This window comes from Mesorhizobium sp. B2-1-3 (assembly GCF_006442495.1).
Taxonomy (GTDB): Bacteria; Pseudomonadota; Alphaproteobacteria; order Rhizobiales; family Rhizobiaceae; genus Mesorhizobium.
Window position 1 is genome coordinate 1 of the sequence record NZ_VFWL01000021.1, and the last position, 111,674, is coordinate 111,674.

The window sequence follows — 111,674 nt, forward strand, 5'->3', positions numbered from 1 at the left end:
GCGTGTGGATCTCGGTGCGAGCGATACGGTCCTTTTCGGCATCGGGCAGCACCGCGCCGATCTTGACCAAAGCCTCATCAGCGGCCCGGGCCATGGCCGCACCGCCAAAGGCACGCACCATGCGGGCGCCGGCGACCAGCGCCACGATCTCGTCACGCGTGAACATCAGCGGTGGAAGGTCGAAACCCTCCCTCATCATGTAGCCGACGCCCGCTTCCCCATCGATCGGCACTCCGGTCGACTGAAGGTCGGCTATGTCGCGATAGATGGTTCGCTCGGAAACCTCGAGCCATGTGCCAAGCTTCTGCGCGGTGACCAGACGGCCACCGCGCAAATGCTGCACGATCTGGAAGAGCCTGTCGGCGCGTCGCATCGTATGGTCCCTCGATGTTGTTCCTATGCATGTCGCCCAAAACCGGTTGGGCTGCATGCATCGTGTTCTTGCGCATGCCTTTATTCCGAAACCGCAGAACACTCGGCGGCATGCATCATGGTTTCAAGCCTTCGCACTTGCGCTGCGCGGCCACAAATTCCGCGCCGAAGGACAATTTCCTCGTTGTCGGCGTCATTGGCATCGAGCTCGCGCCAGAAAGGCGCGACATCGCTCAGCGTCATGCCGCGCCCGAGATACTCAATGGCTGCTTCGGCAACGGTACGCCGATGATAGCCGATCGCGACCGGGCATGTCACTTCGGCGCCACGTTCAAAGGGAAGCGCCGTGCGCAGCACGCGAACGTCCATCTCGACGCCTTCGGGAATCGAGCGGATGAATTCGTCGACCTGTTGCGCCGTCGGCACCAGCGTCGTCTGGTCTTCGACTCCATCTGCCACCGTGCGCGGGGCCGGTCTGATGCCGTTGACCCCCGGCGTGTTCAATCTGTCGGTCCAGCTCTTCATCGCTCGTCCTGTTCACCGCTCGCATCTATGGCATGGCGCTCCTGACACCATTCTGTCAGGAAGGTTCAGCATACTCCCTGGCGAACAGCGTCCGCATCTCGGCAAGTTCGCCGTTTCGTTCAGGATAGAGCGTCTTCAGGAAAGCCAGCGCGAAGGTGCCGGGCGCCGAACCTGGCGCGGAAACGATCTTGCCATCGGACACGGCATGCGGCACGTCCTGATAATTGTGATCGCCAGCATAGCCAGCAATGTGGCGATTGATCCAGTCACGGCCATTGCTGGTGTGCCTCGCCTTCTCGAACATGCCGGCTCGGGCCAGCGCCAGCGTTCCGGCGCAGATACCGCCGACGACACCATCCCGCATCGCAACGTCCCTGAGCAATTCCGCCACCTCGGGCGGCGCCTCGCCCGCCCATCGGTCGGAGCCAATGACGGCGATGGCATCGAGATCGGCATTTTCATCGGCGCCGGCCGAGCGGTCGGGCGTCAGCCGGAAACCGCTGATCCCGCTCACCGGCCTGCCATCGGGTGTCAGCGAAACCGCGCGGGCGCCGAACCATTCGACCGCCGAGGCGGCCAGCAGGCCATATTCCCAGTCGGCGAAGCCGTCTATGAAAAGAAGGCCAATTGTCTTCTGCTTGGGCATACGCTCGCTCCGTCCCTCGCGTGCCGGACTTATCATCTGGGCGTTGGGGCGCCTACATCCAACCGCTTTGCCGAAAAATTCGTCTCAATTGTCGCGAAGGCGACGTTCGGCATACATGTCCGGCCAGCCGATATCCTTGCGAATGTCCGCCGGCAGCGAGTTGATGAACCGCTGGGTGCGGATCTCGTTGCGCATCGTACGAATCTTGCCGACATAGTGCTGCATGCCGCGCAGAATGGTGGAACCGGTCATGGCTAGTCTCCTCTCTGTGAATGAAGACAGTATCGCACACCCCTCCTGACAGCAGTCTGTCAGGAGGATGGCAGGGCCTGGATAATAGTTGCGATCGGTGCGTTATCCCTGTGAAAGGTATCGTTTTCACTGCATCAGACCGCGGCCCGAAGCAGGTTTAGAAGGCCGAGATTGTTCACTAATGCAATGCCTGGTCATGATCCATTGTTCAGCCTTTGGCGACGGACTGTCAGGATACGTGGTCTCCAGCCCGGGATCCGAAGTTCTGATATGGAAGGAGAAAATTCTTCCCCAAAAACAGGGAGACGACCATGAGCCTTCAACTGACAGGAATTCACCATCTGACCGCCATCACCGCCAATGCGCGTGGAAATCTTCATTTCTATACAAGGGTGCTGGGTTTGCGGCTGGTCAAGAAGACGGTGAACCAGGACGATACCTCAGCCTACCACCTCTTCTATGCCGATGGCGAAGCGACGCCGGGCACCGACCTTACTTTCTTCGACTGGCCGGTCGGCCGCGAGCGACGCGGCACCCACAGCATTGTCCGGACCAGCCTCAGGGTTGGTGGCCAGGACAGCCTTGCCTGGTGGAAGCAACACTTGACTGACGAAAATATCGTCACGAGTGAGATTGCCGACATCGGTGGCTACGCCAGCCTGGATTTCGAGGACCCCGAGGGCCAGCGTCTGCGCCTCGTCAGCGATGACGGCAAGGGCGACAGCCGCCCCTGGGCGCAAAGCCGCGTGCCGGTCGAACACCAGATCCGCGGGCTCGGGCCGATCGTCATCAGCGTTCCCGACCTCACCAATACCGAAGCAGTGGTGACGCAAGTGATGAACATGCGCAAGGTCCGAGACTATGCCTCGCCGGAGGGCCAGGTTCAGGTCTTTGAAATGGGCGAGGGTGGGCCGGCGGCGGAATTGCACGTCCTGGTGCAGCCGGGACTGGCGCCGGCAAGGCAAGGTGCCGGTGCGGTTCATCACGTCGCCTTCAGGGCGCCGGACCAGGAGACGCTGCATCAATGGACGGCGCGGCTGGCCGAATTCCGTCTGCCGTCGAGCGGCGAGGTCGAGCGCTATTATTTCCGCTCCCTCTATTTCCGCGAGCCGAATGGCATCCTGTTCGAGATCGCCACTGACGGGCCGGGGTTCACCGCCGACGAACCGCTGGAGACGCTGGGCGAAAAGTTGGCCCTGCCGCCATTCCTGGAATCGAAGCGCGCTTCGATCGAGGCCGGCCTCAAGCCGCTGAAGTAGATCGTTCCCCGATCAAAGGCTGGCGCCGCGTTCCAGTCCGGATCGCGGCGCCTATTTTATTCGAGCGACGAACGACGCGCTTTGACAGCCGACCGCGATGCTGGTCAAAGGCGGCATGTCGAAACTCCTCGCCCTCGTCATCCTTGGCATCATGGTCATCCAGTTGATCAAGCCGCTCGGCTGGCCGGGGCTGAAACGGCGCAGCGACTTCTGGAAGCTGGCGCTCCTGGCCATGGCGGCCATTTCGATAACGGCCGTGCTTGGACATTGGACGTAGCGCAGTTCCAGGAAGGTGTCTGGCGGTTTCCCGCCTGGAATGCGCAGGATGGAATATCGGGCCGGCACGAGCCGGCGGCAATCACTCTTCGATCACGCAGCCGACGAGGTGCTCGGCCCAGGCCCGGTAACCGGCTTCCGATGCATGAAATCCGTCCGAGGCGAAGCCGGCTTCGGGATTGGTGATCGGCAAGCGCGGCGCCGGCACCGCACCGCGTTCGAGGCAAAGACGTTTGCCCATCCGGTTCATCTCACCGGCGCGAATTTCCAGGATCTTGCCGAGCAGCGGCGGCATGGCTGGCGCTTGCGTGAACTCCAGCACAGGAGACCACACCACGCGGGCCTCAGGCCATTTGGCGCGCAGGGCGTAGAGTAGACCGCCGAACGCCCTCTTGAAGCGGGGCACGGAGTGGAAATTCTTGGTGTCGTTGGTGCCAATGGCGAGCACGATATGCGTCCACGGATCGGCCGAGAGATTGGGCAGGACGTGGTCGCGGATCTGCCCCGACGTCGCCGAATTGAACCCGGCGGCGCGCCAGCGCACGGCGCGGCCGGTTCGCTGCGAGATCAGGACGGCCAGCTGCGCGGCCAGGCCATTCTCGGATTTTTCGATGCCGACCGAGGCGGCGGAGGAATCGCCCAGCACCAGCAGCCAGACCGCCGGCTGGCCGCCGGCTATCTCATGCATGACCGGGCCTTGCGCGGGCAGCATGCGCGAGGTGCGTCGGCGCACGCCAAGCCCCTGCCAGACATAGACAGGGAAGGCGAGCCAAGTGAGGAGAGCCGGAAAGCGTCGCATCGAGCAGCATTTAACGCATGTTGCGCCGGAGGTGAACGATCCTTGCACCGGTGGCGGACGCCTTCAAGCGTCCAATGTTCGATGGAATCGCTGAATGCCTAAGCCCTGTCCGCTTGCGACCTGTTTCCATACTGGTCATGCAGCCGCACCCAGTCCATCAAGGTTCTATAAGGCCCGGTCTCGTCGCGGCCTTTCGGCGCAAGGTCGAGATATTGATAGGCGCCGATCAGCTGTTCGCTGCCGCGGGCGCGCGACATGAAGGTCAGGAAGATGTCGCCGGTCTCGTCCCGGTAGAACACGGTGGTGCCCGGCAGGTCTTTCGATTTCAGAACGGGCGTCTCGAAATTGTAGATCGCTTCACCGGATGCGATCTGCTTGTCGGTGAACGACACCTGCATGTCGAAGTTGAAGTCCGAGGCATAGGATGAGACCCAGTCGAATTTCCAACCCATGCGCTCTCGGTAGGGCAGCAGCTCGGCAAGCGGCGCGCGTGACACCGCGACAAGCGACACGTCATGATGTCTCAGATGCTGGTTGGCGCCGTCCATGTGGTCGGCGACGAACGCACAGCTTTCGCAATGATGGGTCGACCCGGGCCCGAACACGAAATGATAGACGATCAGCTGGCTGCGGCCGGCGAACAGTTCGGCCAGGCATCTTGGACCCTGCTCGGTTTCGAAGACGTAGTCCTTTCTCACCTTCAGCCAAGGCAATTCGCGCCGTTCCGCCGCGATGCGCTCGCGAAATCGCGTCAATTCCTTCTCGCGCGCCAGATGCGCTTTGTGTGCCCGGAACCAATCCTCGCGTGAAACGACCTTGTTGCGATGCATGAACCTCTCCCTGGCTTCATCCCAAGGACGTTCGGGACGGGCATGAGCCGACATCGCGCCGGCTGCGCTGGAGAGAAATAGGGATGGAGGCGCTTCATCCCAAGTCCGGCGGAGCGCAGCAAAACCCGGGCGCATGGCCCGGGTCCGATAGAGACGGAAAACCGTGGTCAGGCAGCCTGCTCCAGGCTCGGCTTCCATTGTCCAAGCGCCGCCAGATGGTTCATGTGGGCACGGTGGGTGAAGGCGGCCTGACCCGCGGCAACATTGGATGCCTTGCCGCTCCAGGCCTTCTGCGGGGCAGCCTGCAGGGCGCGGCCATAGGAGAAGGTCAGCTTCCACGGATGCGGGCCGATGGCGTTGATGGCGTTGAGGTTGGCGGTCGCTTCCTCGTCCTCCTGGCCGCCGGAGAGGAAGGCGATGCCCGGCACCGCCGCCGGCACGGCCTCACGGAACAGTTTTATGGTCTTTTCCGCGACCTCTTCAGGGCTGCTCACCGCGCCCGACTTCCTGCCCGCCAGCACCATGTTGGGCTTCAGGATCGTGCCCTCGAGCACCACCCGGGCCGCGTAGAGCTCGTCGTAGAGCTTCGTCAGCGTCGCCCTCGAGATTTCATAGCACGTGTCGATGTCGTGGGCGCCGTCCATCAGCACTTCCGGCTCGACGATCGGCACGATGCCGGCTTCCTGGCAAAGGGCCGCATAGCGGGCGAGCGCATGGGTGTTCGCGCTGATCGAGGTGACCGACGGCACGCCCTTTGCCTTGTCGATGTCGATCACGGCACGCCATTTGGCGAAGCGGGCGCCGAGCTTGTAATAGTCGGCGAGCCGCTCGCGCAGGCCGTCGAGGCCCTCGGTGACCGTGTCGCCGGGAAAGCCGGCCAGGGGCTTGGCGCCGGCATCGACCTTGATTCCGGGGATGGCGCCTGAAGCCTTGATGATATCGACCAGCGGCGTGCCATCGGCCGCTTTCTGCCGAATAGTCTCGTCGTAAAGGATGACGCCGGAAATATACCTGGTCATGGCGTCACTGGTGCGGAACATCATCTCGCGGTAGTCGCGCCGGCTGTCCGCGGTCGATTCGACGCCGATGACGTCGAAGCGCTTCTTGATGGTTCCCGAGCTTTCGTCGGCGGCCAGCAGGCCCTTGCCGTTGGCCACCATCGCGGCGGCAATGTCTTCGAGACGTTCGCTCATCGTGCTACTCCTTGACGGTGTTGTTCTGCGCCTGACAGGACACTACCGCCAAAGGAATGACGCCGGAAAGCTCCAATCGATCGAAAGTCCCGGCAACGCCGCGCGCTCGCCTCGAGTTGATCGTCTCAACGCTTGAGCACGTCGACGCCCGGCAGCGGCTTGCCTTCCATCCATTCGAGGAAGGCGCCGCCGGCAGTCGAGACATAGGTGAAATCGTCGGCAACCCCGGCCTGGTTGAGCGCCGCCACGGTATCGCCGCCACCGGCCACCGAAACCAGCTTGCCGGCCTTGGTGCGCGCCGCCGCATGCCTGGCTGCCGCCATCGTCGCGCGATCGAAGGGTTCGATCTCGAACGCGCCGAGCGGCCCGTTCCAGACCAAGGTCGCGGCGCGGTCGATCCAGTCGGCAACGGCCCTCACGGTCTTTTCGCCGACATCGAGGATCATGCCATCCGCAGGCACGTCGGCGATGGCCACGGTTTCGCTGGCCGCGCCCCCCTTGAATTCCTTCGCCACGACGCCGTCGACGGGCAGGATGATGGCGCAGCCGGCCTCGGCCGCCTCGGTCATGATCTGCTTGGCGGTAGCGGCGAGGTCGTGCTCGCACAGCGACTTGCCGACATCGGTGCCGCGTGCGGCGAGAAAGGTGTTGGCCATGCCGCCGCCGATGACCAGCGCGTCGACTTTCTTGACCAGGTTCATCAGCAGGTCGATCTTGGTCGAGACCTTGGCGCCGCCGACGATGGCGACCACCGGGCGAACAGGATTTCCAAGGCCCTTCTCCAGCGCTTCCAGTTCGGCTTGCATGGTGCGGCCGGCAAAGGCTGGCAACAGATGCGCCAGTCCCTCGGTCGAGGAATGCGCCCGGTGGGCAGCGGAGAAGGCGTCGTTGACGAAGATATCGCCATTGGCGGCGAGCCGTTCGGTGAAGGCCGGGTCGTTCTTCTCCTCGGCCTTGTAGAAGCGGGTGTTCTCGAGCAGCAGCACGTCGCCCTTGTTCATGGCGGCGACCGCACTTCCCGCCGTGTCGCCGACGCAGTCGCCGGCAAAGCCCACGGGACGGCCAAGCACCTCGGCCGTCGCCCTGGCGATCGGCTCCAGCGAGAATTCCGGCGAGGGACCGTCCTTGGGCCGGCCGAAATGGGCGAGCAGGATGACCTTGGCGCCCTTGCCTGACAATTCAGCGATGGTCGGCGCGATGCGTTCGATGCGGGTCGTGTCGGTAACCTTGCCGTCAGCGACCGGAACGTTGAGGTCGACGCGCACCAGCACGCGCTTGCCATTGATGTTGCCGATATCGTCCAGTGTCTTGAAGCTGGCCATGCTGGTTCCTTTCGCTGAGAAATCGCCGGGACCATACCCCGCACCGACGACGATGCAAGACTTGGCTGGGGAGGGCGCGAAATTTTCAAGGCGAAGGCGTCGACGTCGCGAAGCGTCACGGCAGGCGGATGGGTGCGGCGCAAAGGATCGCCGTGTCAGCTTTCGGTCGTTGCCTTGTCCACCGCCGGCTCGGTTTTCTCGTCTGCGCGTGCCGCGGTGATCGGTGTTTCCACCGGCTTGCGCCAGGTTTGGACGAAAGCTTTGATCCGGTCGGCGATCTCGCCGGCGCTGAGGAAGACCGGTACCCGCGCCACGGGCGCGGTCGGTTCGAAGGAGAGGCCCAGGCCTGTGATCCTGCCCTTGTCGTCGACGTCACGCACGATCAGCTCGATCGGGCCGATCAGCACGCGGTCGGCGTATTCGACGTGGCCGCCGAGCCGCGCCGTGACCAGAGCGCCGACGGTGAGCTTCTGTTCCGCCTCGCTCAGGCCCGGCGCGTATGCGGCTTCCAGTTCGGCAGCGGAACGCGCCGGATCGACGGCGAAGGCGCCGAAGAAATCGGCGTCCTCGGGGTCGACGACGGCGCGGCTGGCGAACAGCTTGTCGAGCAGGCGTGGATAGCGGTCCGGCACGAAGATGTAGACCTGGTCGCCGGCGGCAAGCCTGCCCATGTCCTGGAAACGCATCGAGCGTCCATCGCGCAACACCAGCGAGGGCCGCGCCCAGCGAGGGATGCGCTCGCCGCGCGCCACCGGGCTGCCCGGCGCGACGCGGTAGGCGAGGAGTTCGTGATGGGCCGAGCCCGGCAGTTCGAGCTCGACCTTGTCCAGAGGTCCGAGCCGCGCCGGCACGATCAGGCCGAGACGGCGCGCCAGCGGACCAACGGTCCAGCCCTGGATGACGAGTGACACCAGGACGATGATGAAGGCGGCGTTGAAGATGGTGCGGCCATTCTCCAGCCCGCCGAGCAAGGGAGTGATGGCAAGCAGGATCGAGACGGCGCCGCGCAGGCCGACCCAGGAAACAAACGCGACTTCGGGGCGCGGCAGACGAAACGGGACCAGGCAAAGCCAGACCGCGATCGGCCGGGCGACGAACATCAGGAACAGGCCAAGCAGCACCGCCGGCACCATGATCGCCGGGAATTGCGAGGGCGTCGCGAACAGGCCGAGGATCAGGAACATGATGATCTGCGCCAGCCAGGACATGCCGTCTTGGAAGCGCTTGAGGATAGTGACGGCGCGGATGTCGGAATTACCCGCGACGAGACCGGCAAGATAGACCGCCAGGAAACCGGAGCCGCCGATGGCGCCGGCGGCGGCGAAGACCATCAGCGACAGGGTCAGCACGAAGATCGGCAGCAGGCCATGGTCGAGATTGAGCCGGTCGACGAGGCGCACGATGGCGAGGCCCCCCAGCACGCCGACAATGGCGCCCAGGCCCATGTTGATGAGGAAGCCGAGGACGAGGTTGGTGACCAGGACATTGGCCTCGGGGTCGGCATGGGCGGCTATGATCTCGACCAGGGTGATGGTCAGGAAGATGGCGATCGGATCGTTGGTGCCGGATTCCACCTCCAGCGTGGAGCGCACGCGCTCGCGCAGATTGATCTCGCCGGCGCGCAAAAGGAAGAACACGGCGGCCGCGTCGGTGGAGGCGACGGCGGCACCGAGCAGGAAGGATTCCAGCCAGGTGAGATCGAGCAGATAGTAGGCGGCGGCGCCGAACAGGCCGGTGGTGAGGATCACGCCGAATGTGGCCAGCGACAGCGCCGGCCCGGCTGCCTGCCGCAAGGCATTGAGCGGCGTGCCGAAGCCGGAATCGAACAGGATCACCGCCAGCGCCAGTGAGCCGGCAAAATAGGCGATGCGGGCGTTGTCGAACTCGATGCCGAGGCCATCGGTCCCGGTGGCGAGCCCGATGCAGAGAAACAGAAGCAGCAGCGGTGCGCCGAAGCGGAAGGCGATCAGGCTCGAAAACGCGGCGACGACGACAAGCGCGGTGCCCACCAGCGTGACGAGATAGATCGCATGCTCCATCCGTGACTTGTCCCCTGCCTCTTCTCTCGATTCAAGGAAGAGTGGGGCGAAGGCATGGCCGGCGCAAGGCGGGAGAGCGGTTTTTTGGCCGAAGCCCTACAAGTTCGTCGTCCTTCGGCTTAGCAGGAGCGAAGCGACGCCTTGCCGAGTATTCCGACGAAAAACGCCCGGACCAAGCCGGGCGTTTCAAGTCTCTGGAAGATGGGCCCGCGATCAGGCGATGGTCTTGCCGAAGGCGACCGCGGTATCGCCCATGCGATTGGAGAAGCCCCATTCATTGTCGTACCAGGACAGCACCGAAACGAAGTTGCCGTCCATCACCTTGGTCTGGTCGAGCGCCACGATCGAGGAGTGCGGGTCGTGGTTGAAGTCGATCGACACGTTCGGATGATGGGTAACCGACAGGATGCCCTTGAGCTTGCCATTGGAGGCGGCGATCACCGCCTCGTTGATCTCCTGCGCCGACGTCGAGCGCTTGGCGATGAACTTGAAGTCGACGAGCGAGACGTTCGGCGTCGGCACGCGGATCGAGATGCCGTCGAGCTTGCCCTTGAGCTCGGGCAGCACCAGGCCGATGGCCTTGGCGGCACCGGTCGAGGTCGGGATCTGCGAGAGTGCCGCGGCGCGGGCGCGGTAGAGATCCTTGTGCATGGTGTCCAGCGTCGGCTGGTCGCCGGTGTAGGAATGGATCGTCGTCATCATGCCCTTTTCGATGCCGACCGTCTCGTGCAGGACTGCGGCCAGCGGCGCCAGGCAATTGGTGGTGCAGGACGCGTTCGAGATGACGATGTGGTCCTTGTTCAGCTTGTCGTGATTGATGCCGTAGACGACGGTGAGGTCGGCGCCTTCACCGGGCGCCGAAACGAGGACGCGCTTGGCGCCGGCGGTCAGGTGTGCGGCTGCCTTGTCGCGGGCGGTGAAGATGCCGGTGCATTCGAGCGCGATGTCGACGCCGAGCTCCTTCCACGGCAGCTGGGTCGGATCCTTGATCGCGGTGACCTTGAACGTCTCCTTGCCGACGGTGATCTGGTCGCCGGAAACCGATACTTCGTGCGGGAAGCGGCCGTGTACGCTGTCGTAGCGCAGGAGGTGGGCGTTGGTTTCAACCGGGCCGAGGTCGTTGACGGCGACGACGTCGATGTCCTTGCGGCCGGATTCATGGATGGCGCGCAGGATGTTGCGGCCGATGCGGCCGAATCCGTTGATGGCAACTCTGACGGTCATTTTTCTCTCCTTGGGAGCTGGAGGGCAGACGATTGGTCCGCAGCTTCATAGCGGCGGAAGCGGAAAGAATCCAGCCGCGGCGACGTGGATTTAAATCGATTAGGTCAGGCCAGTCCGGCGGAACCGCTGTACGCGGTTTCGCCGAGCGTTCTTGTTTCATACATGTCGCTGTCCCAAAATCGAGATACACTTTTGGGCAACAAGCACGGCCTTACTTGCCATGCAGGCGGGCTTCCGCCGCCTTGGCGGCCGCCTCGGCGGTGATGCCGAAATGCGGATAGAGCTGCTCGATCGTTCCCGAGGCGCCGAAGCCGGTCATGCCGATGAAGATGCCATCGGAGCCGATGAGGTGATCCCAGCCCTGGCGGATGCCGGCTTCGATCGCCATCTTCACCTTCGCATTGCCGATCGTCTTGCGGCGGTAGTCCTCGCCCTGCTTATCGAAAAGTTCGAAGCAAGGAACCGAAACGACGCGGGTCGGATGGCCGTGCTTCTCCAGGAGGTCGCGGGCGCCGAGCGCGATCTCGACTTCCGAACCCGTGGCGAAGATCGTCACCGCGGCTTCGCCGCTGGCGGCGGCGAGCTCATAGGCGCCCTGGCTGCTCAGGTTCTTCTCTGTGAATTCGGTGCGCACGGTCGGCAGGTTCTGTCGGGTCAGCGCCAGCGTTGACGGCGTCTTTTCCGATTCAAGGGCCAACTGCCAGCATTCGGCGGTCTCGACCGCGTCCGCCGGACGGAACACGTTGTGGTTGGGGATGGCGCGCAGTGCCGCCACATGCTCGACCGGCTGATGGGTCGGGCCGTCTTCGCCGAGACCGATGGAATCATGGGTCATGACGAAGATCGAGCGGATGCCCATCAGCGAGGCCAGCCGCATCGAGGGGCGGGCGTAGTCGGAGAAGCACAGGAAAGTGCCGCCATAGGCGATCAGGCCGCCATGCAGCGTCAGCCCGTTGATGGCGGCAGCCATGCCGTGTTCGCGGATGCCGTAGTGGACATAGCGCTGGCCGTAGTCGTCCGGGGTGATGTTCTTGGTCTGGCTGGTCTTGGTGTTGTTGGAGCCGGTGAGATCGGCCGAGCCGCCGATGGTTTCGGGCACGGCGCCGTTGATGACTTCCAGCGCCATTTCGGAAGATTTGCGGGTGGCGACCTTCGGCTTGTCGGCGGAGAGCTTCTTTTTGTAGTCGGCAATGACGGCGTCGAAGTTGGACGGCAGCTTGCCGGCAACGCGGCGCTCGAACTCTGCCCTGAGCTTGGCGTCGGTCTTGGCGAGGCGACCTTCCCAGTCGGCGCGCGCCTCGGCGCCGGCCGTGCCGGCCGTGCGCCAGGCATCGAGGATGTCGGCTGGAACCTCGAAGGGGGGTGACTCCCAGTTGAAGAACTTGCGCGCGCCGGCGATCTCGTTGGCGCCGAGGGGCGAGCCGTGCGCCTTGTTGGTGCCGGCCTTGGTCGGGGCGCCGAAGCCGATGGTCGTCTTGCAGGCGATCATCGTCGGCTTGTCGGAATGGCGGGCGGCTTCGATCGCATAGGCGATGGCTTCCGGATCCGTGCCGTCGATGTGGCTGGCGTTCCAACCGGAAGCCTGGAAGCGCGCGACCTGGTCGGTATTGTCAGCCAGCGACACCGGGCCGTCGATCGAGATGTTGTTGTTGTCCCAGAACACGATCAGCTTGTTGAGCTTGAGGTGCCCGGCAAGCGCGATCGCCTCCTGGGAGACACCTTCCATCAGGCAGCCGTCGCCGGCCAGCACATAGGTGTAGTGGCTGACGAGGTCGTTGCCGAAGGCGGCGTTCATGATGCGCTCGCCGAGCGCGAACCCGACAGAATTGGCAAGGCCCTGGCCGAGCGGGCCGGTGGTCGTTTCGATGCCGGCGGCGTGGCCATATTCGGGATGGCCGGCGGTTTTCGAGCCCAACTGGCGGAAGTGCTTGATCTGGTCGATCGTCATGTCTTCGTAGCCGGTCAGGTAGAGCAGCGAGTAGAGCAGCATCGAGCCATGGCCGGCCGACAGGATGAAGCGGTCGCGGTCGGCCCAATGCGGCGCCTTGGCGTCGAATTTCAGGAAACGGGTGAACAGCACCGTGGCAATGTCGGCGCAGCCCATGGGCAGGCCGGGATGGCCGGAGTTCGCCTTCTCGACCGCGTCCATGGAGAGAAAGCGGATCGCATTGGCCATCCGGTCATGTTGTTCACGCGACGTCATGGTTCCTCCGGGGTGGGGTTCGGGGCCTTGGGAGAGCCCTTGAAAAACGTGCGCGACACATAGCAGGCGCGCACTTTTAGTCAACAAACCGGTGCGCATTTGCCGGCCTTGTGATGCCGCGGGCAGGCCTATATTAGCGTTAGCAGGGGACAGTCGCGAGAGCTTTGTTGACGTCGCCTTCACCCGGTGCCTAATGTTTCAGAGATAACGCGTTCTGAACGCGAGCGATTCGGTGATGGGCAGGGCACAGGACGAGGCCATGACCGGGGAAACGACACTCAAGGAAGTCATCGCAAGGCTGGGCAAGGCCATGGAAGGCCTGGAAAACGCCGTCGCGGCCAAGCTCGAGCATGAGCGCGATTATTCGGAAGCCGAGGCCGAGGTGCAGCGGATGAATGCCGACCGCTCGCGGCTGGCGCAGGAGCTCGACAGTTCCGAGGCGCGCGCCGAGCGGCTGGAGGATGCCAACAAGGAAGTGTCGCGACGACTGGTGACCGCCATGGAAACCATCCGCGCTGTGTTGGATAGGTAGGCTGATGGCACAGGTCACGGTTTCCATCGACGGCAAGCAGTATCGGATGGCCTGCGACGAAGGCCAGGAAGAGCATCTGATCGATCTCGCCGAGCGTTTCGACCGCTACGTCTCGCATCTGAAGGATTCATTCGGCGAGATCGGCGACCAGCGGCTGACGGTCATGGCCGGCATCATGGTCATGGATGAACTCTCGGAGCTGCAGAAGCGCGTCAAGGGCATGGAAAGCGAAGTGCTGACCTTGCGCAAGACCCGCGACGAGGCGCTGACCAAGGCCGACAAGAGCGACAGCGTGCTGACCAACGCGCTTGGCGCGCTGGCGCAGCGCATGGAAGATCTTGCGGCGACGCTGGCCGTCAACAAGGCATAAGCGGTCTCCTCGGAAATTCCTGCCGAACTTGGCGGCAAGAAGAGAAATTTTTTCGCGGGCGCGACGGGCGCCTGTGGCTTTAGGCATTTGTGGGTTGCCGCCGAGGTGTTAAAAAGATTTGAGCGCTCGCCAGCCGTTGCCGGCAACATTTCAAGGGTAGGGAAACAACATGAGCCTTCGCATCAACGATATCGCCCCGGATTTCACCGCCGAGACCACGCAAGGACCGATCAGCTTTCACCAGTGGATCGGTGACGGCTGGGCGGTGCTGTTCAGCCACCCGAAGAATTTCACTCCCGTCTGCACGACCGAGTTGGGCACGATGGCGGGGCTCGAGGGCGAGTTCAAGAAGCGCAACGTCAAGATCATCGGCATTTCGGTCGATCCGGTCGAAAGCCACGGCAAATGGCAGGACGATATCAAGACGGCGACCGGCCATTCGGTGAACTATCCGCTGATCGGCGACAAGGATCTCAAGGTCGCCAAGCTTTACGACATGCTGCCTGCCGGTGCCGGCGAGACCTCGGAAGGCCGCACGCCCGCCGACAATGCCACCGTGCGTTCGGTCTATGTCATTGGGCCCGACAAGAAGATCAAGCTGGTGCTGACCTATCCGATGACCACGGGCCGCAACTTTGACGAGATCCTGCGCGCGGTCGATTCCATGCAACTGACCGCCAAGCACCAGGTGGCGACGCCGGCGAACTGGAAACAGGGCGAGGACGTCATCATCACCGCGGCCGTTTCCAACGAGGACGCCATCAAGCGCTTCGGCGCCTACGAGACCATCCTGCCCTATCTCAGGAAGACCAAGCAGCCTTCCGCGTAAAGCGGCTCTCCGGTTCACGGAAACGGCGAACCATCTCTTTGTTTTTGCGCAATTCCTTGGGCAAAGCGCCACGCGCCTTTCCCGGGAAACCGCTTGGAATTGCTCCAGTTGCCTGGCCGGCATTTTTCGACTTCCGTCGCTTTTCTGGCAAGGCGTGCTTGACGGCAGGGCCCCGCTAGACAAGCATGCTCTTATGTTGCTCTGGCAGAGAAAATCATTCCTGTCTGGCTAACGGAGGGGACGTCGGATTGGACATAGGTTCGGCAAAGCCTGAGGTCACCGGTTTCCACGACAAGCCGACCGGCGCCATCCAGTATGTCGTCGCCGACCGGGTGACGAAGCGGTGTGCCATAATCGATCCGGTCCTCGACTTCGACGAGAAGTCCGGCGCAGTTTCGACAGCCAATGCCGATGCGCTGCTGGATTTCGTCAGGGCGGAGGGACTGAGCGTCGAATGGATTCTCGACACCCATCCGCATGCCGATCATTTCTCGGCCGCGCAGTACCTGAAGCAAAGGACCGCGGCGCCGACGGCGATCGGCGAGAGGATCGTCGAGGTCCAGAAATTGTGGAAGGCGATCTACAACTGGCCGGATTTCCCCGCCGACGGCTCGCAGTGGGACCGGCTGTTCGGCGACGGCGAGGTTTTTCGGGTGGGAACGCTTCCAGCAAGGGTGCTTTTCTCGCCCGGGCACACGCTGGCGTCGATCACCTATGTGATCGGGGATGCAGCCTTTGTTCACGACACGCTGTTCATGCCCGACAGCGGCACGGCAAGGACGGATTTTCCCGGCGGCAGCGCCGCGCGCCTGTGGCACTCGATCCAGGGCATTCTGGCCCTGCCGGAGGACACGCGCGTCTTTGTCGGCCATGATTATCAGCCCGGCGGGCGCCAGGCGTTATGGGAGAGCACGGTTGCCGCGCAGAAAGCCGACAACATACATCTTGCCGCCGCGCGCGGCGAGGCCGAATTCGTTGCCCTGCGCGAGGCGCGCGACCGGACATTGCCGATGCCGAGGCTGATCCTGCATGCGCTGCAGGTCAACATGAATGGCGGACGCCTGCCGGAACCGGAAGCCAATGGCCGACGGTATCTGAAATTTCCGCTGGATGGGCTTTGAAGCAATCACAGCACCCGCTGCGGTATACAAAAAGGCGGCGCCAGTCTCCTGACGCCGCCGTTTTATCTTGTTGCCGATGCCGGCTTTAAGCCGCCGGCTGCGCCTCGATGGTGCGCAGCGCCTGGGTCTGGCGCTTGGCGGCGGCCTTGACGGCATCCTGCACCTTCTCGAAAGCGCGCACTTCGATCTGGCGCACGCGCTCGCGGCTGATGTCGAACTCAGCCGACAGTTCTTCCAGGGTCAGCGGCTCATCGGCGAGGCGGCGCGCCTCGAAGATGCGCCGTTCGCGTTCGTTGAGCACCGCAAGAGCACCCGACAGCATGCCGCGCCGGTTTTCCAGCTCGTCCTGCTCGATCAGCATCTCTTCCTGGCTTTCGTGGTCGTCGACCAGCCAGTCCTGCCATTCGCCGGACTCGCCTTCCGTCGCCCGGATCGGCGCGTTGAGTGAGGCGTCGCCCGACAGGCGGCGGTTCATCGACACGACTTCCGCTTCCGAGACGTTCAGCCTCGTGGCGATTTCGGCGATCTGGTCGGGCTTGAGGTCGCCGTCGTCAAGCGCCTGAATCTTGCCCTTCACCTTGCGCAGGTTGAAGAACAGACGCTTCTGGTTGGCGGTCGTGCCCATCTTGACCAGGCTCCACGAGCGCAGGATGTATTCCTGGATCGAGGCCTTGATCCACCACATGGCGTAGGTCGCGAGGCGGAAGCCACGCTCTGGCTCGAATTTCTTGACGGCCTGCATCAGGCCGACATTGCCTTCCGAGATCACTTCGCCAATCGGCAGGCCGTAGCCGCGATAGCCCATGGCGATCTTGGCGACGAGCCGCAAATGGCTGGTGACGAGCTTGTGCGCTGCGGAAGTGTCCTCATGCTCGGCATAACGCTTGGCGAGCATGTACTCTTCTTGCGGCTGAAGCATCGGAAAGCGGCGGATCTCTTCCAGGTAGCGGCTGAGGCCGCCTTCGCCGGAAACGATACTGGGTAGTGACTGGGCCATGATAGCGCCCCCTCTCTATTGGAGTGATGCCCCCGAAACGCGGCGGGCATGTGACGCGAGCACCAAAGGCTCGCTCGCGACATCAGATATATACAGGAACAAAACCAGAAAAGACAGGCATTTGTTCAACACGAAACAGTGTGTCACGCTGAAGTGAACAACGCCAGTCAGGTTTTTTGATGGTTGATTTGAAGCTTGCCGGGCGGCGGATTCAGAGACTGCGAAAGCCGCCGACGAGTTCCTCCATGTCCCTCGGTATCGGTGCCTCGAACCTCATCGATAGATGGGTAGTCGGATGGCGAAATTCAAGGAGCCAGGCGTGCAAAGCTTGCCGGGAGAAGGCCTTGACCTGGCTTCTCAGCGGTTCGGGCAACCGGTTGGCCTTGGTGCGAAAGGCTTGGCCGTAATCGGGATCACCGAGTACCGGATGACCGATATGGGCCATGTGGACGCGGATCTGATGGGTGCGGCCGGTCTCCAGGCGACATTCGACCAGACTTGCGGTCGCGAATTCCTTTTGGTTTTCGCCGAAGCGCTCCTGCACCGCAAAATGGGTGACGGCGCGGCGGGCATCGTCGCGTCCTTCGGGTACTACGGCGCGACGCACACGGTCGGCGGCGCGGCCGAGTGGGGCATCCACCGTTCCGGCCGGCCGCTGCGGTATGCCCCAGACCAGCGCCAGGTAGGCGCGCTCGAGATCGCCTGTCAGGCCGTGATCGGCAAAGGCCTCCGAAAGCGCCTTGTGGGCGCGGTCGGTCTTGGCCACGACCATGACGCCGCTGGTTTGCTTGTCGAGGCGATGAACGATGCCCGGCCGGCGCACGCCGCCGATGCCGGACAGGCTGTCGCCGCAATGATGGATTAGCGCATTGACCAGCGTGCCGGTCCAATTGCCGGCGCCGGGATGGACGACAAGCCCGGCGGGTTTGTTGATGACGATCAGTTCGTCATCTTCATAGAGGATATCGAGGGCGATGTTTTCCCCCTGTGGCTCCGCCGGTTCCGGCTCCGGCATGGCGACCGAGACAGTTTCGCCCGGCGACATCTTGCACTTGGTCTCGACAACGGCCTTGCCGTCGACCAAGACCGCGCCCTGCCTGATCAGCATCTGCACGCGGCTGCGCGACATTTCCGGGCCGAGCCTGCCTGCCAGCCACTGATCGATGCGCTGGCCGGCATCGTCGGCGCCGGCCACGAGCACGATCGGTTCTGCCTGCATGAATTGGTCCTCTATCAATCCGGGGGCCTCTTCGTTATGAGCGCTCATCGAGAATCGTTCCGGAATGTTTGCCATGGCCCGCCCCGCCGCCGACGAAGACGCCGTTGTTGAAGGCGGGGAAAAGCCGCTCAACCCCGAGATCGAAAAGGTGCGCGGCAGGCTCATCCGCTTCATGGCCATCAATCTCGGCCTGCTCTTGCTGGCCCTTATGGTGGTGATCGCGGCGATTGTCTACAAATCACGCAAGGCAGCGCCGGTGAGCCCGCCGCTGGCCGGCGACATCCAGGTGCCCGCCGGCGAACCGCTCAGCGGAGACATCGTGCTGCCGGTCGGCGCCAGGGTGGTCAGCCAGTCGCTATCCGGCAATCGCGTCTCGATCGACGCCGAACTTGTCGATGGCAGCCGCACGATCTTCGTCTACGATATGGGCGAGCGGCGCATAATCGGCCGCTTCGCGATCCGCAACAAATGAAGCCCGGCGCGCAATGACCGGCTTTGCCGAAAACCGTCATATCGCCACCGTTGCGCTGGTCGTCGACAGCTATGACGAAGCAATCGACTGGTATGTCGAGCGAATGGGCTTTGTGCTCCTGGAGAATGTGGACCTTGGCGGCGGCAAGCGCTGGGTGACGGTCGCGCCGGCCAGCGGGCGCGGCGCGCGGCTGCTTCTGGCCCAGGCCTCCGACGAGGCACAAAGGAAGAGCATCGGCAACCAGACCGGCGGGCGGGTTTTTCTCTTCCTGGAAACCGACAACTTTGCCCGCGATCATGCGGCGATGGTGGCGAAGGGCGTCGAATTTCGCGAGCCACCGCGCTTGGAGCCCTACGGCACGGTGGCGGTTTTCGCCGATCTCCACGGCAATCTATGGGACCTGATCGAGCCAAAAGGCTAGCAGCAGCCAGCTTTTTCTTGATCCCGGGAAAGCCGGCGGACCCCAGTTGCTTTTTCTCCGCCGCCAGCCTATATCGCCGGTTCTTGAACGCGCCCATCGTCTAGCGGTCAGGACACCGCCCTCTCACGGCGGGAACAGGGGTTCGATTCCCCTTGGGCGTACCAAGAAGGCGACGGCTCAGCCGTTGATGATCCCTCCAGCATCAAACAATGTTCAAGGCCTCCGCGGAAGCTTCGTCATATGCGCGCATATGACCGCATGGAGCGCTGGCAAAAGCCGGGCTCGGAGCTATGGCATGGCGGCTTCGATTAACGTTTCGTTTACCTATAATCTGTCTATTGGAGACAATTCACCCGCGACCACGGATGTACTGGCGCTGCGGTGAAAACAAAGGTCGGCCCACTGCCGGCCTTTTGTTTTTTGGCCGGCCGCTGCGGGCGGGGCTGCCTCCAATGCTTTCGGCAAGAGCTTTCGCCAAAGCATATTGCCCTTGCCATCTCCAGCCCTACCATCAATCCTGACGATCGCACGCGGGCGGCCGGAAGGGTCGACGGTGGAGGAATTGCAATGAAAAGAACCGCTGGAATGCTCCTGATTAGCGGCGCATTGGCGATTGGCGCCACCTGCCCATCGGCTGCCGCCCAGCTCAACACGATGGAGGAAGTTGGCACGGCGATCCAGGCATGCTGGACGCCGCCGGTGGATGCCGGAAATTCCATCGTCACGCTGAGCTTCAGCTTCAAGCGCGACGGCACGCTGCTTGGTCCGCCACGGCCGACCGCCGCCAAGGTGGCCGGCGACGACAAGGCGCGAAAGTCGTTCATCGACGCCGCAATGACCGCAGTGAAGGATTGCACGCCGCTCAGCCTTTCGCCGCAACTGGCGCAAGGGATTGCCGGCAACGTGTTCACCTTGCAATTCGTCTCTCCCAAGATCGGCCAATAGCTGTTTCCGCCGTGCAGGGCGCGCCGCAGCTTAATGTGCTAGCGCCGTTCGGCGTTCGGCGGATCGCCGATCCCGCTTCCATTTTTTACGCAATTCCTGCCGGAAAACATCTGCCAGGGTCAGCGAGCCGCTCAGGTAGCTACTACCAAACCATCTCGCCCAGCACCGCCCTCATCGGTCAGTGGCTGGTACGCCGCGCCTCGGCGTGCCGCGCCAGGTCGGGTGTCTCGAAGACGTAGTCGTTCCAGGCCGATTCCGGGATTTGCCCGGCCAGATAGCATTCCAGCAGCAGGTTTTGCTCGGCGCTCAGGGGCCTCGGGTCAAGTCCCAGGGAATGAAAAAGATTTCTTGTCAGTTCCGATACCGTGACCTGGATCGACATCTGCGTTCTCCTTCGCGCTTCAACGCGAAAGGTCGGACAAAGGTTTCAGGACCGGATGCCGATAACGCCGGAGTGATCCGGCAGGCCTGCCAGCCGTCGGTCCAGCTGCATTGTTTTGCAGTTCGTCTCAATCTCGAAATAAAAATGCAATATTGAATTCACAGGGGTTCTTCTATTAAACTAGAGACAAGTCTCTCAATGCATGGAGACTAGAAAGTTTAGATAAAACTCATTTAGCGAAAGCTTACCGAAGTCGAAAGAGTTGTCATTCCAGGTTCTCAGCAACAAGGGCCGCGTCCTTCCGATGATCCGTTTCTGGTCCCCCATGATGATCGCGCTCGTCACCCTGACCGTGCTCGCGCTCGGCATGTCCAGTTCTTATGCCGACAGTTGCAGTGCAATAAGAAATCAGTTGTCTTCGGCCGGCCGTGGCGGCGGCACGAGCCCCGAGCTTGCCCAGTTGCACCGCCAGCTTGCCGCGATCCAAGGCATCGAGAGGCAGCGCAAGTGTACGGCGAAAAATTCCCTCGGTGGTTTCTTCAACGCATGCGCCGATCTTGCCAGGAACAGGAGCGAGGTGCAGCGCCAGATCGCTGCGGCCTCCAATTCAGGCCGGGACATGTCGGGGCTGCGGGCACGTTTTGTCGCGCTTGGCTGCGCGCCAGCGGCAAAGCGCGCGGCGGCGAAGACCCAATCGGTGTCTGCGGCGGCGCCAGGGGCGAGGGCAACGGGCGCCGGCAACGCGATGCTGTTCTGCGTGCGCCTTTCGGATGGATATTTCTTCCCAGCACCCAAGTCGCAGTTCGCCGGCAGCGACGATGTGAAGGATATGGCCGATCAATGCCGCTACATCTGCGACGAGCCGGGCGTCGACCTCTATACGCTCAGCGACGTCAGCCTCGAAACCGAAAAGATGGTCTCTCTCGACACGCGCAAGCCCTACACCGATCTGCCGACCGCATTCCGCTACCGCGACGACGTCAATTTCAAGGCATGTGACCTAAAACGCTACTACAGCAGGGTCGCCGAATTGAGGGCCCGAACGGTAACGCCCACAAACATGACCAATGCCATCATCCCCTTGCCGTCGGCCAAGCCGGACCTCGGCAGCGTCGCGGCAATTCCCGCGGCGGACGCCGAAGCCTCCGGGGCGGCCCAGCATCAGTCGATAGAGGCCGGCAAGCGGCCGGTGAGAATAGTCGGCCCGGCCTTCTTCCCAGCCGAATGATCATCCGCCCCCGGTTGTAGGCGCCGGTTTCTCAGCCAAGGTCAGTTTTGGGTGGCACCCATCAGTCGCAGACCATGCGAACCCTCTTTCCGGGTTCGCTGACATTCCTGCATGCCAGGGGCTTTTCCTCATCGGAGGACGGCGGAGGTGGCCTCGAAACTCTTGAAAGATGACGTCTCGGTGCGGCGCGCGGCGGGGGCCTGCGCTCGGAAAACCGGGTTGGCGGTTGTGGCGGCGCCGGAAAAGCGCCGTTTTCCATTTCGGACGGCCCGTATTCCACATTGGGCGGCGGCCGGTCCCAGAAACGCCGGGCATCGAGCGGGCGCGGAATGACGACGGTGCCGTCATAGCTGCGCGAACAGCCGCTGCCGAAAAGCAGCGCCGCGCTCAGCAAGCAAGGCACAATCCGTCCAAACATCAGCAACACCCCAATATTGGCTTATAGCGCGGCTTCGATCCGGCCGACAACCGGGCGCAATGGCGCAGGCCAGGGCCCGTCCGGTGCGCAACGGCTTGTTAAGGTTAGCGGATCGTTAATGCTTCTCGGGCACATTCCGCCGACGAACCGCGGAGGGAGGGTTCGGCCTTGGATTCGGGGTGGGGACGGCATGGCTGAAGCGAACGAGACAGCCGACGTGCGCGGCGAGCGCGGGTCGGGCGAAATGGCGGTGAACGACGCGGCTTCGTTCACCGCAGGCATGGATTTGGCCATGCTACGCCAGCTGGTCGAAACGGGCTCGGACTGGATCTGGGAGACCGACGCCGAGCTGCGCTTTTCCTGGCTTTCGCACAACTATCAGGCGGTCACGGGCATCGACCCGGCCGCTGTGCTTGGCCGCTTCCGGTTCGATTTCCTGAAGCAGGTCCTGAACGGCAACCGCAGCGCGGCAATGCATCTGGAGGATCTGCAGGCACATCGGCCGTTCCGTGACTTTGTCTACGAACTGAAGGGAGGTCGCGCCGATTGCCGCTGGGTGCTGACCTCAGGCTTTCCACGCTTCGATGACGAGGGGAAATTCGCCGGCTATCGTGGCATTGGACGCAATGTCACGGGATTGGCCGTCGCCTTCGAAGAACTGGAGCAGAAGCAGCAAGGAGAGGCGTCTTCGGGAGGCCTTCCCGACCTTCGCACGATGGTCGATTCGATGCCGATCGGGATCATGGTCCTCGACGCCGACCTGCGCGCCGAAGTGATCAACCAGGCCTTCTACAATTTGTGGAAAATCGATCCCCAGCGCGCCGGGATCGGCTCGGGCTTCCGCGAGTTGATGGAGGCCAGCCGCGCCGCCGATTCCTACGGCGCCGACGACGTTGCCTGGCAGCGTCATACCGCCGAGCGCGAGGCCGAGATCAGGGCCGGCGTCGCCGGCTCGAGACAATTGCCGCGCAATGACGGGCGTACCCTAGTTGCATCGCTGGCCCCGCTGGCCGGCGGCAAGCGGCTCATCTCCTATGTCGATGTCACCGACATGAAGGATCGCGAGGCCGAGCTGGCCGACGCGCTGGAAAAGGCGCGACTGGCGGAAGCGGTGATCAACGGCGTCAAGGATCCGATCTTCGTCAAGGACGACGATCTGCGCTTCGTCTTCGTCAACGAAGCGTTTGCGGGCCTGTTCGGCCAGACGCCGCAAACCATGCTTGGCAAGCCCGGCGGCAATTTTCTCGCGCCCGCCGAGGTCGCGCTGTTCGAGGAAAGCGAGCGCGCGGTGCTGGCGACCGGGCGGCCTTACGAGGTGGAGGAAAGTTTCCAGGTCGACGGCGTCAACCGCTCGCGCGTCGTCAGGAAGAACCGCGTTAGAATGGCAAGCGGCCGCAACTACGTGGCCGGCTTCCTCTTCGACGTCTCGGACATGAAGGGCCGTGAGACCGAGGCGCAGGACGCCCGCAAACACCTGGCCAGCGTGCTGGAATCGCTGCCGGCCGCCGTGATCATCTACGACCGCGACGACAATTTCGTTTTCGCCAACCGCAAGATGCAGGACACGCTGCCGGCGCTGAAGCCGGCGTGGCAGCCCGGCCGCACCTTCCGCGACGCGCTGGCACTCGGTCATTCGGCCGGCTATTTCCGCTCGAGCGGCGATCCGCAGGTCGATGCGCTCTATGATGGCGATCTCGATCCCTGGCTGAACAGCATCCTCGCCCGCTACCACCTGCCATACTCATCCTTCGAACGTCTCAATCCCGACGGTCGCTGGTACCAGGTCTACGACATGCGCACCGACGACGGCACGTTCATCGGCGTGCGTGTCGATATCTCCGAGATCAAGAGCCGCGAAAAGGCGCTGCACGATTCGATGCGGCAGATCGACCTGTTCCGGCACGTGCTGGACGAACTGCCCGTGGCCGCCTTCATCAAGGCGCAGGACCTCAGCATCGAGTTCGTCAACAAGGCCTGGTGCGCGATCACCGGGCTCGCCAAGGAAGACGTTATCGGCCGCACCGATCGGCAGCTGTTCGGCGACGGAGATGGAGAAAGCTACAGCCTGGACGATACCGAGGTTGCCCTCACGGGCAGCGTCAGGGAGGTCGAGGAGCCCGTCACCCATCGCGACGGCACGGTGCGGCAGTTGATGACGCGGAAGAGCCGGCTGGTGGCGCTGGACGGATCGGTGCATCTGGTCGGCTCCAGCACCGACATCACCGAGGTCAAGGCGCGCGAGCGGGCGCTGGAAGAAAGCATGCGCGAGAACGAGGTGTTCCGCAGCCTGATCGACAACGTGCCGGTGTCGATCTATGCCAAACGCTCCGATCTCAGGCAATTCTACGTCAACAAGGGCTGGTGCGATCTCACCGGCTTCAGCAAGCAGGACGCGATCGGCAAGACCGATATCGAAATTTTCGGGCCCGACGGCGAAGCCTTCGTCAATGGCGACCTCGCGGTGCTGCGCAGCGGCGAAACCCAGGAGGTCGAGGAGACGGTGATGCTCCCGGACGGCAGCGTGCGCCACCAGTTCGCCCGCAAGGGCGCGATGATCGCGTCCGACGGGTCGCTCTACCTGATCGGGTCGACCACCGACATCACCGAATTGAAGCTGCGCGAGGCGGAACTGCGCGAGGCGCGCCAGCGCGCCATACTTGCCGACCGCGCCAAGTCGGAATTCCTCGCCAATATGAGCCATGAGATTCGCACCCCGATGAACGGCGTGCTGGGCATGGCCGAACTCCTGGCCAAATCCGATCTCGATCCGAAGCAGAAGACCTTCACCGACATCATCGTCAAATCGGGCAACGCGCTGCTCACCATCATCAACGATATCCTGGATTTCTCCAAGATCGATGCCGGCCAGTTGGTGCTCGATCCCGCCCCCTTCAATCTCGCCGAGGCGATCGAGGACGTGGCGACGCTGGTGTCGACGCGGGCCAAGGAAAAGGACCTCGAGCTCATCGTGCGCATCGAGCCTGGGCTCGAAAGCCTGTTCATCGGCGATGTCGGCCGCATCCGGCAGATCGTCACCAACCTGCTCGGCAATGCGGTGAAGTTCACCGAAGAAGGCCATGTGCTCGTCGACGTCACCGGCGAAAGTGTGCCGGACGGAACCAGGCTGACGATCTCGGTCACCGACACCGGGATCGGCATCCCTGAGGAAAAGCTGAAACAGGTGTTCGAGAAATTCAGCCAGGTCGACACCTCCTCGACGAGGCGGCATGAGGGCACTGGGCTCGGGCTCGCGATCACCTCGCGGCTGGTCGAATTGATGGGCGGCGACATCGGCGTGGAAAGCGCCGAAGGCAAGGGGTCGACCTTCTGGTTCACGGTCACGCTGCCCAGGGCCGGACAACAGAACGCGCAGCGCATCATGCCGGTGGACGTGACCGGCGCGCGGGTGCTGATCGTCGACGACAATGCCGTCAACCGCGCCATCCTGACCGAGCAGATGACGTCATGGACCTTCGATTCCTGCGCGGCCGAGAGCGGCGCCGAGGGACTGAAAGTGCTGATCGCGGCCGCCGCCTACGGCGTGCCGGTCGATTGCGTCGTGCTCGATTATCAGATGCCCGAGATGAGCGGCGCCGAGATGGCAGGTGTCGTGCGCAACACCGCCGGGCTTGCCGACACGCCGATCATCATGCTGACCTCCGTCGACCAGTCGCTGGCCAACACCAGTTACCGCGATCTCGGCATTGATGCCCAACTCATCAAGCCCGCACGCTCCTCGGTGCTCCTGGAAACGCTGGTCGCCACCATCCAGCGGCATCGCCACGCCACGGATGTCGCCCGGCCGCTTGCTGTCGAGGGAGGCGGCGGGAACAATCCGCAGTCACCGCCACCGGCGGCAGGGCAACGCGCGTTGCTGCAGCCGCCGCCGGTCAGGCCTCGGCTTGCCGCGACTGGCGGCGAGCAGCGGCTGGACATCCTCGTGGCCGAGGACAATGAGGTCAACCAGATGGTCTTCACCCAGATCCTCGGCGAGACCGGCTACGGTTTCGAGATCGTCGGCAATGGCCGCAAGGCGCTGGACGCTTTCGGCAGGCTCAATCCGTGCATGATCCTGATGGACGTCTCGATGCCGGAGATGAACGGGCTCGAGGCAACCGCCGCCATCCGCCGGCTGGAAGAGGAAACCGGCACGCATGTGCCGATCGTCGGGGTCACCGCGCATGCGCTCAAGGGCGATCGCGAACGCTGCCTGGACGCCGGCATGGATGATTATCTGCCCAAGCCGATCAGCCCCAGGGCCCTGCTCGAAAAGGTCGAGCGCTGGGTCGGCGCTGGTCGCCAGGCCCGGCGCAACGCGGGATAGACTTTGCGCCTTCGGCCGGATTGCGGCGAGAATCACCCGGGGCCGGCTGCAGCCCTTCGAGCAAGACTATGGTGCGATCGCACCATATCAAAGCCGGCGTCCAGCCGGGACAATGACGGCATCGAATTTCCGCTCTCTTCTAGTTACGGGCGGGAGCAGCGACCGCCAGTATGAAGCAGCGTCAATCTACCCCAACGGACCTGTTTTTGGCGATGGCCCGGCCAAGACATCCTCTGGCCTCGAGCAACGCGCTCCCGTCCGGCTTTTCTTCGATCAGCGATCCATGCCGAATCCGATGGCTGTTTGGGTGGCCGGATAGCGCAAGTCCCTGATTCCCGAAGGCAAACCGGCGCCATGCCGCAGCCGCTAATCGCCATCGCCTTTCCAGGCGCCGGCGACGCGTTACCGGGCTGACACGAAACTGTCATGCGACTGTTATAATCGAACGCTATTGGCCTCAGCGGGCGCTGGCAAGGAATGGCGCCGAGAGACCATCTTCCGAACAGGAGCAGGCCATATGAGACATTTCATCCGCTCGGCGGCCGTTGCGATCGCAATGGCTGCGGCGTCCACCCTCACCCTTTCCGCGGCAATGGCAGCTGACATCTCCGGTGCCGGCGCCACCTTCCCTTACCCGATCTATGCGAAGTGGGCCGATGCCTACAAGAAGGAGACCGGCATCGGTCTCAACTACCAGTCGATCGGCTCGGGCGGCGGCATCAAGCAGATCAAAGCCAAGACCGTCACCTTCGGCGCTTCCGATGCGCCGCTGAAGGGCGAGGATCTCGAATCCACCGGACTTGCACAGTTCCCGATGGTGATGGGCGGCATCGTTCCGGTCGTCAATCTCGAAGGCATCAAGCCGGGCGAACTGGTGCTCGACGGCCCGACGCTGGCCGATATCTTCGTCGGCAAGATCACCAACTGGAATGACGCGGCGATCGCCAAGCTCAATCCCGACGTCAAGCTTCCCGACCAGGCGATCGCCGTCGTGCATCGCTCCGACGGTTCGGGCACCACGTTCAACTTCAGCTACTACCTGGCCGACGTCAGCGCCGACTGGAAGTCGAAGGTCGGCGTCAACACCGCGCTCGAATGGCCGGTTGGCATCGGCGCCAAGGGCAATGAAGGCGTCGCCAACAACGTCTCGCAGACCGGTGGCTCGATCGGCTATGTCGAATACGCCTACGCCAAGCAGAACAAGTTGACCTATGCCGACATGATCAACAAGGACGGCAAGAAGGTCGAGCCGACGGCGGCGGCGTTCTCGGCGGCGGCGGCCAATGCCGACTGGAGCTCGCAGCCTGGTTATGGCGTCATCCTGGCCAACCAGCCGGGCGCCGAATCCTGGCCGATGACGTCGGCGACCTGGATCCTGGTCTACAAGAAGCCCGGCGACGTGGCGGCGACCGGTGAAGCGCTCAAGTTCTTCGCCTGGTCCTACGCGAAGGGCGACGACATGGCCGGGGCGCTGGACTACGTTCCGATCCCCGACGCGGTCGTCAAGAGCGTCGAGGACATGTGGGCCAAGGACATCGTCGGCGAAGACGGCAAGCCGCTCTATTCCGCCATGTAATCCCTGCTGAACGAGGAGGGCGCTTCACGGCGCCCTCCCTGTCTTCCTTGAAACGCGAGGGCCAGATGACCGCCGTCTCCGAAGCCATGCCATCGTCGGCCGCCATGCGGGCCAGGGAAGCGACGGTCCGACGCTTCGCGCTCACCGATACGATTTTCCGGACGGCGACACGCTTTTCCGCCATCCTCGTCCTGCTCATCCTCGGCGGCGTGGCGATTTCGCTGTTTGCCGGCTCGTGGGAAGCGCTGTCGAAATTCGGGTTCTCCTTCCTGACGACCGAATCGTGGAACCCGGTCACCGAGAATTTCGGAGCGCTGGCCCCGATCTACGGAACCATCGTCACCGCCGCCATCGCCATCCTGATCGCCGTTCCCATCGGCATCGGCATCGCCATCTTCCTTACCGAACTCTGCCCGCGGCCACTCCGGCGCCCCATCGGCATCGCCGTCGAGCTGCTTGCCGGCATACCCTCCATCATCTACGGCATCTGGGGCCTGTTCGTGTTCGCGCCGTTCCTGCAGACGACGGTGCAGCCCTTCATCATCAAGCTTTTCCACGACGTGCCGGGACTCTCCAGCCTGTTTGCCGGCCCGCCCTACGGCATCGGCCTTCTGACCTCGGCGCTGATCCTTGCCATCATGGTCCTGCCCTTCATCACCTCGATCACCAAGGATGTCTTCGACACGGTGCCGGCGGTGCTGAAGGAATCGGCCTACGGCATCGGCTGCACGACCTGGGAGGTCACGCGCCGCGTCGTCATCCCCTATACCCGCGTCGGCATCATGGGCGGCGTCATGCTCGGCCTCGGCCGCGCGCTCGGCGAAACCATGGCGGTAACCTTCGTCATCGGCAACGCCCACCGCATCAGCGGCTCGCTGTTCGCGCCCGGCACGACGATCTCGGCGACCATCGCCAACGAGTTCACCGAAGCCGACGGCGATCTCTATACGTCTTCGCTGGTGGCGCTCGGCCTGATCCTGTTCGTCATCACTTTCCTGATCCTTGCCCTTGCGCGCTACATGCTGCTGCGCATGGACAGCCGCACGGGAGCCTGACCGATGTCGACGGCCACATCGCTTCACAATCGACGCAAGCGCAGGAATGCCGTGATGATGACGCTATGCGTCACGGCGGCGGGCATCGGCCTGGCCTGGCTGGCGCTCATCCTCGGCGCACTGCTCTATAAGGGCCTGTCGGGTGTTTCGCTCTCTGTGTTCACCGAAATGACACCGCCGCCCGGCGATGCCGGCGGCCTGCTCAATGCCATCTACGGCAGTATCATGATGACAGTCATCGCCGTCATCGTCGGCACGCCGATCGGTGTCCTCGCTGGGACCTACATGGCCGAATATGGCCGCTTCTCGCGCCTCACCACCGTCGTGCGCTTCATCAACGACATCCTGCTGTCGGCACCCTCGATCATCGTCGGCCTGTTCGTCTACGAGCTGCTGGTGCGGCCGATGGGACATTTCTCGGCGATCGCCGGTGCCGTCGCACTGGCCATCCTGGTCATCCCGGTCGTCGTTCGCACCACCGAGGACATGCTCAACCTGGTGCCGAACGCCTTGCGCGAGGCCGGCGCCGCGATCGGCGCGCCGCGCTGGGTGGTCATCCGCTCGGTCGCCTACCGTGCGGCGCTGTCGGGCATCGTCACAGGCATATTGCTGGCCATCGCCCGCATTTCCGGCGAGACGGCGCCGCTGCTCTTCACGGCGCTCAACAACCAGTTCTGGTCGAGTAATCTCAATGCGCCGATGGCCAGCCTGCCCGTCACCATCTTCCAGTTCGCTCTCAGCCCCTACGAGGAATGGCAGCAGCTGGCGTGGACCGGCGCACTCATAATCACCCTTACGGTTCTCGGGCTGAGCATCTTCGCCCGCAGCCTTACCGGACGCAGAGAGGACAGATGAAACCGATGTTGTCCACCGAGTTGAATACGCCCGAAGTCGCGGTCGAGAAAGCCAAGATCGAGGTCAAGGGCCTCAATTTCTACTATGGCCAGTCGAAGGCGCTGAAGGATATCAGCCTGTCGCTGCCCGAGCGCAGCGTCACCGCCTTCATCGGGCCTTCGGGCTGCGGGAAGTCGACGCTGCTGCGCGTCTTCAACCGCATCTACGAGCTTTACCCGAGGCAGAGCGCCGAGGGCCAGGTGCTGCTCGACGGCCAGAATATCCTCGACCGTTCGCAGGATCTCAACCTGCTCAGGACCAAGATCGGCATGGTGTTCCAGAAGCCGACGCCGTTCCCGATGTCGATCTACGAGAACATCGCCTTCGGCGTCAGGCTCTATGAGAAGCTCAGCAAGGCGGAGATGGACGGCCGTGTCGAGCAGGCGCTGAAGCGCGCGGCACTGTGGAGCGAGGTCAAGGACAAGCTCAACGCCAGCGGCCTCAGCCTTTCGGGCGGCCAGCAGCAGCGCCTCTGCATCGCCCGCACGGTGGCGGTGAAGCCGGAGGTCATCCTGCTCGACGAGCCTGCCTCGGCGCTCGATCCGCTGTCGACCGCCAAGATCGAGGAGCTGATCGACGAGTTGCAGGCCGATTATACGATCGTCATCGTCACCCACAACATGCAGCAGGCGGCGCGCGTGTCGAAGCAGACCGCCTTCATGTATCTGGGCGAGCTGGTCGAGTTCGACCGCACCGAGAAGATCTTCACGTCGCCCCGCGAGAAGCGCACGCAGGACTATATCACCGGCCGCTTCGGCTGATCCCAGGCATACGAGGACCAAGATCATGGCCGAACACACAGTCGCAGCCTTTGACGAAGATCTCGGACAGATCAGCAGGCTGATCCGCGACATGGGCGATCTCGCCTCATCGATGGTCGGCGGCGCGACCAAGGCGCTCCTGAATTCCGACAACGCGCTCGCCCAGCGCGTCGTCTCCGACGACGCGATCATGGATGCGCGCCAGCGCGAACTCGACGACCGCGCCATCACCCTGATCGCCAAGCGGCAGCCCATGGCGGACGATCTGCGCCATGTCGTCGGCTCGATCCGCATGGCGGGCGATCTCGAACGCATCGGCGATCTCGCCAAGAACATCGCCAAGCGCGTCGGCACCGTCGGCCTTGCCGCCACGCCGCGCGACCTGTCGCACTCCATCGACGCCATGGCGCAGCTTGTGCTGATCCAGGTCCAAGGCGTGATCGAGGAGTATGCGGCGCGCGATGCCGCGGCACTTGCCAAGCTGCGCGCCGACGATGAACGCATCGACGTCAAATACACGTCGGTCTTCCGCGAGCTGCTGACCTACATGATGGAGGATCCGCGCAACATCACCGCCTGCACGCATCTTTTGTTCTGCGCCAAGAATCTCGAGCGCATCGGCGATCACGTGACCAACATTGCCGAAAATGCCTATTATGTGCTGACCGGCACGCAATTGCCCGCCAATCGCCCAAAGCAGGACGAGACGGCGATGTCGGCGCCAGCGGCTTGACGGCAGGGGTGACCAGTCGATGATCGCGCCACGCATCATGGTGGTGGAGGACGAGGAGCCGCTGGGTGTGCTGCTCCGTTACAATCTGGAATCGGAGGGTTATCAGGTAGAGGTGGTGACGCGCGGCGACGAAGCCGAGATCCGCTTGCAGGAGAATGTCCCTGACCTTCTTGTGCTCGACTGGATGGTGCCGGCGGTGTCCGGCATCGAGCTCTGCCGCCGTCTCCGCATGCGGCCCGAGACCGAGCGGCTGCCGATCATCATGCTGACGGCGCGCGGCGAGGAAAGCGACCGGGTGCGCGGTCTCTCCACCGGCGCCGACGACTATCTGGTCAAGCCGTTCTCAACGCCGGAATTCATGGCACGCGTCAAGGCGCTGCTGCGCCGCGCCAAGCCCGAAGTTCTGTCCAGCGTGCTCAAGGTCGGCGACATCGTGCTCGACCGTGAATCGCACCGGGTCTACCGCAAGAAAAGCGAGATCCGGCTCGGGCCGACCGAGTTCCGCCTGCTCGAATTCATGATGCGACATCCCGGCCGCGTGTTCTCGCGCAGCCAACTGCTCGACAATGTCTGGGGCGAAACGATCTATATCGACGAGCGCACCGTGGACGTGCATGTCGGCCGGCTGCGCAAGGCGGTCAACAATGGCCGCATGCCTGACGTGATCCGCACCATTCGGGGCGCGGGGTATGCGATTCGCGAAGACTAGGGATATGTCACGCAACGTTCTCGCCCACGCCTGATTTCGCCTGTGCCCCCGGCGCGAAAATCTCCTGGTCGACGAAGGTCAGCGCGCGCATGGCGCAGCCCTCGCGGATCAGTGGCAGTTCGTTCGGCTCGGTGTCGAAGGAAATCGATTTCGAGTGCTGGCCGCCGGCGGTCTGGGCAATGGCCTCGCGCAGAGCCGGCTCGATCAGGTCGAAGGCGGCGGCGCTGACGCCGACCATGGCGACCGGCGCCGGATCGATCAGCGCGAACAGGCTGCCAAGGCCGTAACCCAGCGCCTCGCCGGCCTTGCGGTAGGCTTCGCGCTCCGGCCCGTCCTTTTCGCGCGCCGAGGCCGCCAGGGTGCGCATGTCGGCGTCGCTGACGTCGACGGGCTCGGTGTCCTCGCCAAGCTGCCTCGCGTTGCGCCAGATGGCATAGTTGCCGGCATAGGCCTCGACGCAGCCGCGCCGCCCGCAGCGGCAGAGCGCCCCGCCGGGGCGATGGATCATGTGGCCGAACTCGCCTCCGGATGAATGGGTGCCGGTGAACAGTTCACCCTTCAGCACCAAGCCCATGCCGATGCCGTGCGACAAAAGGATGGCGATGAAGTCGTCGCGGTAGCGCTGGGGATCGCGCCAGCGCAGCGCCACCGCCATCATGTTGCAATCGTTCTCCATGGTGGCGGGAATGCCGAACTCGGCCTCCAGTATGTCGGCGAAGGCGATGTCGGTCTGCGGCGTGATCGGCGACCACAGCATGGTGCGCGCATCCGTGTCGGTGATGCCCTGGATCGCCAGCGCGATACGGGCGATGCTGCCGACGTCGAGGTCGGGATCCTCGAACCGCCGCCTGACGATGGCCACGCATTCGCCGATCAGCGCCTCGCGCGACAGGGTGAGCGTGTCCAGCCGGCGCTGCTCTTCAGATATCACCTGGCCGGCATAGTCGATGACGGCGACGGAGAGAAAATTCAGCGACAGCACCACGGTCATCACCGCCGCGGCTTCAGGGTTGAGGCTGAGGCCGACCTGCGGCCGGCCGCGTTTCAGCGCACCGGCCTCGCTCGGCTTGCTCTGCGCCAGGATGCCTTCGCCAATCAGGTCGGAGGAGATCGCCGATATGGTGGAATGGCTGAGCCCGGTGGTCGCGGCAATCTCGGTGCGCGAGGGCTGCCCGGCACGGCGCACGGCCGCGATCACCATCGCCCGGTTGCGTCGGCGCAAATCGTCGTGGCGGATTCCGACCGACATGTTTCTCGCATCCTCCCCGTCGCCGCGTTCTCTCCCCAGGATCCCGACGACCGTCAAATACTGGCAGAACCGGCCTTGGCTGTCATTATTTATTCCGGAGCTCGAAAAAAATTCACGAGGACATCAAAATACATCAGAATCGACGTTGACAGCGTTCCGACGATGGACCAGTGTTTTTTCGAGGCTCGAAAAAATAGAGCCTTTGTGCCGGCCTACGGGCCTGTTTGGTCGCGCCATACGCGGCGCAGGGAGGATTAAGATGAAGAGATTCACAGCCGCCATCCTGGCGGGTGTCGCCATGTCGCTGACGCTCGCGTCGGTCGCGCAGGCGAAGGACAAGGTCATCGGCGTTTCCTGGTCGAACTTCCAGGAAGAGCGCTGGAAGACCGACGAGGCCGCCATGAAGAAGGCGATCGAAGCCGCCGGCGACAAGTATATTTCCGCCGACGCCCAGTCCAATCCCGGCAAGCAGCTCACCGACGTCGAGAGCCTGATCTCCCAGGGCGCCAATTCGCTGATCATCCTGGCGCAGGACGCCTCCGCCATCGGCCCGGCGGTGCAGAAGGCGCTCGACGAAGGCATTCCGGTCGTCGGCTATGACCGCCTGATCGAGAACAAGGACGTCTTCTATCTGACCTTCGACAACAAGGAAGTCGGCCGCATGCAGGCCCGCGAAGTGTTCAAGGTGAAGCCGGAAGGCAACTACGTCTTCATCAAGGGCTCGGGTGCCGATCCGAATGCCGATTTCCTGTTCTCGGGCTCCATGGAAGTGCTCAAGGACGCCATCGACAGCGGCAAGATCAAGAATGTCGGCGAAGCCTATACGGATGGCTGGCTGCCGGCCAACGCGCAGAAGAACATGGAGCAGTTCCTGACCGCCAACGACAACAAGGTCGACGCGGTGGTCGCGGCCAATGACGGCACTGCCGGCGGCGTCGTCGCGGCGCTGACGGCTCAAGGCCTGGCCGGTACCGTTCCGGTCTCGGGCCAGGACGGCGACCACGCGGCGCTGAACCGCATCGCGCTCGGCACGCAGACCGTGTCGGTGTGGAAGGACGCGCGTGAACTCGGCAAGAATGCCGCCGAGATCGCCTCGCAGCTGGCCGACGGCAAGAAGATGACCGATATCGCCGGCGTCAAGGACTTCACAACGCCCGGTGGGAACACCGTCAAATCGCTGTTCCTGACCCCGGTTGCGATCACCAAGGACAATCTCAACGTCGTCATCGACGCCGGCTGGATCAAGAAAGACGAGGTCTGTGCCGGCGTCGCGGCGGGCAGCGTAGCGGCCTGCAACTGATCTTCCATTTCATGCGATGAACGCCGCGGCTGCCAAGCCGCGGCGTTTTTTCAAGAAGATTTGTTTTTCCGCCCCGGGCGGGTAACTTCTAGGCTGGCTTCCGGCATCCCGCATCGGACGGGCAGGCCGGTGGGAGAAAATCATGACCGATACGACGTCCAACCCGCAGGCCGACACCGCGCGTGCGTCGGAACTCGGCGCCGTCGCCCGGTTCCTTAAGGCGACCGAGATCGACACGCGCATGCTCGGCATGATCGGCGCGCTGCTGCTGATCTGGATCGGGTTGCATGTCTTGTCCAGCCTGCGTCTCGGCGTCAATCCGCTCGATTTCGACAGCCGTACCTTTCTCACGCCGCGCAATCTGTGGAACCTGTCGGTGCAGACCTCGGCCGTCGCCATCATGGCCTGCGGCATGGTGCTGGTCATCGTCATGCGCAATATCGATCTGTCCGTCGGTTCCGCCGAAGGGTTGATCGGCATGGTCATGGGCTTCGCCCAGGTGCATTTCCTAGTGCGCTTCGTCGGGCTTGAGCTTGGCAACCCATGGATCTGGGTGCTGGCGCTGGTCATCGGCCTGGTGCTCGGTCTGTTGATCGGCGCCTTCCAGGGCTTTGTCATCGCCTATCTCGAAGTGCCGGCCTTTATCGTGACGCTGGGCGGGCTTCTGGTCTGGCGCGGTGCGGCATGGTGGGTTACCAGCGGCCAGACGGTGGCGCCGCTCAACGCGACGTTCCAGCTGATGGGCGGCGGCCCGGCCGGATCGATCGGCGCGACCTGGAGCTGGGTGGTCGGTATCGCCGCCTGCCTTGCGGTGGTGCTTGCGCTGTTCAACGGGCGGGTACAGCGCAAGCGCTTCCGTTTCCCGCTGCGTCCGATCTGGGCCGAGACGCTGATCGGCGTGCTGACCTGCGCCGTCATCATGGGCGCGGTTTGGCTGGCCAATTCCTATCCGTGGCCAGTCGGCATCGTGAACAGATATGCAGCCGCGAACAACATAACCGTGCCCGAGGGCGGCCTGTTCATCGCCCACGGCATCGCCATACCGGTGCTGATGGCCATCGCCGTCGGGCTGGTCATGACCTTCATCACCAAACGCACCCGTTTTGGTCGCTATGTCTTTGCCATTGGCGGCAATCCGGAAGCAGCCAACCTCGCCGGCATCAATACACGCTGGATCACGATGAAAGTGTTCATGATCATGGGCGTGCTGGCCACGATCGCCGCCGCGATCTCGTCAGCCCGGCAGAACTCGGCCACCAACGTGCTCGGAACGCTCGATGAATTGCTGGTGATCGCGGCGGCCGTCATCGGCGGCACATCGCTCGCCGGCGGTTCGGGAACAATCATCGGCGCCATGCTGGGCGCGCTTTTGATGCAGTCGCTGCAATCCGGCATGGTGCTGCTTGGCGTCGACTCGCCGCTGCAGAGCATCGTCGTCGGCGCCGTGCTGGTCATCGCGGTGTGGCTCGACACCGTCTATCGCAAACGCGTTTGAGGGAGGAGGACAATCATGGCTGACAGGATCGCTCCCGCCGGCAACCCGCTGGTCGACATGCGCAACATCTCAATCGCGTTCGGCGGCATTCGCGCCGTCGACGATGCCTCGATCGATCTTTTCCCCGGCGAGGTCGTGGCCCTGCTCGGCCATAACGGCGCCGGCAAGTCGACACTGATCAAGATCCTGTCGGGCGCCTACAAGCGTGACGCGGGCCAAATCTTCGTCAACGGCGAAGAGGCTTCGATCTCCAACCCGCGCGATGCCAAGAAATACGGCATCGAGACGATCTACCAGACCCTGGCGCTCGCCGACAATGTCGACGCCGCCGCCAACCTGTTCCTCGGCCGCGAGCTGAGGACCGCCTGGGGCACGCTCGATGATGTCGCCATGGAGGCCGAGGCGCGCAAGGTGATGGGCAGGCTCAATCCCCGCTTCCAGCGCTTCAAGGAGCCGGTGATCAAGCTGTCGGGCGGACAGCGGCAGTCGGTGGCGATCGCACGCGCGATCCTGTTCAACGCCCGCATCCTGATCATGGACGAGCCGACGGCAGCACTTGGACCGCAGGAAACGGCCCAGGTCGGGGAACTGGTCAGGCAGCTCAAGTCCGACGGCATCGGCATCTTCCTGATCAGCCATGACATTCACGACGTATTCGAACTGGCCGACCGGGTGTGCGTCATGAAAAACGGCCAGGTCGTCGGCACTGCCCGCACCACCGATGTGACCCAGGACGAGGTGCTGGGCATGATCATCCTGGGCAAATGTCCGCCTGGCGCCATTCCCGGACCAGGCGCGTTGAAGATCGCTGCCTGAAGCCTGCTGGCCTGAGCCCGTTACCGATCTGCCGATCAGGTGATATGCCAGCCGGCGGGATGGCTTGGCCTTGCCATTGTGTTGACCGGGCGACTTGCCCATAAAGGGCTCACATGCTGATAGGCCGCATTATCCGTTGAAGAAGCTTTTTCCAATCGTCGCTTTCGTTGCCGTTGCGCTGATCAGCATGACAATGGCGGGGTTCGCCTATTTCGCGACGCAAGAGGCGGCTCGCATCAAGTTCGACGCGACCGCGGACGATGCGCTCAACCGTATCGAGAGCCGGATCGACCTGCAGCTGTCGCTGCTGCGCTCGTCGCAAGCCTTGTTCGACGCCCGCAATGGCGACATCTCGCAGAGCGAGTTCAAAGCGTTCTTCAATGCCCTCAATGTCGATACCAATTTCGCCGGCCTGCGCGGCATCGGCTTTCTCCGGCTGGTGAAAGCAGGCGACGAGGCAACGGTCGAACGCGACATGCTGCATGACCAGGGCGTCAGGCGTGCGATCTATCCGGATACGACGCAGCCATGGCGCACGCCCGTTGTGCTGTTCGAGCCGCTCGATCCGTCCAACAAGGCCAGCATCGGCTATGACATGTTCACCGAGCCCGTGCGGCGCGCGGCAATCGAGAAGGCAATGGCAGATGACCAGCAGCACGCGAGCGGGCTGGTGCAACTCGGCCAGGACACGGGTGCAGCACAGACCTTCACCGGCTTTCTCGTCTTCGTGCGGCTCAACGTCGAGACCGCACCTGATGCCATAAACGCATCGCGATCCTCGACGGTAGGCTTTCTCTACGCGGCCTTCCGGGCCAGGGAGCTGTTCCAGATCGCGCTCAGCCGTGCGCCGCTGCTGCCCGTCAACACCGAAATCTACGATGGCGGCGTCGATCCGGATCATCTGCTGTTCCGGTCGGAGACACCGCCCGTCTCGGGCTTTGGCGACAGGCTGCTGGTCACCCGCAAGATCAGCGTGGCGGGCCGGCCGTGGACCGTGCAGTTCAGGCCGACAAGCGCCTTCTCGCAGCCATCGTCGCGGGCCATCCCGGTCATGCTCGGCCTGTTCGGGCTGCTGCTGGCCGGCGCCATCGCGCTTGTCGCGCGCTATCAGGAGCGAGCCTACGAGGCAGCATCGCTGCTGCATGAGACGACGGAAAAGAGCCTGCTCGAAAAGGATTTGATGCTGCAGGAGATGAAGCATCGCATCAAGAATTCGATCACGCGAGTGCTGGCGATCGCGCGCCAGACCGCGTCACGTGCCAGCGACGTCAATGAGTTCTCGGCATCTTTCTCGGCCCGGCTACAGGCAATGGCCGCGTCCCAGGACATGCTGACGCGCTCGCGCTGGCAGAAGGCGGATCTCGGCGATCTCCTGCGCATCGAGCTTGGCCAAGTGTTCGGAAAGGAGCTGCCGGAAGAGCTTTTGTCCGGGCCGGAGGTGCTGCTTGACGAAACCACGACGCAGGCACTGGGCCTCACCTTTCACGAACTGGCAACGAATGCGCTGAAATATGGCGAGGCCGGCAATACGGTCGGCGCCCTCAGGATCGAATGGTCGGTCGAAGGGCGCGGGCGTGACCGGGTCTTGGCTCTGAGCTGGCAGGAAACCGGGCAGAAGAAGGTCGACGCCCCGGCCACGACCGGCTTCGGCACCAAATTGATCGACCTCAATGTCACGCGTGAGCTGCGTGGCACGATCCACCGCGATTATCGCGATGACGGATTGAATGTGGAAATCAGGATTCCGCTGCCGGCGTGAATGCCATCGGGCCTTGGCGGAATCGCTCCAGGCTTCCCGCGGCGGCCAATAAATTGCCGCACCGCTGCCGGGTTCGCGAATGAGCCCGACAGCGGCGATTCAAGTTGCTCGGAGCGGTTCAGCGTCTGATAGATCGCCGATCCGCTCCTTGCTCGCAATTCCGGCGGGAAAACCGCTCCGCGCTTTTCCCGCCGGAATTACCTTAGTTGCAGCGAGCCGTGTAGATGCGACCCCGATGATCGCGATACTGGCAGTATCCATTGCGCAGGTTGCGGACCAGCAGGCCGGAGCCGGCACCGACGGCCGCGCCGATCAGCGCGCCCTTGCCGCCGCCGACCAAGCCGCCCACGCCGGCGCCGATCAAGCCGCCGCCGACGACATCCTGCTCGGTCGAGGTACAGCCGCTGACGGCGACCACGGCAGCCATGGCAATAAGAATTTTCCGCATAGGGTCACTCCTCACTTCGTGTCCTCACTTTAATAAGCTCCAGCCGTCACTTAGCATGAAAAAACGACCTTTGCTGCTCCAATTTATTGTTGGTGAAGAGAGTCTTTTTCTGGGCGCAGCTTTCCGATGCCTCGGCCGCCGAAAAACCCGAGCGATGTGCGCGCGCGAACGTGGGGGCGGGATCAGGCCAGCTGGGACAGGGCGATCAGGACAATTGCCGCGGCCAACGCCGGAGCGACGATGGGCAGGATGCCATGAGCAACCGGCGATGCCGTGGATGTCTCGGGATCCTGGAATTCGCCCATCGAAATGCGAGCGGCCTGCTCGAGTCTGTTGATATCGGCGACCGTCAAGGCGCTCCTCCCCACTATGCTGCGGCAAAGCCCTCGAAAGCATGCTCGTCGGCTCGGCAGTTCCATCGGTATCTGGCAAAAACAGCATCTGCTTCTATGGTGAACAGCCGGTTAAAAGATGGCGGTCGCCTACTCCGTCTCGAAATTGCCGTGCGGAACAACGAGATGGTATTCGAGGCGACCATCCGCGATCTCGAGGCGCGCCGTTCCGTTCAGGGAAGAGGGCACTACGCGTTCCAGTGCGACGCTGCCGAAGCGCTTTTTGCCCTCTTGGTTGCTGTCGGTTCCTATGGTTTCGGCCCAGGTCAGCGACAGGGCAATGCCGCCATCGGCGGCGGTGTCGAGGACGGCGGTCACTTCGACGAAGCCCTCCGGCCGCGACAGGGCGCCATAGCTGACCGAGTTGACGGCCAGTTCATGCATCGCAAGGCCGATATGCAGCGCGGCGTTGGGGTTGAGGTAAGGATTTGCGCCGCGGAAGCGAAGGCTGTGCGACGCGTCCGTCCCGTAGCGGCCGACCTGACCGGCGACGAGTTCGCGAAGGGCAGCACCGCGCCAGTTGGAGGAGGTTACCAAATCCTGGGAGGAGGCCAGCGACTGGAGCCGGCCGCGAAAGCGGGTCAGGAAATCGCCGATGCTGTCGGAATAGCGTCCCGTCTGGGTGGCGATGCTCTGGATGATTGCCAGCAAATTCTTCGAGCGGTGCGTGACTTCGCGCAACAGCGTCGTCAGCGTCTGTTCGCGGCGTCGCTGCTCGGTCGTCTCGACCATGGTGGTGACGACACCTTGCACGTCGCCGGCCTCGCCATGGTCGGCGTCGATCCAGACCTGAAACCAGCGCATGCCGTCCTCCATCGGGACGCCGATCTCGAGGCGCTGCGGATCGCCGCTTGCGACGACGTTGCGCTTGGCAGCGCCAATGCGGTCGGCCTGTGCCGGCGGCAGGATGCCGTCGCCCTCGCTGCTGTCGGCGGCCCAGGGCGCACGCATGTTCCGCGCCCAGACCGTTTTCATGTCGCGGTCCTGGTAGAGGACGGAAATGCCGGCATTGTGCAGTGCGTGGAGAAGCGCCCGGCCAAGTTGCATGCCGCTTTCGGCGGGATGCAGGGCAATGACCTCGTCCCCCCGCTCGTTCTTCTTGGTATCTCGAGCCCTGGAACGCATCCGACCTGTTCACCCAACTCAGGCTGAACGGCTCACCGTCCAATGGGTTCCAAGGCAGGTTTTACGGGAACCAGACGCCCAAAAGCGGTCCGCCGGGCGGCGTCCTTGTGGGACACCACCCGGCGGTGGCTGGAAACCGTTTGAGGGGTGCGGCTTCCAGTGTTCGCCTGATAACTCTCAGGCCCGTCTGAACAGGCCGGCGAGAAGCGAAATGATGAGGAAAGCGAGAAAGATGAAGAACAATATCTGCGCTATCCCGGCAGATGTACCGGCAATGCCGCCGAAACCAAGCGCGCCGGCGATGATTGCCACGACGAGAAATACGAGCGCCCAGTAAAGCATGGTTCCATCTCCTTCCAACTATGTGAGAAAAACGTGGGTGGATGCGGTTTGTTCCACTTTTTGCCGAAAAAGACGATCCCCCCGCGCACCATCGTGGCGCGGAAAAGCAAGGCGCGGCCAGCGGAACCTTCCGGCTGGTCGCGCCCTGCTTTTGCGCGTTTGCGACTTCAGTTGCGCATGGCTATGCGGCTGCTTTCGCCTGCCGGTCGAAGAACAGAGCCTGGCTGATCAACGCCTTGACCATGTCCGGGTTGAACGGCTTCGTCACCAGGAAAGCCGGTTCGGGCCGCTCGCCGGTCAGGAGACGCTCGGGAAAGGCGGTGATGAAGATCACCGGCACGGAAGTCGACGACAGAATCTCGTTCACCGCCTCGATGCCCGAACTGCCGTCGGCGAGTTGGATGTCCGCGAGCACCATCTTCGGCCGCGTCTTGCCGAACATCGTCACCGCTTCGGCATGGGTGCGGGCGGTGCCGACGACCCGATGGCCCAGGCTCTCGACCATCTCCTCTATGTCCATGGCGATCAGCGGTTCATCCTCGATGATCAGCACGTCGGTCGCCACCTGGCGGGAAATCTCGTTGCTCGCCTGGGCAAGCAGTTCTGAGAATTCCTGTTCGCCGACGCCAAGAATTTCGGCCGCCTCATCCTCGCTGAAACCCTCGACGGCCACCAGAAGGAAGGCCTGGCGGGGAAGCGGCGCGATCGCATTGAGATTGGCCGCAGCGCGCTGTTCCCATGCCGATTGCGCCTGTTCTTGTGGAACGCGGATGGCGACGGACGTGAACAGTTTGGCGAAGACCTTGTACAGCGCGATTCGCTCGCTGGATGCCTCGGGAAAAATGTCGACATCGGCGATGATGGCCTCGAGCATCGCGGCAACCAGCGCGTCGCCGCTCTCCTGCGATCCCGATACGGCACGCGAGAAGCGGCGCAGGAACGGCAGGTGCGGAGCGATGGTGGCGGATAAACTCATGACGGACGTCTCCCTCAGATGACGTGATTGACTAAAAATGCAGGTCAAGCCCCATTGCAAGCCCCAACGACACAAACGCTGGCTTTCGCAAAAAGTTCCGGCCCCGGGAACTAATACGCCTGAACGGCGTTTGAATTGGGGATGGGCAACCAGACGAGGATGCCGCTTGTGTTGTGTTGAGTTATGTTGAGCGGCTATGGGGCTGGATTAAAGGGCGAAATGAAGGAAATGACGAAAGATGTCTTGACTGGCGCCTCAATCAGGCGCCGGAACGGCGTGGGCGACCCGCTCGGGCCGAATTCCGAAATCGGACGCAAACTCAAGCAGTATTACGACGAGCTGGTCTCCGACGATGTGCCGGATCGTTTCGCGCAGTTGCTCAGCCAACTGGAGCGGGCCGAGCCCGCACAGAAAAAGGACTGAGGCATGGCAACGGTCTCACAAGGCTTCAAGACCGATCTGCTTGGGGCAATACCGAGCTTGCGTGCCTTCGCAGTGTCACTGACGCAGAATGCCGACAAGGCCGACGACCTCGTGCAGGAAACGCTGGTCAAGGCCTGGGACAAGCATGAGAGCTTTCAGCCCGGTACCAACCTGAAGGCATGGCTCTTCACCATCCTGCGCAACGAGTTCTATTCGCAGATGCGCAAACGCGGCCGCGAGGTGCAGGACAGCGACGGCATCATGACAGCCAGGCTTGCGGTGCATCCCGCCCAGCACGGCCAGCTCGACCTCAAGGATTTCCGCGGTGCGCTCGAGCAACTGCCCGAAGACCAGCGCGAGGCCATCATCCTCATCGGCGCCTCGGGCTTCTCTTACGAGGAGGCGGCCGAGATTTGCGGTTGCGCGGTCGGGACGATCAAGAGCCGCGTCAGCCGAGCCCGCACGCGCCTGCAGGAGATACTGAAAATCTCCGGCGAAGACGAGTACGGTCCCGATGCGATCTCAGCACAGGTCACGGGCACGGCGGCGCACTAAAAAAGCGTCGCATCGAAACGGCTGACAGAATCGCCATCGCATCCGCTGACTCTTACGCGATGCGACGTCGTCAGGCGGGCGGGACTCGTCCGCAGGCCCGGGCCACCGCTTCCACAAGATCTTCGCCCGAATAAGGTTTGCTGACCAGCCTTATCCCTGGAAAGGCAACCTTGATCTCGTCCGCATCCGAATAACCGGAGGCAAAGACGAAGGGCACGCCCGTTTCACGCAGGCGCGATGCAAAGTCGAAAGTCGGAGTGCCCCCCAGCATGAGGTCGACGATCGCCGCATCGAATTGGGTGGCAACCTGTCGGCCATCGATCTCGGCCAGGTCACGGACAAGCACCACGTCGTCGGCGCCGTGATCACGGCAAAGCTGCTCGACATCCATGGCGATGAGAAATTCATCTTCCAGGACAAGAATGCGCAATCCGTCAAGCAAAGGCGACACAGGCAATGGCTCCTTGAAACGCAGCGAGTCATGATCGCTATTTGACGCGCTGTCATTTAAAAAAGACATGCCACCGCAGCGGCTGAGCCCGCGGCTCTCGAGGAGCGGTCGAAATGTCAATCCAGAACGGCCTTGCTTCCTCCAGCCGCCGGTACGATTGCGAGAATTGCCCACTGCGGCCGCTGCCGGGTTTCCGCAAATTCGAGAGATCGGAACTGGCCTTCATCGACAAATTGAAGAAAGGCGAGCTCGCGGTCGACAAGGGCGCAACGGTGCTGGTGGAAGGACGCCGCAGCGCCCATCTCTACACGGTGCTGTCGGGCTGGGCTTTCCGTTACAAGCTGTTGTCGGATGGCCGCCGTCAAATCCTCAACTACGCCGTCCCTGGAGATCTCATCGGGCTGCAAGGCGGCGTGATGGGCGAAATGCAGCATTCCGTCGAAGCCTTGTCGCCGATGCTGCTTTGCGTGTTCGAGCGGGAGTCCCTGCATGAGCTTTTCCGCAACCATCCGGGCCTGGCCTATGACATCACCTGGATCGCGTCGCGCGAGGAGCGGATGCTGGACGAGAACCTGCTCAGCGTCGGCCGCCGCAGCGCGATCGAGCGCACCGCCTATCTCATCGCCTTCATCGGCAGCCGGGCCAAGGCCGTTGGCCTCAATGGCGGGCGGCTCACCCGGATCGCGTTCACGCAGCAGCACATCGCCGATACGCTCGGGCTGTCGTTGGTCCATACCAACAAGACGATTCGCAAACTGATGGATCGCAAGCTGATCGCTTGGCGCGATGGCGGCTGCGAGATCATCGATCATGAAGGGTTGAAGCAGCTTGCTGGCTGGGAGGGGCTGGGCAAGGAACGACGGCCGCTGATCTGATCGGATGCAGGAGGCCCCGTTTTGAGCTAGGGTCCAGATCGATGGAACCGGGACGGCCTCTATCCATTGGATTGAGCGTGATCTTTTGGCAAACCGACACCCGCTTTGCGGGATCATGCCCGTTTATCCGAGGGGCTCGGAACCTTGAGACATGCAGCGCGTTGAAATCAAAGCAATCACAGGGAGTTAAGCGATGGCAGCTGCCGCAGGAAAGAACGCAAGCGAAGCGCGGGCGAACTCGGACCTCGAAGCCGATATCAGGCAGTTGAAGGCCGATATCGACAAGCTGACGAAGCAGCTGGCAAAGACAGGTGAGCATGGATACGGCACCGCCCGCCGTGCCGCCGCCGAAGGTGTCGAGCATCTGCGCGCCCAAGGCGAGGCAGCCTTTGATAGCCTGCGCAGCAACACCAGGGATATAGAGGCGCAGATAGCGGCAAGCGTGCGCGAGAAGCCGGTGACTTCATTGGCGATCGCCGCCGGCGTTGGCTTCCTGTTCGCGCTCCTGGCGCGCCGCTAGTCCCGCTCAAATGGGATTGCTGGCTTCCCTTGTCTCGGGCCTGGCTTCGGGCGAAACCGTTGCAGCCATGCGCCGCGCGCGCACGGCTGCAATTGTCTATGCGCTTGCCGCGCTCGCGGCGCTGTGCGGTCTCGGCTTCCTGATCGGGGCCGGCTATATATGGGCTGCGGACCGCTATGGGCCGCTCGCGGCGGCGTTGGGCTTCGGCGTCGGCTTTCTGATCGTCGCGGGCCTGATCTTGCTGATCTATCGCTTCTCGGCCGGCTCGCGCGCACGGCGCCGGGCAGAACGGCGCAAGGCGGACATGACCGCAATCGGGGTCACCGCCGCACTGGCCGCTCTGCCGGCGCTGCTCAAGGGAAAGGGCGGCCTCGGGGCCATTCTCGGTCCCGCCGTGGCGTTGGCGGCTTATGCCATCTACCGCGAGAACGTGAAACCAGGTCCCGGCGGGCCGGCTGGCGGCGATCCTGATTGAGGCTGACCGGATGAAGGCTGCGTCCGGATTAAAGCTGGGCCGGTCACTTGGAGAGATCCTCCAGCGGCATGGATATTTCGGCAAAGACGCCTTCCGGCCGGAACTCGTGCGCCACTTCGCTGGAGATGACCTTGGCCAGGCTGCGGCGGATCAGGATCGAGCCGAAACCGTGCCGCTCGGGCGGGGCAACCGCAGGACCGCCGCTTTCGCGCCAAGTCAGGACAAGGCGCCGGTCGCTTTTTCTGCCTTGTGTCTTCCAGCTCAGATCGACCTTGCCGGATGTCGCCGACAGCGACCCATATTGTAGGGCGTTGCTGGCCAGTTCGTGCAAGATCAGGCCCAGCCCCACTGCCTGGTCCGGCGACAGCAACAGATCGGGACCGGTGATCGTCATGCGCAGTTGCTCGGCGGTGTCGAAGGGCCTCACCTCGATCTGGACGAGTTCATGGATGCCGATGCCGCGCCATTCCCGGTCGGACAGCAGATTATGGGCGATGCCGAGTGCCTGGAGCCGGGCGCCGAAGGCTTCCAGGAAAGCGCTCGGCTGCCGGGCATGGCGCACGGTCTGCGTCGCCAGCGCCTGAACGGTCGCCAGCGTGTTCTTGACGCGATGATTGAGTTCGCGAAGCAGCAGCCTTTGCCTTTCCTCCCCAAGCTTGCGTTCGGATATGTCGTAATTGACCCCGAAGATCAGCGTCGGCTTGCCGTCGCCATCGCGCTCGATGACGCGGCCGCGCGTCGCCAGCCAGCGGGGTGGATGGAAGCCTTTCACTCGGTACTCGCCGAAATAGTCGTCGCCGCCGGCCAAGGCGTCGCGGAAGCGGGTTTCGGTTTGATAGACGTCGCGTGGATCTATTGCCATCAGGATGTCGCGCGCCCGCAACCGGTTCGATCGCGGCAGATTGAACAATTCCGGCAGCAAACCATCGCATTCGATCATGTCGGTGCGGATGTCCCAGGCCCAGCTGGCAAGCGATGCCGCGTCGAGCGCTATGGCGCGCCGTTTTTCTTCGCGAACCAGCGCTGCCTCGGCGATGGCGCCGCTGCGCGTCGCATCCTTCAGCGTGAACAGGCTGGCGGCTAGGCCGGCCAGCGCCTTCAACTGGTCGAGCCTGACGCGCGATGGAAAGGGACGGGGCTTGCGGTCGAAAACGCAGAGCGTTCCGATCCTGGCGCCGGCGACGGTCACCGGCGCGCCCGCAAAGAAGCGGATGTGATGCTTGCCCGTGACCAGTGAGTTGGCTTTAAAACGCGGATCCAAGGTCGCGTCGGGTACCACCATCAGTTCGCCGCCCGCGGCAATCGCATGGGCGGAGAAGGAGATGTCGGTTGCGGTCTCGATCTCGTCCAGGCCGACACGCGACTTGAACCATTGCTGCTCGACGTCGACGAGCGTAACCAGCGCGATCGGTGCGCGCATGGCGGCCGCGGCAAGGCGGCTGACGCCGTCGAAGTCGGCGTCAGCCATCGTATCCAGCGCCTGCAAGCCGTGCAGCACGGCCAGCCGGCCGGCGTCGTTGACGACGTGCATTACTTCGGCCGGAAGGCCCGGCGCCAATTTCGCCGCCTTGTTCACCAGCGCCCCCAACGCTTCCTCGCGAGCCCTCCGACTTCGCCTTCCCGACTTGCCGGCGAAGGGCTTGGCCAAACGCGGAACCTTCGTAGCAAGGAACCGTTACCCGAAGATGTTTTGCCAGAGACGCTCAACGCGTCCACATCGCATCGAGGCCGGCTATGCCCAAGACCATTCCTGAAAACAAAGCGCGTCAGGGACACTGGGGCTGGCACGGCTTGCGGATCCTGATTGCGGGACTTCTCCTGGCCTTTGTCGTTTGGGGCATCGTCGAGATTTACGGCGAGTACACGAAATCCCCGACCACCGAACAAGGCAGCGCTCCGAGCGGCTAGACTTCTGTTCCTCGTCGGCTGCCCCTGCATCAGGCCGCCTTTGCCCGCATGGCGTGCCGCGGCACCAGCACGTTCAAGGCGCCCGGGTGGATTTCGATGGTAATTTCGTCCTCGAGCTTGATAAGTTCACCGTCGAGGACGGCGCGGTATTTCCTGGCCGCCGACCGGATCTTCAGCACAGCCCGCTCTGTCTGATGGATTTCGACATGTTCATTGTCACGCCATTTGCCACGCGCGACGTTGAAAAAGAACTTGACCAGTTCGGCGCGCTGCCGCGCGACGGTGACATAAATGCCGAGCACGCCGCCCGCCGGATTGTCGGCAAAGGGCAGGTGACCCTCTCCAAACAGGTTGTTGGTGACGCCGACGCCGGTGGTTCGCGCCGTGATCTCGGCCTCGCCAATGGTCAGGGTGACCGTCATCGCCGGCGGATTCTTGATCGTCTGCCAAGCCGCTTTCGCGGATGCCCGCATCTTGCCCAGCCGGGAGCCGAACTCCATGTTCTGGCGTAGCTGCACCATCTTGGCGTGCATGCCGATCGAGAACTGATGCACGAAAGGCCGGCCATTGGCGGTGGCGATGTCTACCGCCATCACCTCGCCATCGGCGAAGGATCGCAAAGCCGCATCGAGCGTCTGCGGGATGCCGAGCCCGCGCGCGAAGAGGTTCATGGTGCCTGCGGGCAATATGGCCAGCGCCTTTTTCTTGCCCATCAGCCGCGCCGCCGCCGCCGATATCGTGCCGTCGCCGCCGCCGGCGAGAATCACGTCGATGCCGCGACGCGAAGCCGCGTTGTCCAATGCCGGCACGATGTCCTTGCCGGCAACCACGTCGATATCGATGGAATGGCCTGCCGCCTCCAGCAGGTCGCGCATGCGATCGCGAAAGCCATCCAGGTCGAGGGTGCGCAAGGTGCCACCGTCCCGGTTCAGCACCGCCGCAAACCGCATGTCCCCTCCGTGTTCTCAAAAAAACTCCGAGCCGGAGAAGCTCCAGCCGTCGGCTGAACGGCGCAAGTAGCAAAAAGGTTCCGGATGATGCGGCGAATTTCCCTTTGCAGGACGCAAGTTGCGAGCCGCGTGTGCGGAGAATATGCGTCCTGGCTTTTGTCGGAACAATGGGCGCAGTCACGACGTTGTGATCAGGCGAATGCCGCGTTCGCCCGTCGCCGGTGACGGCGGAGGCCGGTGCGGCATGCATGAAATCAGGCACGAGGAGACACCATCATGATCCGCAATCTTTTAGCCACGACTGCTCTTGCCATGTTCGTGGCGACGGGCGCGCATGCGCAGACGACTCCGACACCGGCTGCGCCTGGCGCGGAGCAACCCGCCGCTCCTGTGGTGCACGCCGAGGGCAGCATCGCCACCAACATCATCGGTGAATCGGTTTATAACGGCACCGGCGACAATGCCGAGAATATCGGCAAAGTAACCGACATCGTCTTCGACAAGGACGGTCAGGCCAAATCCATAGTCATCGGCGTCGGGGGCTTTCTGGGCGTCGGGACGAAGAATGTCGCGTTCGATTACGACAAGCTGCAGTGGGCCGAGAAAAACGGCGACCGCTGGCTGGTCGCCCAGACGACCAAGGACCAGTTGACGGCGCAGCCGGAGTTCGACACCAAGCCCTATGCTCCGGCACCGGCCGCATCGACAGCCGCACAGGCGCCGTCCACATCCGCGCCGAGCGATACCGCCCAGGCGCCAGTCGACATGAACGCGGCTCCGGCGGAATCGGTGAAGCGCGCCGCCGGCAATCTCGCCACCAATATCATCGGTGAGAGCGTCTATAACGGGACCGGCGACGATGCGCAGAACATCGGCAACGTCAACGACATCGTCCTGACCAAGGAAGGCAAGGCGCAATCACTGGTCATCGGCGTCGGCGGCTTCCTCGGCATCGGCGAGAAGAACGTCACCTATGATTTCGGCAAGGCCCAGTGGGCCGAGAAAAACGGCGACCGCTGGCTGGTAGCCCAAACCACCAAGGAAGAGCTGCAGGCATTGCCGGACTTCAACCGCAAGGCCTATGATCCGGCTCCGGTCACGACGGCATCCAACGCACCTGCTGCGTCCACCCCGGCCGTCGCGCCGACAACCAATACGGCTCCGATCGACAAGACGGCGCAGGCCCCGTCCGCCTCGACGCCTGATGCGACCGCCCCCGACCAGACGAAGACCGCAGCGATCGACAAATCCAAACTGACCGAAATGCCTGTCGGCGAAGTCAGGGGCGACGATCTCAAGGGTACCACAGTTTATGGCGCCAACGACGTCAAGGTCGGCGAGATCGGCGATGTCGTGCTGACGCCCGACAACAAGACCGACGCGGTCATCGTGGATGTCGGCGGTTTCCTCGGCGTCGGCGAGAAGGAAGTCGCCGTCGGCATGGACAACCTGAAATTCATGACCGACAAGGACGGTAACAAATATCTCTACACGACCTTCACCAAGGAGCAGCTCGAGGCCCAGGCCGCCTATGACAAAGGCAGCTATGCGCAGAACCGCGAGCAGCAGCGGATGATCGTGAGATAGCAACAACGGCAGTAGGGCAGTAGGGCAGTAGGGCAGTAGGGATTCCCTATTCCCCTACTGCCCTACTTACATAGCCCACAACGCCATCCCTGGTCAGCTCCGCCAGCGCCAGCGACTGGTCGAGATGTTCGGCCCGCCAGGCAAGCAGCCGTTCGGCGAACTCGAGCCTGGTCGGGAGATAGGCGGGATCGGCGGCGAGATTGGCGAGCTCGGCGGGATCCTTCTCCAGGTCGAACAGCAAGGGCGGCAGGCCGCCGCCGAAATGCACATATTTGAATTTTTCCGTGCGGATCACGGCGAGATTGCACTGGCGCGAGGCATGGCCGAAATGCCGTTCGGCTTCGCCTTCCGCGATCGAACGAAAATCGAATTCCCAATGCGCGGCGTCGCGCCAGTCCGACGGCTCCTCGCCGGCGATGAACGGCCGCAGCGAGTGACCGTCGAGGTGCGGCGCCGGTTCGCCGCCCAGCAGGTCGAGCAAGGTCGGCAATATGTCCACCGCCTCGGTAAAGCGGTCGACGGCCACGCCTGCGGTGTGGCCGTGACGCGGGTCGCGGATGACCAGGGGGATATGATAGCTGGCGTCGAAGAAGCCGCCTTTGCCCAGCATGAAATGGTCGCCCATCATCTCGGCATGGTCGGAGGTAAGCACAATGACCGTGTCGTCCCACGCGCCCGCCGTCTTGACCGCCTGCCAGATACGGCCGAGCTGCGCATCGACTTCCGAGATCATGCCGTAATAGATCGCGCGGATGCGGCGGAAATCATCCTCGCTCCAGTCATGTACGCTGCCGGCGGCGCCAGGTCGAAACTTGTGCTTTTTCTGCCTGCCGAAATCGTAGGCGAGATAGGGATGGCTGTCCGCCTCTTTCTGCCAGCCTGCCGCGCGGCGAAAGCCGGGGCCGTCGGCGGGGTCGTACATCGCGTCGTATGGTGCAGGCGCGATGAAGGGCGGATGTGGGCTGATGAAAGAGAGATGCGCGAACCAGGGCGCGGCATGCTCCTGTTCGCCCAGCCATCGGATGAATTCGCCGGCAAGAAAAGCCGTCGGCGTCTGCTCCTTCGAATAGACGGGCGGCGCAGTCGTCACGGAGCCGGCGTCGCCTGCCCCGTTCGCCGGTCGATGGATCGCGGGGGAGCCGGCGTCGGTATCGATGCCCTGCATTCCCAGCCATGACAGCCACTGCTTCTGATGCTCTGGCAGCAATTGGCGCACCGTGAAACCAGGAAGCACGCCTTCATAGCTTCGCAGCCGCGGATCAGCCGGAGCGAGCCGGCGCGGATCCAGCGATACGTCGGTGTAGCCGAACAGCGTCGGATCGTAGCCCAGCGCGCGCGCCGAAAGCGCTATATTGCCGTGACGGGCATCGAGCGGCGTGCCGTTGCGGCAAACCCGGTTATTCATCTGGTAGAGCCCGGTATAGAGGCAGGCACGGGCCGGCGAGCAGGGTGCCGCGCCGCCATAGTGCCGCTTGAACAATACGCCTTCCGCTGCCAATGCGTCGGCATTCGGCGTCTTCACCAGGGGATGGCCGGCCGCCGAAAGGCAATCGCCGCGCCATTGGTCGCAGGTGATCAGGAGAACGTTCGGACGCCTGCCTTTTCCGGTCACTGGCGATAATCCTTGGCTAATGTGCGAGCGTCGCTCATGGAACCGAAATCCCGCCCCGGCGCAAGCCCGGGCTGCTGGTGGATCGGTGAACAAACTGCTTTCGATTGTTCACTTCCAGAGTACAGTCCATCCCGTCTTTGTCGCCTTTGACGGGAACAGGCCGATGCTCATATTGGCGAGGACAGCGGCAGGGGCCGCAACAGAACAAGGGAGCAGCACTCATGCTCGACCAGATCAAGGGTTTGCATCACGTCACCTCGATGGCCAGCGATGCCCGCCAGAACAATGAGTTCTTCACTGGGAAGCTCGGCCTGCGCCGGGTCAAGAAAACGGTCAATTTCGACGCGCCCGACGTCTACCACCTCTACTATGCCGACGAGCTCGGCACGCCGGGTTCGGTGATGACCTATTTTCCGTTTCCCAATATCGGCAAGGGCCGTCACGGCGTCGGCGAGGTCGGCACCACCGCCTATTCGGTGCCGGAAGGCACGCTCGCCTATTGGGAAAGGCGCTTCGCCGAGGAAGGTATCGCCGGCCTTTCGCGCGAAGAGACCTTTGGCGAGAAGCGTCTGGCCTTCGCCGGACCGGACGGCGACGGTTTCGCGCTCGTCGAGGACAGGGCCGACACGCGCGCGCCATGGGCGAAGGGCGGCATTCCCGCCGACGAGGCGATCCGGGGCTTTCACTCCGTGTCGCTGCGCCTGAAGGATGGCGGCGCTACCGAGGAACTCTTGAAGTTCATGGGCTATGAGGAGCTCGACAAATCCGGCAATGTCCGGCGGCTGGCGATCAGGAACGGCAATGGCGCCGACGTCGTCGACATCGAATCGCTACCCGGTGCCGCCTTTGCCGATCTCGGCGCGGGCTCGGTCCATCACGTCGCTTTCGCTGTCGAGGATCGAGCCAGGCAGCTCGAAGTGCGCAAGGCGCTGATGGATACCGGCTACCAGGTGACGCCAGTGATCGACCGCGATTACTTCTGGGCGATCTATTTCCGCACGCCGGGCGGCGTTCTGTTCGAAGTCGCCACCAACGAGCCGGGCTTCGACCGCGACGAGGACACCGCCCATCTCGGTGAAGCTTTGAAGCTGCCGGCGCAGCATCAACACCTGCGGCCCTATCTCGAACAGCATCTGCAGAAGCTGGAAGACTGAGGGGCGGGGTCATGAGCACAGACAGCTACATCCACAAGGTGCTGCCCGGTTCGCCGGGCGGTCCGCTGCTCTTCGTCTTCCATGGCACCGGAGGCGATGAGGGCCAGCTCGTCTCGCTGGGGCGCGGTCTCGCGCCCCAGGCAACCATCATCTCGCCACGCGGCGATGTGTCTGAACAAGGCGCTGCGCGCTTTTTCCGTCGCACCGGCGAGGGCGTCTATGACATGCAGGACCTGGCGCGCGCGACTCGGAAGATGGCGGGCTTCGTCAAGGCGCAGATAGCAGCGGCAAAACCGTCGGCGGTCTACGCTCTCGGCTATTCAAACGGCGCCAACATCCTGGCGTCGCTGCTGTTCGAAGCCCCTGACCTGTTCGACGCGGCGGTGCTGATGCACCCGCTGATCCCGTTCGAACCGGAGGTGAACGGCAGTCTTGCCGGGCGCCGCATTCTGGTGACCGCCGGCAGGCGGGATCCGATCTGTCCGCCGAACCTGACTTCGCGGCTCGAAGCCTATTTACGCGCCGATGGCGCCGATGTCACAGTGGAGTGGCATGAAGGCGGGCACGAAGTGCGGCCGAACGAAATCGAGGCGGCGCGGCGGCTCCTTGCCGGCGTGGCCCAAGGAGTAAGTGATGCCTGACCAACTGCCGGAGATCGAACTCGAAGATCGTGGTTCCAAGGGCCGCTACGTGCTGCGTGGTCCGGGCGGCGCCGAGGCGGAGATGACCTTCACCAGGATCGGCGAGCACCAGATCATCATCGACCACACCGAAGTGCCCGACGCGTTTCGCGGCCAGGGTGCCGGGCTTCGGCTCGTCACCCGCGCCGTCGAGGATGCGCGCGCGGCGGGCAAGAAGATCATCCCGCTCTGTCCCTTCGCCAACGCCCAGTTCCGCCGTCATCCGGAGTGGGCCGACGTGCTGAAGGGGTAGGATCAGCCGGCGCTTTGCCAGTCGGGACCCGCGGGAGTAAAACAGTGTGATAGGCCAGCACGGCTTTGGCATTTGCACGCTCGGCCCATCTTGCCTAAGTAGATATGATATATCGCGGGCGGCGTGCGACACATCGAACCGAATGATCCCTTCATGACCGAAACCGATCTCGTTCCCGTCTTCGACGGCCATAACGACACGCTGCTCAGACTCTATCAGTCGAAAGACCCGGACGTCGAAAAGCTGTTCATGGAAGGGAAATCGGGCGGCCATATCGACCTGCCGCGCGCACGGGCCGGCGGGTTTGCCGGCGGCATGTTCGCGATCTTCCCGCCGCCTGTCGAGAGAGGCCGGCGCGGCGCTGTCCCGTCGACGCCCAGCGATGCCGAGCCTTTGCCGCCCGAACTCCCGCACAGCGATGCTCTGGCCTCGACGATCGCGATGGCTTCGATCCTGTTCAGGCTGGAACGGGCCGGAGCGCTGAGCGTCTGCCGCAATGCCGCAGATGTGCGCGGCGCCATGGCGCGCGAGTCGATCGCTGCGGTATTCCATATCGAAGGGGTCGAGGCGATCGATCCCGAACTCACCATGCTCGACGTGCTGCATGCCGCCGGCTTGCGCTCGCTCGGCATCGTCTGGAGCCGCCCGAACGCTTTCGGCCATGGCGTGCCGTTCCGCTTTCCGTCCTCGCCCGATACCGGTCCCGGCTTGACCGATGCCGGCAAGGCGCTGGTCAAGGCCTGCAACCAACTCAGGATCATGATCGACCTGTCGCATCTCAACGAGAAAGGCTTTCGCGATGTCGCCGCGCTCAGCGATGCGCCGCTGGTCGCGACCCATTCCAACGTGCATGCGATCTGCGGCCACTCACGCAATCTCACCGACTGGCAGCTCGGCGCGATTCGCGAAACCGGCGGCATGGTCGGGCTGAACTTCGCCACCGGCTTCCTGCGCGAGGACGGAAAGATGAATGCCGATACCGGCCTCGACATCATGGTGCGCCACATCGATTCCCTGCTGCAGGCGCTGGGTGAGGATGGGGTTGGCCTCGGCTCCGATTTCGACGGAGCCATGATCCCGGCCGTCATTGGCGACGCCGCCGGCCTGCCGAAGCTCATCGATGCGCTCGCCGCACGCGGCTTCGGCCGCGCGCTGATCGAAAAGATCGCCTACCGAAACTGGCTGGCCATGCTGGAAAGAACCATAGGATAGGCAGGTCAGCCGAACCCCATGCGCTTCAGCCAGTCCTTGCCGACGCCGCGGTCGCGGATGATCGGCAGCGGGTTTTCCGAATCGAGCCGCGCGCAGATGCGGTAGACCTCAAGCGTCTCGGCGCTCATCTCGCCGCGCTTGTAGAAGAACATGGCGGCGGCATAGCGTGTGCGGCCCGACCATTTTTCGCCGAGCGGCGTGTTGACCAGTTCCCACTGTTCGGCCGCCTCTTCTTGCTGCTTGTCGGCTTCCTCGTCCATGGTCAGAAATCCGCCGGCGGATTGGCGGTGCGGCGATCGAGCTTGATGAACGGCCGCGGCACCACCTTGGCCCGCTTCATCAGCTTTTGGTATTGCAGCTCGCGCATTGCGTAGATCTCGACCCAGAGGTCGTCGACGACAGTATCACCATATGGTCGCACCAGCGAAGCGATGGCGATGTTGCGCTTGGCCATCGGCGACCACATGGCGGCGCTGACCAGCCCGACCTCCTGGCTCTTCCTGTGATAGACGATGGCGTGTTCGGCCGGGATGTTGCCTTCGATCTCCAGCCCGACCAGCACATGCCGCAGCGTGCGCTTGGCGCGCGCCTCGAAGATGGCGCGACCGCCGTTGAAATGGGCCTTTTCCAGGTCGATCATGAAGCCGAGCCCGATCTCGTCGGGCATGCGCAAGCGGTCGGCACGGATGGCGTGTTCGGCTGTCGTGAAGTCGGCATTGGCGACGATCAGCCCGGCCTCGATCCGGGCGCGGTTGAGCGCGGTATAGCCGATGGCGCGGATGCCGCGCAGTTCGCCGGCCGCCATCAGCCGGTCCCACAGGCTCAGCGCCTTGTCGACCGGCATGAACAATTCATAGCCGAGGTCGCCGGTGAAGCCGGTGCGCGAGATGGTGACGGTTTCGCCATCATGCGGGAATTCGGCGAGGTCGAATGCCTTCAGCTTTTCGACATCGGCAAAACCGGCATCACGCAGCACGGCGAAAGAGGTCGGACCTTGCAGTGCCAGGCCCGCGACGGCTTCGGTCTCTTCCTCCACCGTCACATCGAACCCGATGGCGCTGTCGAGCAGCCAAGGCAAATGCCGCTCCTGCGAGCACAGCCGGAACCGCATCGGCGAGAGCCGGAACAGCGTGCCGTCATCGAGGACGAAGCCGTCGTCGTTGCACCACGCGGTGTAATGGACGCGGCCCGGCTTCAGCCTGGTCACGGCGCGCAGCGTGACGCGGTCGAGGAAGGCCTCGGCGTCCGGTCCCTCGACGCGGTACTTGGTCATCGGCGAGATGTCGAAGAGCGCCGACTGGCTGCGAATGGCGAAATATTCGAGCTCCTCGTCCCACAGCGAATGGGGGGCGCGGTAGCCCGCCCAGTTGTACCAATCCTGGGTCTTGGCCAGAGCATCGATGCGCGGCTGGAACGGCGTGCCGAGACGCAACGTGCGGAAGTGGGATTGGGCTTCGATGCGGGCGGATGATGGTTGCTGATTCATGCTGGCGATCCTTCGCCGTAGAACGCGACTGCCGCCAACTGAAACATCGCCTTACCCCTTCATCGCAATGATGCGTCGAGCGGCGTTCAATCCAGGTGCGCCGGAGACGCCGCCGCCGGGATGTGAACCGGCACCGGCGAGAAACAGCCCGTCGAGCGGTGTGTCGTAGCCGGACCAGCCCGAGACCGGGCGCGAGATCAGCATCTGGTCGGCCTGCAACTCGCCGTGGTGCCAGTGGCCGCCCGGCATGCGGTAGCGCGTTTCGATGTCGGCGGGCGTCAAGAGCTCGGTGTGGCGCACCGTCTTGCCGATGCCTGGCGCGTAGGCTTCGAGCTGAGCCATGATTGCCTCCAGGAATTTCGCCTTGCCGGCGCCCCATCCCTCTTTCAGAGCATAGGGCGCGTATTGCACCACCGCCGACAGCACGCAGGCGCCGTCGGGCGCGAGCGATGGATCGGCGAGGCTTGGCAGCGTGATCTCCATCACCGGTTCGGGCGAGAACGCGCCGTATTTGGATGGATTGAAGGCGCGCTCGACATGATCGGGCGAGGGGGCGATAACCAGCCGCCCCCTGTGGCCGGCGGCATCGACACCTGTGAATTGCGGCGGCCTGTCGAGCGCCAGGTGAAGCTTGGCGACATCACCCTTCATGCGGATGTTGTTCACCTTGCGCACGAAGCCGGTGTCGAGTTCGCGTGGACCGACAAGGTCGAGCAAAGTCGTCGCCGGATTTGTCGCGGAGACGATCGTCCTGGCGCGCAGCACCTCGCCATTGTCCAATGCGATACCGACGGCACGGCCTTTCTCGACAATGATCCTTGCGACAGGCGCCGATGTGCGGACGTTCACGCCGGCCTTTTCGGCCGAGGCGCGGATGGCGGCGATCACCGCGCCCATGCCGCCCTTCGGCACTGTCTGCGCGCCGGCCGCACCGCCGGCCTCGCCGGCCAGCCGGTAGTAGAGGCCGAGCAACGAGGTGGGCGAGCGCGGACCGAGATGGCTGCCGAGCGTCGCGTCGAAGGCCAGCAGCCCTTTCAGCCTGATGTCGGCAAGCTGCTCGTCGAGCAGGTCGGCGACGTTCATCAAAAGCACACGCAGGAAATCGCGCATGTCTTCCTTGCCGAGCCTTTTCAGCGCCAGTGCGGCCTGGCCGAACGCCGCCGCCTCCAGCAGCGACATGCCGGCCAGATCGGGCGGACGACGCGAGAGGAGGGGTTCCAGGATGCCGGCGTAGCGAAGCAGTTGCGCGCGCAACTGCTTCCACGCGGATTGCTCGGACAAACTTGCGCCGGTCAGCGTTTCGCCATAGGCGCCGTGCAGGACCAGCGGGGAGCCGTCCATCGACAGCGCAACCGACGGCGCGAAGTCGTCTGGGGTGATCCGCAGGCCATGCTTCTCCAGTTCCAGCGTCTTCACCACGTCGGCATGCAGGCGGTTCAGCAGATGGGCGATCGACGAGACATGAAAACCCGGCGCGAATTCCTCCGTGCGCGCGGCGCCGCCGAGATCGGCTCCCGCTTCCAGCAGCAGCACCTTGCGCCCTGCCTTCGCCAGCGTGACAGCAGTGACGAGGCCATTATGGCCGCCGCCAATGACGATTGCATCATATGACGTCATGGGCCGGGCTCATATGCGAGGTCGATTTGGCGAGATCGCGCAGGATCTCGGCCGCGGCATTTCGGCCGGGCGCGCCCATGACGCCGCCGCCGGGATGGGTCGAGGAGCCGCACATATAAAGACCGCCGACCGGCGAGCGGTATTGCGCGTAGCCCGGCACCGGGCGGTTGAACAGAAGCTGGTCGAAGGTCAGTTCGCCCTGGAAGATGTTGCCTTCGGTGAGCCCGACCTCGGCCTCGATTTCGCGCGGCGTGCGCACCTCCATGTGGACGATGCGGTCGCGAAAGCCGGGCGAGTAGTCGGCAATCTGCGCGATCACGCTTTCGGCGAATCCGTCGCGATCGGCGTCGGACCATTCATGGCCGTTCACCTTGGGCGGCGCGTATTGCACGAAGCAGCTCATGAAGTGTTTTCCCGGCGGCGCCATCGTCGGGTCGAGCGTCGTCGGGATGACCATGTCGAGGAAAGGATCGGCCGACCAGCGCCCGGCCTTCCAGTCGTCATAGGCGCGCTCCATGCGCTCCATCGAATCGGTGAAATGCATGTCGCCGCGATAGACCGGCGAATCCTTCGGCAGAGCCGGGAATTCGGGCATCGAGTCCAGCGCGATGTTGACCTTGCCGGACGAACCTCGGATCTTGAAGTTCCTGACCCGGCGCAGGAAAATCTCGGGCAGTTCCTTTTCCTCGACCAATTTCAGGAAGGTTCGCTTCACGTCGGCGTTGGAGACGACGAGCTTGCCACGGATCTCCTCACCGCCCGCCAGCACCACACCCTTGGCCTTGCCGCGGCTCACCAGAACATGGTCGACCTCGGCGCCGGTGCGAATGGTTCCACCCGACGCTTTGAAGGATGCCGCCAGCGCTTTTGTCACCGCGCCCATGCCGCCGCGCGCATAGCCCCAGGCGCCGACCGAGCCGTCGACCTCGCCCATATAGTGGTGCAGCAGCACATAAGCCGTGCCGGGCGACATCGGACCGAGCGCCGTGCCGATGATGCCGGACAAAGCGAAATTGGCCTTGATGACATCGGTCTCGAAATATTCATTGAGGAAGTCTGAGATCGACATGGTCCAGAAGCGCAGCGTCAGCGCCATTTCCTCCGCCGACAGGCCCGCGAATTTCTTGCCCAGATAAAGGAGCTCGCCTAGATCCCGTGGCCGCAGACTGGTCGGGTCGGGCGCGGTGCGCATCAACAGCGGCTGGATGAAACGGCACTGGCGCGTCACGTCGCGCGCATAACGGTCGTAGGCTTCGGCATCGCGTTTCGAGAAGCGCGCAAATTCGCGCCGGTGTGCATCATGGTCCCGGTAATTGGCGAGATAGTCGCCATCCCTGGTGAACACCGCGCCGCCCTCATAGGAAATAACCTGCAGGCCGAAGCGCGGCAGTTCGAGGTCGCGCATGATTTCAGGGCGAAACAGCGAACAAACATAGGAACAGTTGGAATAGAGGAAGCCCGGCGTCAGTTCCCGGCTGGTGGCGGCGCCGCCGACCCAGGGATTCTTCTCCACCACCAGCACGTCGAGCCCGGCGCGCTGGAGATAGCAGGCATTGACCAGTCCGTTGTGTCCGCCGCCGATGACGATCGCATCCCAAGCTTTCATTTTGGCCCAGTCTTTCCATGCGATCCGCTGTTCATTTTGGCGTAATCCGTCCCCTCAATGCGCGAAACTTGGCATGGTAGTCGTCGTTTTGTCCAGCTATATTGAATGAATGTTCAACAAATGATGTTGCGTTTTCCCAGACATGGGCTAGGCTTTGCAGGCGTTCGAGACGGACATTCGTCGATTGGGGATCGAGGGTTGATGATCGAAACGGCCGAGGCCGAGCCGGAGTATGACGGAGCCGCCATCCGCTTCCTCGAGGCGCTGTGGGGCGACGGCTACCTGTCGCCGGGCGGGCCCGACGAAGTCGACCGCGTGCTCGAGGGGCTTTCGCTCGCAGGCAAGACCATCCTCGACATCGGCTGCGGGTCCGGAGGCATCACGCTGCATCTGGTCGAACGGCATGGCGCCGCGCACGTCACCGGCTTCGATGTTGAGCGGCCGGTGATCGAAACGGCCAGGCGGCGGGCAGCCTCCCGCGGGCTTGCCGACCGCGCCAGCTTCATCCAGGCGCCGCCTGGGCGGTTGCCTTTCGAGGATCAGTCCTTCGACGTCGTCTTCTCCAAGGATGCGCTGCTGCATGTCGCCGACAAGGATGCGCTGTTTGCGGAGATATTCCGCGTGCTCAAGGCCGGCGGCGCCTTTGCGGCATCAAACTGGATGATCTCGCATGACGGCGAACCATCACCGGAGATGAAGGCCTATGTCGCCGCCGAAGGGCTGTCCTTCGCGATGGCCTCGCCGGCGCGCTACGCACAGGCGATGCGCCAGGCGGGCTTTGCCGAGATCGCGGTTCGCGACCGGAATCCCTGGTACCGCGAGGTGGCGCGGGGCGAACTGGAAAGGCTGAAGGGGCCGCTCTATCCGACGGTCGCGGCGGCAGTGGGCGCCGCCTATGTCGACAAGAACATACGAACCTGGGAGGCCATGCAGAAGGTGCTTGACAGTGGCGAGCACCGTCCCACTCATCTTCGCGGGCAAAAACCGAAGATGGTCGGCTAGCCGGCGATGTGGAGCATGACCGCACCCATGAAAATTGCAGCACGCCAAGAGCAGTCCGCCGAGGCATCGAGCGAACCCGAGAAACGCGGGCGTAAGGCTTCCAAGGAGGTCAGGCAGCTTCAGCTGATCGAGGCGACGATCGATTCGTTGGCCAAGCGCGGCTATTCGGAGACGACGATGGCCGACGTCGCCGATGGCGCGGGCCTGTCGCGCGGCATCGTCAATTTCCATTTCGAGAGCAAGGAAAAACTGCTGATCGCGACCTTGCAACATATGTATGACGAGTACTCGGCGCATTGGCGCAATGCCTTGGAGAAAGCGGGGAACGACCCCGCCGACCAGTTGCGGACCCTGGTCGCGGCCGATTTCGACCGTTCGATCTGCAACAAGCGCAAGCTGGCGGCCTGGTGCGCCTTCTGGGGCGAGGCCAAGTCGCGGCCGACCTACCAGGCGCTGAGCAGCGCCCGCGATGCCGTCTACCAGAACATCTTCATCGAGCTTTGCGCGACGCTCAAGCAAAGCGGCGGCTATGCCTATGAGCCGCAGGTCATGGCGCTGGCGCTCAGCGCGACGCTGGAGGGACTGTGGCTGCGCTTGATGATGGGCACCGAAGACACTACCCGCGAGAGCGCCTTGCAGGCAGCCAACGAATTCCTGTCGGCCGCATTCCCCAAACATTACCAGGGAGCAGCCGCCACCCGTCGCAAGGCATGAAGCAATCGATAAATAAAAGAGGATGGAACAGCAATGAAGACATCAATCCAGCGGCTGACATTGGCCCGACGCCTGACATTGACCCTGGCATTGACCGGCGTGCTGGCGGCCTCGGCCGCAGCCCTGGCGGTTGCCGCCGACAAAGACCTGGTCGTGTTCGACTGGTCCGGCTATGAGGATCCGAGCTTCCATCCGAAATATGTCGAGAAGAACGGCGATTCGCCGACCTTCGCCTTCTTTGGCGACGAGGACGAGGCGTTCGAAAAGGTGCGCTCGGGTTTCAAGGCCGATCTCGGCCATCCCTGCTCGCAGAGCGTGGTGAAATGGCGCGAGGCCGGCCTGCTGCGGCCGCTCGACACATCGAAGATCACAGGCTGGAAAGATCTCAATCCCGGAATCATGGCGATGAAGGATCTCGCCACGACCGCGGACGGCAAGGCCTGGTTCATGCCCTGGGACTGGGGCAACACCCAGCTCACCTATAATTCCGAAAAGGTCGACGCCAAGGACGTGCAGTCGCTGAAGGCGTTCGCGGATCCGAAGTTCAAGGGCCGGGTGTCGATCGGCGACAATGTCGACGACGCCTATGCGCTGGCGAGCCTCGCCATCGGCGTCAAGGACTGGACCAAGATGACCGACGACCAGTTCAAACAGGCGTCGGATTTCCTGCGCCAGGTGCATAAGAACGTGCGCTCCTACTGGACCGACACAACGGACGTGGTGCAGCTTTTGAGCGGCGGCGAGGTCGATCTTGCCTGGGCATGGAACGACGCCACCGTGCAATCGGTCGCCGCCGGCGTGCCGATCAAGGCCAAGAAGGACACTAACGAAGGCATTTCGACCTGGGTCTGCGGCTATGTGCTGTTCAAGGACGCGCCCGGCAATGTCGACAAGGCATATGATTATCTGAACGCCGTCAACGATCCCGAAACCGCCAAGGTGCTGGTCAAGGACTGGGGCTATGGCCAGGCCAACGCCAAGGGCATGGCCGGCGTCGATCAGGCCGTGCTGAAGGAAAAAGGCTATGACGATGTGCAGAAATTCGTCGATAAGACGCTGTTCCAGTCGCCGGTGCCGTCGCAGCTCAAGCTCAAGATGATCGCCGAATTCGAGAAGATCAAAGCCGGATATTGAGCCGGTTCGGCCGCCCGCCCGCCTGCGGAGATGGTGGGCGGGCGGGCTCGCCAAGAGAGGCGAATTCTCATAACCTCGCGGCAGCCTTTCGCGACGGGGGAATTCGCACCATGAAGCCAGTGCTACGCCGCCTTGCCCTTGCCGCCGCCTGCGTGATCGGCGCCGGCGCCGTCTATGCCTGGGCGGAAGGTGGCGGCGACCTCGTCGTGTTCGACTGGTCCGGCTATGAGGACCCGCTGCTGCACCCCGCCTATGCCGCCAAATACGGCGCCGAGCCGACCTTCGCCTTCTTCGGCGACGAGGACGAGGCCTTCGAGAAGATGCGGGCCGGCTTCAAGGCCGACATCGCGCATCCCTGTTCGCAAAGCGTGGTCAAGTGGCGCGAGGCGGGCTTGCTGCAGCCGCTCGACACGTCGAGGATAGCAGGCTGGAAAGACCTCAATCCCGGCATCATGGCGATGAAGGATCTCGCCACCACCGACGACGGCAAAGCGTGGTTCATGCCGTTCGACTGGGGCAACACCTCGCTTCTCTACCGCACCGACAAGGTGACGCCGGAGCAGGCGCAATCGCTCAGGATCTTCGCTGACCCGAAGTTCAAGGGCCGCGTCACCATCGGCGACAATGTCGACGACGCCTATGCGCTGGCGAGTCTCGTCATCGGGCTGAAAGACTGGACAGGGATGACCGATGCCCAGTTCCAGGAGGCGTCCGCCTTCCTGCGCGACGTGCACAAGAACATCCGTTTCTACTGGACCGACGACACCGATCTCAACCAGGCCTTCATCGGCAATGAGGTCGATCTCGTCTGGGGCTGGAACGAGACCTATGTGACGCTGAAGGGGCAAGGCCTGCCGATCGCCATGAACCGCGACAGCAAGGAAGGCATCTCGACCTGGGTTTGCGGTTATGTGCTGATGAAGGACGCGCCGGGCAAGCTCGACCGGGCCTATGATTTCCTGAGCGCCGTCAATGCGCCCGGGGTGTCGGACTATATGGTCAAGACCTTCGGCTACGGCCATGGCAACGGTGCCGGCATGGCCGCAGTCGATCACCAGGTGCTGGCCGACCGCGGCTTCGACGATCTCGATAAATTCCTCGACAAGACGCTGTTCCAACAGCCGGTGGCGCCGGAGCTCAAGCAGCGCATGGTCGCCGAGTTCGAGAAGATCAAGGCCGGCTATTGAACAGCGAATCCGCAAAAGCCGATGTCGTCATCATCGGCGCCGGCTTCTCCGGTCTGTCGGCAGCGCTCGAGCTGAAAAAGGCCGGCGTCGATTTCGTGCTGCTCGAGGCGCGCGACCGTGTCGGCGGGCGCGTCGAATCGGTGGAGATCGGCTTCGGCGAGCGCATCGACAGTGGCGGCCAGTTCCTGTGCGAGGACATGCCGGAGCTGATGGCGCTTGTCGACGCGCGCGGCAGGACGCTTGTCGAAACTCATGTCGAGGGCGCGTTTGTCGCCCAGCCGCCAATCTCCGCCGCCGAGGCGAAGCGAACCTATTCTGGTTCGATGGCGATCCGCGAGCGGATGAACGCGATCGCGCCGGACGATCCCTCGATTGCCGGGCTGACGGTTGCCGCCTGGCTCGACCGGCAGGATGATGCCGATGCCGTTAAGGCAGCCTTCCGCTCGATGATCGAAGGCCTGTGGTGCCTGGCGCTGGAGAAACTGCCGCTCTGGCACCTGATCGACAATGATCGGCGCATCACCAATGAGGTGCCGGAGCTGCAGTATTTCCTGCGCGAGACGATGCAGTCAGTGGCAGAGGACCTGGCCAGCGATCTCGGCGACCGGCTGCGGCTCAACGCAGCCGTTTCGTGCATCGAGCATGGACCGCAAGGCGTTCGTATCGTCTCGGCGGCGGGTGTCATTGAAGCGCGGGCGGCACTTGTCGCGGTGCCGCCGGTCATGGTGGCGAAACTGGGCTTCGCACCCGCCTTGCCCGAATCCCTGGCGAAGGCACTCGGCGTCTGGGAAAGCGGCGCCGTGATCAAGGTGCTGGTGCGCTACCCCGCTGCCTTCTGGCGCCGCCGCGGCTTGAGCGGCATGGTGATGTGGCGCGACCCGCCGGGGCTGTTCGCCTGCGATGCCAGTCCGGATGAAGGCCACGCGGCGCTGGTCGTCTTCGTCGGCGGCCCGCTCGCCTTGCGCTGGGGTGAGCTCGGCGAGGCGGCACTGCGCGCCGAAGTGACCGGGAAACTGGTGGAAGCCCTCGGCCCCGACGCGGCCGAAATCGCGGAGTTCAGCCAGCGCGACTGGACGCATGACCGCTGGAGCGGCGGCGGCTACAGCGACCTCATCGTCGACGTTGCCGCGACCGATGCCGAGCCCGTGCTCCTGGCCGGCGCGCCGCCTGTTCATTTCGCATCGTCGGAGCTGTCGCCGTCATTCCCCGGCTATGTCGAAGGGGCGATCGTTGCCGGGCGCATCGCCGCGCGCAAGATAGTCGCCGACCTTCAGTCGGCCATCGCCACCAGGGCTTCGGGATCGTAAGCAAGGCGGATCGAAGTGCCGACCGGAATGTCGTCGGCGCCGAAATCGTTGGTCTCGGTTACCGACAGCGGCTTTTCCAGACCCGGGATCTCGACGATCAGATGGGTGATCTCGCCAAAATAGTGGCGTTCGACCACCTTTCCGGCAACCTCGAACTTGGCCGTCGCGTTGTCCCACAACACGCGCAGGCGCTCCGGGCGGATGCCGAGCGTGGCGCCGCTGCCATTGCGCACGAAGGCCTTTGGCTTGTCGGTCTTCACACGGCCGAAGCCCAGCGTGTCGACGACCAGCGAGCCGCCGTTCTCCTCGACGATCTCGGCCTTGACGAAATTCATGCCGCCGAGGAAGTCGGCAACCTGGCGGTTGACCGGCCGCTGGTAGATCTCCTTGGGCGAGGCGACCTGCGCGATCTTGCCGCCGAACATCACGGCGATGCGGTCGGACATGGCCAGCGCTTCATACTGGTCGTGGGTGACCAGCACGAAGGTGATGCCGACGGCCTGCTGCAGGCGGCGCAACTCGACCTGCATCTGTTCGCGCAGCTTCTTGTCGAGCGCCGACAGCGGCTCGTCGAGCAGCAGCACCTTGGGCCGCATCACCAGCGCGCGGGCGAGCGCGACGCGTTGCCGCTGGCCGCCGGACAGCTCGGTGGCGAGACGCTTGCCGAGGCCGGTGAGAGAGACCTGCGCCAGGGCTTCCTCGACGCGGCGCTTCTCCTCGCCGCCCTGCAATTTCAGCCGCTTCAGGCCATAGGCGACGTTCTGCTCGACGTTGAGATGCGGGAAGATCGCATAGCTCTGGAACACCATGTTGGTCGGTCGGCGATTGGGCGCAATGCCTTCCATCGGCTGGCCGCCGACCGAGATCGAACCGCTCGTCGGGTTGTCGAAGCCGGCGATCATGCGCAACAGCGTGGTCTTGCCGCAGCCGGACGGGCCGAGCAGCGAGAAGAATTCGCCCTCGCGAATGGTCAAGGAGGCATCGTCGAGCGCCTTGAAGGCGCCGTAGCTGCGGGTGACGCGGTTGATCTCGATCATCGTCCGTTCGGACAGGGTTCGTGCCGATGGGGCCTGCTCAGGCATAAAGCCCTCCCTCGTTCTGGGTGCGTCTGGCGGCGCGGCGGCGCAGGATTTCGGCGACGGTCATCAGCAGGAAGGAGGCGACCAGCAGCAGCGTGCCGAGCGCGAGCACGCCCGGCAGTTTCGCCGCGAAGCGCAACTGGCCCCAGATATAGATCGGCAGCGTCGCCTCGGTACCGGTCAGGAAGAAGGCGATGATGAACTCGTCCAGCGAAATGGTGAAGCAGACCAGCAGGCTGGAGATGATTGCCGGCGCCACCATCGGCAGCGTCACCCGCCGGAAGGTGCCGAAGGCGCTCTCGCCGAGGTCGGCCGAGGCCTCCTCGAGGCTGCGATCGAAACCCTCGAAGCCGGAGGTCAGCACCGTCATCGAATAGGGGATGCAGACCAGGACATGGCCGAGCACGACGGTAAACAGAGAGAGGCTCAAGCCGAGCTGCAGCATCACCAGCAGCATCGAGATGGCGACGATGACTTCCGGCAGCACGAGCGGCGCCATGATCAGACCGTTGATGGCCCGCCGGCCGGGATAGCGGTAGCGGGTGATCGAGCGGGCAGCGAGGATGCCGAGAACCGTCGAAAGGACGGACGCCGAGACGCCGACGATCAGGCTGTTCCAGGTGGCGTCGAGCAGCGCCGGCGTGTTGGGCAGGTCCTCGTACCATTTGAGGGTGTAGCCGGTCAGCGGGAATTTCGGTGTGGCCGCAGTGTTGATCGAAAAGATCGGCAGGAAGATCACGGGCAGATAAAGGAAGCCGACATAGAGGAAGGCGTAGGCCGACAGCCAGCCGCCCGGCAGCAGACGTCGCGCCGCGCTCATCGCGCAAGCCTCTGGGCGGCACGGATGACCAGCACCGTGGCGCCGGCCATCAACGTCACGACCAGCATGGTGGTGACGGAAAGGGCGGCGCCCAGCGGCCAGTTCGAGGCCTTGCCGAACTGCGCCTGGATGGCGTTGGCGATCATGACGCCGTCCTTGCCGCCGACGAGTTTGGGGGTGACATAGTCGCCGACCGTCGGGATCATCACGATCAGCGCCGCCGAGATGATGCCTGGCGCCGACAGCGGCAAAGTCACGCGAAGGAACGAACGAAAGGGACCATCGCCGAGATCCGTAGCCGCCTCCACCAGGGTCCGGTCGATCTTCTCCAGCGAGACGAAGATCGGCAGGATGGCGAAGGCCGCCCAGGCGTGGGTCAGCGTGATGATGACGGCGCTCGAATTGTAGAGCAGCGCCGTCGACGGCTCGTTGATGATGCCGAGGCCGATCAGCCCGGAGTTCAAGACGCCGTTATAGCCGAGAATGACCTTCCACGACATCACGCGCAGGAGATAGCTGGTCCAGAACGGGATGGTGATGAGGAACAGCCACAGGCTCTTGTGGCGGCCGCCGTGGAAGGAAATGAAATAGGCGATCGGATAAGCCAGGACGACGGTGAAGAAGCTGACCGTCAGCGAGATATACAGCGAGCGCCACAACAGATCGCGATAGATCGGCTCGGTCAGGGCGACGCGGTAGTTTTCCAGCGTGAAGGTGCGGTCGATGGTCAGATAGTTCTGCGTCCAGAAGGAGTGGGCGATGACCACCAGGATCGGCAGGACCAGGAGGATGAGCGCGTAGAGAAAGGTTGGGCTGATCAGGGCAAAGCCCTGCACGGGTTCGGATTGCAGAAGGGCATTTCGTCTGGCCCGCGTCATGCGCAACGGGGGCGACCCTTCCACCGCCGCCGTCATTGCCAGACTCCGGGGGGCAGGGCTCCGGCTGTGATCTCGGTTGCTGGCCTGGAGCGTCCCGCCATGCGGTATCCCGTTGGACTGGCGCCGGCTGTTTGTTCCCAATTTTGTTTTGGAGCGCGATCGAACGCAAAACCGGTGACCAGTTTTGCTGATCGCGCTCCGAGCTTGCCGGCTTTCTTTCATCATGCCCGCATCCGCGGATTGAAATCAAGCGCTATTTCTGAGATATTGATTGAACGGACATTCAAAATTGTGGGGATTATGCCGGAAATTTCCAGCATTGCCGGCCAAATTTCGAAATCCTGAATTCGACAAGTGATGTGGAGATGACGATGGCGGCTGCGAGGGACCTGAAGGCGAGCGAAATGGCCGGAGCCGGAGCTGCCGATGCCGTCGAGTTGGCCAGGCGCCATCTCGTCCAGCCTTGGCCGTATGCCGGTTCGGTCGGCGCGGAAGCGCGCGCGCTGATCGGCGAAGGCGACGGCATCTACATCACCGACGGCACCGGCAAGCGGTTGATCGACGGGCCGGCCGGCATGTGGTGCGTCAATGTCGGCCATCGGCGCGAGGAGCTCGCCAGGGTGATGTACGACCAGGCGATGGCACTGTCCTACAATACGCCCTGGTACACGATGAACGCGCCGTCGGCGGAACTTGCCGGTCGCATAGCAGGTCATGCGCCTGGCGATCTCAGCCACGTCTTCTACACCACAGGCGGCTCCTCGGCGGTGGAGACGGCGCTGCGCTTCATGCAGTTCTACAACAATGTGCGGGGCCGGCCGGAGAAGAAGCTGATCCTGTCGCGCGGCGGCGCCTATCACGGCTCGACCTATCTGTCGGCCTCGCTCAATGGCCGCCCGCGTGACCGCGACTGGATGGACGGCGCCGACGAGCTGGTGATCAAGCTGTCCTCGCCCGATCCGTTCCGTCGTCCGCAGGGCATGAGCATGGCTGATTTCACCGACTTCCTCGTCGACCAGTTCCGCGACACCGTCGCGCGAGTCGGTGCTGACCGGATCGGCGCTTTCGTCGGCGAGCCGGTGCAGGCCTCCGGCGGCGTTATCGTGCCGCCGGACGGCTACCTCAAGCGCATCCGCGAGATCTGCCGCGACAACGACATCCTCTATGTCTCCGACGAGGTGGTGACGGGCTTTGGACGGCTGGGCCATGTCTTCGCCTCCGGCGATGTGTTCGGCATCGATCCCGACATGATCACCTTCGCCAAGGGTGTGACGTCAGGCTATTTCCCGCTCGGCGGCGTCATCATATCGGAACGGCTGCTGGAGGAACTGCGCCGGTCGAACCATCCCGACGCGATGTTCGGCCATGGCCTGACCTACACCTCCCATCCGGTCGGCTGCGCAGTGGCGCTCAGGAATCTCGACCTTCTGGAGCAGGGCGTACTTGCCCACACGCAAGCGGTCGCGCCCTACTTCCAGGCGCAGATGAAGACGCTGGAAGAATTGCCGTTGGTCGGCGAGGTGCGCGGGCTGGGATTGATGGGCTGCGTCGAATGTGTCGCCGACCGCGAAAGCAAGGACCCGCTGCAGCTCGACAAGGATGTCGGCAAACGCATCGACGCGCATTGCCACGAGCTCGGCCTGCTGGTGCGGCCGCTGATCAACATGTGCGTGATGTCGCCGCCGCTGGTCATCACGCGCGAGCAGATCGACGACATGGTCGGCATTTTGCGCGAGGGCATTTCGCGCACGATGGATGATCTCAGGAAAGAAGGGGTGTGGCGGGGATGACGTTCTTTCTTCGCCCCGCATAGGACGGGGAGAGGAGCGCTCTCACCGATGGTTTCGCCAATTATCGGCGTCGCCTATCCACGCGACCGCAGCGCGTCGTTCAAGTTCCACATGTCGTTCTCCTCCGGCGCCGTTTCGAGCCCAAGCACGGGGATCTGCCTGCGCAGATGGTCGTGGTGGGTGCGCACTCCGTATTCTAGGTCGGAGAGGTAAAAACCCTCGAAGGCTTCCGACAGCATGGATTCGTTCGACCACACCGAAAGCTGGACATCCTCCGACATGGTGTCGCGGTCGATGCGGAAGGAGAGATAGCGGGCCGCAGCCTGCTCGCGGCTTTCGTCGCGATAGCGGTAAATGGCGCCGCGCAGCAGGGTCTCACCCGTCGACAGCGGGAACTCCTGATAGAACTGCACCGATTCCGGCATCACCGAGAGGACGGCATTGGGGAAGATGCCATAATAGACCCAGGCCTTCTTCAGATAGTCCGGCAGATGCGCCGGCTCCGGCGCGATCTTGACGTAGTTCCTTACGCTCCAGCGACGGCCGGCATGCGGGTTGTAGCTGGCGAAGGAGCGCGACACGCCGTTGACGAAGGGTTCGTCGAAATAGGTCGCGCCATAGAGGTCCTGCAGAGCCGGGTGCGCCATGGCGACGTGATAGCCCTCATTGTCGACGTCGCGCACCGACTTCCAGTTGACCGGAGTTTTCTGGGTCCAGATGCCCCAGGAAGGCACCATGTCGGCGGCCTTGTAGTGCGAGAATTCGGGCTCGATCGGCTTCATCAGCTCGGCGACGGAGGGCTGCGGGCCGCCAGCGCGGAAGCGAATGAAGATAAAGCCCATCCAGACCTCCAGATCGAGCGGCATCAGGCCGAACTCGGTCTTGTCGAGATCGGGAAAGGAACGCGGGCGGGCAGCGCCGCGCAACGTGCCATCGAGATTGTAGACCCAGCCGTGGAATGGGCACACAAGCGCGTTCTTGCAGTTGCCCTGGCTGTCGGCGACGACACGGCTGCCGCGATGGCGGCACATATTGTTGAAACCGCGCACGACGCCGTCCTTGCCGCGCACGATCAGAGCGCGTTCGCCGACGACGTCCATGGCCAGGTAGTCGCCTGCGTCAGGGATGTCGCTGACATGTCCGGCGATTTGCCAATGGTTGCGGAAAACGTGCTCCTTCTCGAGTTCGAGGAGGGCATCGGAATGGTAGCTCCAGCCAGGCAGTCCCCGCCGGTCCCAATCGTTGGGAATGGCCACGTCACGGAGATGCGGGTTCATAAAACGTCTCTTCTTTTTATTGAATATCCGTTCAATATAATCATATTTTTCATTGAAATGCAATGGCTTGTGGAGACAAGCATATTTTCGAAAGAAAATTGGCGCGCCGATTTCAATCCAATCCGATGCGACGGCTGGCCCCGAAAACCCCGGAGAATCCGGGCGTTAGCCCGGGTTTCAAAGCTTGGTTCCGGCAGGGTTTCGAAGCAAATCCTGCCACGGCGGAAGCCGAGGCAAAAGGCGTCGCCGCGCGTCTTGCCCGCTTGCCGATCCGCCGAGCCGAGATCGGCAAGCGGGCGCGTGATGCCCAGTTGGTGGGGTCTGCCGCGGGTGCCGTTTCAAGGCGGTTACAATATCAGATTCACGCCAGCTTTCCGCTGATACAGAGCGCGACTAAGTTCGTTTTATCAAAAAAAGAAAGTCAACGAAGGGGATGATGATGCATGCGAAAGTTCAGATTGCCAGCAATGACCGCCGGTCCCAGGCTCCGGAGCGCGTTGGCCGCCGCCCGAAGCTGGCGTTGCGCCAGCGCGCCAGCGACCACCCCATGGCGATGTTCATGGCGCTGGCTGCTTGCGCCTTCGCCGGCATGGCGTTCGCGCCGACGGTCGGCCCGGCCTTTGCTTCGCTCAATCCACCGGCCAACGTCGTCGGCGGCGCAATGACCACCACCAGAACCGCACGCCTGCCGATGCCGATGGTCGATTTTGCCTGCAAGGGTCAGGCCTGGGGCGCCGAGAGCGTCGACTGCCTGCGGGCCATAGCCGAGCAGTCCGGAGCCCACAAAGCCCGTGCGGTCCGGATGATCGCCAATGCCGCGCCGCTGACCAATACGCCGAATATTTTCTGAGTTCGACTGAAACATGGTTCCGAAGCGGCTCCGCTTTGGAACGTGCCGCGGCGCTCCCCGAGCGCGTCCAGCGCTCCCTTCGGCTCCCGCCGCATGTCGGCCGGGGGCTTTTTTTACCGGTTGGTGCGGTCTATCCCTTCGAAACCACCTGGTCGGCAATGGCGGACAGGACGCTGCGCACATCCAGCGTGCTGAACGGTTTCTCCAGGATCTGCGGACGCTGCAGTAGCGGCAGCGCCTCGATTTCGGCCTTGGCGCCGATCAGGTCGCCAGTGACCAGCACGAAACGCCGCGCCAGTTCCGGTCTTTCGGCAAGCAACTCTCGATAGATGGTCATGCCGCTTGTTCCAGGCATGCGCAGGTCCGAAAAGACGATGTCGGGCGGCATGTGGCCAGCCAATATGGCTGTGGCCGTGTCCCAGAGGGGCGCGATCCGTGACTTGATGCCCATCAGTTCGAGTATGTCGGAGAGCGAACCGGCGACGTCGGGCTCGTCATCGATGATCAAGGCGTGGCGCAGCCCGCTCGATCGCGGCTGGCTCTCGCCGGCGATGGCGACGCCGGCTACAATGGCCGGCAGCTGGACGACGAAACGGGCGCCACTTGGCAGCACTTCCTCGAACCAGACATTGCCATTGTGCCGCTCGATGATCGATTTCGAGATCGACAGGCCGATGCCGGTTCCGACGCCGACCGGCTTGGTGGTGAAATAGGATTCGAAGATGCGGGACCGGATCGCTTCCGGTACGCCAGGCCCATTGTCCTCGACCGAGAAACCAGGATCGCCGCGCTCGCTGCGGAAGGTCCGCACCTTGATCAGCCGGTCGCCGCCTATGCCTGCCAGCGCATGCTGGCTGTTGATGAGGAAATTGGCGGCCACCTGGGTGACGTGATCGGCGTCGGCCATGGCCAGCAACGGGCCAGGCGCGAAATCGGTGTCGATGATGATGCCGCTCGAGCGCGCGCCGTAGGCGGTCACCTCGAGCGCCGCGCGGATCACCTGGTTAAGGTCCGTCTCGGCCCGCTCGGTCGGATGCAGCCGGACCATCGACAGGAAGCTCTTGACGATACGGCCGCAGCGCTCGGCGGCGGCGCGAACTTTCTCGGCGCGAACCTTGGTCTGCGGATCGGAGGCGAATTCGTGCAGCAGCGTCGACTGGGCGACAACCACGGCCAGCGGGTTGTTGAGTTCATGCGAGACACCCGCAAGCAGCGAACCCATCGCCGCCATCTTCTCGTTCTGGTGCAGCTTCTCGCGCTGGCGGTTGATCTCCTCCTCGGCGCGCAGCTTGTCGCGCAGGTCGCGGATGGAGCCGAAGATCAGGCGGCGGTCGGCGACCCGCATCTCGGTCGCCGTCAGTTCGATGGGGAAAATCTCGCCGGCGGCGTTCTGGGTCACCGTCTCGAGCCGCTGTCCGACCATTGGCGCGCCGCGGCCGGACATGTATTCGGCCCCCGACGCATAGCCCTTACGGTAATAGATCGGCACGATGGTGTCGAGCAGGTCCTTGCCGAGGATATCGCTGCGCAGGAAGCCGAACATCTTCTCGGCGGCCGGATTGAATTCGACGATCGAGCCGGTCTCGTCGATGACGAGGATGGCATCGAGCGAGGCTTGCAGCATGGTGCGGCGGATGACCTCGCTGGCGTGGGCGTCGGAGGGCGAGCGTTCGATCGCGTCGCCGATGGCCAGCGCGATGATATGCAGCGTCGCTTCTTCCTCATCGGTCCATTCGCGCTCCTCGATACAGTCATTGACCGCCAGCGTCCCCCACAGGTGGCCATGCGCGAATACGGACACCGACAGGAACGACTTAATGCTCTGTTTCTCGAAGTCGGCTCTCAGGAAGCCCTCGAGGTCGCGCGTATGGCCGGCGAAAATCTTGCCCTGTCGTTCATCCTCCTGCAGCCGTTCCAGCAGCGGATCGGCGTTGATGATCGACTGCACGATCACCGTCGGCGAGGCCAGCTCGCCACCGACCACGGGATCGATCCAGTAGGCGGCCACCGACTGGGCAAATCCCTGGCCGGGCAGTTCGCGCAGGCGGAACAGGATGCCGCGCTGGCAGTCCATTGCGCGGCAAAGCGTTTCCAGTATGGCTTCCATCTCGCGCTGCCAGTCGCCGGCCTCGCGCAGCCGCCGCACCACGCGCACGGCCGCCATCGCCGCGCCTTGCCGGCCGTCTTGCATGTCCGTGCCTGCTGCTTCAGCGGTCATTTTCAGCCATTGTTGCGGTGCCAAGCGGATTTCATGCGCCGCGTCTCAAATCCTTGTTTTTATGCCTTGTCCCAAAACCAAGAGCGTTTTTGGGCGACAAGTATTGCGACGGATCCGTCCACAGACCAGCACAGGCGCGGGAGCAATCCCCCGCGCCCACTTAGTGGCCGTCGCCGGCCGGCAGCGAGAAGATATAGCCTTCGCCGCGCACCGTGCGCAGGAATTTCGGGCTGGCCGGATCCGTTTCTATCTTCTTGCGCAGGCGCATGATGCGAATGTCGACCGCGCGCGAGGATTCCGGATCTTCGGTGAGGCCGATCGCTTCGGAAATGGCAGCACGTGTCAGCAGCCGGTTGGCGCGGGTCAGGAAAACCTCCAGCACGTCGAACTCGCTCTTGGCCATGTCGATCACCGCGCCGTTGGCGCCGGTGACCAGCCTGCCGTCGAGATCAGCCTGGAAGGAGCCGAAAGCGACGGAGCGGCGGGGATCGCTCGCCTTTTGGCCGTGCATCGGCGCGTGCTGCGGAACCCGGCGCAGCACGCTGCGGACCCTGGCCAGCACCTCGCGCAGCTCGTAGGGTTTGACGATGTAGTCGTCGGCGCCGAGCTCAAGTCCGACGATGCGATCAAGCGCGGTGCCGGCGGCGGTGGCATAGATGATGCCGATCGGCAGTCTCGAGCGCAACCAGCGGCCGAGCGATAGCCCATCCTCACCCGGCATGGCGATGTCGAGGATGGCGAGGTGGAATGATTGCGTTTCGACCAGGCTGCGCGCGGCGGCCGCGGTTTCGGCGGTCGCCACGTCATAGCCGGCGGCGCCGAGATATTCGGCGACCGCCTCTCTTAGATCGGGCTCATCCTCGACAATTAAAATTCTTGCCCGCACGATGCGCTCGCTCCCACTTTCGGTGGAAAGTAGATTGGGTATAAACATGATGTCCAGCACTCATATCGGGTTGCCAGGAAATGGTTGGAAAACATGGCTGCACGCGCCGTTATCGGGCTTATCTGCGTCGCCGAAGTGGTGGCGACCGAACTCGCCGATCACCTTGAGCGGCGAGGCCACGACGTGCGTCAGGCGCGCCAGCCCTGGGAAGCGGAATCTATGCTGGCGGGAAAGGGCGTCGACGTCGTCGTCGTCGGTGACAGCCTCAGCCAGGCGGAGGGACGTGATCTGCTCAGGCGTTATGGCAGCCAAGGCGGGGGCGGTGAAGGCGGACCGGATTTCATCCTGATCTGCCGGCCGTGCGACCTCGTCGACAAGGTGCTGGCGCTCGAGCTCGGCGCGGCCGACGTCATCGAAAGTCCGCTCAATGTCAGGGAACTCGCCGCCCGCGTCGGCGGCCTGCTGACGCGGCGGGGCAGGGCCGCCCAGGAACTGATCGTGTTGGAGAACGCGACCGTCGATTTGAGGTCGGCCATCGTCATGCACCGCTCGGGCACGGAGGAGCAGCTTTCGCCCGGCCAGGTGGCGCTGCTTCGGCTGTTCCTGGCCAGTCCCCGCAAGGTGCTGACGCGCGACGACATAATCGCGGCGGCGCCGGCCGAGAATGTCGACGCTTTCGACCGCTCGATCGATTCGCGCATCGTGCGGCTGCGCCGCAAGCTCGATACGGAAGCCATCATCACCATACGCGGCGCCGGCTACCGTTTCGATCCGCCGGCGCAATTCGCCGATTGACGGCCGGGCGCTCACGCAATTCCTCTGGTTGAGCATCGGATTTCCAAACCGGTTTCACCTCGGGCCCGATTGCCCTGCGCTCAGCGCACCACCAGTAGCGATGGCCCCGGCGGCATGTCGCTGCCTGCCGCGAACTCGCCTGCATGCGCGCGCTCTTTCAAGAGCACGGTGGCGAGCCCGGCAAAGCCGAGCAGGCCCTGTGCGTAGAGCAGTGCCGAAAGCACCGAAGCTGCAAGTTTCGTTTTCATTGCGTCAATCCCCAGTAAATCATGTTGCGGCAGCTTGTTTTCCGAAGACCAACGCCCGTCTTGGGTGGGCGCGTGACGCCTCGGCATACTTCAGGAACTCCCGAAGTGCCCGCGCCGTCTACGGAGCCCCCCGTCACGGCGCGGGCCTTCGGTCCTCTCAGCAGCAAGTTGCCGGAGGGGCCGCGCAATGCCAGCAGCCGAAGGCCAACCCGCCAGTGGGCCTTGAGCCGGACGATGCGCAGGCTGGAACAATCCAGACCGTGGCACAAAACAGGACGGTATAGAGGGTTGAGATCTCACTCGAACTCATCGCCGCGAGGCTGGCCATGGAACCGTCGGCAACCGTGCCGGCGACGCTAATGGCTGCTGCTGCGATGCTGATCCCGAGAAACCAGGACCGCATGTTCGTTTTCGTTCCCGTGGTCGTTGCCGTCTGCTTTCGTTACGTCAACTTTGCCGACGGCCTGTATCCGCTTCATGCCGCCGAAAATGCGCTTTGTTGCAGATTCTGTTTCGAAATAGGGCTCCAACCTTTCAATTTTGGCTAATCCGAACTTTCGTTTCGGGCTGGATACCTATGTGCCTACTCCTGTCCAGGGTGACAGCGTCGATGTTCGCCATATGGGAACTTTGGCCCATTAACCAGAGGAAACATATTCGAAACACAAACGAGCATTTCACGAAATCTTTCCGAAACATGATGCAGGGATAAGCCGCTCATCGAATTTGGGGCCGGCCAGCCCGGCAGAGAGAGGGACATCATGCATACTGCTATTTCCGCCAAGCTCATCAACATCACCGCCGCCGCTGCCCTGACGGCTGCGGCGCTTCTGTTCGGCGCCGGCACGGGTACCGCGCATGCCGCCAACAAGATCGTGGCGCGCGTCTCGCTTTCGCAACAGGTCATGGAAGTCTCGGTCGACGGCCGCCCGGCCTTCGCCTGGAAGGTTTCCACCGGCGACAGGGCGCATGTGACGCCGACCGGCTCGTTTAAGCCGACGCGCATGCATGAAATGTGGTATTCGAAGAAGTACGACAACGCGCCGATGCCGCATTCGGTGTTCTTCAGCGGCGGCTATGCGGTGCACGCCACCTATGCCATCAAGCGGCTTGGCCGGCCGGCCTCGCATGGTTGCGTGCGGCTGCATCCCGACAATGCCGCCGATTTCTACCAGCTCGTCGAAACCTTCGGGCCGGCCAACACCAGCATCGTCATCGTCAAGTAGCTGGCTGGCAACGGATCGGCACAGCAGCCATATCCGTTCAGGGCTCCCGCCGGAACATTTTCCCGCGGTAAATCGAGCACAGCCAAAGAAAGAGGCCGGGACGTTTCGGCCTCTTTTCTTTGTTAGTTTTTGTTAGTTCGGCAATGCCGTTTCCATCAGCTCGGCAATGCCGGCATCAATTTGGGATCCGGCTTCTCGGCCAGCTGGGGCAAGTCCTTGCTGGCAATGAAGGTATAGAACATGGGCACGACGAAGAGCGTGAACATGGTGCCTACCAGGATGCCGGTGAAAATGACCAGGCCCATCGAATAGCGGGCCGCGGCGCCGGCGCCGCTGGACGTGATCAGCGGCACCACGCCAAGCGCCATCGCCGCCGTCGTCATCAGGATAGGCCGCAGCCGCACCTTGGCCGAAGCGATGATGGCGTCGCGTCGCCGCATACCGTGGATCTCGCGCTGCTGGTTGGCGAACTCGACCAGCAGGATGCCGTGCTTGGTGATCAGGCCGATCAGCGTGATCAGTCCGACCTGCGTGTAGATGTTGAGTGTGCCGAGGCCCAGATTGAGCGGCACGATGGCGCCGAAGATCGACAGCGGCACCGCCATCATGATGATCAGCGGATCACGGAAGCTTTCGAACTGCGCCGCCAGCACCAGATAGATGACGATGACGGCCGCCCCGAAGGCGATCAGGATCGTGTTGCCCTGTTCCTTCTCCTGCCTGGACTGGCCCGAATAGTCGATGAAGAAGGTGTCGGGCAGGCTCTCCCTGGCTATGTCCTCGAGGACTTTCAATCCATCGCCCGTGGTGACGCCGGGCAGCGGCAGCGCCGAGATCGTCGACGAATTCAGCTGGTTGAACTGCTCGATCGCGGCCGGCGACGCATTGGTCGAGATCTTCACCACCGCCGACAGCGGCACCATCTCGCCCGTTACGCTGCGCACGAAGTACTCGCCGAGTTTTTCGGGATTGTCGCGGAATTCTTTCGGCACCTGCGGGATGATGTCGTAGCTGTTGGAGTCGCGGTCGAACTGCGCCACTTCGGCGCCGCCGACCAGCAGCGTCAGCGTCCGGCCGATATCGGCGATCGGCAGGTTCAGCGCCGCGGCGCGGTCGCGATCGATGGTCACCGTCACCTGCGGCGCGTCATAGGCCATCGAATTCTGCACGACGATGAAGCGGCCGGAGGCCTGTGCCTTGTTCTTGATCTTCTCGGCCACGTCGTACACTTCCGAGGAGTCGCCGGTCGATCGCACCACCAGGGCGATGGGCAGGCCGCCGCCGGAGCCCGGCAGCGTCGGTGGCGCAAAGACGAAGGCCTGGACGCCCGCCACCTTGGCGAGACGGGCTGTGATGTCGGCCTGCAGCTCCTTCGAGTTGCGCTTGCGCTCCGCCCAGTCCTTGAAGGCGAAACCGACGAACGCACTGTTCGTCGTGCCGCCGAACGCGACGGCCGAGAACTGCGCCCGCGTTTCGGGAATATCCTTCACCAGACCGAGCATCTGGTTGACGTAAGTCTCGGTGTAATCGGATGTCGCATAACGCGGCGCCGTTACAAGCGAGAGCAGGAAGCCCTGGTCTTCTTCCGGCGCCAGTTCGGTTGAGGTCTTGGTGAACATGAAGCCGGTCACCCCGACAAGCGCCAGCACGATGATCAGCGTCAGCGGGCGATAGTTGAGCGACCCGGTGACGGCCCGCTCATAGACGTGCTCGACCCGCGCGAAAGTGCCGTCGACAATGCGCTGGAAACGGCCTGGCGTGCCGGACTTCAGCAGGCGCGCCGACATCATTGGCGTGATGGTGATGGCGATCACGCCCGACAGCACCACCGAGCCGGCGAGCGTGACGGCGAATTCGCGGAACAGCGCGCCGGTCAGGCCGCCGGTGAAGGCCAATGGCGCGAACACCGCGGCCAGCGTCATGGTCATGGCGACGATGGCAGTGGCGATCTCGCGCATGCCGTTGAAGGCCGCCTGCATCGGCGACATGTGGTCTTCTTCCATGTGGCGGTGGATATTCTCCACCACCACGATGGCGTCGTCGACGACGAGGCCGATCGCCAGAACCATGGCGAGCAGCGACAGAAGATTGATCGAATAGCCCACCGCGAACAACAGGAAGCAGACGCCGATCAGTGATAGCGGGATGGTGACGATGGGCATCATCACCGAACGGAAAGAGCCAAGGAACAAAAGGATGACGACGACGACGATGGCAACGGCCTCGCCGATGGTCTTGAACACTTCGTCGATCGAGGCGCTGATCTGCCCGGTCGCGTCGTAGACGATCTCGATCGTCATGCCCTTCGGCAACGTCTCCTGGATTTGAGGCACCAGCTTGGTGAGCGCCGCCGCCGTGGTCAGGGGATTGGCAGCCGGGGTCGGGAAGATGGCGAGGAAGGTGCCTGGCTTGCCGTTGAAGGAAACCCTGGTGTCGGTGTTCTCGGCGCCCAGTTCGACGCGGGCGACATCGCGCAGCCGCACCACATTGCCGTCGGTCGAGCGCAGCGGCAGCTCGGCGAAGGCTTCCGGGGTCTGCAGCGTCGAGCGCACGGTGATCGAGGAGACGACATATTCGTTTTCGGTGTTGCCGGGTGCCGACAGGAAGTTGGAGTTGTTGATCGCCGTCAGCACTTCCGATGCCGTCACGCCGCGCGCGGCGAGCCTGACCGGATCGATCCAGACGCGCATCGAGTATTCCTGGGCACCGAAGATCTGCACGTCGGCGACGCCTTCGACCGTCGACATGCGGGGCCTGATGACGCGTTCGATATACTCGGTCAGCTGCTCCTTGGTCATGTTCGGGTTCTGCATCGAGATGTACATCATCGCGAATTGCTGGCCCGTGCCCTTGACGATGACGGGATCCTTGGAGGCGTCCGGCAAGGTGCCGCGCACGCCCTGGACCTTGGACAGCACTTCGGTCAGCGCGACGTCCGGGTTGGAGCCGAGTTTCATCTGCACCGTCACGGTGCTGGAGGACGGTCGGCTCGACGACGTGACGTAATCGATGTTCTCGGTCGAGGCGACGGCGCGCGCGATCGGAGCGGAAATGAAGCCCTGGATCAGGTCGGCGCTGGCGCCCGGATAGGCCGTCGTGATGGTGATCGCGGTTTCGTCAACCTTCGGATACTGGCGGATCGACAGGCTGAATATGCCCTGGAAACCCAGGAGCAGGATCATGCATGCAAGGACCGTGGAGAGGACGGGCCGGCGAATGAAGAGATCGGAAACGCTCATTGCTGGTCGGCCTGCTTGTTCGCCGATTTGGTTGGGTCGATGGTGTTGTCGACGTTGACGGACATGCCGTTGAAGAGGCGATTCTGACCTGCCGTGACAACCTCATCGCCCGCCTTGAGGCCCTCGACGATCTCGACCATGCCCTCGTTGCGGCGGCCGGGCTTGACGAATACCTGCGACAGGACCAGGGCAGGCTGCTCGCCCCCCGTGGCCGGCTTGGCCTGATCGGCGGCGGCCTTGTCCGCTGGTTTTGCCGCATCGGCGGCAGGCTTCGCGGCTTCGGCCGGTTTGGCATCGGCCGCGGGCTTGGCGTCCGCCGGCTTGTCGGTCGCCGCCGCGGCGGGGTTTGTCTCCGGCTTGGTCGGCTGCGCCTCGGCGGGCTTTGCCGGGTGCACCACGAATATGTAGTCGCCATAGAGGCTGGTGGTCAGCGCCGTCTGCGGCAGCGCCAGCACATTCTGCTCCTCGGGCAGTTCGACACGCACTTGCACGAACTGGCCGGGGGTCAGCTTGCCTTCGGGATTGGCGACTTCCGCCCGGATGTTCACCAGCCGGCTGGACGGGTCGATCTTGGGATCGATACCGCGAATGGTCCCGGCAAAAGGCATGTCGCCGCCGCTGAGGCCGAGCCGAACCGTCTGCCCGATCTTGAGCAGCGGCAGTTGCTGTTCGGGAACCGTGAAGTCGACCCGCATCGTGTCGAGATCCTGCAGCGTCACCACGGCGGTGCCGGGCGCCAGATATTGGCCTAGATCGATCTTCGGGATGCCGACGGTTCCAGCAAAGGGCGCCGTCAGCTGCTTCTGGTCGAGCACTGCCTGAAGCCTGTTGACCTGGGATGCCGAGGCGGACGCGGCCGCACGTGCGGTGTCCAAGGTCGAGTCCGAGCCGACACCGCGCTTGGTCAGTTCGAGTGCACGGGTCAGCGATGTCTGATCGAGCGCCGCCTGCGCCTTCTGTGCCGCGAGATCGGCACGCTCTACGGCGTCGTCGAGCTGCAGCAGCACCGCATTGGCCGCCACTTTCTCGTTGGCATGGAAGGGGATCTCCTTGACGATGCCGGCGGTCTCAACCGTCAGGTCGACACCGCGCACGGCGCGGACCGTGCCGATCGCCTCGATGCCCGGCGTCCAGTTCGACGGCTTGACGATAGTTGTCGACACGGTTGCCGCTGGCGGCTTCATCGTGGCGAAATACTGCTTGATGCCGTTGTCACGCAGGAAATTGAACCCGACGATGCCGCCGACCACGATGACGAGCACGGCCAACACAACAATGATGATAACGAAACGGAGTATGCGCTTGAACAAGGAAGTCCCCTCAGTCGAAATCCGGCGCGAAGCGCGGATATCGGGACACATATCGACTGCGGGCCCCGATTTCAAATGACCGCGGTCTTACTGTACCGTCTGGACGGTCTTGTCAATTGGGCCTAAGCTTGCGATGGGAGGCGCCATGAAAGCCCAACGAACGAACTCGCGCGAGAGGATTCTCGCTGCGGCGGCGGACGTCGCACGGGAATCCGGCCCCGGTAGCCTGTCCCTGGATGCCATCGCCAGCCGCGCCGGCGTATCGAAGGGCGGACTGCTCTACAATTTCCCGACCAAGGCCAAATTGATGCAGGGCCTGGTCGAAGGCTATCTGCGCGAGTTCGAGCAGGCGCTGGAGACCGCCAGCAGCAACGACAATGGCGCAAATCCGCTCGCCGTCTACATCAGGCTTTCGGCCAAGGATTGCGAGGACAAGCAGCCATCGGCGTCGTGGATATTTTCGGCGATCGCCGAGGATCCGGACTTCATGTCGCCCATAAAGACGTTCAAGCGACAACTCTTCCAACGACTGAAGAGCGAGACGCCGGATCTCAAATCGCTGCTGGTCTGCTATCTCGCCATCGAGGGCCTGCGCAGCATGAATCTGTTCGACGCGGATGTGCTTTCCCCAGACGAGCGGCAATTGCTGGTGTCGTCTCTGCTGGAAATCGCCGGGTCGCCCGATGTTGGCCCTGCCCGGGCCAAGCGACCCTGACGGACCATCAGGGCGGTTCGGTTTCCAGGCAATTCCGGAGGAAAACCGCGCTCGCGCCGGTGATCGGCGCGTCGTCGAGGTACATCGAGTGGACATAGTTGCCATGCTGGCCTTGTAGCGCACCGGAATGACGTGACCGGTCTCGGTGTAGTCGCCGAAGCCGGTCGAGTCGGGCATGCGCGGATATATGGCTGTGGCATCGTCATGTTGCGGCGCACAAGACCGCGCCCTATCTTTCGTGTTCCCTCCCACCATATCGAGATCACCCATGGGTTCCCTGTCTTCGAAGAATGCGCTCGTCACCGGCTCGACCAGCGGCATCGGCCTGGCCATCGCCCGCGCCTTCGCCGCCGAAGGCGCCAATCTCACCATCAACGGCCTGGGCGAGGCCACGGCGATCGAGCAGGAGCGCGCCGGCATCGAGAAGGATTTCGGCGTCAAATGCCGCTACTCCGATTCCAACATGATGGACGGCGCGGCGGTCAGCGCCATGGTGCATGAGGCGGAAGAGGCGTTCGGCAGCCTCGACATCCTGGTCAACAACGCCGGCATCCAGCATGTCGCGCCGATCGAGGAATTCCCGGACGACAAATGGGAAGCGATCATCCGCATCAACCTCGTGTCGGCCTTCTACGCGATAAAAGCGGCGCTGCCTGGCATGAAGAGCCGCAAATGGGGCCGCATCATCAACACGGCTTCCGCTCATGCGCTCGTCGCCTCGCCGTTCAAATCCGCCTATGTCTCGGCCAAGCACGGCATATCAGGCCTGACCAAGACGGTGGCGCTGGAAGTCGCGCAGGACGGCATCACCGTCAACGCGATCGCGCCCGGCTATGTCTGGACGCCGCTGGTCGAGAAGCAGATCCCCGACACGATGAAGGCGCGCGGCATGACCGAGGAACAGGTCAAGCGCGATGTGCTTCTGGCCGCACAGCCGACAAAGGAATTCGTCGCCGTCCAGGACCTTGCCGCCCTGGCGCTGTTCCTGTGCTCGGATTCAGCCAGGCAGATCACCGGCACGACCTTGCCGATGGACGGCGGCTGGACGGCACAATAGAGCCCAGGCGAGGGGTTCTGTTCCCGGCTGATGCCGCAGGCGCCGGCAAGCGGTTGCAAGAGGCACAGGACCGGTCGGTCCTCCTGTTTATGCACCACCCGCCGTTCGGCATCCACATGCCGGTGCTCGACGAGGTCACGCTAACCGACGCCAATGCCCTTCAAGAGCTATTCCAACGCCATGGCAGTGTCCGTCACATCTTCGCCGGACGTGTCCACCGGCTGATCGCCGGCAAATGGCGCGGCATTCCGGTCAGCACCATCATCCATTTCCACGATTTTCCGGTTGGCTAGCACTTAAGCAGGGGGCGCCCCTTCTCTCGCCATCAAGCGCGCTCACGGTTGAAGTTTTTCCGGGCCCGAATGCGTCGAACCGTCGCGAGCCGTTTGGTTGTCGGATTTGCCGGCTTTCCCATCTTGCTCGTGATGCTGGGAAGTGCTGCAAAAGCGCATCAAATCTGGACATTAGTCTTGACAGAAATACAGATGTTCAATACCCGTCAGGTGATTGAATAGCAGCATTACGGGAGGAATGAGCGGTATGGCTTCCAATGTTTCGTTGACGGGCCTTGCCCGTGATCTCGAGGTGCGGGCCAAGTCGGGCAAGCCAATCCGCATCGGCTTGATCGGTTCGGGCGAGATGGGAACCGACATCGTCACCCGCGTCGCCCATATGTCCGGTATTGAGATCGGCGCCATTTCCGAGCTGAACCTGCCCGCCGCCAGTAAGGCCGTGGATATCGCCTTCCAGGAAACCGGGCATGCGCGCGAAGTGTCGAACGCCTCGGCGATGACGGCCGCCATGGAGGCCGGCAAGGTGGCGGTCACCAACGACGCCAGCCTGGTCATCAACAATGACCTGATCGATGTCGTCATCGACGCCACCGGCGTTCCCGCCGTCGGCGCCGAGATCGGCTTGCGCGCCATGGAGCACGGCAAGCACCTGGTGATGATGAATGTCGAGGCCGACGTCACCATCGGCGCCTATCTCAAGAGCGAGGCCGACCGGCTCGGCGTCACTTATTCGCTGGGCGCCGGCGACGAGCCGTCTTCCTGCATGGAGCTTATCGAATTCGTCTCGGCCATGGGCCATCCGATCGTCGCCGCCGGCAAGGGCAAGAACAATCCGCTCAACATCGACGCCACGCCGCCCGACTATGAAGAGGAAGCCAAGCGCCGGCACATGAATGTGCGTATGCTGGTCGAGTTCGTCGACGGCTCCAAGACCATGGTCGAGATGGCGGCGATCGCCAACGCCACCGGGCTGGTGCCCGACAAGGCCGGCATGCATGGTCCGGCGGCGACGCTCGGCGAATTGTCCAAGGTGCTGGTGCCGCAGAAGGACGGCGGCGTGCTGTCGAAGGTCGGCGTCGTCGACTATTCGATCGGCAAGGGTGTCGCGCCCGGCGTGTTCGTCGTCGCCGACATGTCGCATCCGCGCATTTCGGAGCGCATGGAAGATTTGAAGATGGGCAAGGGCCCGTACTTCACCTTCCATCGGCCCTACCATTTGACCTCGCTCGAAGTGCCCCTGACCTGCGCCCGCGTCGTGCTCTACGGCAAGGCCGACATGGTGCCGCTGGCAAAGCCGGTGGCCGAAGTCGCAGCCGTGGCCAAGAAGGACATGAAGCCGGGCGAGAAGCTCGATGCGATCGGCGAATATTGCTACCGCGCCTGGATCATGACGGCGCCGGAAGCACATGCCGCCAGGGCCATTCCCTGCGGTCTGCTGCAAGGCGGTTCGGTGACGGCGCCGATCAAGAAGGGCGAGCTCATCACCTACGCCAATGCCGCCCCGGCTCCCGGCTCCAAGATCGCCGAACTGCGCGCGCGCCAGGACAAGCTCGTCTACGGAACCGTGGAGGTGTGATCATGGCCGCAGCCAGCAAAGCCGTCGCGGACAGCCGCGCCAACCTGCCCTTCGTCTATCGCCAGTACAGCGCCGAGCAGCTCAGACAGGTGCTCTACAAGATGTACCTCATCCGCCGCTTCGAAGAGGGCGCGGAGGAGAGCTACACGCGCGGCCTCATCCACGGCACCATGCATCTGTCGATCGGGCAGGAAGCCAGCGCCATGGGCATCTGCATGCCGCTCGGCGAGGATGACCAGATCACCTCGACGCATCGCGGCCACGGCCACTGCATCGCCAAGGGCGCCGAGGTCAAGCGCATGTTCGCCGAGTTCTTCGGCAAGACCACCGGCTACTGCAAGGGACGCGGCGGCTCGATGCACATCGCCGACGTGGCCAAGGGCAATCTGGGCGCCAATGGTATCGTCGGCGGCGGCATTCCGATCGCCGTCGGGGCGGCGCTCTCCTCCAAGATGATGAAGACCGGCAAGGTCGTGGTCTCCTTCTTCGGCGACGGCGCCAACAATGAGGGCGCTTTCCACGAGGCGCTGAACATGGCGGCGATCTGGAAGCTGCCGGTGATTTTCGTGTGCGAGAACAATGGCTACGGCATGTCGACGTCGACGGCCCGCTCGACCGCGGTCAAGAACATCGCCGAGCGCGCCGCCGCCTATTCGATGCCCGGCGTCATCGTCAACGGCAACATTTTTTCGGAGGTCGCCGAGGCGTCCTACAAGGCCGTCGAGCGCGCACGCGCGGGCGAGGGGCCGACGCTGATCGAGTCCAAGACCTACCGCCATCGCGGCCATTCCAAGAGCGACCGCAACCGCTATCGCACCAAGGAGGAGATCGAGGACTGGATGTCGAACCGCGATCCGATCACCCTGTTCGAAAGCGAGCTGCGCGACTTCGGGTTCATTGACGACAAGGGCATCGAGGCGATCCGCGAAGCGGTGGCCAAGGAAATCGCCGACGGCATCGAGTTCGCCAAGGCGAGCCCGTCGCCTGATGTCAGCGAGACCGGAAATTACGTGTATACGGAGCAGGCGTGATGGACGCGATGGTGCGTGAACTGAGCTACGCCCAGGCGATCCAGGAAGCCATGGCGATCGCCATGGACATGGACGAACGCGTCTTCCTGATGGGCGAGGACATCGGCGTCTATGGCGGCGCCTTCCAGGTGACCGGCGATCTGGTCGAGCGCTACGGCGCGGACCGGGTGATGGATACGCCGATCTCGGAACTGGGCGGCGCGGGTGTCGCGGTGGGTGCGGCCCTCACCGGGATGCGGCCGATCTTCGAGTTCCAGTTCTCCGACTTTGCCACGCTCGCCATGGAGCAGATCGTCAACCAGGCGGCGAAGATGCGCTTCATGCTGGGCGGTGAGGTTTCCGTTCCCGTGGTGATGCGCTTTCCCGCCGGTTCCGGCACCGGTGCCGCCGCGCAGCACAGCCAGAGCCTGGAGGCCTGGCTCGGCCATGTGCCGGGCCTGAAGGTCATCCAGCCGGCGACGCCGCACGATGCCAAGGGCATGCTTTTGGCTGCCGTCGCCGATCCCGATCCGGTGATGATCTTCGAACACAAGCTGCTCTACAAGATGAAGGGCCCGGTTCCGGAAGGCTACTACACGGTGCCGATCGGCAAGGCCGATATCCGCCGCGAAGGGCGCGATCTCACCATCGTCGCCACCTCGATCATGGTGCAGAAGGCGCTCGACGCCGCGGCCGCGCTGGAGGCGGAAGGCATCGACGTCGAAGTCGTCGACCTCAGGACCATCCGGCCGATGGACAAGCAGACCGTCATCGACAGCGTCAAGAAGACGTCGCGGCTGATGTGCGTCTATGAAGCGGTCAAGACGCTCGGGATCGGCGCGGAAGTCAGCGCCATGATCGCCGAGAGCGAGGCGTTCGACTATCTCGACGCGCCGATCGTGCGGCTGGGCGGCGCGGAGACGCCGATCCCGTACAATCCGGAGCTGGAGAAGGCGACGGTGCCGCAGGTTCCCGGCATCATCACCGCCGCCCGCGACCTCGTGAGAGGGGTTCGCTGAGACATGCCGACCGAAGTCATTCTTCCCAAGGTCGACATGGACATGGCGACCGGACAGATCTCGCGCTGGTTCGCCGAGGAAGGCGCCCGGGTCAAGAAGGGCGACGTGCTGTTCGAGATCGAGACCGACAAGGCGGCGATGGAAATCGACGCGCCGGCCAGCGGCATCCTGCGCGATGTCTCCGGCAAGGAAGGCGTCGATATTCCAGTCGGAGCGCCGGTTGCGTGGATCTATGCCGATGATGAAAGCTACGGGGCCAAGCAGGACAAGGCGCCAATCTCCCCCCTTGAGGGGGAGATGTCGACGAAGTCGACAGAGGGGGTTGCCTCAGAAGGCACCGCCCTCGCGCTGAGCCCGGTCGAACCGACCCCACCCGACCGGCCTTCGGCCGGCCACCCTCCCCTCGAGGGGGAGGGGAAACCCCGCGCTACACCCTTGGCGCGTCGATTGGCTCGTGAAGGAGGACTGAATCTCTCCGGCATATCAGGCACAGGCCCACATGGCCGCGTCGTGAAGGCGGATATCGATGCGGTACTCTCCTCCCCCCTCGAGGGGGAGGTGTCCGCGAAGCGGACGGAGGGGGTCGCCTCAGAAGGCACCGCTTTTGCGCCGAGCCCCGTCGAAGCGACCCCAGCCGACCGGCCTGCGGCCGGCCACTCTCCCCTCAAGGGGGAGGGGGACGTGCTGCGCCTGTTCGAGGAAGGTTCCTACGAGCTGGTGCCGCATGACAATATGCGCAAGACCATCGCGCGCCGGCTGGTCGAGGCCAAGACCACCATCCCGCATTTCTACCTGACGCTCGACTGCGAGCTCGATGCGCTGCTTTCGCTGCGCACGCAGCTCAATGCGGCCGCACCGGGAAAGAAGACTGACAAGGGCGAGGCGCCCGCCTACAAGCTCTCGGTCAACGACATGGTGATCAAGGCGATGGCCATGGCGTTGAAGGCGGTGCCGGATGCCAATGCCTCGTGGACCGAAAGCGCCATGGTCAAGCACAGGCATGCCGATGTCGGCGTCGCGGTGTCGATCCCCGGCGGCCTGATCACGCCGATCATCCGCAAGGCGGATGAAAAGACGCTGTCGGTGATCTCCAACGAGATGAAGGACCTGGCCAGCCGCGCGCGCAGCCGCAAGCTGAAGCCGGAGGAATATCAAGGCGGCACCACGGCGGTGTCGAATCTTGGCATGTTCGGCATCAAGGATTTCGCCGCCGTCATCAACCCGCCGCATGCGACGATCCTGGCAGTGGGCGCCGGCGAGGAGCGGGCGGTGGTCAAGAACGGCGAGATCAAAATCGCCACGGTGATGTCGGTGACGCTGTCGACCGACCATCGCGCCGTGGACGGAGCGCTGGGCGCCGAACTGCTGGTCGCCTTCAAGAAGCTGATCGAGAACCCGATGGGCATGCTGGTGTAGGTCACGTTGACGTGAGGAGGCGTCGAATGATGCGCCGGCTCACCACAGAATCGACTTGTCAGGCGCGAACCCTTCGCCCATGTTTCAGGTGGACTGTGATGAAGGGAGGTCCGCATGCCCGCATTCGATCCATCCGACGTCAAGACCCTGTTCGGCAAGGTGATGGGCGCGTCTCCGTCCGACATCAAGCTGGTGGCGCAGCGCCTGCACGATCACGCTTTCGAGCCGCGCATGTCGGCGGACGAAACCAAGCAACTCGTCGCCAGTCTCGGCTATGAGAGCCTGGATGCGTTCTGCGCCGACATCGGCTTGCCTGCGCATATCGCGGAGCGCTGGGGCCGCTTCGGCGTTTCCGGCGAGATGAAGCAGGTGTTCACGCTGCTGGCGGCCCAGCGCAGACGGGTGGCCGAGGCGATCGCCGAATTCGAATCGATGACCCATGTCGGCGTCGAGGATTTCTTGCGCGAACGCGGCCTGATCTAAGCGGCACTGTCAGCCAGCCTTTGCCAGCAGCGCCGTCGCCGTATCGCTGTCGGTGATCAGCACATTGGTGCTGACGGCCTTCAGCGCGGCGAGGATCGCGGCCACCTTGCGTTTTCCGCCGGCGGCCAGCACGACATTCGGCACCTGGCCGACGACATCGAGGTCGATGGCCATGACGCGGCCGTTGACTTCGTGGTCGACCAGCCTGCCTGAGGCATCGACGAAATAGCACAGCATGTTGGCGACCGCGCCCTTCGCTTTCAGCGACGCGATGAGCGACGACGGCACGATGCCGTGGCGGAAGATGGTCGCGTCCGGCGACATGTCGCCGACGGTAAGCAGCGCGATATCGGCGGCGGCAGCGCGCTGCCGCACGTCTTGCAGCGCCGGCTGCGCCCAGAGCAGGTCACGCAGCGAGGGGTTGTCGACCGTCACCGGCGCGGTGATCTGGTAGCTGTCGACCTCGAAGACATCGGCGACCTTGGCGGCGACGATGGACGGATTGATCCATTGCGAATGCGGCAGACTGCCGACGAGCGCCACGACCGAGGCGTGCTTCAGCTGCCGGCGGGCGAGAAAGCCCAAACTGGCATGCAGGGTCGCGCCGCCGCCGATTGCCAGCGTCATGCCGTCCTGCATCTGCTCGCCGAGATAGGCCGCCACGGCGTGGCCGATCGCCTTCTCCAGGTGGTCTTGCGCCGAAGGCGTCGGGATGACGACGGCGGCGTCGAGGCCCCAGCGCTTCTCGAGTGCACGTTCGAGCGCCACCTGTTCGGCGGTCGGCGCGTTGATCATGGTGACGACGATGCCTTCGGCCGTGCACGCGGCCAGCGTGCGCATGACCTTCACCCTGGAGACGTCGAGCTTCTCGGCGATCTGCTCCTGCGTGAAGCCCTCCACATAATAGAGCCACGCCGTCTTGACGTTGAGATCCGACGACACCATCGGCAATCCGGAGCGGGCCGGTCTGGGTTTTTCCACGGGCATCGCTTTTCGTCCTCATGAGCCTTGGCCTGGGCCCCGCATCGCCTCTTCGGAGAAAGGCCGGCCGCGTGTCAACTGGCACCGGATGTCCGGCGTGTCGATTGTTGCACAGTTTTGTTCATTTGTAATTGACATCGAACATATGAACATATTTTGTATATCTCACGCGCTGTGTCATCCACCAGTCATATGCGCCGTGCAGGGAGGAAGAGACAGGGAACCGGCCGGGGCCGGGCCAGTCGTGCACAGACAGGACAGGAGGTCTTATGAAGACGCTATTCATCAAGCTGCTGGGAAGCCAGCTGGCGCTCGCGGCAACTTTGTTTGCCGGCATGGCAAGTGCCGAAACGTTGACGCTCTACACATCCCAGCCGGAAGCCGATGCGGCCAAGACCGTCGAGGCCTTCAAGAAGGCGCAGCCCGGCATCGACGTGGCAATCTATCGTTCCGGTACCAGCGACATCCTCACCAAGATGGCGGCCGAATTCGCCGCCGGCAGCCCGCAGGCCGACGTGCTGTTGATCGCCGATGCGGTCTCGATGGAGCTGCTGAAGAAGGACGGCCGGCTGCTGCCTTATCCCGAGGCAAAGCTCGACGGCATCGAGCCGGATGCTTACGACGCCGACAAGACCTATTTCGGCAGCAAGCTGATCACCACCGGCATCGTCTACAACACCGCGGCCGCCGAGAAGCCGGAACATTGGGCCGATCTCGCCAAGCCGGCCTATGCCGATGGTCTCGTCATGCCGAGCCCGCTCTACTCAGGTGCCGCCGCCTACCTGCTTTCGGGCTTCGCCGGCGATGCCGATTACGGCTGGGATTTCTTCCAGAAGCTGAAGGCCAACAACACCGTCAGCGTGCGCGGCAATGGCGCGGTGCTGAAGTCCGTGGCATCAGGCGAGAAGCCCTATGGCATCCTCGTCGACTTCATGGCGATGAACGCCAAGAAGAAGGGCTCGCCGGTGGAATTCGTGTTCCCCTCGGAAGGCGTGCCGGCCGTGACCGAACCGGTCGCGATCATGAAGACGGCCAAGAATGTCGACGGCGCCAAGAAGTTCGTCGACTTCATTCTTTCGGACGAAGGCCAGAAGCTGGCGCTTTCCATGGGCTACCTGCCGGCACGGGCCTCGGTCGGCCGGCCCGAATGGCTGCCGGAAGGCGTCAAGGTCAAGGTGATGTCGTTCGACACCAAGGCAATCGTCGCCAAGACCGACGCCGACAAGGCGAAGTTCTCGGAACTGTTCGGCGGCTGACAAGGCTCGGCGATCCGGCCGGGATGCCGCTTCGCGGCGGCATCCCCACTGCGCGCTGGTCGAATTTCAGGAAAGCAACCATGCCATCAACGATCAGGGAAAGCCGGGGCCAGGAAATGGTCCTGACGGCGGCGGTAGCCGTCGTCATCGTGCTGCTGTCCCTGCTGCCGATGCTGCGCCTGATCAAGGAAATCGTGGCACCCGGCGGCATGGTGTCAACGATGGCCCTGGAGGCCGGACTGAGAAGTCCGGCGACCTGGATCGCCACCTGGCATACGCTTGTCGTCGGCATAGGCGGCACGGTGCTTGCCGTGCTGTCGGGAACGCTGGTGGCGGTGCTCATCACGCTGACCGACATACGTGGCCGAAGCGCGCTGGTGCTCTGCTACGTCATGCCGCTGATGATCGCGCCGCAGGTCACGGCGCTTGCCTGGCTGCAACTGTTCGGACCGGCCAGCCCGTTCCTCAAGCTGTTCGGCGCCGCACCGCCGCTGGGCACCAAAAACCCGCTCTATTCCACGTCGGGCATCATCCTGCTGCTCGGCGTGCAGTATGGCCCGCTGGTGTTCCTGCTGGTGCGCGCCGGCCTGCGCAAGCTGCCGCGCGAACTGGTCGAGGCGGCGCGAGCCGGCGGCGCGAGCTGGTTCACCGTGCTCGTCACCATCGTGCTACCCCTGATGACACCGTCGATCATGGCGGCAGCGGCACTGGCCTTCGTGTCCTGCGTCGGCAATTTCGGCATTCCCGCCTTTCTCGGCATTCCCGCCAATTACTTGGTGCTGCCGACCTTGATCTATCAAAAACTGGCCGGCGGCGGGCCGGCCGTGCTCGGCGAGACGGCGTTCCTGTCGGTGCTGATCGGCATCATCGCCATGGCCGGCATTATCGCCCAGGAGGTCATGAGCCGGCGCCGCGACTACCGCATCAGCTCCACCTCGCTGCCCGCCGAGCCCTACGAGCTTGGCCGCTGGCGTCCGGTCGTCCAGGCCGGCATGTGGCTGCTGGTCGTACTGGTGTTGTTCCTGCCGCTGTTCGGGCTGGTGCTGACGTCGCTGGTTCCCGGCTACGGCATCGCGCTCAGCGCCAAGACGGCGACGCTCGACAATTACCGTTTCGTGTTGTTCGAGCACGCTGCCGCCAGCCGCGCCTTCTTCAACAGCTTCTGGCTGTCTATCGCCGCCGCCTTCTTCGCGGTCCTCGTCGCCGTGCCGATCGGCTATCTCATTGCCTGGGGCAAACAGCGCTGGGTGCGGCTGCTCAATCTTTCGGTCGAACTGCCCTATGCCTTGCCCGGCGTGGTGCTGGCGATCGCATCGCTGCTGCTGTTCCTGCGGCCGATCCCGCTGACCGGCATACAGCTCTACAACACGGTCTGGATCATCCTCTACGCCTATCTCGCCCGCTTCCTGGTGCTGGCCTTGCGGCCGACCATCAGCGGCTATCACCAGATCGACCGGACGCTGGAGGAGGCTGCACAAGTGGCGGGCGCCGGCCTGTTCACGCGCATGCGCACCATCGTCTTTCCTTTGGTGGCGCCGGCGGCGATCGCCGGCGGCCTGCTGATCTTCATGACGGCGCTCAGCGAGCTCACGGTCTCGGCGCTGCTGTGGTCGTCGGGTTCCGAGACAATCGGCGTGGTGATGTTCTCGTTCGAACAGGGCGGCGATTCCAACTACGCGGCGGCGATGTCCGTCATCACGGTCGCGGTCACCTTCGTGCTGATGCTGGTGACCAACCTGCTTGCCCCTCACCTTCCGAGTGGAGTTCTGCCATGGCGCGATTGACCCTGGACCATGTGACCAAGAGCTTCGCCGAGTTCGATGCGGTCAAGGACGTTTCGATCGATGTCGGCGACGGCGAATTCCTTGCCGTGCTCGGGCCTTCCGGCTGCGGCAAGACGACGTTGCTGCGGCTTGTCGCCGGCTTCGAGAAGGTGACGTCGGGCGAAATCCGCGTCGGCAGCGAGGTCGTGTCGGGTGCAGGCGGCAGCGTTCCACCAGAGAAGCGGCGGGTCGGCATCGTCTTCCAGAACTACGCATTGTGGCCGCACATGACGGTCGCCGAGAACATCGGCTATTCGCTCAAGGTTGCAAAGCTGGACAAGGCGGTCGCCCGCCAGAAGGTTGCCGACGCGCTGGCCCTGGTCAATCTACAGGGGTTAGGAGACCGTAGGCCGGCCAACCTCTCCGGCGGCCAGCGCCAGCGCGTGGCCCTGGCGCGCTGCCTGGTCGCCGCGCCCTCGCTGGTATTGTTCGACGAGCCACTCGCCAATCTCGACGTGCATCTCAGGGCCTCGATGGAGGACGAGTTCGCCGCCTTTCACAAGCGCACCGGCACGACCATCGTCTACATCACCCACGATCAGGCCGAGGCCATGGCGCTGGCCGATCGCATCGCGGTGATGGATCACGGTCGCCTGGTCCAGCTCGCGACCCCGCGCGAGCTCTATCATGAGCCGGCGAATGAAATGGTGGCCTCCTTCATTTCACAGGGCATTCTGCTTCCGGCCGACGTGCTGAGCTCCGAGGAGGCGGGTCATTGCAAGGTCCGGGTTCTCGGAACCGAGCTGGTCGTCCGCTGCCGGGCAGGCGAGCGGCCGCGCGCTGGCGCAAGGATCTGCTGCCGGTCGGCCGATCTCGACGTCTCGTCGGACGGCCCCGGCTTCGATGGCCTCGTCAAGCGGGTGATCTACCAGGGTGGCTCGGCGCGCATCGAATTTACGCCTTCCGCAGGACCTGATCTTACCTTGCATTTCGAGCAGCCCGACCCGGTCGTGCTGGAGAGCGGAGCCCAGGCGCGCCTGCGCATTAAGTCCGGCTGGGTAATCCCGGCGGAGGCGGCGTCGTGATGAAGCTGGACCTGGCCGGCGGCTTCGGCGAAAAGGGCCGCACCAGCGTTGCCGTCCGCAGCGGAAACGATCGCATCCTGCTCGATATCGGCATCAAGGTCGGGGCCACAGGGGCGGAGTACTATCCGGCACTTGACGGGTCGATCGCCGACATCGACGCGTTGTTTGTCTCGCATGCGCACGAGGATCACGTCGGTGCTCTGAGCTGGCTTTTGTCGCGCGGCTATGCCGGTCCGATTTTCATGACGGCCGAAACCCGCGCCGAGGCTCCGGCCACGCTCGCCGGCTATGCCGATCCCGGGGATCTCAAGCGATTTCCCTTTCCGGAAGATCGCATCGAGATTTTCGAACCCGGCGATTTGCTGAAGAGCGGCAATCTCAGGGTCAGGACGGGGAGGTCGGGACATGTCGTCGGCGGCGTCTGGTTTGCCGTCGACGATGGCAAGAGCCGCGTCGTCTATTCGGCCGACGTGGTGCCGGACAGCAATGTCTTCGTGATGGACGCGATCCCCGAATGCGATCTTCTCGTTCTCGACGCGTCCTATGGCGCCGATCCCGTGCCGGGTGCGGCGCGCGCCGAGGCCATTTCGGGCTGGGTGGCGCGCCATTCGAACGGATGCCTTCTGCCGACGCCGCTGTCGGGGCGGTCGCTGGAATTGATCGCGGCCTTGCCGGGACCCTTCGCCATCCACGCCGGCATGCGTGCTTCGCTCGAAGCGCAGATCGCCGCCACTTCAGCGCTGCTGCCTGGCGTATCCGAGATCCTGCGCTTGCGGCTGGGTAGTGCCGCAGACTGGACCGACGCCGACCCGCTGCCCTCGCTGCCCTTGCTGGCCGATGACGGCATGGGCGAGGCCGGGCCTTCGTCCCGCCTGCTGCCGCGCGCCGACCGGGCCGGCTTTCCGGTGTTGCTGACCGGGCATCTGCCCTCCGGCTCCCCCGGCGATCTGCTGCACAAAGCCGGCCGGGCGGACTGGGTGCGCATGCCCACCCACCCAACGCTGTCGGGCAATGTCGATATCTGGGAGAAGGCAGGGCGCCCGGAGGCGCTCGGTCATTCCTGCGCGAGCGAACTCCTCGACGACCTGAAAGCCCATATTCCGTCGCTGCGCCCGCAATGCCGCACCGGCCAGAACATCCCGGTGCGCCGAGGAAACGAGACATGAGACTCCTGATCTGCAACGATGACGGCATCGAGGCGCCGGGCCTTGCCCGGCTGGTCAAGGCGGCCGGCAGCCTGAGCGACGATTTGTGGGTGGTGGCACCCGACGGCAAGCGCACCGCCGCGGGCGCATCGCTGACGATCGCGCGGCCGTTGATCATGCGGCGCGTCAAGCCCGGCTGGTATTCGTGTTCCGGCACTCCGGCCGACTGCGTGGTGAGTGCGATGGCCTGGCTGTTCGCGGATGGCCAAAAGCCCGACCTGGTTCTGGCGGGCGTCAATGACGGGCGCAACGTCGCCGAGGACCTTGCCTATTCCGGGACGCTGGGCATTGCGCGCGAGGCGACATTCTGGGGTATTCCGGCGATCGGCTTTTCCCGGGTGAAGAATCCGGACTTCAGCGGTGTCGACGACGAGTGGCTCGGCGCGTTGATCTCCTCGCTCTGGCGGTCGCGTGAAGAGTGGGCGGCATATGGCCATTGGCTCAGCATCAACCTGCCGGCTTCGCTGCCGGCCGGGATCCGGCAGCCGCGCATCGGCCGCGACAAGATCGGCCGCAAGGCTGAAATCCTGGAGAGCGACGGCGATCGCACCGTCATCACAGTCCCGCGCGGGCGCGCTCACGCAAGTGAGCCGGGCGACGAGAACGAGGCGATCGATGCCGGCTTCGTCAGCATCAACCGGCTGAACTGGTTTGGCGAAACGCCGCTGGACGGACAGTTTCTGGACGAGATCCAGCACCAGCGGCAAGGCTAGTCACTCGTCACAGAACAGGGTCGTTGCGAATATTCAGGACGGCACGGTCGCTCGACCAGCCGTGCCAACGCCTCGACGGGCGGCGCAGCGGCGCGGATCATCCAGATCACCGAGCTGTGCAGCGGTTAAATTGCATCAATCCAAAGCCTATGCTTGAAGCCGCCGCTATTTCATTCCACATCGGTCAGCATGAAGGACGAGGCACGAGAGCGGCGTCGGGATCTGTTGTGGGCGCTGCCCGCATCGCTGATCCTGCATGCGCTCCTCGCAGCGCTGGTGTTCTACAACCTGCCGAGGCCAGCCCAGGAGCCGCAGCAGGACCAGCCGGTAAATGTCGCGCTCGTGCCTCCGCCCGATCAGCCAAAACCGAAACCTGCTCCCGCACCGCCAAAGGAGCCCAAAGCCGAGAAGCCGCCGGAAACGAAGCCTGAAGAACCGCCCGAAAAGCAGTCGCGCAAGACGCCGCCGATCGAGACCTTGAGACCTGTCTTTCAGTTCGGCGACAAGGACGCCGGCCCCAGGAAATCCCTGGACGGAGCCAGCGCTCAAGACAGTTCGCCAGCGCCTGCCAAGGAGGAGACGTCCAAGCCGCCCGTGACGCCTGAGCCTGCGGAGACCAAGTCTGGCGCGCCGGCGGCCACCGAAAAGCCGGCAGAGTTGCCCGAGGCCGGCGAGAAGCCGGCAACCGCCGCGAAGGATGCCGAGTCCCTGAAGGATGCTGAGGAGGCGGAAACCCCCGACGCCGACAAGCAAACGGCCGCGGCACCGCCGTTGGCCGCCGATGACGGCGACACTGAGGTCGAGCTTCCCATATCGGCTGAAAAGCCGACGCCCAAACCCGCAAATGCGCCGAAGCCCGGCTCTTCAAAGGTCTCGAAGTCCCCCAAGGGGAGCGCGGGAGACCCAGCTTCCCCTGATGTCGCCAGTGCCGCGTCGCGTCGCTATTCCGGGCTTCCGGGCGTTCGCAAGCTCTATTCGCAAGACGCTACCGGCGATGCGCTGGCCACGACCTCGATGGGCGGCGTGCCGCGCGCCCAGCGTGGTGCCAAACTTTGCGCCAGCGCATTGCAGCAGCAATTGCTGGACGCCTCTTATTTCCCCGACTTGATCCCAAGCGTGCCGCTGAAGGCCGGCAATATTCTCAACGCCCCGGATGTCGCTTTCCGCGCAACGGGCACGTGGTACCATCTGGGCTTCCGCTGCGAGGTCGACAGCGATGTGACCAGGGTTTTGTCGTTCGGCCTACGTGTCGGATCTGTAATCCCGCCCGACGAATGGGTTCGGCTTGGACTACCCACTCGCTAGAACAAGCTCTTAGGCGGGGACACCGAGCCCGGACAATTGCCGGCTGATCTCTTGCCAGTCGGTGCAGACGAAATCGGCGCCGGCCGCCTTCAGTCGCGCGCCATGCTCGGGATAGGTGTGGCCGCCGCCGGTGTAGCCGATCGCCGTCATGCCGGCGGCAACCGCGCCCTGGATACCGAAGGGCGAATCCTCGATGACGATGCAGTCCGCCGGATTGACGCCCCTCTTTGCCGCGGCGAACAGGAAAATGTCTGGCGCGGGCTTGCCGTTCTTAACCATCGAGGAGCTGTAAATTGCGTCGCCGAAGAACCGTGCCAGCGCGGTCACCGCCAGGCTGTGGTTTATGCGCTCGACGGAGGACGAGGAGGCAACGCAGCGGTCGCCCTCAAGCGCCTCCAGAAACGCGGCGATTCCTGGTGTCGGCTTCAGTTCCTGCGAAAACAGGATCCTGGTCTCGGTCCAGATGTCGCCATCCGCCGCCGCCGGAAACTGATGGCCGGTCAATTCCCTGATTTTGACGATGATGTCGGACTGTTTCATGCCGATGCACTGGGCGATGATGCCGCCGTGCACGCCCGGCATGCCGTGCTTTTCATAGACGCGCTCATAGGCCCTCGCGGCCAGAGGTTCGCTGTCGACGAGGACGCCGTCGCAATCGAAAATGATAGGCCTTGATCGCGCCACGCGCTTCTCCCCGGAGTTTTGCACTTTGCTACCGGCAAAAAGTCAAATGTTCAATAGCGTGGTGGTCGGGCGCCAAAATCTGTCAAAGCTGGCGTAGCGCATCGCTGGCCCGGGCCGACCCAAGCGCCCTTTGCATGGCCTGCCGCGATTGCGCGCGATCCGGCGTGATCCAGTTCGGTTCGGCGCCAAGGAAGCGGTCGAGGAAAGCCACGGCATAGGCCGGCATCTCGGTCACGTTCTCGCGATAGGACCACCATGTGCGCAGGTCGTCGGCGCATTTGTCGATGCTGGGCGCTGAGCCGAATTCCTGCTCGTAGATCGCCGAAATCACCGAAACGCAATAATTGGTGTAGAGGAACCCCTCAGGCCAGAAGCGGACGATTTCCAGCGTGCCGGCATTCTGCTCGGTCTCGACGAGATGGCTGAGGCCGGAGACTTCCCTGGCCGGCGCCTGCCGTATCAGTTCGCGCAGCACGAGGCCGGCGGCAAAGACGATGAAGTCGGCGCGGTCGATCGCGGCGAAACGCTTCTGCGCCTCCATGATCTCGACCCAGTCGAGAAAAGCCCTTGTGAGCCTGGCTTCGTCGATTTCAAAACGCACGCCGAATGTGTCGGACACCACCTTGGCGCTGCCGCGAAACGTGGCGCGGAACCAGCGCAATTGTCGCAACCGATGGCGAAGGTCGGGCATAAGGGCCAGTTCATCCCTGAAGGGCAGTTCCATTTCACATATCCCGTTTGAGGACAGGCTAGCACAACCGTGCCGTCGCCGAAATCGGCCGACGGCCCTGTGGATGACCGTGACCGAGGTCAATATCATACATATTGACATTCTCGGAAACAAATGTTCTCACTTTGCTGTTGTCGCGCATCCGTCCAAGATGCGGTTCAATGAAGGCTTCGGGAGGAGAACCGAATGGCGATTTGGCAGTGGGGACTGCTTCTTCTGGTTATCGTGTGGGCGCTGCAGTCGCTCGGCGTCTGGCTGCAGATGCGGCACTATTCGGATGTCTTCCGGGGCGTCACCGACCAGTACAAGGATGGCTTCGTCGGGGCCGGCAATTTTCGCGGCCGGCTGGCCAAGGGCACCATCGCGCTCGTCGTGGTGACGCCGGACCTAATCGTGCGCCGCATGATGGTCATGAGCGGGCGCTCGGTGTTCACCAAATTCAAACGACATCAACAATTCGAGGGTGTTCCCCTCGATCAACTCCGGTCCAACCCTGCGATCTTGGGGGAGGGGGAACCCGGTGTGGCCGAGGCCGTGAAACGGGCGATTGAACAGATCGACAAAGCACGGTCGGAGCCGGGGAAGAAGCCGGGCTTGTCCGGCTTGAACGTAGCAAGGGCCTAGAGGACGCCGCGCACCGGCCGGGATCAACCGGCGGGCGGCATAAGGAGGAGAAATGTCTGTATTTTCGTTATTGGCGCAGCATGCCGACATGGCCGTGCATAACCTGCATGTTGCAGGCACCATGGTCTCGGATGCTGCCTGGCACGGCAGGCTCGGCGTCGAGCATGCCACCGATCATCTCGTGGTGTTGGCGCAGGCGCAGACCGACAGCGCGCCTGTCACCGCCGATCAGCTGAAGGAACAGCTGAAAAACGTGCAGCAGGAAGAGCAACTCGGCTGGCTGACCGCAATCGGCAAATACTTCATCGGCATCTTCCAGAAAGGCGGCGAAGTGTTCGCCGGCTTCGTTACCGGCATCATCCCGACACTGGTGGTGCTGATGACCGCCTTCTACGCCGTCACCGAACTGGTCGGCGAGGAGCGCGTCCACGGCCTGGCACGCGGCGCCGGCAGGATCGCGCTGACCCGCTATACGCTGCTGCCTCTGCTGGCGGTGTTCTTCCTCACCAACCCGATGGCTTACACCTTCGGATCGTTCCTGGAAGAAAAGCACAAGCCCGCCTTCTATGACGCGGCTGTCTCCTATGTGCATCCGCCGCTCGGCCTGTTCCCGCATATCAACCCGGGCGAATACTTCGTCTGGGGCGGCATGCTGGTCGCGTTGCTTGACCTCGAGAAGCGGGGTGTCGTCGCCGGAGGTTATCACGTCAAGGTGGCGATCTGGTACGCCATCGTCGGCCTCGTCGTCATCCTGCTCAAGGGCATGCTGACCGAGCGCATCACCGCCATCATGGCACGCCGCCAGGGCATCGAGCTGTAACGGCGGGGAGGACATCATGGCCAAGACATACAAAGCCGTAAGGATCTCCCGGGGCTCCACAGGCTGGGGCGGCCCGCTCGTCATCGAGCCGACCGCACAGCGCGACAAGATCGTCTCCGTCACCGGAGGCGGCATCCATCCCGTGGCACAGCTCATCGCCGACATGACCGGCGCCACGGCCGTCGACGGCTTCAAGGCGCCGCCGATCGAAAGCGAGATGGCGGTCGTCGTCGTCGACTGCGGCGGCACCGCACGCTGCGGCGTCTATCCGCGCAAGCGCATCCCGACCGTCAACCTGACGCCGGTCGGCCAGGCTGGGCCGCTCGCCCAGTTCATCACCGAGGACATCTACGTTTCGGGCGTGAAGCCGGCCAATGTCACGATGGCGGACGGATCCGAGGCGGTCACCACTGCGGGGGGAGCAGCATCGATGAGTCCAGGCAACAACACCGCGGCCGCGGCACCACAGCCGCTACCGAGCGAAGGCGGGCTGATCGGCCTGATCAGCTCGATCGGCCGCGTCATGGGCCGCGTGGTCGGCATCTTCTTCAATGCCGGCCGCCGTACGATCGACCAGGTGGTGCGCAACGTGCTGCCGTTCATGGCCTTCGTGACCATGCTCATCGGCCTGATCCTGTACACCGGCATCGGCGACGTGCTTGCCCAGCCGATGGGACCGCTCGCCAACAACATCGTCGGCCTGCTGATCATCTCGGCCATCTGCGGCCTGCCGTTCCTGTCCCCCATCCTGGGACCGGGCGCGGTCATCGCGCAGGTCATCGGCGTCGCCATCATCGGTCCGCAGATCGCCAACGGCACGATTTCGCCGGCGATGGCGCTGCCGGCGCTGTTTGCCTACAACACCCAGGTGGGCTGCGACTTTGTCCCGGTCGGCCTGGCGCTCGGTGAAGCCAAGCCCAAGACGATCGAAATCGGCGTCCCGGCGGTTCTCATCAGCCGCCAGATCATGGGCCCGGTCTCGGTGCTGATCGCCTGGGTCGTCAGCCTGATCGTGTTCTAAGCAAATTCCGGGAAAGCCTGAAACGGCTTTCCCGGAAAAAGGCGCGTAGCGCTTTCCCTTGGGAATTGCGCCAAAGCACGGAGATAGAGGGGTTCACGGGCGTCCGTGACCCCCTCGAGGAAAGTAAGGAAATGAGGTTCGCCATATGACGGTTCTGCTGAGAACACGGGTCACTTCCATCGGGCCTGAGGTGGCGGACCTTGCCGAAGGGGGCGTGCTCATCCTGTTCGCGGATGGCTCGCCGCCGGAGCTTGCCGAGGTTTCCGTGCTCCACAAGACGGAACTCGGGCCCAGCGAAGGCGCGCCGCAGAAGGGCGCGTCGATCACCCTTGGACCTGTTTCCGCGACAATCACGGCGGTCGGCTCCAGCGCCTGGAGCAAGGTGCTCGAGATGGGGCATGTCGTCATCTCGTTCAATGGCGCCACCGAGGCCGAGCGGCCGGGCGAGATCTGCGCTTCGCAGGTCGACGCTCAAGCGCTCGTGGCCGCCCTGAAGACAGACGCGATCATCACCATCGCCGCCTGAAGCATTCGCGCCGCGACCCATGTCGGCGCGGCGCCACAACAGAGTATTTGCCATGGAACGCTCGACCATCGTCAGAGTGCATGAAGGTTTGCACGCCCGTCCCGCCACGCGCTTCGTCAAGCTTGCCAAGGGTTTCGAATCCGATGTCGAGCTGGTCAAGGACGGCAAGGCGGTCAGCGCCAAGAGCTCGGTCAAGCTGATGCTGCTGGCGGTGAAGGAAAACCAGGAAGTCACCGTGCGGGCGAATGGCGCGGACGCCATCGAAGCGATCGAGGCGCTGATCGGCTATCTCGAGAACCCGAAGGCAGGTCTCGACGATGACGATCCGCAATCGGCCGCCAACACGGGCGAGGAAACTGTGCCGGCGTCCGAACCCGTACCGGATGTTTCAGGCACGGCCGGTTTGCGCGGCGTCGCGGCGAGCGAGGGCGTCGCCATCGGGCCTGCCTTCGCGCATTTTCCACCTGACATCGCTGGACAGGGCCGCATGCTGCGGGCGGAGGAGATCGCCGGCGAGATCGACAGGTTCCGCGCCGCCGTCGCCGCCGTTCAGGCGCGCATGGACAAGGCGCTGGCGCAGGACACCCTGTCCGCCGGAGATCGCGGCATCATCGCGGCGCTGCGGGACATCGCCGCCGACGACAGCCTGACCGGCGAGGCCGAGGAGGCGATCAAAAGCGGAAACGATGCGGTTTCGGCCGTCATCACCGCCGCCTCCACCATTGCCGCCGATTTCAGCGCGGTCGACGATCACTATCTCAACGCGCGCGCCGACGACGTGCATGCGGTCGGACGACAGATCTGTCTGGCGTTGCTCGGCCAGGATGACGCCAGCCTCGAAAATATCCCCGAAGGCGCCATCCTGATCGCCGACGATATCGGCGCCTGGGACCTGGCGCGGGCGCCGCTGAAGCGCATCGGCGGGGTGGTATGCGGCCATGGCGGGGCCACCTCGCATATTGCCATCATCGCCCGTTCGCACGGCATTCCGGCAGTGCTGGGCCTTGGCGACCAGATCAATGCCCTGCGCAGCGCGCGCGAAGTGGCCGTGGACGGCAATGGCGGGCAGGTGATCGTCGACCCCGATGCGGCGACCCGCGCGGACTTCGCCGCCCGCGTCCAGGCGGCGGCCAAGGAGCGCGCCGGACTGGCCGTGTTCAAGACCGTGACGCCCAAACTCGCGGACGGCAGGATCATCGAGGTCGCCGCCAATATCGGCTCGCTGGAGGAAATCGAGGCAGCGCAGGAAGCCGGCGCCATGGGCGTCGGCCTGTTCCGCACCGAGCTTCTGTTCATGCGCCATATGCATCTGCCCTCCGAGGACATGCAGGCCGAGACCTATGCGGCGCTGGCCAAGGCATTCGCGCCCTATCCCGTCATCGTGCGCACGCTCGACATAGGCGGCGACAAGCCGATCGCCGGCATCGAATTTCCCGACGAGGAAAATCCCTTCCTCGGCTGGCGCGGCATCCGCATGTGCCTCGACCGGCCCGACATCTTCAAGCGCCAGCTACGGGCGCTGCTCAGGGCAGCCGTGCACGGCAACATCAAGGTGATGTTGCCGATGGTCTCCGACATATCGGAGGTGCGGCAGACGCGGGTCCTGGTTGCCGAATGCGCGGCGGAACTGAAGGCGCAAGGCGTGCCGCATGCGGCGTTCGATCTCGGCGTGATGATCGAAACGCCGGCCGCCGTTCTGATCGCGCCGGCGCTGGCGAAAGAAGTGTCGTTCTTCTCGATCGGCACCAACGACCTGACCCAGTACATCATGGCCGCCGACCGGCTCAACCCGACCGTGGCCAAGCTCAATGATGTCGCCAACCCGGCCGTCATGTCGGCGATCGAGTTGACCGCAAAGGCCGGCGTGGCCGCCGGCATCATGGTGGGCATGTGCGGCGAGGCGGCCGGCCGCCCGGATCTCATCCCGGCCTTTCTCGAGATGGGGCTGACCGAGCTCTCGATGAGCCCGGCCTCGATCCAGCGCGCCAAGAAGACCATCACGTCCATGGCGGCCGGGCGATAGTCCCGACCGGAACCGGCAGCTAGGGCAGATGGGCAAGCAAGGTGGCGAAGACAGGTGTCAATTCATCGACCGGGCTCGCCTTGGCACAGGCCTTGACGATGCGGTCGTGACGGATGCCGGCCGCCAGAACAGCGGTCTCCAGCATGTCGGGCTCCGGCGCACCGTCGCTGGCCGTTGTGGCCAGGCCGCAGGCCAGGACGACAGGGGCCAGGCAAGCTATGTCCAGCGCCCGGTCGCCGATTGCATCCGGTTCGGCTTCGGCAAAGCGGACAGGCCGGTGGTTGAGGCACTCGACCAGCAGCCCCGCACAGGCAGCGGCGACGGCCGGCAGCGCGGCGGGTGCGGGTCTGGCGGGTATCGCGGCCAGCAGACCGGCGTGGCGTTTTCGCATGGCGACGTGGACGGCGGCGAAATCCGCCTCGTGGATCCGGGCATTGTCGATCTTCAGGGCGGCGAGCACGGTCCTGGTCAGATAGTACATGTCGCGCCGGAAGACGCGCTCGGCGCTCGACCGGCGTTCCTCGTTGCCGGCCGGGAAATAGATGCCAAGGCCTTTCACGGTCGTTCCGTCGATCTTCGTCGGGCGGTCATGCGGGACAAAGGATTCGGCGATCGACAAGGCTTCGTCGACGGCACTGGCGGCATGGCCGAGCAGGCCTTCGATGCCTTTGCCCGGGAACGGCGGCAAATGGCTGGTTGCTTCCCGCACGAGATTGGCCTCGCTGTCGCTGTCGTGGCGGCTCTGGCGAATGATGTCGCGGACGTCGCGCAGCCGGTCCTTCAAATTGACGCGGACATCCTTGGAGATTTGTCGGAGCATCGCGAATCGCCTCGAAAACGTCTACCGGCCTCGGCCGCCGAGAGCCGGCCGCTGACCCTACATTGTTCCTATCGATTGGTAGATCAATAGGCGATATTAAACCAGCGTGGAGAATCGGCGAGTGACTCCTACATCGCCGAGCGGGGAGACAGACAGTTGGGCAGGCGACGGCAGGGCGATAGCGAAAACGGCGGGGCCGAGGCGCCCGAACAGGTCGTCAACGAGAGCCGTACGGACCGCCTCAGGATCCGCGCCGCTTGGATGTATTTCGTCGAGCAGATGACGCAGAACGAAATCGCCGACGTGCTCGGCGTCGGCCGCGTCACCATCGTGCGCATGCTGGCGGAGGCGAGGTCCCGCAACGAGGTGAAAATCACCATCGAAAGCGAGTTGTCAGAGATCGTGCGGCTGGAGCGCGCGCTGGAGCGCACGTTCGGCCTGAAGCAGGCGCTGGTGGCGCCGCTGACCGCGCCCAATGCCGATCCGATCCCGGCGATCAGCGCCAAGACCGGGATTTTCCTGTCCGATACGATGAAATCCGGCATGCGCGTCGGCGTCGGCTGGGGTCAGACGCTGTTCTCGAGCCTGCCCTTCATCAGCGCCAAATCGCTCACCGACTTCAAGGTGATTTCGCTGCTGGGCGGTGTGGGCGTCGTGCGCCGCTACAACCCGGCCGAGTTCGCCTGGCGCTTCGCCCAAATCTTCCAGGGCGACGGCTACCTGATCCCGACGCCGGCCGTCGTCGACAGCGTCGAGACCAAGATCGCGCTGGTCGAGCGTTGCGGCCTGCAGGAAGTTTTTGAGATGGCCAACGTGCTCGATGCCGTTCTGCTGAGCGTCGGCGGTATCGCTTCGGCCACCACCTTCTCTCGCGGCGGCTTTCTTAAGGAGGCGGACCGCGAGGCCCTGGTTGCGCGTGGCGCCGTTGGCGACCTTCTGTTCCATTTCTTCGACCGCAATGGCGATTTGGTCGACCATCCCGTCAACAGCCATGTGATGTCAGTGGAGGTCGATCGGCTGCGCAAGGCGCCGATCCGCATTCTCACGTCCGGCGGCGAAGAGAAGACAGCGGCGCTGCTCGGCGCCATGAACTTGATCGCCCCGACGATCCTGATCACCGACGAGGAGAGCGCAAGGCGCATGCTCGAGGCGGTCAACGGAAGCTGAAGGACCCCGTGACGTAGTCCGGCCAGGCCTGCTCCTCGTCGAAAACAGCGACAAGATCCGAAGTGTCCGCCAATATCCCGCTCAGGACCAGCGCCGTGGCGATGCCGGAGCCGTTTCCGCCCGCTATGTCATGCTCGACACTGTCGCCGACGCAGACCACGCTGGCGCGGTCGGGCTCGCCGGCCAGCGCCAGTGCGGCATCGAAGATCGCCGGGCCGGGCTTGCCGATGCGGGTGACGCTGCCGCCCAGGCTCTCGTAGAGATCGGCGATCTCGCCGGCGCCGAAGCGAGGCCCGACCGCCGTCAGCATGATCTTGTCGGGATTGGTGCAGAAGCATGGCACCTTTCGCGCCGCCGCCGGCGCCAGCAGGCGGCGATAATGGTCCAGGTCGTAGCGGTCGCCTTCGCTGGCCGCGATCAGTACCAGGTTGGCGGTATCGCCGGCTCCGGTCAACACAAAAGGCAGGCCCTCGATCGCTGTGCGGTCATTATCGCGGCTGATCAACAGGCAGTTCGTGCCGGGCCGCAACGCTCCGGTCGCCGCCATTTCGTGGAAGGATCGCCACGCCACCTCGCCGGAGGAAACGAAATGATCCCAGCTTCCGGCCTCGAAGCCGAGCCTCAGCAAACGGTCTTCGTTGGGCTTGGCGCGCCTGCCGGAGTTGGAGACCAGCACCACGGTCTTTCCGGCGCGCTTCAGTGCCGCCAAGGCCGCCACCGCGCCGGGATAGGGGGCCGAGCCGTCATGCAGCACGCCGAACTGGTCGACCAGGAAGACCTGGTAGCGCTCCGCCAGCGCTCCGATGCCGTCGAGGCGTTCAGCCAGTTTCCCGCTCATAGCAGCCCCGCCTCGTTCGCACCCTTCAACGCCAGCCGCGCCGTTCCGGCAGCGGCCTCGTCCGACAAAGCCGGCAAGAACGCAACGCCGAGCTTACGCTGCCGGATCGCGCTCCACGCCGGATTTGCCGCGCCGCCGCCGACGCTGCGCACCGAAGTCAGCGCCGGCGCGCCGAGCTCGCCAAGCCGGCGATAGCCGAGCGCTTCGATCGCGGCCATGCCTTCGAACATCGCCTTGAGATAGTCGGCATCATCCACCGGGCGCGGGACGAGGCGCGGGGGGAGCGCCGGATCGGCGATCGGGAAGCGTTCGCCCGATGTGGCGAGCGGATAATAGTCGAGGCCGGTCTCGGTCGCCGGGTCGATCATGGCACTGAGCTCGATGATGCGCGTGAGGGGAAAATGCTGCGCCAGCACCTTGCCGCCGGAATTCGAGGCCCCGCCGGCCAGCCAGGCATTGCCCAGCCGGTGGCTGTAGATGCCGTATCGCGGCGCCGAGATCGGCCGGTCGGACAGGATCTTGATGGTAAGCGAGGAGCCAAGCGCCGTGACTCCGTCGCCGACCCCCGCCGCACCCGTCGCCAGGAAAGAGGCGCAGCCATCGGTCGTGCCGGCAACGACGATCACGTCGCGGCCCAAGCCAAACAGATCCGCCATCGCCGCGGTGAGCGTGCCGGTGACGTCGCCCGGCTCGACGACGTCAGGCAGCAAATCCATGCGCATTCCGGTCGCCGCGATCCAGTCCGGCCAACGGCGGGCCTCGACATCGTAGCCGGTTTTCAAGGCGTTGTTCTCGTCGCTGACGTCGAAGCGGCCCGAGAACTGTCCGGCGATCCAGTCCGCCTGATGCAGCACCGCCGCCACGCCCGGCAGATGCTGGAAGTGAAGCGCCTTGGCGAGGCCTGAGGTCGCGCCGTGCGCGGCGCTGCCCGCCGGCGCCTCGCGCGCGATCGCGGCCAGTATATCGTCGCCGGCGACCTTGTCGTTGTACATCAGCGGTTCGGCGAGCGGCCGTCCGGCACCGTCGACCGGCAGCAACGTGCCCGAGGTGCCATCCACGGCGATGGCGCGGACTGTGGTTCGGTCGATGCCCGCAATCAACTCCGCCAGCGCTGCCCGGACCGCTTGCCACCATGCCGCCGGGCTGCGCGGGTCCTGGCCAAATGCGTCGAGGCGGACGGCGGCTTGGCCGGCAATTGAAAAGTCCGGGCGCATGGCTACGGCGCGGGCGCCCGAGGTGCCGATATCGACGCCGATGACGAGGCGATCCGAGAGAGGCGAGCCGGCGACGGGCGACATGTCAGCCACCGGAGGCGTTCAGTTTCTGGCGGTACTGCTCGGCGTCCCAGTTGACGAGTTCGTCGTTCTCCGCCTCGGTAAGGTAATTCAACGTCGCCGTGACATCGACCCGCGCCGTCACGTCGGCAAGGCAACGCTGCATGGCGTCGGCGCCGGCGCTGGCATTGGCGCGCATCAGGACGCCGAGCCCCGGGAACAGGATCGACAGGGGCTGGGCGCCGCGACGCCTGACGACAGCGGCGACGTCCTCGCCGGGCGCAGCCACCACCGAACCCTTGCCGAGGAAGATGACATGGTCGGGATAGAGGCTGCCGCCCGATGCCATGCGGCGGCTGTCGGGATCGATGGCGACCGCGTGCGCCTCGGTGTCGATGGGCAAGCGGTAGCCGGAGTTTGCGGCAAGCGCGGTCAGTGCCGCGATGTCAGGCGCGGCCGCTTCGCGCGGCGCCCTTGCCAGAAGCCCGGTGACGCGGCGCAACAGCGCCTCCGCTCCGGTGACGGTCTCGGCCGCGACGACGAGGCCGTGATTGCCCAGGATCAGGACATCGATGCCCGGCCGCAGCCTTTCGGAGATGCCCTGGGCCAGCGGCAGGCCCGGCCGGCGGTAGGGAACATAGGCCCATTGGATGCCTGCGAGCCGGCGCGCGGCCAGGACCTCGCAATCGGCCTGCACCGCAAGCGAAATGGTGTCGACGCAGTGGACATGCAGGACCACGCGCTGCGGCATCAAGGCATGCACCGTGGTCTCGATCGAGGGACGCAGCCCGCGCGGGTTGAGCGCGCCGATGGCGAAGGCCTGAGGCTGGTCGGCGGCGGGATCGCGTCGTTCAACCGCCTCGAGCAATGGCGCCATCGCCACCGGCACCATGATGTCATCGGCGAGCGCGTCTTTCAGCCAGGTCCCGGAAGCCTTGATCCACAGCGTGTCTCCGGCTTTCAGCGAGGTGTTGCCGCCGGCGGCCTGGGTCAGATGCGGATCCTGTCCGATGGCGGCCGAAAGCGCCCGCAGCGCCGCCAATTCCTGCGCATCCGCCTGGGTCGCCATCACGCATCTCCTCCAACAATCCGCCAACCGTCGAATGCGGTGGTCGGGCATTCGACGGGTTGATATCGCAGATAAGAGTGAGTTCCGTCAACCGTGATCGAATACCGTCAGTTGCGGCTTGCAATCGAGCTAATGTTGAGTAAGTTACACCAACTGCCGTCGCAGAACGGCGTTTTGGAGGAAACAGGTGAGCGACTCCGGCCGCCAGCGTCAGATCGTCGAACTCTTGCGTGATCGCCCCTTCGCCTCGGTGCGGGAGCTGCAGGAGCGGCTCGGCGTTTCGGCCGCGACGGTGCGGCGCGACATCGACCGGATCGACGAGGCGGGCGAGGCGCGCAAGGTCTATGGCGGTGTTTCGGCGCTCGACGGTACATCGCAGGCCGGCGTCGCCTATGCCCGGCCCTATGACGAGAATCGCGACCTCGCGGTCGAGGCCAAGCGGCAGATCGCCAACCTAGCCGCGAACATGGTGCGCGACGGCGACGCGGTCATCGTGCATGGCGGCTCGACCTGTTTCCATCTCGGGGTCAAGCTCGCCGAGCGCAGCATCCGGCTCTACACCAACTCGATGCCGCTGGCGGCGTATCTGAGCGATCATGGCCATTGCAGCCTGACGGTTGCCGGCGGCGACCTGCACCGCGAGCCGGGCATCATTCACTCGCTCACCCATCCGGCACCTTTCTACGCTTCGAAGTTCTTTCTCGGCGCGCAAGGCATCGGCCAGGAAGGCTTGCTGGAATCGCACCCGCTGCTGGTGCGCTCGATCGTCGAGCTTAGCCAGTGCGCCGACCAGATCGTCGTGCTGGCCGACAGCCGCAAGCTTTCGATCCAGGCCCGTAACGTTGCGCTGCCCCTGTCGCGCATCGGCACGCTGGTCACCGACGACGGTCTTTCCGATGCCGACGCGCGCATGCTGGAGGATGCCGGCGTCATGGTGCGGATTGCTTCCACCATGGGAGCCATCGCATGAAGGTCGCGGTGCTCGACTTCGGCAAGACCAATTCGAAGCTGTTCGTCTTCGGCCAGGACGGACGCATTCTCGACGAGCGCCGGACCCAGCCGAAATGGACGCGCCAAGGCGGCTTCAGCGTGCTCGATGAGGCCGACCTCCACGATTGGGCGCTCGGCGCCGTCACCGCTGCGATCGAAAACCATGGCGTGGAAGGGGTGATGGTGTCGGGCCATGGCTGCACCTTCGCCCTCGTGGACGACGCGGCGCTGACGCATCCGATCCTCGACTATGAGCAGGAGCCGCCGGCCGAAATCGCCGCGCGGATCGATCGCCGCATTCCGGACTACGCCGAGACGTTCTCGCCGCGGCTGCCGCTCGGTTTCAACTACGGCCGCCACATGCTGTGGCTGCAGGAGGCCGCACCCGACGCTTTCGCGACGGCGAAATGGATTCTCGGCTATCCGCAATATTGGAGCTGGCGCCTTGGCGGCAGGCCGGTTTGCGAAGTGTCCTATCTCGGCTGCCATTCGCATCTGTGGGCGCCGCGTCGTCACGATTTTTCCTCACTGGTCGACGCCGAGGGGTGGCGCCACCAGATGCCGGCCTTCGCGCGTGCCGGTACTGTCATCGGCGAACAGGACTTCGGCAGCGCGTCGCGGCCGCTCGCCATCCACAACGGCGTCCACGACTCGAATGCCGCGCTCCATGCCTATCGGCGGCAGGGGCTGGGCTCGGTGACAGTGGTTTCGACCGGCACCTGGGTCATCGTGCTCAATCCCGACTGTCCGCTCGAGGCGCTCGACCCCGATCGCGACATGCTGGTCAATGTCGATGTGGACGGCGGCCCGGTGCCGACCATCCGCTTCATGGGCGGGCGCGAATTCGCCGCCATCAGCGACGGCTGGCAAGGCCCGGTCGAAGGCGCGGCGGTGCAGCGGGCGATCGATGCCGGCATGATGGCATTGCCGAGCTTCGCGCCGGGTGGGCCGATGCCCGGCCGTTCGGGCCGGCTGGTCGGACGCACGCCTGATGCCGGCGAGCGTGCGGCCGTGGCACTGCTCTATGTCGCGCTGATGCTCGACCTCTGCCTCGGCCTCATCCATTCCAGCAACACCGTGATCGTCGACGGCGGTCTCAACACTGGCGGCCTGCTCGCCAGCCTGCTGGCGCAGCTGCGGCCGGAGCAGGCCTTCATGCAGGGCGCTTCGCTGCAAGGCAGCGCCACGGGCGCTGCGGCCCTGGCTTTCGAGAGCGTCGGGCGTGAATTCGCCGCCGAGCCGCCGGAGCCGGTGAAAGCAGTGCGCTTCACCAGCCTCGCCGGCTACCGCGACGGCTGGCGCGATCTGGTCGCCGGGACCGCCGGCAAGGTCGCAGCCCGATGAGCGCGCAGGCCAGGACGGAGACAGCCGGCATGGGGGCGGAACGCCACCCGGTGCTGGAAATGCGCCATATTTCGAAGACGTTCGGCGCGATCCGCGCCCTGCAGGATGTTTCGCTTACCGTCCAGGCCGGCGAGCTGCACGCGCTGATGGGCGAGAACGGTGCCGGCAAGTCGACGCTGATGAAGGTGCTTTCGGGCGCCTATCGTCCCGATCCCGGGGGCGAGATCCTGATCGATGGCATGCCCGCCGCGACCGGCGATCCGATCAAGGCGCGCGCCAGCGGCGTCGCGGTGATCTACCAGGAACTGTCGCTGGCGCCCAATCTGACCGTGGCGCAGAACATTTTCCTCGGCAACGAACCGCGCCGTTTCGGCATCGTCGACCGCGACCAGTGCAACCGGCGCGCGACCGAGATCATCGGCCGGCTCGGCGTTTCTTTTTCGGCGCGTGCCCTGGTTTCCGGCCTGTCACTCGGCGAGCGCCAGCTGGTCGAGATCGCCCGGGCGCTGTCGACCAATGCGCGCATCATCGTCATGGACGAGCCGACCACGTCGCTGACCTCGCGCGAGACCGAGCGGCTGTTCGAGGTGATCGCGACGCTGAAGGCGCAAGGCATCGCCATCATCTACATCAGCCATCGCATGGAAGAGGTCTACCAGCTCGCCGACCGCGTCAGCGTGCTGCGCGACAGCGGCTATGTCGGCACGCTGGAGCG

General features: G+C 63.8%; 111 protein-coding genes, 1 tRNA gene and 1 pseudogene (1 of these 113 running past the window's edge). 68 read left to right on the forward strand and 45 right to left on the reverse strand.

The genetic code is table 11. The annotated features are described in order from the left end of the window. The 4 genes from FJ973_RS26480 to FJ973_RS26495 all read right to left on the reverse strand — a co-directional run. Positions 1-373: HTH domain-containing protein (locus FJ973_RS26480; protein WP_127307964.1), on the reverse strand; the 373-nt coding region annotated here is incomplete at its 3' end. 80 nt (positions 374-453) lie between these two features. Then, complete coding sequence (locus tag FJ973_RS26485; protein ID WP_224655904.1) at positions 454-897, reverse strand: hypothetical protein; 444 nt, start codon at positions 895-897, stop codon at positions 454-456. Positions 898-952: 55 nt separating this feature from the next. Next, entirely contained in the window at positions 953-1,543 is a 591-nt protein-coding gene (locus FJ973_RS26490; RefSeq protein WP_140517872.1) for a DJ-1/PfpI family protein, read from the reverse strand. An 84-nt stretch (positions 1,544-1,627) separates the two neighbouring features. After that, positions 1,628-1,795: a hypothetical protein gene (locus tag FJ973_RS26495; RefSeq protein WP_140500534.1), complete on the reverse strand. Its 168-nt coding sequence runs from the start codon at positions 1,793-1,795 to the stop codon at positions 1,628-1,630. Between the two features lie 311 nt (positions 1,796-2,106). On the opposite strand from FJ973_RS26495, the gene FJ973_RS26500 reads away from it, so the two are divergent. Beyond that, on the forward strand, positions 2,107-3,054 hold the full coding sequence (locus FJ973_RS26500; RefSeq protein ID WP_140517873.1) for a ring-cleaving dioxygenase: 948 nt from the start codon (positions 2,107-2,109) through the stop codon (positions 3,052-3,054). A gap of 97 nt (positions 3,055-3,151) precedes the next feature. Beyond that, positions 3,152-3,331 carry a hypothetical protein gene (locus tag FJ973_RS26505; RefSeq protein ID WP_181165425.1) on the forward strand — a complete coding sequence of 60 codons (180 nt, stop codon included), beginning with the start codon at positions 3,152-3,154 and terminating at the stop codon, positions 3,329-3,331. Positions 3,332-3,412: 81 nt separating this feature from the next. On the opposite strand, the gene FJ973_RS26510 is transcribed toward FJ973_RS26505, so the two are convergent. The 7 genes from FJ973_RS26510 to tkt all read right to left on the reverse strand — a co-directional run bounded on the left by FJ973_RS26510 (position 3,413) and on the right by tkt (position 12,940). Next, positions 3,413-4,129 carry an SGNH/GDSL hydrolase family protein gene (locus FJ973_RS26510; RefSeq protein ID WP_140500537.1) on the reverse strand — a complete coding sequence of 239 codons (717 nt, stop codon included), beginning with the start codon at positions 4,127-4,129 and terminating at the stop codon, positions 3,413-3,415. Between the two features lie 98 nt (positions 4,130-4,227). Then, positions 4,228-4,959, reverse strand: coding sequence for a thioredoxin family protein (locus FJ973_RS26515; RefSeq protein ID WP_140517874.1), 732 nt, complete (start codon positions 4,957-4,959; stop codon positions 4,228-4,230). A gap of 167 nt (positions 4,960-5,126) precedes the next feature. Beyond that, positions 5,127-6,152 carry a class I fructose-bisphosphate aldolase gene (locus tag FJ973_RS26520; protein ID WP_140558417.1) on the reverse strand — a complete coding sequence of 342 codons (1,026 nt, stop codon included), beginning with the start codon at positions 6,150-6,152 and terminating at the stop codon, positions 5,127-5,129. Between the two features lie 125 nt (positions 6,153-6,277). Next, entirely contained in the window at positions 6,278-7,474 is a 1,197-nt protein-coding gene (locus FJ973_RS26525) for a phosphoglycerate kinase (RefSeq protein ID WP_140558418.1), read from the reverse strand. 155 nt (positions 7,475-7,629) lie between these two features. Then, the gene (locus FJ973_RS26530) at positions 7,630-9,513 is read right to left on the reverse strand and encodes a potassium/proton antiporter (protein ID WP_140558420.1); all 1,884 of its coding nucleotides are present in this window, start codon (positions 9,511-9,513) and stop codon (positions 7,630-7,632) included. A gap of 213 nt (positions 9,514-9,726) precedes the next feature. After that, positions 9,727-10,737, reverse strand: coding sequence for a type I glyceraldehyde-3-phosphate dehydrogenase (gap, locus tag FJ973_RS26535; protein WP_140500546.1), 1,011 nt, complete (start codon positions 10,735-10,737; stop codon positions 9,727-9,729). A 211-nt stretch (positions 10,738-10,948) separates the two neighbouring features. Beyond that, complete coding sequence (gene tkt / locus FJ973_RS26540; protein ID WP_140558421.1) at positions 10,949-12,940, reverse strand: transketolase; 1,992 nt, start codon at positions 12,938-12,940, stop codon at positions 10,949-10,951. Positions 12,941-13,199: 259 nt separating this feature from the next. Here tkt and FJ973_RS26545 point away from each other — a divergent pair, with 259 nt between their 5' ends. From FJ973_RS26545 to FJ973_RS26560, 4 genes are all read left to right on the forward strand, one after another. Further along, positions 13,200-13,472, forward strand: coding sequence for a DUF4164 domain-containing protein (locus tag FJ973_RS26545; RefSeq protein ID WP_140500550.1), 273 nt, complete (start codon positions 13,200-13,202; stop codon positions 13,470-13,472). A gap of 4 nt (positions 13,473-13,476) precedes the next feature. Further along, the gene (locus FJ973_RS26550) at positions 13,477-13,842 is read left to right on the forward strand and encodes a cell division protein ZapA (RefSeq protein WP_140500552.1); all 366 of its coding nucleotides are present in this window, start codon (positions 13,477-13,479) and stop codon (positions 13,840-13,842) included. 169 nt (positions 13,843-14,011) lie between these two features. Then, positions 14,012-14,671, forward strand: coding sequence for a peroxiredoxin (locus FJ973_RS26555; RefSeq protein WP_140500553.1), 660 nt, complete (start codon positions 14,012-14,014; stop codon positions 14,669-14,671). Between the two features lie 248 nt (positions 14,672-14,919). After that, the gene (locus FJ973_RS26560; RefSeq protein WP_140500555.1) at positions 14,920-15,792 is read left to right on the forward strand and encodes an MBL fold metallo-hydrolase; all 873 of its coding nucleotides are present in this window, start codon (positions 14,920-14,922) and stop codon (positions 15,790-15,792) included. Between the two features lie 85 nt (positions 15,793-15,877). Here FJ973_RS26560 and rpoH read toward each other — a convergent pair whose 3' ends face one another. Both rpoH and FJ973_RS26570 read right to left on the reverse strand, forming a co-directional pair. Next, positions 15,878-16,789, reverse strand: coding sequence for an RNA polymerase sigma factor RpoH (rpoH, locus tag FJ973_RS26565; RefSeq protein WP_027023478.1), 912 nt, complete (start codon positions 16,787-16,789; stop codon positions 15,878-15,880). 211 nt (positions 16,790-17,000) lie between these two features. After that, entirely contained in the window at positions 17,001-18,056 is a 1,056-nt protein-coding gene (locus FJ973_RS26570) for an RluA family pseudouridine synthase (RefSeq protein WP_140500557.1), read from the reverse strand. A 25-nt stretch (positions 18,057-18,081) separates the two neighbouring features. Here FJ973_RS26570 and FJ973_RS26575 point away from each other — a divergent pair, with 25 nt between their 5' ends. The 4 genes from FJ973_RS26575 to FJ973_RS26590 all read left to right on the forward strand — a co-directional run bounded on the left by FJ973_RS26575 (position 18,082) and on the right by FJ973_RS26590 (position 19,846). Then, positions 18,082-18,480 carry a fimbrial protein gene (locus FJ973_RS26575; protein ID WP_140500558.1) on the forward strand — a complete coding sequence of 133 codons (399 nt, stop codon included), beginning with the start codon at positions 18,082-18,084 and terminating at the stop codon, positions 18,478-18,480. A gap of 13 nt (positions 18,481-18,493) precedes the next feature. After that, positions 18,494-18,901, forward strand: a complete 408-nt coding sequence (locus tag FJ973_RS26580) for a VOC family protein (RefSeq protein WP_140558423.1) — start codon at positions 18,494-18,496, stop codon at positions 18,899-18,901. A gap of 89 nt (positions 18,902-18,990) precedes the next feature. Beyond that, positions 18,991-19,065 (forward strand) — tRNA-Glu (locus tag FJ973_RS26585). Between the two features lie 403 nt (positions 19,066-19,468). Continuing rightward, positions 19,469-19,846 carry a hypothetical protein gene (locus FJ973_RS26590; protein WP_140558424.1) on the forward strand — a complete coding sequence of 126 codons (378 nt, stop codon included), beginning with the start codon at positions 19,469-19,471 and terminating at the stop codon, positions 19,844-19,846. A 178-nt stretch (positions 19,847-20,024) separates the two neighbouring features. Here the strand turns inward: FJ973_RS26590 and FJ973_RS26595 are convergent, their stop codons facing one another. Continuing rightward, positions 20,025-20,228 (reverse strand): hypothetical protein, encoded by a 204-nt coding sequence (locus FJ973_RS26595; RefSeq protein ID WP_140500562.1) that lies wholly within the window; start codon positions 20,226-20,228, stop codon positions 20,025-20,027. Positions 20,229-20,490: 262 nt separating this feature from the next. Here FJ973_RS26595 and FJ973_RS26600 point away from each other — a divergent pair, with 262 nt between their 5' ends. The 8 genes from FJ973_RS26600 to phoB all read left to right on the forward strand — a co-directional run bounded on the left by FJ973_RS26600 (position 20,491) and on the right by phoB (position 31,926). Beyond that, positions 20,491-21,456, forward strand: a complete 966-nt coding sequence (locus tag FJ973_RS26600; RefSeq protein ID WP_224704194.1) for a DUF2865 domain-containing protein — start codon at positions 20,491-20,493, stop codon at positions 21,454-21,456. Between the two features lie 608 nt (positions 21,457-22,064). Further along, positions 22,065-26,198, forward strand: coding sequence for a PAS domain-containing protein (locus FJ973_RS26610; RefSeq protein ID WP_181170961.1), 4,134 nt, complete (start codon positions 22,065-22,067; stop codon positions 26,196-26,198). Positions 26,199-26,715: 517 nt separating this feature from the next. Continuing rightward, a complete protein-coding gene (gene pstS / locus FJ973_RS26615; RefSeq protein WP_140517885.1) occupies positions 26,716-27,774 on the forward strand; it encodes a phosphate ABC transporter substrate-binding protein PstS in 1,059 nt (352 codons plus the stop codon). Positions 27,775-27,839: 65 nt separating this feature from the next. After that, entirely contained in the window at positions 27,840-28,829 is a 990-nt protein-coding gene (gene pstC / locus FJ973_RS26620) for a phosphate ABC transporter permease subunit PstC (RefSeq protein WP_140558429.1), read from the forward strand. Between the two features lie 3 nt (positions 28,830-28,832). Beyond that, positions 28,833-29,684 carry a phosphate ABC transporter permease PstA gene (gene pstA, locus FJ973_RS26625; RefSeq protein WP_140500572.1) on the forward strand — a complete coding sequence of 284 codons (852 nt, stop codon included), beginning with the start codon at positions 28,833-28,835 and terminating at the stop codon, positions 29,682-29,684. Beyond that, entirely contained in the window at positions 29,681-30,484 is an 804-nt protein-coding gene (pstB, locus tag FJ973_RS26630) for a phosphate ABC transporter ATP-binding protein PstB (RefSeq protein WP_140500574.1), read from the forward strand. Before pstA ends, pstB begins: the two co-directional genes overlap by 4 nt. A 25-nt stretch (positions 30,485-30,509) precedes the next feature. Further along, the gene (gene phoU, locus FJ973_RS26635) at positions 30,510-31,217 is read left to right on the forward strand and encodes a phosphate signaling complex protein PhoU (protein ID WP_140500575.1); all 708 of its coding nucleotides are present in this window, start codon (positions 30,510-30,512) and stop codon (positions 31,215-31,217) included. A 19-nt stretch (positions 31,218-31,236) separates the two neighbouring features. Further along, positions 31,237-31,926, forward strand: a complete 690-nt coding sequence (gene phoB / locus FJ973_RS26640; protein ID WP_010911896.1) for a phosphate regulon transcriptional regulator PhoB — start codon at positions 31,237-31,239, stop codon at positions 31,924-31,926. Between the two features lie 7 nt (positions 31,927-31,933). Here phoB and FJ973_RS26645 read toward each other — a convergent pair whose 3' ends face one another. Then, positions 31,934-33,175 (reverse strand): ROK family protein, encoded by a 1,242-nt coding sequence (locus FJ973_RS26645; protein WP_140500577.1) that lies wholly within the window; start codon positions 33,173-33,175, stop codon positions 31,934-31,936. 259 nt (positions 33,176-33,434) lie between these two features. On the opposite strand from FJ973_RS26645, the gene xylF reads away from it, so the two are divergent. From xylF to FJ973_RS26665, 4 genes are all read left to right on the forward strand, one after another. Continuing rightward, positions 33,435-34,475, forward strand: a complete 1,041-nt coding sequence (gene xylF / locus FJ973_RS26650) for a D-xylose ABC transporter substrate-binding protein (RefSeq protein WP_140500579.1) — start codon at positions 33,435-33,437, stop codon at positions 34,473-34,475. A 142-nt stretch (positions 34,476-34,617) separates the two neighbouring features. Further along, on the forward strand, positions 34,618-35,970 hold the full coding sequence (locus tag FJ973_RS26655) for a sugar ABC transporter permease (RefSeq protein WP_140500580.1): 1,353 nt from the start codon (positions 34,618-34,620) through the stop codon (positions 35,968-35,970). Positions 35,971-35,985: 15 nt separating this feature from the next. Then, entirely contained in the window at positions 35,986-36,786 is an 801-nt protein-coding gene (locus FJ973_RS26660; protein ID WP_140500582.1) for an ATP-binding cassette domain-containing protein, read from the forward strand. Between the two features lie 136 nt (positions 36,787-36,922). Further along, the gene (locus tag FJ973_RS26665; protein WP_140517889.1) at positions 36,923-38,545 is read left to right on the forward strand and encodes a CHASE domain-containing protein; all 1,623 of its coding nucleotides are present in this window, start codon (positions 36,923-36,925) and stop codon (positions 38,543-38,545) included. A gap of 202 nt (positions 38,546-38,747) precedes the next feature. Here FJ973_RS26665 and FJ973_RS26670 read toward each other — a convergent pair whose 3' ends face one another. The 5 genes from FJ973_RS26670 to FJ973_RS26685 all read right to left on the reverse strand — a co-directional run bounded on the left by FJ973_RS26670 (position 38,748) and on the right by FJ973_RS26685 (position 41,828). Further along, a complete protein-coding gene (locus FJ973_RS26670) occupies positions 38,748-38,993 on the reverse strand; it encodes a YMGG-like glycine zipper-containing protein (RefSeq protein ID WP_140500585.1) in 246 nt (81 codons plus the stop codon). Between the two features lie 182 nt (positions 38,994-39,175). Then, positions 39,176-39,346, reverse strand: a complete 171-nt coding sequence (locus FJ973_RS31040) for a hypothetical protein (protein WP_181168298.1) — start codon at positions 39,344-39,346, stop codon at positions 39,176-39,178. 129 nt (positions 39,347-39,475) lie between these two features. Further along, positions 39,476-40,510, reverse strand: coding sequence for a PAS domain-containing sensor histidine kinase (locus tag FJ973_RS26675; RefSeq protein ID WP_140500587.1), 1,035 nt, complete (start codon positions 40,508-40,510; stop codon positions 39,476-39,478). 177 nt (positions 40,511-40,687) lie between these two features. Then, a complete protein-coding gene (locus FJ973_RS26680; protein ID WP_006203859.1) occupies positions 40,688-40,852 on the reverse strand; it encodes a DUF1328 domain-containing protein in 165 nt (54 codons plus the stop codon). 181 nt (positions 40,853-41,033) lie between these two features. Continuing rightward, a complete protein-coding gene (locus FJ973_RS26685; RefSeq protein ID WP_140558431.1) occupies positions 41,034-41,828 on the reverse strand; it encodes a response regulator in 795 nt (264 codons plus the stop codon). Between the two features lie 219 nt (positions 41,829-42,047). On the opposite strand from FJ973_RS26685, the gene FJ973_RS26690 reads away from it, so the two are divergent. Both FJ973_RS26690 and FJ973_RS26695 read left to right on the forward strand, forming a co-directional pair. Next, a complete protein-coding gene (locus FJ973_RS26690) occupies positions 42,048-42,251 on the forward strand; it encodes a NepR family anti-sigma factor (RefSeq protein WP_181165418.1) in 204 nt (67 codons plus the stop codon). A gap of 3 nt (positions 42,252-42,254) precedes the next feature. After that, entirely contained in the window at positions 42,255-42,806 is a 552-nt protein-coding gene (locus FJ973_RS26695) for an RNA polymerase sigma factor (protein WP_140500591.1), read from the forward strand. Positions 42,807-42,876: 70 nt separating this feature from the next. Here the strand turns inward: FJ973_RS26695 and FJ973_RS26700 are convergent, their stop codons facing one another. Next, entirely contained in the window at positions 42,877-43,326 is a 450-nt protein-coding gene (locus tag FJ973_RS26700; RefSeq protein ID WP_140500637.1) for a response regulator, read from the reverse strand. A gap of 44 nt (positions 43,327-43,370) precedes the next feature. Here FJ973_RS26700 and FJ973_RS26705 point away from each other — a divergent pair, with 44 nt between their 5' ends. The 3 genes from FJ973_RS26705 to FJ973_RS26715 all read left to right on the forward strand — a co-directional run bounded on the left by FJ973_RS26705 (position 43,371) and on the right by FJ973_RS26715 (position 45,127). Further along, the gene (locus FJ973_RS26705) at positions 43,371-44,132 is read left to right on the forward strand and encodes a Crp/Fnr family transcriptional regulator (protein WP_140558432.1); all 762 of its coding nucleotides are present in this window, start codon (positions 43,371-43,373) and stop codon (positions 44,130-44,132) included. 193 nt (positions 44,133-44,325) lie between these two features. Next, positions 44,326-44,652 (forward strand): DUF883 family protein, encoded by a 327-nt coding sequence (locus FJ973_RS26710; protein ID WP_140517891.1) that lies wholly within the window; start codon positions 44,326-44,328, stop codon positions 44,650-44,652. Between the two features lie 10 nt (positions 44,653-44,662). Continuing rightward, entirely contained in the window at positions 44,663-45,127 is a 465-nt protein-coding gene (locus FJ973_RS26715; RefSeq protein WP_140500594.1) for a hypothetical protein, read from the forward strand. 43 nt (positions 45,128-45,170) lie between these two features. Here the strand turns inward: FJ973_RS26715 and FJ973_RS26720 are convergent, their stop codons facing one another. Continuing rightward, complete coding sequence (locus tag FJ973_RS26720; RefSeq protein WP_246671781.1) at positions 45,171-46,703, reverse strand: HWE histidine kinase domain-containing protein; 1,533 nt, start codon at positions 46,701-46,703, stop codon at positions 45,171-45,173. Positions 46,704-46,861: 158 nt separating this feature from the next. Between FJ973_RS26720 and FJ973_RS31045 the strand changes: the two genes are divergently transcribed. Next, the gene (locus tag FJ973_RS31045; protein WP_181165417.1) at positions 46,862-47,035 is read left to right on the forward strand and encodes a hypothetical protein; all 174 of its coding nucleotides are present in this window, start codon (positions 46,862-46,864) and stop codon (positions 47,033-47,035) included. A 29-nt stretch (positions 47,036-47,064) separates the two neighbouring features. On the opposite strand, the gene FJ973_RS26725 is transcribed toward FJ973_RS31045, so the two are convergent. Continuing rightward, a complete protein-coding gene (locus FJ973_RS26725) occupies positions 47,065-47,985 on the reverse strand; it encodes a diacylglycerol kinase family protein (protein WP_140525473.1) in 921 nt (306 codons plus the stop codon). A 276-nt stretch (positions 47,986-48,261) separates the two neighbouring features. Here FJ973_RS26725 and FJ973_RS26730 point away from each other — a divergent pair, with 276 nt between their 5' ends. Beyond that, positions 48,262-49,572, forward strand: a complete 1,311-nt coding sequence (locus FJ973_RS26730) for a PRC-barrel domain-containing protein (RefSeq protein WP_140558434.1) — start codon at positions 48,262-48,264, stop codon at positions 49,570-49,572. Between the two features lie 46 nt (positions 49,573-49,618). On the opposite strand, the gene FJ973_RS26735 is transcribed toward FJ973_RS26730, so the two are convergent. Beyond that, positions 49,619-51,184 carry an alkaline phosphatase family protein gene (locus FJ973_RS26735; RefSeq protein WP_210240117.1) on the reverse strand — a complete coding sequence of 522 codons (1,566 nt, stop codon included), beginning with the start codon at positions 51,182-51,184 and terminating at the stop codon, positions 49,619-49,621. A gap of 221 nt (positions 51,185-51,405) precedes the next feature. On the opposite strand from FJ973_RS26735, the gene FJ973_RS26740 reads away from it, so the two are divergent. From FJ973_RS26740 to FJ973_RS26755, 4 genes are all read left to right on the forward strand, one after another. Next, a complete protein-coding gene (locus FJ973_RS26740) occupies positions 51,406-52,338 on the forward strand; it encodes a VOC family protein (RefSeq protein ID WP_140558435.1) in 933 nt (310 codons plus the stop codon). An 11-nt stretch (positions 52,339-52,349) separates the two neighbouring features. Then, entirely contained in the window at positions 52,350-52,979 is a 630-nt protein-coding gene (locus FJ973_RS26745) for an alpha/beta hydrolase (RefSeq protein WP_140558437.1), read from the forward strand. Further along, positions 52,972-53,271, forward strand: a complete 300-nt coding sequence (locus tag FJ973_RS26750) for a GNAT family N-acetyltransferase (RefSeq protein ID WP_140500600.1) — start codon at positions 52,972-52,974, stop codon at positions 53,269-53,271. Before FJ973_RS26745 ends, FJ973_RS26750 begins: the two co-directional genes overlap by 8 nt. A gap of 153 nt (positions 53,272-53,424) precedes the next feature. After that, entirely contained in the window at positions 53,425-54,483 is a 1,059-nt protein-coding gene (locus FJ973_RS26755) for a dipeptidase (protein ID WP_140558438.1), read from the forward strand. 5 nt (positions 54,484-54,488) lie between these two features. Here FJ973_RS26755 and FJ973_RS26760 read toward each other — a convergent pair whose 3' ends face one another. Genes FJ973_RS26760 through FJ973_RS26775 form a run of 4 tightly spaced genes read right to left on the reverse strand, consistent with a single transcriptional unit; the run spans position 54,489 to position 59,192 of the window. Further along, on the reverse strand, positions 54,489-54,743 hold the full coding sequence (locus FJ973_RS26760) for a hypothetical protein (RefSeq protein ID WP_140500602.1): 255 nt from the start codon (positions 54,741-54,743) through the stop codon (positions 54,489-54,491). 2 nt (positions 54,744-54,745) lie between these two features. Then, on the reverse strand, positions 54,746-55,969 hold the full coding sequence (locus tag FJ973_RS26765; protein WP_140558440.1) for an aminomethyltransferase family protein: 1,224 nt from the start codon (positions 55,967-55,969) through the stop codon (positions 54,746-54,748). Positions 55,970-56,020: 51 nt separating this feature from the next. Continuing rightward, complete coding sequence (locus FJ973_RS26770) at positions 56,021-57,586, reverse strand: NAD(P)/FAD-dependent oxidoreductase (protein WP_140558441.1); 1,566 nt, start codon at positions 57,584-57,586, stop codon at positions 56,021-56,023. After that, positions 57,573-59,192, reverse strand: a complete 1,620-nt coding sequence (locus FJ973_RS26775; RefSeq protein ID WP_140558443.1) for an NAD(P)/FAD-dependent oxidoreductase — start codon at positions 59,190-59,192, stop codon at positions 57,573-57,575. Before FJ973_RS26775 ends, FJ973_RS26770 begins: the two co-directional genes overlap by 14 nt. A 201-nt stretch (positions 59,193-59,393) precedes the next feature. Here FJ973_RS26775 and FJ973_RS26780 point away from each other — a divergent pair, with 201 nt between their 5' ends. The 5 genes from FJ973_RS26780 (at position 59,394) to FJ973_RS26800 (ending at position 64,536) form a co-directional block, all read left to right on the forward strand. Continuing rightward, positions 59,394-60,194, forward strand: a complete 801-nt coding sequence (locus FJ973_RS26780) for a class I SAM-dependent methyltransferase (RefSeq protein WP_140558445.1) — start codon at positions 59,394-59,396, stop codon at positions 60,192-60,194. A 27-nt stretch (positions 60,195-60,221) separates the two neighbouring features. Beyond that, positions 60,222-60,908, forward strand: coding sequence for a transcriptional regulator BetI (betI, locus tag FJ973_RS26785; RefSeq protein WP_224655901.1), 687 nt, complete (start codon positions 60,222-60,224; stop codon positions 60,906-60,908). 33 nt (positions 60,909-60,941) lie between these two features. Further along, positions 60,942-62,042, forward strand: coding sequence for an ABC transporter substrate-binding protein (locus FJ973_RS26790; protein ID WP_140558448.1), 1,101 nt, complete (start codon positions 60,942-60,944; stop codon positions 62,040-62,042). A gap of 110 nt (positions 62,043-62,152) precedes the next feature. Next, positions 62,153-63,229, forward strand: a complete 1,077-nt coding sequence (locus tag FJ973_RS26795; protein ID WP_140558449.1) for an extracellular solute-binding protein — start codon at positions 62,153-62,155, stop codon at positions 63,227-63,229. Further along, positions 63,226-64,536 carry a flavin monoamine oxidase family protein gene (locus FJ973_RS26800; protein ID WP_181167727.1) on the forward strand — a complete coding sequence of 437 codons (1,311 nt, stop codon included), beginning with the start codon at positions 63,226-63,228 and terminating at the stop codon, positions 64,534-64,536. Before FJ973_RS26795 ends, FJ973_RS26800 begins: the two co-directional genes overlap by 4 nt. On the opposite strand, the gene FJ973_RS26805 is transcribed toward FJ973_RS26800, so the two are convergent. The 3 genes from FJ973_RS26805 to FJ973_RS26815 are packed head-to-tail and all read right to left on the reverse strand — an operon-like array spanning position 64,500 to position 67,349. After that, positions 64,500-65,573, reverse strand: a complete 1,074-nt coding sequence (locus FJ973_RS26805) for an ABC transporter ATP-binding protein (protein ID WP_140558485.1) — start codon at positions 65,571-65,573, stop codon at positions 64,500-64,502. The two genes, FJ973_RS26800 and FJ973_RS26805, sit on opposite strands and share 37 nt — an antisense overlap. A 37-nt stretch (positions 65,574-65,610) precedes the next feature. Further along, positions 65,611-66,435 (reverse strand): ABC transporter permease, encoded by an 825-nt coding sequence (locus FJ973_RS26810; protein WP_140525484.1) that lies wholly within the window; start codon positions 66,433-66,435, stop codon positions 65,611-65,613. Then, positions 66,432-67,349 (reverse strand): ABC transporter permease, encoded by a 918-nt coding sequence (locus FJ973_RS26815; RefSeq protein ID WP_140517906.1) that lies wholly within the window; start codon positions 67,347-67,349, stop codon positions 66,432-66,434. The genes FJ973_RS26810 and FJ973_RS26815 overlap by 4 nt, the downstream gene beginning before the upstream one ends. A 63-nt stretch (positions 67,350-67,412) precedes the next feature. On the opposite strand from FJ973_RS26815, the gene FJ973_RS26820 reads away from it, so the two are divergent. Both FJ973_RS26820 and FJ973_RS26825 read left to right on the forward strand, forming a co-directional pair. Continuing rightward, complete coding sequence (locus tag FJ973_RS26820; RefSeq protein ID WP_140558452.1) at positions 67,413-67,658, forward strand: hypothetical protein; 246 nt, start codon at positions 67,413-67,415, stop codon at positions 67,656-67,658. A 26-nt stretch (positions 67,659-67,684) separates the two neighbouring features. After that, entirely contained in the window at positions 67,685-69,103 is a 1,419-nt protein-coding gene (locus tag FJ973_RS26825; RefSeq protein WP_140558454.1) for an aminotransferase, read from the forward strand. A gap of 74 nt (positions 69,104-69,177) precedes the next feature. On the opposite strand, the gene FJ973_RS26830 is transcribed toward FJ973_RS26825, so the two are convergent. After that, positions 69,178-70,380, reverse strand: coding sequence for an aromatic ring-hydroxylating dioxygenase subunit alpha (locus FJ973_RS26830; RefSeq protein WP_140558455.1), 1,203 nt, complete (start codon positions 70,378-70,380; stop codon positions 69,178-69,180). Between the two features lie 62 nt (positions 70,381-70,442). Between FJ973_RS26830 and FJ973_RS26835 the strand changes: the two genes are divergently transcribed. Together FJ973_RS26835 and FJ973_RS26840 are read left to right on the forward strand one after the other, a co-directional pair. Then, on the forward strand, positions 70,443-70,817 hold the full coding sequence (locus FJ973_RS26835; RefSeq protein WP_140558457.1) for a hypothetical protein: 375 nt from the start codon (positions 70,443-70,445) through the stop codon (positions 70,815-70,817). Positions 70,818-70,819: 2 nt separating this feature from the next. After that, positions 70,820-71,230, forward strand: a complete 411-nt coding sequence (locus FJ973_RS26840; RefSeq protein ID WP_140558459.1) for a hypothetical protein — start codon at positions 70,820-70,822, stop codon at positions 71,228-71,230. Between the two features lie 130 nt (positions 71,231-71,360). Here the strand turns inward: FJ973_RS26840 and FJ973_RS26845 are convergent, their stop codons facing one another. Further along, on the reverse strand, positions 71,361-73,448 hold the full coding sequence (locus FJ973_RS26845) for a sensor histidine kinase (RefSeq protein WP_181170962.1): 2,088 nt from the start codon (positions 73,446-73,448) through the stop codon (positions 71,361-71,363). 160 nt (positions 73,449-73,608) lie between these two features. Beyond that, entirely contained in the window at positions 73,609-74,382 is a 774-nt protein-coding gene (locus FJ973_RS26850; protein ID WP_181167426.1) for a response regulator transcription factor, read from the reverse strand. 45 nt (positions 74,383-74,427) lie between these two features. Between FJ973_RS26850 and FJ973_RS26855 the strand changes: the two genes are divergently transcribed. Further along, the gene (locus FJ973_RS26855; protein WP_140558460.1) at positions 74,428-75,129 is read left to right on the forward strand and encodes a response regulator transcription factor; all 702 of its coding nucleotides are present in this window, start codon (positions 74,428-74,430) and stop codon (positions 75,127-75,129) included. Positions 75,130-75,209: 80 nt separating this feature from the next. Here the strand turns inward: FJ973_RS26855 and FJ973_RS26860 are convergent, their stop codons facing one another. Next, positions 75,210-75,377, reverse strand: a complete 168-nt coding sequence (locus FJ973_RS26860) for a hypothetical protein (protein ID WP_140558462.1) — start codon at positions 75,375-75,377, stop codon at positions 75,210-75,212. Positions 75,378-75,703: 326 nt separating this feature from the next. On the opposite strand from FJ973_RS26860, the gene FJ973_RS31050 reads away from it, so the two are divergent. Further along, positions 75,704-75,925 (forward strand): hypothetical protein, encoded by a 222-nt coding sequence (locus FJ973_RS31050; protein ID WP_181167427.1) that lies wholly within the window; start codon positions 75,704-75,706, stop codon positions 75,923-75,925. A gap of 213 nt (positions 75,926-76,138) precedes the next feature. Then, positions 76,139-76,603 (forward strand): L,D-transpeptidase, encoded by a 465-nt coding sequence (locus tag FJ973_RS26870; protein ID WP_140525489.1) that lies wholly within the window; start codon positions 76,139-76,141, stop codon positions 76,601-76,603. Between the two features lie 155 nt (positions 76,604-76,758). On the opposite strand, the gene FJ973_RS26875 is transcribed toward FJ973_RS26870, so the two are convergent. Further along, a complete protein-coding gene (locus tag FJ973_RS26875; RefSeq protein WP_140525490.1) occupies positions 76,759-79,842 on the reverse strand; it encodes an efflux RND transporter permease subunit in 3,084 nt (1,027 codons plus the stop codon). Continuing rightward, a complete protein-coding gene (locus FJ973_RS26880; RefSeq protein WP_140500621.1) occupies positions 79,839-81,152 on the reverse strand; it encodes an efflux RND transporter periplasmic adaptor subunit in 1,314 nt (437 codons plus the stop codon). Before FJ973_RS26880 ends, FJ973_RS26875 begins: the two co-directional genes overlap by 4 nt. Before the next feature lie 145 nt (positions 81,153-81,297). Here FJ973_RS26880 and FJ973_RS26885 point away from each other — a divergent pair, with 145 nt between their 5' ends. Next, positions 81,298-81,867 carry a TetR/AcrR family transcriptional regulator gene (locus FJ973_RS26885; protein ID WP_140558464.1) on the forward strand — a complete coding sequence of 190 codons (570 nt, stop codon included), beginning with the start codon at positions 81,298-81,300 and terminating at the stop codon, positions 81,865-81,867. 55 nt (positions 81,868-81,922) lie between these two features. Here the strand turns inward: FJ973_RS26885 and FJ973_RS31495 are convergent. Then, positions 81,923-82,047 (reverse strand): annotated as a pseudogene (locus FJ973_RS31495) (acetoacetate decarboxylase family protein); the annotation flags it as partial. A gap of 88 nt (positions 82,048-82,135) precedes the next feature. On the opposite strand from FJ973_RS31495, the gene FJ973_RS26895 reads away from it, so the two are divergent. The 7 genes from FJ973_RS26895 to FJ973_RS26925 all read left to right on the forward strand — a co-directional run bounded on the left by FJ973_RS26895 (position 82,136) and on the right by FJ973_RS26925 (position 88,721). After that, complete coding sequence (locus tag FJ973_RS26895; protein ID WP_140517914.1) at positions 82,136-82,924, forward strand: 3-hydroxybutyrate dehydrogenase; 789 nt, start codon at positions 82,136-82,138, stop codon at positions 82,922-82,924. A 116-nt stretch (positions 82,925-83,040) separates the two neighbouring features. Further along, entirely contained in the window at positions 83,041-83,217 is a 177-nt protein-coding gene (locus FJ973_RS26900; RefSeq protein ID WP_246674866.1) for a hypothetical protein, read from the forward strand. A 247-nt stretch (positions 83,218-83,464) separates the two neighbouring features. Beyond that, the gene (locus FJ973_RS26905; protein ID WP_140525493.1) at positions 83,465-84,793 is read left to right on the forward strand and encodes an NAD(P)H-dependent oxidoreductase; all 1,329 of its coding nucleotides are present in this window, start codon (positions 83,465-83,467) and stop codon (positions 84,791-84,793) included. Between the two features lie 2 nt (positions 84,794-84,795). Then, positions 84,796-85,824 (forward strand): thiamine pyrophosphate-dependent dehydrogenase E1 component subunit alpha, encoded by a 1,029-nt coding sequence (locus FJ973_RS26910; protein ID WP_140500625.1) that lies wholly within the window; start codon positions 84,796-84,798, stop codon positions 85,822-85,824. Then, positions 85,824-86,822 carry an alpha-ketoacid dehydrogenase subunit beta gene (locus FJ973_RS26915; protein WP_140558466.1) on the forward strand — a complete coding sequence of 333 codons (999 nt, stop codon included), beginning with the start codon at positions 85,824-85,826 and terminating at the stop codon, positions 86,820-86,822. Before FJ973_RS26910 ends, FJ973_RS26915 begins: the two co-directional genes overlap by 1 nt. Before the next feature lie 3 nt (positions 86,823-86,825). After that, positions 86,826-88,238, forward strand: a complete 1,413-nt coding sequence (locus tag FJ973_RS26920; protein ID WP_140558468.1) for a pyruvate dehydrogenase complex dihydrolipoamide acetyltransferase — start codon at positions 86,826-86,828, stop codon at positions 88,236-88,238. Positions 88,239-88,352: 114 nt separating this feature from the next. Then, complete coding sequence (locus FJ973_RS26925; protein WP_140500628.1) at positions 88,353-88,721, forward strand: hypothetical protein; 369 nt, start codon at positions 88,353-88,355, stop codon at positions 88,719-88,721. Between the two features lie 9 nt (positions 88,722-88,730). Here the strand turns inward: FJ973_RS26925 and FJ973_RS26930 are convergent, their stop codons facing one another. Further along, complete coding sequence (locus FJ973_RS26930; protein ID WP_140500629.1) at positions 88,731-89,708, reverse strand: sugar-binding transcriptional regulator; 978 nt, start codon at positions 89,706-89,708, stop codon at positions 88,731-88,733. A gap of 263 nt (positions 89,709-89,971) precedes the next feature. Between FJ973_RS26930 and FJ973_RS26935 the strand changes: the two genes are divergently transcribed. The 6 genes from FJ973_RS26935 (at position 89,972) to FJ973_RS26960 (ending at position 97,029) form a co-directional block, all read left to right on the forward strand. Continuing rightward, complete coding sequence (locus tag FJ973_RS26935) at positions 89,972-90,958, forward strand: ABC transporter substrate-binding protein (protein WP_140500630.1); 987 nt, start codon at positions 89,972-89,974, stop codon at positions 90,956-90,958. An 80-nt stretch (positions 90,959-91,038) separates the two neighbouring features. Beyond that, the gene (locus tag FJ973_RS26940; protein ID WP_140500631.1) at positions 91,039-92,742 is read left to right on the forward strand and encodes an iron ABC transporter permease; all 1,704 of its coding nucleotides are present in this window, start codon (positions 91,039-91,041) and stop codon (positions 92,740-92,742) included. Continuing rightward, positions 92,730-93,806, forward strand: a complete 1,077-nt coding sequence (locus FJ973_RS26945) for an ABC transporter ATP-binding protein (RefSeq protein WP_140500632.1) — start codon at positions 92,730-92,732, stop codon at positions 93,804-93,806. The genes FJ973_RS26940 and FJ973_RS26945 overlap by 13 nt, the downstream gene beginning before the upstream one ends. After that, complete coding sequence (locus tag FJ973_RS26950) at positions 93,806-94,972, forward strand: MBL fold metallo-hydrolase (RefSeq protein WP_140558488.1); 1,167 nt, start codon at positions 93,806-93,808, stop codon at positions 94,970-94,972. Before FJ973_RS26945 ends, FJ973_RS26950 begins: the two co-directional genes overlap by 1 nt. Further along, on the forward strand, positions 94,969-95,724 hold the full coding sequence (locus FJ973_RS26955; protein WP_140517920.1) for a 5'/3'-nucleotidase SurE: 756 nt from the start codon (positions 94,969-94,971) through the stop codon (positions 95,722-95,724). Before FJ973_RS26950 ends, FJ973_RS26955 begins: the two co-directional genes overlap by 4 nt. A gap of 189 nt (positions 95,725-95,913) precedes the next feature. Continuing rightward, complete coding sequence (locus tag FJ973_RS26960; protein WP_140558489.1) at positions 95,914-97,029, forward strand: DUF930 domain-containing protein; 1,116 nt, start codon at positions 95,914-95,916, stop codon at positions 97,027-97,029. 9 nt (positions 97,030-97,038) lie between these two features. On the opposite strand, the gene FJ973_RS26965 is transcribed toward FJ973_RS26960, so the two are convergent. Together FJ973_RS26965 and FJ973_RS26970 are read right to left on the reverse strand one after the other, a co-directional pair. Then, on the reverse strand, positions 97,039-97,713 hold the full coding sequence (locus FJ973_RS26965) for an HAD family phosphatase (RefSeq protein ID WP_140558470.1): 675 nt from the start codon (positions 97,711-97,713) through the stop codon (positions 97,039-97,041). An 82-nt stretch (positions 97,714-97,795) separates the two neighbouring features. Beyond that, on the reverse strand, positions 97,796-98,437 hold the full coding sequence (locus tag FJ973_RS26970; protein WP_140517923.1) for a hypothetical protein: 642 nt from the start codon (positions 98,435-98,437) through the stop codon (positions 97,796-97,798). Between the two features lie 192 nt (positions 98,438-98,629). Between FJ973_RS26970 and FJ973_RS26975 the strand changes: the two genes are divergently transcribed. The 5 genes from FJ973_RS26975 to ptsP all read left to right on the forward strand — a co-directional run bounded on the left by FJ973_RS26975 (position 98,630) and on the right by ptsP (position 103,457). Then, the gene (locus FJ973_RS26975; protein ID WP_140517924.1) at positions 98,630-99,067 is read left to right on the forward strand and encodes a transcriptional regulator GutM; all 438 of its coding nucleotides are present in this window, start codon (positions 98,630-98,632) and stop codon (positions 99,065-99,067) included. Between the two features lie 52 nt (positions 99,068-99,119). Next, the gene (locus tag FJ973_RS26980) at positions 99,120-99,887 is read left to right on the forward strand and encodes a PTS glucitol/sorbitol transporter subunit IIC (RefSeq protein ID WP_140501608.1); all 768 of its coding nucleotides are present in this window, start codon (positions 99,120-99,122) and stop codon (positions 99,885-99,887) included. A 16-nt stretch (positions 99,888-99,903) separates the two neighbouring features. Next, on the forward strand, positions 99,904-100,908 hold the full coding sequence (locus FJ973_RS26985) for a PTS glucitol/sorbitol transporter subunit IIB (protein ID WP_140558471.1): 1,005 nt from the start codon (positions 99,904-99,906) through the stop codon (positions 100,906-100,908). Positions 100,909-101,053: 145 nt separating this feature from the next. After that, positions 101,054-101,434, forward strand: coding sequence for a PTS glucitol/sorbitol transporter subunit IIA (locus tag FJ973_RS26990; RefSeq protein ID WP_140558473.1), 381 nt, complete (start codon positions 101,054-101,056; stop codon positions 101,432-101,434). Positions 101,435-101,486: 52 nt separating this feature from the next. After that, positions 101,487-103,457 carry a phosphoenolpyruvate--protein phosphotransferase gene (gene ptsP, locus FJ973_RS26995; protein ID WP_140558475.1) on the forward strand — a complete coding sequence of 657 codons (1,971 nt, stop codon included), beginning with the start codon at positions 101,487-101,489 and terminating at the stop codon, positions 103,455-103,457. 19 nt (positions 103,458-103,476) lie between these two features. Here ptsP and FJ973_RS27000 read toward each other — a convergent pair whose 3' ends face one another. Beyond that, positions 103,477-104,277 (reverse strand): hypothetical protein, encoded by an 801-nt coding sequence (locus FJ973_RS27000; protein ID WP_140558476.1) that lies wholly within the window; start codon positions 104,275-104,277, stop codon positions 103,477-103,479. A 156-nt stretch (positions 104,278-104,433) separates the two neighbouring features. Here FJ973_RS27000 and FJ973_RS27005 point away from each other — a divergent pair, with 156 nt between their 5' ends. Further along, positions 104,434-105,444 (forward strand): sugar-binding transcriptional regulator, encoded by a 1,011-nt coding sequence (locus FJ973_RS27005; RefSeq protein ID WP_140554317.1) that lies wholly within the window; start codon positions 104,434-104,436, stop codon positions 105,442-105,444. Here the strand turns inward: FJ973_RS27005 and FJ973_RS27010 are convergent. Genes FJ973_RS27010 through FJ973_RS27020 form a run of 3 tightly spaced genes read right to left on the reverse strand, consistent with a single transcriptional unit; the run spans position 105,431 to position 108,625 of the window. After that, positions 105,431-106,282 (reverse strand): TIGR01459 family HAD-type hydrolase, encoded by an 852-nt coding sequence (locus FJ973_RS27010; RefSeq protein ID WP_140517927.1) that lies wholly within the window; start codon positions 106,280-106,282, stop codon positions 105,431-105,433. The genes FJ973_RS27005 and FJ973_RS27010 overlap by 14 nt on opposite strands. Then, on the reverse strand, positions 106,279-107,580 hold the full coding sequence (locus FJ973_RS27015) for an FGGY-family carbohydrate kinase (protein WP_140517928.1): 1,302 nt from the start codon (positions 107,578-107,580) through the stop codon (positions 106,279-106,281). Before FJ973_RS27015 ends, FJ973_RS27010 begins: the two co-directional genes overlap by 4 nt. Before the next feature lies 1 nt (position 107,581). Next, positions 107,582-108,625, reverse strand: a complete 1,044-nt coding sequence (locus FJ973_RS27020; protein WP_140517929.1) for a class II aldolase/adducin family protein — start codon at positions 108,623-108,625, stop codon at positions 107,582-107,584. 187 nt (positions 108,626-108,812) lie between these two features. Between FJ973_RS27020 and FJ973_RS27025 the strand changes: the two genes are divergently transcribed. The 3 genes in view from FJ973_RS27025 to FJ973_RS27035 are tightly spaced (each overlapping or abutting the next) and all read left to right on the forward strand, a layout consistent with a single transcriptional unit that may run on beyond the window. Next, entirely contained in the window at positions 108,813-109,595 is a 783-nt protein-coding gene (locus tag FJ973_RS27025; protein WP_140558478.1) for a DeoR/GlpR family DNA-binding transcription regulator, read from the forward strand. After that, on the forward strand, positions 109,592-110,959 hold the full coding sequence (locus tag FJ973_RS27030) for an FGGY-family carbohydrate kinase (RefSeq protein WP_140558480.1): 1,368 nt from the start codon (positions 109,592-109,594) through the stop codon (positions 110,957-110,959). The genes FJ973_RS27025 and FJ973_RS27030 overlap by 4 nt, the downstream gene beginning before the upstream one ends. Further along, a protein-coding gene (locus FJ973_RS27035; protein ID WP_140558481.1) for a sugar ABC transporter ATP-binding protein crosses the window boundary here: on the forward strand, positions 110,956-111,674 show its beginning. Its footprint extends 853 nt past the window's final position; the window shows 719 of its 1,572 coding nt (coding positions 1-719); its start codon is at positions 110,956-110,958; its stop codon lies off the right edge, out of view. Before FJ973_RS27030 ends, FJ973_RS27035 begins: the two co-directional genes overlap by 4 nt.

Excerpts from the sequence above, each read along its gene's own strand:
- FJ973_RS26555 (WP_140500553.1), top strand. The coding sequence starts at position 14,012 with ATGAGCCTTCGCATCAACGATATCGCCCCGGATTTCACCGCCGAGACC.
- FJ973_RS26940 (WP_140500631.1), top strand. The coding sequence starts at position 91,039 with ATGCCATCAACGATCAGGGAAAGCCGGGGCCAGGAAATGGTCCTGACG.
- FJ973_RS26595 (WP_140500562.1), bottom strand. The coding sequence starts at position 20,228 with ATGTCGATCCAGGTCACGGTATCGGAACTGACAAGAAATCTTTTTCAT.
- FJ973_RS26485 (WP_224655904.1), bottom strand. The coding sequence starts at position 897 with ATGAAGAGCTGGACCGACAGATTGAACACGCCGGGGGTCAACGGCATC.
- FJ973_RS26530 (WP_140558420.1), bottom strand. The coding sequence starts at position 9,513 with ATGGAGCATGCGATCTATCTCGTCACGCTGGTGGGCACCGCGCTTGTC.
- FJ973_RS26580 (WP_140558423.1), top strand. The coding sequence starts at position 18,494 with ATGACCGGCTTTGCCGAAAACCGTCATATCGCCACCGTTGCGCTGGTC.
- FJ973_RS26545 (WP_140500550.1), top strand. The coding sequence starts at position 13,200 with ATGACCGGGGAAACGACACTCAAGGAAGTCATCGCAAGGCTGGGCAAG.
- FJ973_RS26845 (WP_181170962.1), bottom strand. The coding sequence starts at position 73,448 with ATGACCGCTGAAGCAGCAGGCACGGACATGCAAGACGGCCGGCAAGGC.
- FJ973_RS26960 (WP_140558489.1), top strand. The coding sequence starts at position 95,914 with ATGAAGGACGAGGCACGAGAGCGGCGTCGGGATCTGTTGTGGGCGCTG.
- FJ973_RS26745 (WP_140558437.1), top strand. The coding sequence starts at position 52,350 with ATGAGCACAGACAGCTACATCCACAAGGTGCTGCCCGGTTCGCCGGGC.
- ptsP (WP_140558475.1), top strand. The coding sequence starts at position 101,487 with ATGGAACGCTCGACCATCGTCAGAGTGCATGAAGGTTTGCACGCCCGT.
- FJ973_RS31045 (WP_181165417.1), top strand. The coding sequence starts at position 46,862 with ATGCCCAAGACCATTCCTGAAAACAAAGCGCGTCAGGGACACTGGGGC.
- FJ973_RS26810 (WP_140525484.1), bottom strand. The coding sequence starts at position 66,435 with ATGAGCGCGGCGCGACGTCTGCTGCCGGGCGGCTGGCTGTCGGCCTAC.
- FJ973_RS26525 (WP_140558418.1), bottom strand. The coding sequence starts at position 7,474 with ATGGCCAGCTTCAAGACACTGGACGATATCGGCAACATCAATGGCAAG.
- FJ973_RS26695 (WP_140500591.1), top strand. The coding sequence starts at position 42,255 with ATGGCAACGGTCTCACAAGGCTTCAAGACCGATCTGCTTGGGGCAATA.
- FJ973_RS26690 (WP_181165418.1), top strand. The coding sequence starts at position 42,048 with ATGAAGGAAATGACGAAAGATGTCTTGACTGGCGCCTCAATCAGGCGC.
- FJ973_RS26850 (WP_181167426.1), bottom strand. The coding sequence starts at position 74,382 with ATGTTTATACCCAATCTACTTTCCACCGAAAGTGGGAGCGAGCGCATC.
- FJ973_RS26935 (WP_140500630.1), top strand. The coding sequence starts at position 89,972 with ATGAAGACGCTATTCATCAAGCTGCTGGGAAGCCAGCTGGCGCTCGCG.
- FJ973_RS26910 (WP_140500625.1), top strand. The coding sequence starts at position 84,796 with ATGGCCGCAGCCAGCAAAGCCGTCGCGGACAGCCGCGCCAACCTGCCC.
- FJ973_RS26675 (WP_140500587.1), bottom strand. The coding sequence starts at position 40,510 with ATGCGTTCCAGGGCTCGAGATACCAAGAAGAACGAGCGGGGGGACGAG.
- FJ973_RS26715 (WP_140500594.1), top strand. The coding sequence starts at position 44,663 with ATGGGATTGCTGGCTTCCCTTGTCTCGGGCCTGGCTTCGGGCGAAACC.
- FJ973_RS26945 (WP_140500632.1), top strand. The coding sequence starts at position 92,730 with ATGGCGCGATTGACCCTGGACCATGTGACCAAGAGCTTCGCCGAGTTC.
- FJ973_RS26590 (WP_140558424.1), top strand. The coding sequence starts at position 19,469 with ATGAAAAGAACCGCTGGAATGCTCCTGATTAGCGGCGCATTGGCGATT.
- FJ973_RS26740 (WP_140558435.1), top strand. The coding sequence starts at position 51,406 with ATGCTCGACCAGATCAAGGGTTTGCATCACGTCACCTCGATGGCCAGC.
- FJ973_RS26835 (WP_140558457.1), top strand. The coding sequence starts at position 70,443 with ATGGCTTGTGGAGACAAGCATATTTTCGAAAGAAAATTGGCGCGCCGA.
- FJ973_RS26790 (WP_140558448.1), top strand. The coding sequence starts at position 60,942 with ATGAAGACATCAATCCAGCGGCTGACATTGGCCCGACGCCTGACATTG.
- FJ973_RS26825 (WP_140558454.1), top strand. The coding sequence starts at position 67,685 with ATGGCGGCTGCGAGGGACCTGAAGGCGAGCGAAATGGCCGGAGCCGGA.
- tkt (WP_140558421.1), bottom strand. The coding sequence starts at position 12,940 with ATGACGTCGCGTGAACAACATGACCGGATGGCCAATGCGATCCGCTTT.
- FJ973_RS26990 (WP_140558473.1), top strand. The coding sequence starts at position 101,054 with ATGACGGTTCTGCTGAGAACACGGGTCACTTCCATCGGGCCTGAGGTG.
- FJ973_RS26780 (WP_140558445.1), top strand. The coding sequence starts at position 59,394 with ATGATCGAAACGGCCGAGGCCGAGCCGGAGTATGACGGAGCCGCCATC.
- FJ973_RS26755 (WP_140558438.1), top strand. The coding sequence starts at position 53,425 with ATGACCGAAACCGATCTCGTTCCCGTCTTCGACGGCCATAACGACACG.
- FJ973_RS26970 (WP_140517923.1), bottom strand. The coding sequence starts at position 98,437 with ATGGAACTGCCCTTCAGGGATGAACTGGCCCTTATGCCCGACCTTCGC.
- FJ973_RS26985 (WP_140558471.1), top strand. The coding sequence starts at position 99,904 with ATGGCCAAGACATACAAAGCCGTAAGGATCTCCCGGGGCTCCACAGGC.
- FJ973_RS26875 (WP_140525490.1), bottom strand. The coding sequence starts at position 79,842 with ATGAGCGTTTCCGATCTCTTCATTCGCCGGCCCGTCCTCTCCACGGTC.
- FJ973_RS26870 (WP_140525489.1), top strand. The coding sequence starts at position 76,139 with ATGCATACTGCTATTTCCGCCAAGCTCATCAACATCACCGCCGCCGCT.
- FJ973_RS26915 (WP_140558466.1), top strand. The coding sequence starts at position 85,824 with ATGGACGCGATGGTGCGTGAACTGAGCTACGCCCAGGCGATCCAGGAA.
- FJ973_RS26710 (WP_140517891.1), top strand. The coding sequence starts at position 44,326 with ATGGCAGCTGCCGCAGGAAAGAACGCAAGCGAAGCGCGGGCGAACTCG.
- FJ973_RS26925 (WP_140500628.1), top strand. The coding sequence starts at position 88,353 with ATGCCCGCATTCGATCCATCCGACGTCAAGACCCTGTTCGGCAAGGTG.
- phoU (WP_140500575.1), top strand. The coding sequence starts at position 30,510 with ATGGCCGAACACACAGTCGCAGCCTTTGACGAAGATCTCGGACAGATC.
- FJ973_RS26980 (WP_140501608.1), top strand. The coding sequence starts at position 99,120 with ATGTCTGTATTTTCGTTATTGGCGCAGCATGCCGACATGGCCGTGCAT.
- FJ973_RS26955 (WP_140517920.1), top strand. The coding sequence starts at position 94,969 with ATGAGACTCCTGATCTGCAACGATGACGGCATCGAGGCGCCGGGCCTT.
- FJ973_RS26830 (WP_140558455.1), bottom strand. The coding sequence starts at position 70,380 with ATGAACCCGCATCTCCGTGACGTGGCCATTCCCAACGATTGGGACCGG.
- FJ973_RS26700 (WP_140500637.1), bottom strand. The coding sequence starts at position 43,326 with ATGTCTTTTTTAAATGACAGCGCGTCAAATAGCGATCATGACTCGCTG.
- FJ973_RS27020 (WP_140517929.1), bottom strand. The coding sequence starts at position 108,625 with ATGGCGACCCAGGCGGATGCGCAGGAATTGGCGGCGCTGCGGGCGCTT.
- FJ973_RS26805 (WP_140558485.1), bottom strand. The coding sequence starts at position 65,573 with ATGATCGAGATCAACCGCGTCACCCGCAGCTACGGCGCCTTCAAGGCG.
- FJ973_RS26500 (WP_140517873.1), top strand. The coding sequence starts at position 2,107 with ATGAGCCTTCAACTGACAGGAATTCACCATCTGACCGCCATCACCGCC.
- FJ973_RS26840 (WP_140558459.1), top strand. The coding sequence starts at position 70,820 with ATGCATGCGAAAGTTCAGATTGCCAGCAATGACCGCCGGTCCCAGGCT.
- FJ973_RS26680 (WP_006203859.1), bottom strand. The coding sequence starts at position 40,852 with ATGCTTTACTGGGCGCTCGTATTTCTCGTCGTGGCAATCATCGCCGGC.
- FJ973_RS26930 (WP_140500629.1), bottom strand. The coding sequence starts at position 89,708 with ATGCCCGTGGAAAAACCCAGACCGGCCCGCTCCGGATTGCCGATGGTG.
- FJ973_RS26685 (WP_140558431.1), bottom strand. The coding sequence starts at position 41,828 with ATGAGTTTATCCGCCACCATCGCTCCGCACCTGCCGTTCCTGCGCCGC.
- FJ973_RS26550 (WP_140500552.1), top strand. The coding sequence starts at position 13,477 with ATGGCACAGGTCACGGTTTCCATCGACGGCAAGCAGTATCGGATGGCC.
- FJ973_RS26490 (WP_140517872.1), bottom strand. The coding sequence starts at position 1,543 with ATGCCCAAGCAGAAGACAATTGGCCTTCTTTTCATAGACGGCTTCGCC.
- FJ973_RS26885 (WP_140558464.1), top strand. The coding sequence starts at position 81,298 with ATGAAAGCCCAACGAACGAACTCGCGCGAGAGGATTCTCGCTGCGGCG.
- FJ973_RS31050 (WP_181167427.1), top strand. The coding sequence starts at position 75,704 with ATGGAACCGTCGGCAACCGTGCCGGCGACGCTAATGGCTGCTGCTGCG.
- FJ973_RS27015 (WP_140517928.1), bottom strand. The coding sequence starts at position 107,580 with ATGTCGCCCGTCGCCGGCTCGCCTCTCTCGGATCGCCTCGTCATCGGC.
- FJ973_RS26795 (WP_140558449.1), top strand. The coding sequence starts at position 62,153 with ATGAAGCCAGTGCTACGCCGCCTTGCCCTTGCCGCCGCCTGCGTGATC.
- pstB (WP_140500574.1), top strand. The coding sequence starts at position 29,681 with ATGAAACCGATGTTGTCCACCGAGTTGAATACGCCCGAAGTCGCGGTC.
- FJ973_RS26730 (WP_140558434.1), top strand. The coding sequence starts at position 48,262 with ATGATCCGCAATCTTTTAGCCACGACTGCTCTTGCCATGTTCGTGGCG.
- FJ973_RS26725 (WP_140525473.1), bottom strand. The coding sequence starts at position 47,985 with ATGCGGTTTGCGGCGGTGCTGAACCGGGACGGTGGCACCTTGCGCACC.
- FJ973_RS26855 (WP_140558460.1), top strand. The coding sequence starts at position 74,428 with ATGGCTGCACGCGCCGTTATCGGGCTTATCTGCGTCGCCGAAGTGGTG.
- FJ973_RS26820 (WP_140558452.1), top strand. The coding sequence starts at position 67,413 with ATGCGGTATCCCGTTGGACTGGCGCCGGCTGTTTGTTCCCAATTTTGT.
- FJ973_RS26860 (WP_140558462.1), bottom strand. The coding sequence starts at position 75,377 with ATGAAAACGAAACTTGCAGCTTCGGTGCTTTCGGCACTGCTCTACGCA.
- FJ973_RS26760 (WP_140500602.1), bottom strand. The coding sequence starts at position 54,743 with ATGGACGAGGAAGCCGACAAGCAGCAAGAAGAGGCGGCCGAACAGTGG.
- FJ973_RS26670 (WP_140500585.1), bottom strand. The coding sequence starts at position 38,993 with ATGCGGAAAATTCTTATTGCCATGGCTGCCGTGGTCGCCGTCAGCGGC.
- FJ973_RS26750 (WP_140500600.1), top strand. The coding sequence starts at position 52,972 with ATGCCTGACCAACTGCCGGAGATCGAACTCGAAGATCGTGGTTCCAAG.
- FJ973_RS26895 (WP_140517914.1), top strand. The coding sequence starts at position 82,136 with ATGGGTTCCCTGTCTTCGAAGAATGCGCTCGTCACCGGCTCGACCAGC.
- FJ973_RS26765 (WP_140558440.1), bottom strand. The coding sequence starts at position 55,969 with ATGAATCAGCAACCATCATCCGCCCGCATCGAAGCCCAATCCCACTTC.
- FJ973_RS27000 (WP_140558476.1), bottom strand. The coding sequence starts at position 104,277 with ATGCTCCGACAAATCTCCAAGGATGTCCGCGTCAATTTGAAGGACCGG.
- pstS (WP_140517885.1), top strand. The coding sequence starts at position 26,716 with ATGAGACATTTCATCCGCTCGGCGGCCGTTGCGATCGCAATGGCTGCG.
- FJ973_RS26975 (WP_140517924.1), top strand. The coding sequence starts at position 98,630 with ATGGCGATTTGGCAGTGGGGACTGCTTCTTCTGGTTATCGTGTGGGCG.
- FJ973_RS27030 (WP_140558480.1), top strand. The coding sequence starts at position 109,592 with ATGAAGGTCGCGGTGCTCGACTTCGGCAAGACCAATTCGAAGCTGTTC.
- FJ973_RS26610 (WP_181170961.1), top strand. The coding sequence starts at position 22,065 with ATGGCTGAAGCGAACGAGACAGCCGACGTGCGCGGCGAGCGCGGGTCG.
- FJ973_RS26660 (WP_140500582.1), top strand. The coding sequence starts at position 35,986 with ATGGCTGACAGGATCGCTCCCGCCGGCAACCCGCTGGTCGACATGCGC.
- xylF (WP_140500579.1), top strand. The coding sequence starts at position 33,435 with ATGAAGAGATTCACAGCCGCCATCCTGGCGGGTGTCGCCATGTCGCTG.
- rpoH (WP_027023478.1), bottom strand. The coding sequence starts at position 16,789 with ATGGCCCAGTCACTACCCAGTATCGTTTCCGGCGAAGGCGGCCTCAGC.
- FJ973_RS26515 (WP_140517874.1), bottom strand. The coding sequence starts at position 4,959 with ATGCATCGCAACAAGGTCGTTTCACGCGAGGATTGGTTCCGGGCACAC.
- phoB (WP_010911896.1), top strand. The coding sequence starts at position 31,237 with ATGATCGCGCCACGCATCATGGTGGTGGAGGACGAGGAGCCGCTGGGT.
- FJ973_RS27010 (WP_140517927.1), bottom strand. The coding sequence starts at position 106,282 with ATGAGCGGGAAACTGGCTGAACGCCTCGACGGCATCGGAGCGCTGGCG.
- FJ973_RS26705 (WP_140558432.1), top strand. The coding sequence starts at position 43,371 with ATGTCAATCCAGAACGGCCTTGCTTCCTCCAGCCGCCGGTACGATTGC.
- FJ973_RS26520 (WP_140558417.1), bottom strand. The coding sequence starts at position 6,152 with ATGAGCGAACGTCTCGAAGACATTGCCGCCGCGATGGTGGCCAACGGC.
- FJ973_RS26575 (WP_140500558.1), top strand. The coding sequence starts at position 18,082 with ATGGCCCGCCCCGCCGCCGACGAAGACGCCGTTGTTGAAGGCGGGGAA.
- FJ973_RS26900 (WP_246674866.1), top strand. The coding sequence starts at position 83,041 with ATGCCGGTGCTCGACGAGGTCACGCTAACCGACGCCAATGCCCTTCAA.
- pstC (WP_140558429.1), top strand. The coding sequence starts at position 27,840 with ATGACCGCCGTCTCCGAAGCCATGCCATCGTCGGCCGCCATGCGGGCC.
- FJ973_RS26570 (WP_140500557.1), bottom strand. The coding sequence starts at position 18,056 with ATGAGCGCTCATAACGAAGAGGCCCCCGGATTGATAGAGGACCAATTC.
- betI (WP_224655901.1), top strand. The coding sequence starts at position 60,222 with ATGAAAATTGCAGCACGCCAAGAGCAGTCCGCCGAGGCATCGAGCGAA.
- pstA (WP_140500572.1), top strand. The coding sequence starts at position 28,833 with ATGTCGACGGCCACATCGCTTCACAATCGACGCAAGCGCAGGAATGCC.
- FJ973_RS26645 (WP_140500577.1), bottom strand. The coding sequence starts at position 33,175 with ATGTCGGTCGGAATCCGCCACGACGATTTGCGCCGACGCAACCGGGCG.
- FJ973_RS26510 (WP_140500537.1), bottom strand. The coding sequence starts at position 4,129 with ATGCGACGCTTTCCGGCTCTCCTCACTTGGCTCGCCTTCCCTGTCTAT.
- FJ973_RS26495 (WP_140500534.1), bottom strand. The coding sequence starts at position 1,795 with ATGACCGGTTCCACCATTCTGCGCGGCATGCAGCACTATGTCGGCAAG.
- gap (WP_140500546.1), bottom strand. The coding sequence starts at position 10,737 with ATGACCGTCAGAGTTGCCATCAACGGATTCGGCCGCATCGGCCGCAAC.
- FJ973_RS26815 (WP_140517906.1), bottom strand. The coding sequence starts at position 67,349 with ATGACGGCGGCGGTGGAAGGGTCGCCCCCGTTGCGCATGACGCGGGCC.
- FJ973_RS26775 (WP_140558443.1), bottom strand. The coding sequence starts at position 59,192 with ATGAAAGCTTGGGATGCGATCGTCATCGGCGGCGGACACAACGGACTG.
- FJ973_RS26505 (WP_181165425.1), top strand. The coding sequence starts at position 3,152 with ATGCTGGTCAAAGGCGGCATGTCGAAACTCCTCGCCCTCGTCATCCTT.
- FJ973_RS26770 (WP_140558441.1), bottom strand. The coding sequence starts at position 57,586 with ATGACGTCATATGATGCAATCGTCATTGGCGGCGGCCATAATGGCCTC.
- FJ973_RS26950 (WP_140558488.1), top strand. The coding sequence starts at position 93,806 with ATGAAGCTGGACCTGGCCGGCGGCTTCGGCGAAAAGGGCCGCACCAGC.
- FJ973_RS26905 (WP_140525493.1), top strand. The coding sequence starts at position 83,465 with ATGGCTTCCAATGTTTCGTTGACGGGCCTTGCCCGTGATCTCGAGGTG.
- FJ973_RS26920 (WP_140558468.1), top strand. The coding sequence starts at position 86,826 with ATGCCGACCGAAGTCATTCTTCCCAAGGTCGACATGGACATGGCGACC.
- FJ973_RS26655 (WP_140500580.1), top strand. The coding sequence starts at position 34,618 with ATGACCGATACGACGTCCAACCCGCAGGCCGACACCGCGCGTGCGTCG.